Raw genomic sequence first — 114,080 nt, 5'->3', positions numbered from 1 at the left:
TCCCGCAGATTCCGTACGAAGCGAAGGCCCGGGCGGCCGCTCAGCCGGATCTCACCGATGGGTACGAATCCCGTACGGCTCAGCACGGCTCGCGACCCGGCGTTGTCGAGGGTCGTGGCGGCCCGCAGCGCGGTGAGACCGTACTCCGCGGCGGCACGGCCGCAGATCTCACGCACGGCGGCCGTGGCCAGACCCTGCCCGGCGCTCTTCTCGGCGATCCGGTATCCGAGTGCGGCCGAACCGTCGGCCACATCGACCAGGTTGACCCGCCCGTGTACCGCGCCGCTGCCGTCCACCAGCACATGGAAGAAGTGCTGCCCCGCGGCCTGTTCCGCGAGCAGATCGTGGTGCCGCACATCGAAGTGGGCGAAGTAGTCGTCGCCACGATCGGGGATCGACGCGGCGAAGTAGGCCCGGTTCTCCTGCTCGAACGCGAGAAGGGCCTGGGCGTGGTCGAGGCGGAGGAGCTGCAATTCAGGCATGCGGAGATGCTAAGGGCTGTCCCGTGGTCCCTGGCGGGCTCGCAGGGAGGGGTCAGCCGGGGCGGAACTGTCAGCGATCACGCCCGGGCCTGTTCACCAGCCCGCGAAGACGTCGCCGCCATCGGCGAGGACGCCGCCGCAGAGTGCCTCGCCCGCCCTCGCCCCGCGGACCGGCCCCGCCACGGACCGGCCGCCACGGATCACCGGGCGACGCCACCGGCATCTTGCGTTCCGCTTGTGCCTGGATCTCGTGGTGCGAGTCGTGGGCGGTCACACGGAATGCCTCTTCGTAGGAGGCCATGGCGGCGCGGACAGCTCCGCCGGCGAGGCCGCGGCGGCGGACGAGGGATGCCAGCCAGGTGAAGAAGCCCATGACCGCGGCGAGCGCGCCGGTCACCACGAGGAACGGCAGGAACTCACCCATGGAGCAGAGATTACCTGCGGCAGGTCCGCAGAAACCGGCTTGCCCTACGCCTGCTCGCCCGCCGCCTCGAACGCCCCCCGCGCCAGCCGGTGCAGCAGCGCCGCCGTCGCCGTGCGGCCCGGAAGGGCGCCGGGGCGGCCCAGGTGGGGGGTCGAGTTGAGCAGGCCGAAGACCGCGTGGACGGTGGCACGGGCCTCGTTCTCGGGCAGGAGGGGGTAGCGGGCGCGGACCACCTCGACCCACAGTTCCACGTACTCCCGCTGGAGCCTGCGCACCCGCTTGCGGTCGGTGTCCCGGAGGCGGTCCAGCTCGCGGTCGTGCAGGGTGATCAGGGGACGGTCGTCGAGGGCGAAGTCGATATGGCCCTCGATGAGCGCGTCCAGCAGCGTCTCCGGGGAACCGTCGCCGGAGCTCGCGTCCTCGGTCACCCGCAGCTGTCCGCCCGCCAGGAGACGCTCGCTGATACCGACCAGGAGTTCGGCGAGCATCGCGTCCTTGCCGGGGAAGTGGCGGTAGAGGCCGGGTCCGCTGATCCCCACGGCAGCGCCTATTTCGTCGACACCCACGCCGTGGAAGCCGCGCTCGGCGAAGAGGCGGGCAGCCTCCTTGAGGATCTGCTCACGGCGTGTCGGGGCGTCCGTCCTGGTGGTCATGGATTCGATTCTAGACAGTCGGGTTAGCGAGCGTTAACCTGAAGGGAACGTGTTAACGCTCATTAACCGAGTCGGCCGGACCGGCCGACCGGGCAAGGGGGCTCGACGGATGCAGCAGGCACCGGTGCTGGCGAGTGCGGCGGATCCCGCGTCTCAGGGCTGGCTGGCCAACGAGGAGGCGCATCGCGCGCTCGGCGACGAGCTGCGGGCGCGGCTGGCCGTGGCCAGGCTGGGCGGGGGTGAGAAGGCCCGCGCCCGGCATGTCGCACGCGGCAAGCTGCTGCCTCGGGACCGGGTGGACGCCTTGCTGGACCCCGGATCGCCCTTCCTGGAGCTGGCGCCGCTGGCGGCCGAGGGGCTGTACGGCGGCGCGGCCCCGGCGGCCGGAGTGATCGCCGGGATCGGACGGGTCAGCGGCCGGGAGTGCGTGATCGTCGCCAATGACGCCACGGTCAAGGGCGGCACGTATTACCCCATGACGGTGAAGAAGCACCTGCGGGCCCAGGAAGTGGCGCTGGAGAACCGGCTGCCCTGTCTCTACCTGGTGGACTCGGGCGGGGCGTTTCTGCCGATGCAGGACGAGGTGTTCCCCGACCGGGAGCACTTCGGGCGGATCTTCTACAACCAGGCGCGGATGTCGGGGGCCGGGATTCCGCAGGTCGCGGCCGTGCTGGGGTCCTGTACGGCCGGTGGGGCGTACGTCCCCGCGATGAGCGACGAGGCCGTGATCGTCCGGAACCAGGGGACGATCTTCCTCGGCGGGCCGCCGCTGGTGAAGGCCGCGACCGGCGAGGTGGTCACGGCGGAGGAGCTGGGCGGCGGCGAGGTCCACTCCCGCACGTCGGGCGTCACCGACCATCTCGCCGAGGACGACGCGCACGCGCTGCGGATCGTCCGGAACATCGTCTCGACGCTGCCCGCGCGTGCCGCTCTGCCCTGGTCCGTGGAGCCCGCGGAGGAGCCGAAGGTCGATCCCGCAGGGCTGTACGGGGTCGTGCCGGTCGACTCACGGACGCCGTACGACGTACGGGAAGTGATCGCCCGGGTCGTCGACGGATCGCGGTTCGCCGAGTTCAAGGCGGAGTACGGGACGACGCTGATCACGGGCTTCGCCCGGATCCACGGACATCCGGTCGGCATCGTCGCCAACAACGGCATCCTGTTCTCCGAGTCCGCCCAGAAGGGTGCGCACTTCATCGAGCTGTGCGACCAGCGCGGCATCCCGCTCGTCTTCCTGCAGAACATCTCCGGGTTCATGGTGGGGCGCGACTACGAGGCCGGTGGCATCGCCAAGCACGGCGCCAAGATGGTCACGGCGGTCGCCTGCACCCGCGTGCCGAAGCTGACCGTCGTGGTCGGAGGGTCGTACGGGGCCGGGAACTACTCCATGTGCGGGCGGGCCTATTCACCGCGCTTCCTGTGGATGTGGCCCAACGCCAAGATCTCCGTCATGGGCGGTGAGCAGGCCGCGTCCGTCCTTGCGACGGTCAAGCGCGACCAGCTGGGCGACGACTGGAGCGCCGAGGACGAGGAAGCCTTCAAGGCGCCGATCCGCGAGCAGTACGAGACGCAGGGCAACGCGTACTACGCCACCGCCCGGCTCTGGGACGACGGTGTGATCGACCCCCTGGAGACCCGGCAGGTGCTGGGGCTCGCTCTGACCGCGTGTGCCAACGCCCCGCTGGGTGAGCCCGGCTTCGGCGTCTTCCGGATGTGAGGGAACAGATGACGATGTTCGACACCGTTCTTGTCGCCAACCGCGGCGAGATCGCGGTCCGGGTCATCCGGACCCTGCGTGACATGGGTGTGCGGTCCGTTGCCGTCTTCAGCGACGCGGACGCCGACGCCCGGCATGTACGGGAGGCCGACACAGCGGTACGGATCGGTCCCGCACCCGCCTCCGCCAGCTATCTGAACGTGCCCGCGCTGCTGGAGGCGGCCCGCCGCACCGGCGCGCAGGCCGTGCACCCCGGGTACGGGTTCCTCGCCGAGAACGCCGGATTCGCACAGGCCTGCGCGAACGCGGGGCTCGTCTTCATCGGTCCGCCCGCGTCGGCGATCTCGCTGATGGGGGACAAGATCCGGGCCAAGGAGACGGTGGCCGCGGCCGGCGTCCCGGTCGTGCCCGGGTCGTCCGGCAGCGGACTCAGCGACGCGCAGCTGGCGGACGCGGCGCGCGGGATCGGGATGCCGGTGCTGCTGAAGCCGTCGGCGGGCGGCGGCGGCAAGGGCATGCGGCTGGTGCGTGACGAGGCGCTGCTCGCCGACGAGATCGCGGCTGCCCGCCGCGAGGCCCGTGGCTCGTTCGGGGACGACACCCTGCTCGTGGAGCGGTGGATCGACCGGCCGCGTCATATCGAGATCCAGGTCCTGGCCGACGAGCACGGGAACGTGGTGCACCTCGGCGAGCGCGAGTGTTCGCTGCAGCGCCGCCACCAGAAGATCATCGAGGAGGCACCGTCCGTCCTGCTCGACGAGGAGACCCGGACGGCGATGGGCGAGGCGGCCGTCCAGGCGGCCCGCTCCTGCGGGTATGTGGGCGCGGGCACGGTGGAGTTCATCGTCCCGGGCAACGACCCGGCCTCGTACTACTTCATGGAGATGAACACCCGCCTCCAGGTCGAGCACCCGGTGACCGAGCTGATCACGGGGCTGGACCTGGTGGAGTGGCAGCTGCGGGTCGCCTCCGGCGAGCAACTCCCCTACAGCCAGGCGGACATCACGCTCACCGGTCATGCCGTCGAGGCCCGGATCTGCGCCGAGGACCCGGCCCGCGGCTTTCTGCCCTCCGGCGGTACGGTGCTCTCCCTCCACGAGCCGGACGGCCACGGCGTGCGGACCGACTCGGGGCTCAGCGAGGGGGTCGAGGTCGGCAGTCTTTACGACCCGATGCTGTCGAAGGTCATCGTCCACGGTCCGGACCGGGAGACGGCGCTGCGACGGCTGCGCGCGGCCTTGTCGGAGCTGGTGATCCTGGGCGTTCCGACGAACGCCGGATTCCTGCGCAGGCTGCTCGCCCACCCGCAGGTGGTGGCGGGCGAGCTGGACACCGGGCTGGTGGAGCGCGAGGTCGACGGGCTGGTGACCGACGGGGTTCCGGAGGAGGTGTACGCGGCAGCGGCGCTGCTGCGGCAGTCCTCCCCGGTGAGCGCCTCCCCCGTGGACCCCTCCGGCTGGGTGGACCCGTTCTCGGTGGCGAGCGGCTGGCGGCTGGGCGGCACCCCGGCCCGGACCGTGCGCGACTTCCGGCTGCCGGGTCATGACCCCGTGCAGGTCTCACTGCGCGACTGCCCGGCGGGCACCGAGCTGACGTTCGGCCATGTCGGGGAGGGCGCGCAGCCACCGGAGCCCCCGACCGGCACCTGCGGCCCGCTGGCTCCGCTGCCCGGCGGCCGGGAAACGGCCAGACTGATCGAGCGGTCGCCGCACCGCATCGTCCTCGAACTCGCCGGTGTCACCCACACGTTCGCCCACGCCGCCTCCCCGCAGGGCGCCTGGCTGGGCCGCGACGGCGACACCTGGCACGTCCAGGACCACGATCCCGTCGAGGCTTCACTCACCGGAGCCGCCCGCTCCGGCGCCGACACGCTCGCCGCACCCATGCCCGGCACGGTCACCGTGGTGAAGGTGGCCGTCGGGGACGAGGTCGTCGCCGGGCAGAGCCTCCTCGTCGTGGAGGCGATGAAGATGGAGCACGTCATCTCAGCCCCGCACGCCGGGACCGTCACCGAACTCGATGTCACGGCCGGCTCCACCGTCGCCATGGACCAGGTACTGGCCGTGGTGGCGCCTGCGGCCGAACCCGGGGAGGACGCATGACCACCGCCCGCACGCTGCCCATGACGGTGCCCGCACCGGATCTGCCCGCCCGGGTACGCATCCATGAGGTCGGCGCCCGCGACGGACTGCAGAACGAGAAGGGTGTCGTACCCACCGAGGTGAAGGCGGAGTTCATCCATCGCCTCGCCGCGGCCGGTCTGACCACCATCGAGGCGACCAGCTTCGTCCACCCCAAGTGGGTGCCCCAACTCGCCGACGCGGAGGACCTGTTCCCTCGTCTCGGTGACCTCGGGGGGGTCGCGCTCCCGGTACTCGTACCGAACGAGCGCGGGCTCGACCGGGCCCTCGCACTCGGTGCCCGCCGGATCGCCGTCTTCGGGTCGGCGACCGAGGCGTTCGCCGCCCGCAATCTCAACCGCACGGTCGACGAGTCACTCGCCATGTTCGAGCCGGTCGTCGCCCGCGCCAAGGCGGACAAGGTACATGTCCGCGGCTATCTGTCGATGTGCTTCGGAGACCCGTGGGAGGGGCCCGTCCCCGTCCACCAGGTCGTCCGGGTCGCCAAGGCGCTGATGGACCTCGGCTGCGACGAGCTCTCCCTCGGCGACACCATCGGCGTCGCCACCCCCGGCCATGTGCAGGACCTGCTCTCCGAGCTGAACGAGGAGGGCGTGCACACCGACACCATCGGAGTGCACTTCCACGACACGTACGGCCAGGCCCTCGCCAACACCCTCGCCGCGCTCCAGCACGGAGTGACCACCGTGGACGCCTCCGCGGGCGGCCTCGGCGGCTGCCCGTACGCGAAGAGCGCCACCGGAAATCTCGCCACCGAAGACCTCGTGTGGATGCTCCACGGCCTCGGCATCGAAACCGGGGTCGACCTCGACGCGCTCACCGCCACCAGCGTGTGGCTCGCCGAACAACTGGGCCGACCGAGCCCCTCCCGTACCGTCCGAGCCCTCTCCCACAAGGAGTGACCCCCGCCATGTCCCTGGACCACCGGCTGACCGCCGAGCACGAGGAACTGCGCCGCACCGTCGAGGAGTTCGCGCACGACGTGGTCGCCCCGAAGATCGGCGACTTCTACGAACGCCATGAGTTCCCGTACGAGATCGTGCGTGAGATGGGGCGGATGGGCCTGTTCGGGCTGCCGTTCCCGGAGGAGTACGGCGGTATGGGCGGCGACTATCTCGCCCTCGGGATCGCCCTGGAGGAGCTGGCCCGGGTCGACTCGTCCGTGGCGATCACCCTGGAGGCCGGGGTCTCGCTCGGAGCGATGCCGGTCCACCTCTTCGGTACGGAGGAGCAGAAGCGGCAGTGGCTGCCCCGGCTCTGCTCCGGCGAGGCACTCGGCGCGTTCGGGCTGACCGAGCCGGACGGCGGGTCCGACGCGGGCGGCACCCGGACGACGGCCGTGCGCGACGGGGACGAGTGGGTGATCAACGGCTCCAAGTGCTTCATCACCAACTCCGGTACGGACATCACCGCACTGGTCACGGTCACGGCGGTGACCGGCCGCAAGGAGAACGGCGCCCCGCTCATCTCGTCGATCATCGTGCCGTCCGGCACCCCCGGCTTCACGGTCGCCGCCCCGTACTCCAAGGTCGGCTGGAACGCCTCGGACACGCGCGAGCTGTCCTTCGCCGACGTCCGGGTCCCGGCGGCGAACCTGCTGGGTGAGGAGGGCCGCGGGTACGCGCAGTTCCTGCGGATCCTGGACGAGGGGCGGATCGCGATCTCCGCGCTGGCCACGGGGCTGGCGCAGGGCTGTGTGGACGAGTCGGTGAAGTACGCCAAGGAGCGGCACGCGTTCGGCCGGCCGATCGGCGCCAACCAGGCCATCCAGTTCAAGATCGCGGACATGGAGATGCGGGCGCACATGGCCCGGATCGGCTGGCGGGACGCGGCGTCGAGGCTCGTGCACGGCGAACCGTTCAAGAAGGAGGCGGCGCTCGCCAAGCTGTACTCGTCGACGGTGGCGGTGGACAACGCGCGCGACGCGACGCAGATCCACGGCGGCTACGGCTTCATGAACGAGTACCCGGTGGCGCGGATGTGGCGCGACTCCAAGATCCTGGAGATCGGCGAGGGAACGAGCGAGGTGCAGCGGATGCTGATCGCGCGGGAGCTGGGGCTGCCGGCCTGAGGGGGCCGGGCGGGCCCCCGGGAGTGCGGCTGCCGGATTCCTGTCGGCGGGCAATTCGTTCGACAGGGCCGGGCCCGCCCCGGCAGAGTCTGCTCATGGACCCCCGGCACTGGCCCCTCCACGGGCTCCGCATCCGCACGCCCCGCCTGGAACTCCGGCTTCCCGACCTGGAGTTGCTCGACGACCTCGCGACGGTCGCCGTCGACGGGGTACATGCTCCGGACAGCATGCCGTTCACCGTCCCCTGGACCGACGGCCCGCCGGCCGAGCGCGGCCGGGCCGTGTACCAGCACGTGCTGGGCACCGTCGCCAACTGGTCGGTGCGGAACTGGGTGCTGAGCCTCGCCGTGCTGCACGAGGGCAAGGTCGTCGGCCGGCAGGACCTGGGGGCGGCCGACTTCGCGGTGACCGGGGAGGTCACCACCGGCTCGTGGCTGGGGCTGGCGCACCAGGGGCAGGGCATCGGCACCGAGATGCGGGCCGCCGTGCTGCATCTGGCGTTCGCCGGTCTCGGCGCCCGGACCGCGACCTCGTCGGCGATGACCGGCAACCCGCGTTCGCTGGGCGTCTCGCGCCGGCTCGGCTATCTGCCGGACGGGCTCGAGGTGGCCGCCCTGCGGGGCGCTCCCGTGACCCTGCAGAGGCTGCGGATCGACCGCGACCGCTGGGAGGAGCACCGCACCGTGGACGTGCGGATCGAGGGACTCGACGCATGCCGGAAGGACTTCGGCGGATGACGCTCCTGGTGCACACCTTCGTGCGGGGCCGGAGCGGGAAGCCGCACCTCCTCGACGATCCCCCGGACGGCAGCGACATGGCCGGGGCCGAGAGCTGCCGGACCGGTCTGTGGGGGTCGGAGCGGGCCCGGGCGCTCGGGGCCAGGTTCCTGCCCGAGCTCGCGTCCCACGACCTGTACGTCGAGCCGGAGGACATCGAGGAGTTCCTCGCCGAGTGCGAGCTGCTGCGCCCGCACGCGGCGGCGCTCGACGCCCAATGCGGCTACCGCGAAGGCTATGTGGCCGAACGGCTGGCCAACATCACCGCGGCGGCCCGGCGGGCCCAGGACGTGGGTGGCGGAGTTCTCGTCTGGTAGCCGGGCCGGCCGCTCTTGGGCAGGGCGCCCTCTGGACAGTTGCTGAGGTTAGGCTAACCTACCTTCGAACTCGTCAGCGGGCGCCCACCGGCGCGTACGAAAGCAGACACACCCATGCCCAAGGTCCGGACCACCTCCCTCTCCCGTCGCGGCCTCCTGGCCGCCGGCGGCGCCGTCGGTCTCGGCGCCGTGCTCGCAGCCTGCGGCGACAGCGACTCGAAAGGCTCCGGCTCCGGCTCGGGTTCGAGCTCCGAGAAGTCCGGCCCCTGGACGTTCAAGGACGACCGCGGTCTGACCGCGAAGGCCAAGTCGACCCCGAAGAACATCGTCGCCTTCACCGGTGTCGCCGCCGCACTCCACGACTACGGCATCGCGGTCAAGGGCGTCTTCGGCCCGACGAAGACCAAGGACGGCAAGGCCGATGTGCAGGCCGGCGACCTCGACATCAGCAAGGTCGAGATCCTCGGCAACGTCTGGGGCGAATTCAACGTAGAGAAGTACGCGGCGCTCGGCCCGGAGCTGCTCGTCACCGCCATGTGGGAGAAGGACGCCCTCTGGTACGTGCCGGACGAGTCCAAGGACAAGATCCTCAAGCTGGCCCCGAGCGTCGCCCTGTGGGCGGCCCAGACCACCATCCCCAAGGCGATCCAGCGCCACGAGGACCTCGCCGCGTCCCTGGGCGCCGACGTCAAGGCCGCCGCGGTGACCGCCGCCAAGGCCCGCTTCGAGAAGGCCGCGGCCCGGCTGCGCGCCGCCGCCAAGTCCAAGCCGAACATCAAGGTCATGATCGGCTCGGCCAGCCAGGACCTCTTCTACGTCTCACTCGCCAAGATGTCCGCGGACACCCTGTACTTCCAGGAACTGGGCGTGAAGTTCGTCGAGCCGAAGGTCAACGCGGCAGGCTTCTTCGAGGAGCTGAGCTGGGAGAACGTCGACAAGTACGACGCCGACATCATCATGATGGACAACCGCTCCTCGGCCCTGCAGCCCGACGCCCTGACGTCCAAGCCGACCTGGGCGCAGCTGCCCGCCGTGAAGGCCGGCCAGGTCATCCCGCGCACCACCGAGCCGATCTACTCGTACGACAAGTGCGCGCCGATCCTCGAGGACCTCGCGAAGGCCATCGAGGACGCCAAGAAGGCCGGCTGACGCACCGTAAGCGCCGCCGGAGCACTCCGGAAGCGCTCCGGAGCCATTCCGGAACCGCTCATCACAGCAACCCAGCACCGGCCCGGCCCGGCCGGGATCTTCCCGGCCGGGCCGGGCCGTGTCACCCCCGCTTCCCGGTTCCTGGAAGGAGCCCTCGTATGACGACCGCCGCCGCTCCCCCCGTCGCCCCCTTCCGGTTTTTCGGCCTGACGGTCGTCCGGACCAGGCGGCTGGGACCGTCCATGCTCCGGATCACCTTCGGCGGGCCGGGACTCGACGGCTTCGCCGCCGGGGGCCGGGATCAGAGCCTGTCACTGTTCCTGCCGCACCCCGGCCAGCTGGAACCAGTCGTTCCGGTCGACGAGAACGGCGACTGGTTCGCCGCCTGGCGGGCGCTGCCCGATGATGTCCGGGCCGTCATGCGCTCGTACACGGTCCGCGCGCAGCGTCGCGGCCCCGACGGTTCGACCGAAATCGACATCGACTTCGCGTTGCACGAGGACGGCGGCCCGGCCTGCCGCTGGGCCGCCGGCGCCGCCCCCGGCGATCTCCTCAAAGCGCTCGGACCGGCTGTCGAGGACAACACGGCCGTCCGTTTCCGGCCCCCTCAGGACACCGACTGGGTGCTGATCTGGGCCGACGAGACGGCATTGCCCGCCGCGTCCGCGGCCCTGGAGTGGCTGCCGGCCGGCATGCGGGCCCGCGTCTGGCTGGAGGTCCAGCACACCGAGGACCGCCAGGCGCTCCACACCGAGGCCCGTGCCCGGATCAGCTGGCTCGTGCGGGACGAGGGGGCACCGTCGGCCGTGGACGCCGTGCGCGCCGCAGAACTGCCCGAAGGCACGGGGTACGTCTGGATCGCGGGCGAGTCGTCGAACGTACGGGCACTGCGCCGCCATCTCGTGCAGGAGCGTCAGTTCGACCGCAGGCGCATCACGTTCGTCGGCTACTGGCGCCGTGGACTGAGCGAGGAGCAACTGCGCGCGGAAGCGGCCACCGAGGACGCGTAAGGGCCTGTGATTCGGACAACTTCTGCGTCCCACGGGGGGCGAGGGAACAACGCGACGTGAAGTTAGGTTAGGCTTACCTTACTTCGGCATCGCGCCCTCGCCCCCTCTTCTGTCCTGAGGGCCCGATGAAGTTCCCCGCATCCGGGAGGACCCCTTCATGCGTTCGCACCTGCTCAATGACACGACTGCGGAGCACTACCGTCGCTCCGTCACCGCAGGAGTCGAACGGGTCGCGGCCAAACTCGCCGCCACCGACCGGCCGTTCACCGGAATCTCCGTCGACGAGCTCTCCCCGGTCGTCGACGCGATCGATCTGGACCGGCCGCTGGGCGATGCGTCCGCCGCCCTCGACGAGCTCGACCGCGTCTACCTCCGTGACGCCGTCTACTTCCACCACCCCCGCTACCTGGGTCATCTCAACTGCCCCGTGGTGATCCCCGCACTCCTCGGCGAAGCCGTGCTCTCGGCCGTCAACTCCTCGCTGGACACCTGGGACCAGAGCGCGGGCGGCACCCTCATCGAGCGCCGGCTGATCGACTGGACCGCGGCCCGGATCGGCCTCGGACCGGCGGCCGACGGCATCTTCACCAGCGGCGGCACGCAGTCCAACCTGCAGGCCCTGCTGCTCGCCCGCGAAGAGGCCAAATCCCTCCCGGAGCACTTCAACCGATTGCGCATCTTCACCTCGGAGTGCAGCCACTTCAGCGTCCAGAAGTCGGCGAAACTCCTCGGTCTCGGACCGGACTCCGTCGTCTCCGTCCCGGTAGACCAGAACAAGCGCATGCAGACCATGGCCCTCGCCCGCGCGCTGGAGCAGTGCGTCGCCGAGGGAGCCGTGCCGATGGCGGTCGTCGCCACCGCGGGCACCACTGACTTCGGCTCCATCGACCCACTGCCCGAGATCGCCGCGCTCTGCGAGCAGTTCTCCACCTGGATGCATATCGACGCCGCGTACGGCTGCGGACTGCTGGCCTCCCGCGAGCGCCGCCACCTCCTCGACGGCATCGAGCACGCCGACTCGGTCACCGTCGACTACCACAAGTCCTTCTTCCAGCCGGTGAGTTCCTCGGCCGTGCTGGTCCGGGACCGGGCGACGCTGCGGCACGCCACGTACCACGCGGAGTACCTCAACCCGCAGCGGATGGCCGAGGAGCGCATCCCCAACCAGGTCGACAAGTCCCTGCAGACCACTCGCAGATTCGACGCCCTCAAGCTGTGGATGACCCTGCGCGTCATGGGCGCGGACGGCATCGGCGAGCTCTTCGACGAGGTCTGCGACCTGGCCACCGAGGGCTGGCGGCTGCTCACCGCCGACCCGCGCTTCGACGTCGTCGTCGAGCCGCAGCTGTCCACGCTGGTGTTCCGCTGCATCCCGGCCGCCGTCACCGCACCCGCCGAGATCGACCGGGCCAACCTCTACGCCCGCAAGGCGCTCTTCGCCTCCGGCGAGGCCGTCGTCGCCGGGACGAAGGTGGGCGGCCGCCAGTACCTGAAATTCACCCTGCTCAACCCCGAAACGACCGCGCGGGACATCGCCGCGGTTCTCGACCTGATCGCCGGCCACGCCGAGCAGTACCTGGGAGACTCCCTTGACCGCGCTTCCTGACCCCCACGACTTCATCGGGATCGGCCTCGGCCCGTTCAATCTCGGCCTCGCCTGCCTGACCGAGCCCATCGACGAACTCAGCGGTGTGTTCCTGGAGTCCAAGCCGGACTTCGAGTGGCACGCAGGGATGTTCCTCGAAGGCGCCCACCTGCAGACACCGTTCATGTCGGACCTGGTGACGATGGCCGACCCGACCTCGCCGTATTCCTTCCTCAACTACCTGAAGGAACGCGGCCGGCTGTACTCCTTCTACATCCGGGAGAACTTCTACCCGCTGCGGACCGAGTACAACGACTACTGCCGGTGGGCCGCCGCCAAACTGAGCAGCATCCGCTTCGACGAGACCGCCGAGTCCGTCACGTACGACGAGAGCACCGCCCTTTACACCGTGGCCACCGCCGACGGCGGTGTCTTCCGCGCCCGGCACCTGGTGCTCGGCACGGGGACCCCCGCGTACATTCCGGAGGCCTGCCAGGACCTGGGCGGCGACTTCCTGCACAACTCCCGCTACCTGGAAGGAAAGGCCGCCCTCCAGGCGAAGGAGTCCATCACTCTCGTCGGCAGCGGACAGAGCGCGGCGGAGATCTACTACGACCTGCTCTCCGAGATCGATGTGCACGGCTACCGGCTGAACTGGGTGACGCGCTCACCGCGGTTCTTCCCGCTGGAGTACACCAAGCTGACGCTGGAGATGACCTCCCCGGAGTACATCGACTACTTCCATGCGCTGCCCGAGCAGACCCGCTACGGGCTGGAGTCCGGCCAGAAGGGCCTCTTCAAGGGCATCGACTCGGAGCTGATCGACGCGATCTTCGATCTGCTCTACCAGAAGAACCTGACCGGCCCCGTCCCCACCCGGCTCCTGACCAACTCCGCCCTGAAAAATGCGAGTTACGAGGAGTCCAGCAGTACGTACACCCTAGGTCTGCGCCAGGAGGAGCAGGGCAAGGACTACACCCTCACCAGCGAGGGCCTGATCCTCGCCACCGGCTACCGGTACACCGCGCCGGCCTTCCTGGAGCCGATCACCGACCGGCTGCGCCACGACAGCCGGGGCCGCTTCGACGTGGCCCGGAACTACTCCATCGACACCACCGGACGCGGCGTCTTCCTGCAGAACGCGGGCACGCACACCCACTCGATCACCTCGCCCGACCTGGGCATGGGTGCCTACCGCAACGCGTACATCATCGGCGAACTGCTCGGCCGTGAGTACTACCCGGTCGAGAAGTCCATCGCCTTCCAGGAGTTCGCCGTATGACCACCGACCTCGGCACCTTCACGGTCCGCGCCCTCGACCCTCTCGCCGACGCCGAGATGGTGCACGGTTGGGTCACCCACCCCAAGGCCTCCTTCTGGCTGATGGGCGACGCCAGGCTCCAGGACGTCGAGCGAGAGTACATGGCGATCGCCGCCCACCCGCACCACGACGCGTTCATAGGACTGCACGACGGGCAGCCCGCCTTCCTGATGGAGCGCTACGACCCCGCCGAGGTGGAGCTCAAGGGCCTGTACGAGGCCGAGCCCGGCGACATGGGTATGCACTTCCTGGTCGCCCCGTCCGACACCCCGCTGCACGGCTTCACGCGCGCTGTGATCACCGCCGTGATGGAGACACTCTTCGCCGACCCGTCGGTACGCCGTGTCGTCGTCGAGCCGGACGTACGCAACGGCGCGGTGCACGCACTCAACAAGGCCGTCGGCTTCGAGGTCCTCCGGGAGATCGCCAAGCCGGAGAAGACCGCACTGCTCAGCGCCTGCACCCGGGAGCAGTTCGAGGCCGCACGACGCGAAGGAGCCGCCCGATGACCACGACCACTGACGCCGTCGCGCACCTCACCCCCGCACACTGGGCCATCGCCAACCGGCAGCTCGTCCGCAAAGCCGTCGCCGAGTTCGCCCATGAGCGGCTGCTGACCCCCGAGCCGCTCGGGGGCGACCGTTACGCCGTACGCAGCGACGACACGGCGACCGAGTACCGCTTCGGCGCCCGCCGCTTCGCGCTCGACCACTGGCAGGTCGACGCGGCCTCCGTGACCCGGCACCGGCACGGCCAGGAACTCCCCCTGGACGCACTGGAGTTCTTCATCGAACTGCGCGAGACGCTCGGGCTCTCGGCAGAGATCCTGCCGGTCTACCTGGAGGAGATCTCCTCCACGCTGGCCGGAACCGCGTACAAACTGACCAAGGAGCCGGTGACCTCCGCCGAGCTCGTCGCCGCCGGTTTCCAGGCGATCGAGACGGGCATGACCGAGGGCCACCCCTGCTTCGTCGCCAACAACGGACGGCTCGGCTTCGGCGTCGACGAGTACCGTGCGTACGCCCCGGAGGCGGCGAGCGCGATCCGGTTGGTCTGGCTCGCCGCCCGCCGCGACCGCGCCACCTTCACGGCGGGCGCCGGGCTCGACTACCCCACGCTGATCGACGGAGAACTGAGCGAGGAGACCCGGGCCCGGTTCGCCGCCACGATGGCCGGCCTCGGTCTCGACCTCGACGACTACCTGCTGATCCCCGTCCATCCCTGGCAGTGGTGGAACAAGCTGGCCGTCACCTTCGCCGGAGAACTCGCCCAGCACCATCTGGTCTGCCTCGGAGAGGGCGACGACAGCTACCTCGCCCAGCAGTCGATCCGCACGTTCTTCAACACCAGCAACCCGGACAAGCACTACGTCAAAACAGCGCTGTCCGTCCTCAACATGGGCTTCATGCGCGGACTCTCCGCCGCCTACATGGAAGCGACGCCCGCGATCAACGACTGGCTCGCCGGACTGATCGAGCGCGACGAGGTGCTGCGCGCGGCCCGGTTCTCGATCATCCGGGAGCGGGCCGCCATCGGCTACCACCACCGGGCGTACGAGGCGGCCACCGCCAAGGGCTCCCCGTACCTGAAAATGCTCGCCGCCCTCTGGCGGGAGAGCCCGGTGCCGGGGCTGGCACCCGGCGAACGGGTCGCGACCATGGCCTCGCTCGTCCACACCGACCACGAGGGCAACTCCGTCGCGGGCGCGCTGATCGCCGAGTCGGGACTGGCACCCGCCACGTGGCTGCGACGTTACCTGGACGCCTATCTGGTGCCGGTGCTGCACAGCTTCTACGCGTACGACCTGGTGTACATGCCGCACGGCGAGAACGTCATCCTGGTCGTCGAGGACGGGGTCGTCACCCGCACGGTGTTCAAGGACATCGCCGAGGAGATCGCGGTCATGGACCCGGACGCGGTGCTGCCGCCGCAGGTCGAGCGGATCCGTGCCGAAGTCCCCGACGACATGAAACTGCTGTCGGTCCTCACCGATGTCTTCGACTGCTTCTTCCGCTTCCTGGCCGCCGGACTCGCCACCGAGTCGGTCCTCGACGAAGACACCTTCTGGCGCACGGTCGCCGAGTGCGTGTCCGGCTACCAGGAGTCGATGCCGCAGCTCGCCGACAAGTTCAAGCAGTACGACATGTTCACCGACGAGTTCGCACTGTCCTGCCTGAACCGGCTGCAGCTGCGCAACAACAAGCAGATGGTCGACCTCACGGACCCGTCGGGAGCCCTGCAACTGATCGGCACCCTGAGGAACCCGATCGCGGGGTTCTAGATCGTCGTCCCGATCGCCGGACGGGCCCGAAGAATCGAGCCCGTCCGGCGATCGAGGACGGAGGCGTCGGCCGGACCGCCCGGTCACCTCACTTCGCGGGCCACGGCACCTGCGCCGACCGGTAGTAGTCGATCCCCAGCGCCGAGAACCTCGGCCCCTGAGCGGCCAACCGCACCTTGTACGTGTCCCAGTCATGCGTGGACGCCGGTGACCAGCCCAGCTCCGCGATGCCCGGCAGCCGCGGGAACGCCATCTGCTCGATCTCGTCGCTGTTGGTCAGCGTCTCCGACCAGATCGGCGCCTCGACACCGAGGATGGAGCTCTGCGGGGCGCCCTCGAGATACGTGCCGGGGTTCCAGTCGTACGAACGCTGCACCTCGACGTAGCCGGCCCAGGCCAGCCCCAGCGCGGTGTCCTTGTTGTACTTCATGTCGAGATAGGCCCGGTCCGCCGGCGACAGCACCAGCTTCGTGCCGTTCTTCGCGGCGTCCGCCACCTGCTTGCGCTCGGCGGCGCCCGTCTCGTCGTAACCCCAGTACTGCGCGACCGCGCCCGCGACCGGCGTGGCCCCGGTCAGCTGGTGCCAGCCGACCACGGTCTTGCCGTACTTGCCGACGATGGCCTGCGCCTTGTTCATGAACACCACATAGTCGTCGTGGCTGGTGGAGTGCGCCTCGTCGCCACCGATGTGGATGTACTTGCCCGGGGTGAGCGCGGCCAGCTCGCGGATCACGTCGTTCACGAAGTCGTATGTGACGGCCTTCGGCGCGCACAGCGAGCTGAACCCGACGTTCGTGCCGGTGTAGAGCGGCGGGGCGACCCCGTTGCAGTTCAGCTCGGCGTACGAGGCGAGTGCCGCGTTCGTGTGGCCCGGCAGATCGATCTCCGGCACGACCTCCAGATAGCGCGAGGCCGCGTACCGGATGATCTCCCTGTAGTCGCTCTTCGTGTAGTAGCCGCCGGCGCCGCCGCCGACCTCCGTCTGCCCGCCGTACGTGGCAAGCCGCGGCCAGGAATCTATGGCGATGCGCCAGCCCTGGTCGTCGGAGAGATGCAGGTGGAATTTGTTCATCTTGTAGAGGGCCAGCTGGTCGATGTAGCGCTTGACCTCGGTGACCGAGAAGAAATGCCGGGAGACATCGAGCATCGCGCCCCGGTACGCATAGCGCGGCGCGTCCGTGACCGTGCCGCCCGCAACCCTCCAGGGGCCCGCCTGACGGCTTTTCTTCTCCACACCGGCCGGGAGCAGCTGACGCAGCGTCTGGACGCCGTGGAAGAGCCCTGCCGGGCCACGCGCGGTGATGGTGACGGATCCGCGGCCGGACTTCAGCGTGTAGCCCTCCGCGCCCAACTTGCTGTCGCGGGAGCCGAGCTGCAGCCGGATGCCGTCGCTGCCGCCGCTGCCGGTGACCGGCAGGGCATACCCGGTGGAGGGGCGCAGTACGCCCGCCAGATAGTCGCCGATCTTCCGGGCCTCGTGGGAGTCGCGGTCGACGCGGATCTTCGTTCCCGCGCTGATGACATAGGGGGATCCGCCTGCCTTCACTTCGGCTGGGGCAGGCACGATCTGCCCGAGCGGTCGGGGCGCGGCGGCGGCCGGGCCGATGCTCGCCGCCGCCGCTCCCGGAGCCGCGCCGGCGCTGGAGATGCCGGCCGCCGTGACGAGCAGCAGTGAGCCGAGAAGACGGGGAAGGGCGGTGCGCTGTGTCCTGTGCAGTCTCACAAGCCGGGTCCCTTTCGACGGGTTCACACCTGTGGATCTCCTGAGAAACGAACCATCACCATGCGTATCGTGCGACCCACGCGCGGTCAAGGTGTAGACCACTTCCCCCTTTTACGGCCGACGGAATCTGACGCGCAGCGGAAATCATCCGGTCGGGACGGGGCCCGGATCCTGAAGCGACGCTGAGCGACGCCACGACCACATGGAGCGATTCCACGACCTCTCGGCGCCACTCCGCACCCGCTGGAGAGTGCAATCGCACTCACCTTTGCCCGATATCGGGCAGAATTGTTGCGTACGGCCTCCATTAACCGCAATATCAACGAGTGCTCGAACGCCGCCCGTCACATGACGACCTCATCGATCACCTGGTTCGCTCCACCACGCTTCAGCGCGGAGAAGCAGCCCGGGTGATCCTCGACGTGCTGGCGTACTTCGACGAGACGACCGACGACTTCGTGCGCCGCCGCCACCGGGAACTGCAGTCCGGCGGCCTGGTGAACGCGGAGATCTTCGAACGGATCGCGGCCGAACTGCCGCACCGGGCGGTCGCACCGCCGGAGCTGTCGCTCCGTCAGCTGCGCCGCATCGTCTACGGCTGAACAACGGGCACTCACCAGAACGTCGATGGAGGGGCAGAGATCATATGTGCGGAATCGTCGGATACATCGGGAAGCGTGACGTGGCTCCGCTGCTGCTGGAAGGACTGCAGCGGCTGGAGTACCGGGGTTACGACTCCGCGGGCATCGTCATCACGGGCAAGGCCTCGGCCGGGAAGCCCGCCGCGCTGAAGATGGTCAAGGCGAAGGGCCGGGTCCGGGAGCTGGAGGCCCGTATCCCCAAGCGCTTCACCGGCACCACCGGTATCGCCCACACCCGCTGGGCCACCCACGGCGCCCCGAGCGACGAGAACGCACACCCGCACCTGGACGCCGACCACAAGGTCGCCGTCGTCCACAACGGCATCATCGACAACGCCTCCGAGCTCCGTGCGAAGCTCGTCGCCGACGGCGTCGTCTTCCTCTCCGAGACCGACACCGAGGTACTGGTCCACCTGATCGCCCGCGCGCAGGCGGACACCCTGGAGGAGAAGGTCCGCGAGGCCCTGCGCTCGATCGAGGGCACGTACGGCATCGCCGTCATGCACGCCGACTTCAACGACCGCATCGTCGTCGCCCGCAACGGCTCGCCGGTCGTCCTCGGCATCGGTGAGAAGGAGATGTTCGTCGCCTCCGACGTCGCCGCGCTGGTCACCCACACCCGCCAGGTCGTCACCCTCGACGACGGCGAGATGGCCACCCTCAAGGCCGACGACTTCCGCACGTACACCACCGAGGGTTCCAGCACGACGGCCACGCCGACCACCGTGGAGTGGGAGGCCGAGTCGTACGACATGGGCGGCCACGACACGTACATGCACAAGGAGATCTCCGAGCAGGCCGACGCCGTCGACCGGGTGCTGCGCGGCCGGATCGACGACCGGTTCTCCACCGTCCACCTGGGCGGTCTCAACCTGGACGCCCGCGAGGCGCGTGGGGTCCGCCGGATCAAGATCCTCGGCTGCGGCACCTCGTACCACGCGGGCCAGATCGGCGCCCAGCTGATCGAGGAGCTGGCCCGTATCCCCGCGGACGCCGAACCCGCCTCCGAGTTCCGCTACCGCAACCCGGTCGTCGACCCCGACACCCTGTACGTCGCGGTCTCCCAGTCCGGCGAGACCTACGACGTACTGGCCGCCGTCCAGGAGCTCAAGCGCAAGGGCGCCCGCGTCCTCGGCGTGGTGAACGTGGTCGGCTCGGCGATCGCCCGGGAGGCCGACGGCGGTACGTACGTCCACGCGGGCCCCGAGGTCTGCGTCGTCTCCACCAAGTGCTTCACCAATACGGTGGTCGCGTTCGCGCTGCTCGCCCTGCACCTCGGCCGGATCCGCGACCTGTCGGTCGCCGACGGCAAGCGGATCATCGAGGGCCTGCGCAAGCTGCCCGCCCAGATCACCGAGATCCTCGAGAACGAGGACGAGATCAAGAAGCTGGCCGCGGAGTACGCGGACGCCAAGTCGATGATGTTCATCGGCCGGGTGCGCGGCTACCCCGTCGCCCGTGAGGCCTCGCTGAAGCTGAAGGAGGTCTCGTACATCCACGCCGAGGCCTACCCGGCGTCCGAGCTGAAGCACGGCCCGCTGGCCCTGATCGAGCCCGCGATGCCGACCGTCGCGATCGTGCCGGACGACGAACTGCTGGAGAAGAACCGCGCCGCGATGGAGGAGATCAAGGCCCGCAGCGGCCGGATCCTCGCCGTCGCACACCAGGTGCAGGAGAAGGCCGACCACACCATCGTCGTACCGAAGAACGAGAACGAGCTGGACCCGATCCTGATGGGCATCCCGCTCCAGCTCTTCGCGTACCACACGGCGCTGGCCATGGGCCGCGACATCGACAAGCCGCGGAACCTCGCGAAGTCCGTCACGGTCGAGTAGCACGCGCGGCAGTACGCCGGACAGGGAGCGGCCCCGCACCACGCCACCACGGGTGCGGGGCCGCTCTCTCGCGTCGGCCGGGCCGTGCCGGCCGAGGGCTGCCTCAGCCGGTGGCCGTCACACCTCGGCCGGCAGCGCGCTTCGGGAGCACCGTCGGCCATTTGGCCAGCGCCGCCGTCGCCCCGTACCAGGCGGCGAGACCGGCCACGGCGGCGAGCCAGCCGCCGACCTTACCGAGCCCGTCGCTGCCCGCGAACTGCCCGACGCCCAGGAGCAGAAGCCCCAGGAAGAGCAGTCCGTACATCCCCTGGGCGAGCAGACCGCCGCCGGCCGAGCCGAAGGCCAGGCTGAGTGCGAACAGCGCCCAGAGCAGCAGGAACATGCCCGCCGCGTGACTGGAGACTTGGGCATCGGCACCGGTGCCCCAGGTGAACCAGAAGGCGCCGAGTCCGACGAAGGCCGTGCCCGTGAAACCGCTGCCGGCGCGGAACTCCAGCAGTCCGGCGACGAACAGGGCTATACCGCCGACATACAGCGCGAGCGAGACGGCGTCGGCCGCCGTCACACCGTCGATGACCCCGGTGTGACCGATACCGAACGCCAACAGGGTGAGTCCCAGGGCGAGATGGCCGAGGATGGAGGTGCTGCTGTTTCCCGCAGAGACGTCATTGTCCACGGCGGGCTCCCTTCAAAGGCAGTGGTGCTGTTTCCCGTGACCCTTATGTACCCTTCACAAGCGCACAATTCACCTCTACGGGCGAGTAGATTGCCGGTTTCCGACAGCGAGTTGACGCCACGTCGGAGAACGAGGGGGCGGCGAGCGATCGCCGGGGGTCCGTCAGGTATTACGGGACAGCTCTCAGGGAATGACCACGACCGGGCGCTGCGCGCGCCGCGCCAGCCGCCCCGCCACCGAGCCGAAGATCCGGCCGACGATGCCGTGCGTGGAGCCGACGACGATCGCGTCGGCCGAGTACTCCCGGCCCACGTCCTCCAGCTCGTGGCAGATGTCGCCGCCCCGCTCGACGAGTACCCACGGCACCTCGGAGAGGTAGTCCGCACAGGCGAGCTCGAGCCCGAGGACCTCGGTGCGGTGGTCGGGCACGTCGACGAAGACGGGCGGCTCACAGCCTGCCCAGACCGTGGTCGGCAGCCGGTTGGCGACATGGACGATGATCAGGCCGGAACCTGATCTCCGGGCCATCCCGATGGCATAGGCGAGGGCTCGCTCACTGGACGTGGAGCCGTCGAAGCCGACCACGACCCCATGCCGGAAGGCGGGATCGCAGGAATGGCGTGCTTCTTCGACCGCCTGCTGGTCCGACAGAGGGTCGGCTACCTGCTTGCGGTCCGCGGGTTCGGGGATTTCGTGACCGGCCATCGGTGTCTCGGCGAAGAGAGTCCTCGTGAGGAGTGAGCAACTTGGGGAAGGTGTATCAGCGGGCGGTGATGCGGTGTCCGGGAATCATCTTCCCAACCCCTTACCCCCAAGGGTACGGCGCCACTCCTCCACTGCCCAGACCCCCGCAAAGCGCGTGCGACGTTCCAGGGAGCATGCCCGAGGCGGCCCCGTATGGCAATGCCGGTTGCGTAGTACATCGAGCTCGCGTGAGCAGGGGACCGCACTCGGTGACCGGCGGGCGGGCGAGCGCCACCGGCCACCCGCCGGCGCCGCGGAGTTACGGCATCGCACCGAGGCGCACCGACCGGGGCACCGTGGCGGAGCGCTGCCGGGAAGCGCACCCCGGCGGTGTTCAGCTGTTCACCGGAGCCGCTCGCCCGCGTGGCGTTCGGCACACCCACCGACCCGCCCGTCGCTGCACCCACCGACCGGATACCGCCATCCGTCCCGGTTCCGCCGCGCCCCTCGCGGCCTGCCGGATCCCGCCCCGCCCACCTGGCCCCGGGGGCGTACGGGCACAGTCGTGTCGTCAGGGTTGTGCGCCGGTCAAACGACGGATTCAGACTTGCGCAACCATATATTTTCAGCCAACTTCTCACCCCTGCCCATTCCTTGGGTAATTGGCCGATCAACCCCCTTGCCACCAGGCAAGAAGAGACCAGGCGGTACGCTTCCACCCGACGGGGACGGGCCACGAATGCGAGGCGCACTTCCCTGCACGGCTTCTGAGTGAAACGCTTCGTGATCGAATGCTTCCCGCCAAGTTGCCTTGTCGACATAGCGCTGGTTGGTCAACTTGTCACGCCGGCACCGCGGGACGCAGTAGATTCGATCTTGGGTGCCGAAGACTGGGGACTCGTGCAAGACCGAGGGGAAATGTGCAGGAGCGACAGGCCCGTAAGGACCAGGGAGACGCGAACACCGAGGGGGGCTTAGCGTCATGAGCCAGGACTCCGCCGCCGCAACGGAGGCTGTACGGAAGCTCAGCGGGCGACGACGTCGGGAAGTCGTCGCCGTGCTGCTGTTCAGTGGCGGCCCCATCTTCGAGAGCTCCATCCCGCTCTCCGTGTTCGGGATCGACCGCCAGGACGCGGGAGTTCCGCGCTACCGACTGCTCGTCTGCGGCGGGGAAGAGGGTCCGCTGCGGACCACAGGGGGACTCGAACTCACCACGCCCTACGGGCTGGAGGCGATCAGCAGGGCAGGCACCGTCGTGGTGCCCGCCTGGCGTTCGATCACCTCTCCGCCGCCCGCCGAGGCCTTGGACGCGCTGCGCCGTGCCCACGAGGAAGGGGCCCGCATCGTCGGGCTGTGCACCGGGGCGTTCGTGCTCGCCGCCGCGGGCCTGCTGGACGGCCGGCCGGCCACCACGCACTGGATGTACGCACCGACGCTGGCCAAGCGCTATCCGTCGGTCCATGTCGATCCGCGTGAGCTGTTCGTCGACGACGGCGATGTGCTCACCTCCGCCGGGACGGCTGCCGGCATCGACCTCTGTCTGCACATAGTCCGCACGGACCACGGCACGGAGGCCGCCGGTGCGCTGGCCCGCCGGCTCGTGGTCCCGCCGCGGCGCAGTGGCGGTCAGGAGCGCTACCTCGACAGGTCTTTACCTGAGGAGATCGGCTCCGACCCGCTCGCCGAGGTCGTGGCCTGGGCGCTGGAGCATCTGCACGAGCAGTTCGACGTGGAGACGCTGGCCGGGCGCGCCTACATGAGCAGGCGGACCTTCGACAGGAGGTTCCGTTCGCTCACCGGCAGCGCACCGCTCCAGTGGCTGATCACCCAGCGGGTGCTGCAGGCGCAGCGGCTGCTGGAGACGTCCGACTACTCGGTCGACGAGGTCGCGGGCCGCTGCGGCTTCCGCTCGCCGGTCGCGCTGCGCGGACACTTCCGGCGCCAGCTGGGCTCCTCCCCCGCCGCGTACCGGGCCGCCTATCGGGCCCGCCGTCCGCAGGCCGGGGCGCCGGACCCGGTGGCGACCGCGATCGAGACGGTCGTGCCCGCGCAGGGCACCTCCGCGAACCGGAGGCCCGGTGCGACGGGGGCCCCGTCGAGCGCCGGGGCCGCGGCCCCCACGGCGGTCGGTGCGGGTCAGCCGGAGCACGGGAAGCCCGGGTCCGATGCCTACGCCACGGGACGCCCGACCCTGCCGGGGCAGCGCAGCGCCCCGTAGGGTGGGGCGTATGAACGATCGCATGGTGTGGATCGACTGCGAGATGACCGGGCTCTCGTTGACGGAAGACGCACTCATCGAGGTGGCCGCACTGGTCACCGACTCGGAGTTGAACGTGCTCGGCGAAGGGGTGGACGTCGTGATCCGCCCGCCGGACAGGACCCTGGAGACGATGCCCGAGGTGGTGCGGCAGATGCACACCTCCTCGGGCCTCCTCGACGAGCTGGCCGGCGGCACCACCCTGGCCGACGCCGAGGCCCAGGTGCTGGCCTACGTGCGCGAGCACGTGAAGGAGCCGGGCAAGGCCCCGCTCTGCGGCAACTCGGTCGGTACCGACCGCGGCTTCCTGGCCCGCGACATGGCGGCCCTGGAGGGCTATCTCCACTACCGGATCGTCGATGTGTCCTCGATCAAGGAGCTGGCCCGCCGCTGGTACCCGAAGGCGTACTTCAACAGCCCGGAGAAGAACGGCAACCACCGGGCGCTCGCGGACATCCGTGACTCCATCACGGAACTGCGGTACTACCGGGAAGCTGTCTTCGTACCGCAGCCCGGACCCGACTCCGAGCAGGCGAAGGCCATTGCGACACGCCTGACCCAGCAGTCGGCTTAGGACCTTGGGAAGCCGCTGGTCACGAGTGTTTCAACGCCTGGGATCAGCGGCCGAACAACAAGGGCGCGAGCACCCTCTCGGACCCTGTACACTTTTTCTCGGCCGGTCAGAAAAAGACCGGACATGGTGGGTATAGCTCAGATGGTAGAGCACCTGGTTGTGGTCCAGGATGTCGCGGGTTCGAGTCCCGTTACTCACCCTTGAGGGAAGGGCCCCGGTCTTCGGACCGGGGCCCTTCTCGTGTGCCCGCGCGACTGAGACTCCCTCACCAGGCCCCTGTGTGACGGTCGTCACCCCGGCCTCCGGACCGGGGCGTCCGTCAGGACGAATCGCGGACGACGAGCTCCGTCGGGAGGACTATCTGCGGGCGCTCCTCGTTCTCGCCCGCGATCTCCTGGAGCAGCACCCGCGTCATCACCCGGCCCATCTCCTCGATCGGCTGGCGCACGCTGGTGAGCGCCGGGTCCATGTGACGGGCCACGGCCGAGTCGTCGAAGCCGATCAGCGCCACATCGTCCGGGATGCGCCGGCCCGCCTCACGGAGTACCTGACGGGCGCCCGCGGCCATCACGTCGGAGGCGGCGAAGACCGCGTCCACATCGGGGCGGCGGGCCAGCAGCTCCCGCATGGCACGGGCGCCGCCCTCCTCGGTGAAGTCGGCGCGGGCGATCAGCTGCTCGTCCGGACCGAGACCGGCCGCCGCGACCGCCTTGCGGTAGCCGTCGAGGCGGCGCTGCGCGCCGTACACATCGAGGCGCCCGGTGATCGTGGCGATGGAGCGGCGGCCGCGGGAGATCAGATGGTCGACGGCGCCACGGGCGCCCTCGAAGTTGTCGGAGTCGACCGCGGCGAGTCTCTCGGAGGCGGATCTGCGGCCGCTCATCACAGCCGGCATGCCGAGCTGCTCCAGGAGGTCCGGCAGCGGATCGTCGGCGTGCACGGAGACCAGCAGCACACCGTCGACACGGTGCGCCGTCAGATACTGGGCCAGCCGCTTCCGCTCGCGGTCGTTGCCGACCAGGGTGAGCAGCAGCTGCATCTCGGTGTCGGCGAGGGCCGCGCCGACACCGCGGACGATGTCCGAGAAGTACGGCTCGGCGAAGAACCGGGTCTCGGGCTCGGGCACGACGAGGGCGATGGCGTCCGTGCGGTTTCCGGCGAGTGCGCGGGCCGCGCGGTTGGGTACGTACCCCAGCTCGGCGACGGCAGCTTCGACCGCCTCACGGGTGTGCTCGCTCACCCGCGGCGAGCCGTTGATGACCCGCGAGGCCGTGCCACGCCCGACTCCGGCCCGTGCCGCGACCTCTTCGAGCGTGGGCCGCCCGCCGCTCCGTACTCGCGCTGCCGCCATGGCTGCCTCCCGTTCGCGGTCAACTTCTCACAGTCGGATAACCAAACCAAGTCCACCTGTTGGACCCCGTGACACCTGCCCGACCTCGGAAGGTCTGCCGGGTCCCAATTATGGGAGCGCTCCCACCATACGGGATGGCGCTACCGGGTGCAGGCGGCCATGAGGTACCGGATCTGCGGATACGCATCCGGGAGCCGTCCGGACAACGGGAGCTGCGGAAACGACGGAGACCCGGCACGGGGCCGGGTCTCCGTCGTCCGTCACGTGCGTCTGTCCACCGGACGGCGCTCAGAGAAGTCAGAGGAGTTCGGAGGCCGGGGGAAGTGCGTGACGGCGGATCACATCGGCGTACCAGTGGGCGCTCGCCTTGGGGATGCGGCGCTGGGATGCGTAGTCGACGTAGACCGCACCGAAGCGCTTGGAGTATCCGTACCCCCACTCGAAGTTGTCCATCAGCGACCACAGGAAGTAGCCGCGGACATCCGCGCCGTCGGCGACGGCCCGCTGGACGGCGTCGAGGTGGCCGTGCAGGTACTCGATCCGCTCCGGGTCGTCGACCCGGCCGTCGGACGAGACCTGGTCGTCGAAGGCCGCACCGTTCTCGGTGACCATCAGGGGCAGGCCCGGGTGGTCGCGGGTGACGTCCATGAGCAGCTCGTACAGCCCCTCGGGGTCGATCGCCCAGTTCATCGCGGTGCGCTTCTTGCCCTCGGAGAGGTGGAAGGCGACCTGTTCGGAGCCGGTCCACGGGGAGTGGTCGCTGTTGCCGTGGCCGTCGTCGCGGGAGTCGCCCCTGCCCTCTTCCGGCGTGGAGACGATCGTGGGCGTGTAGTAGTTCACCCCCAGCACATCGATGGGGCGGGAGATGGCGGCCAGGTCGCCGTCGTGGACCAGCTTCGACCAGTCCACCACGTGCGAGGTGTCGGCGATCAGGTCCTCGGGGTACGCGCCTCGCAGCATCGGACCCGTGAAGATCCGGTTGCCGACGGCGTCGATCCGGCGGGCGGCGTCGACGTCGGCGGCGCTGTCGGTCAGCGGGCGGACCTGGTGCAGATTGAGGGTGACCGAGGTCTGCGCTCCAGCGGGGAGTCGTCCGCGCAGTACCTCGATCGCCCGTCCATGGGCGAGGTTGAGATGGTGTGCCGCACGCAGGGTGGCCGCCGGTTCGGTGCGGCCGGGGGCGTGCACGCCGGAGCCGTAACCGAGGAAGGCCGAGCACCACGGCTCGTTGAAGGTGGTCCACACGGGGACCCGGTCACCGAGGGCGCCGGCCATGATGGCGGTGTAATCGGCGAAGCGCTCGGCGGTGGCCCGCTCGGGCCAGCCGCCCGCGTCCTCCAGCTCCTGGGGAAGGTCCCAGTGGTAGAGGGTGGCGACAGGGGTGATGCCCGCCTCGAGGAGCTCGTCGACGAGCTTGCGGTAGAAGTCCAGGCCGCGTTCGACGGCGGGGCCGCGGCCGGTGGGCTGCACCCGGGACCAGGAGACGGAGAAGCGGTAGGCCTTCAGCCCCAGCTGCTTCATCAGGGCCACGTCGTCCCGGTAGCGGTGGTAGTGGTCGGCGGCGACGTCACCGGTGTCACCGGCCAGAACCTTGCCAGGGGTGTGACTGAAGGTGTCCCAGATGGAAGGGGTGCGGCCGCCCTCGGCAGCCGCGCCTTCGACCTGGTAGGCGGCCGTGGCCGCTCCCCAGACGAAGCCCGTCGGGAAGAGTGTCGTCGAGTTCGTTGCCTCGGATGCCGGCTTCGGGGTGATGTCAGGTCGTACGGCAGTCATGCGGGAGCGCTCCCATGTGTGGACGGAACAGAGGCAGGGCGAGGCAGAGGAGGTAGGGGTGGGGCTCCGGGCCCGTACGGCCTGTGGTCGGGGGCAGGCCGTACGGGACATCCGGGACGGGGCGACGGGTGACGGACCATCACCCGGTGGGCCGGGTGCCGTCGGGTCAGCCCTTGACGGCGCCGGACATGATCCCTCCGACGATCTTCTTGCCGAAGATCACGAACACCACGAGCAGCGGCAGCGTGCTGATCAGCGCACCGGCCATGACGATGCTCTGGTCGGGGGTGTAGGACGCGCTCAGCTGGCCGAGGGCCACCTGGAGCGTCGGGTTCTCCTGGTTCAGGGCGAGATAGGGCCAGAAGAAGTCGTTCCACGCCTGCACGAAAGTGAGCATCCCGAGCACCATCATCGCGGGGCGGGCCACCGGGAGCACCACGCTCCGCACGATACGGAAGTTGTTCGCACCGTCGATCTTGGCGGCCTCGATGAGCTCGTACGGCAGCGCCTCCGACAGGTACTGGCGCATGAAGAACACCCCGAACGCGCTCACCAGGGTCGGGAAGATCACCGACTCCAGATTTCCGCCCCAGCCGAGGTCGGACATCATCATGAACAGCGGGACGACACTGAGCTGCGGCGGGATCGTCAGCGTGGCGATGACCCCGGCCATCAGCCCGTTGCGTCCGGTGAACCGCATCTTAGCGAAGGCGTAACCGGCCAGCGTGCAGAAGAAGAGCGTCGCCGCCGTGATGCAGCTGGAGACGATGACGCTGTTGACGATCGCCTTGCCCAGATGTGCCTGGCTCCAGGCCGCGTCGAGGTTGTGGAACAACCGTCCGCCCGGCAGGAAGGGCGGTGTGGAGGCCAGCACCTCGTCCTGCGTGTGGGAGGCGGCCACCAGGGTCCAGTAGAGCGGCAGCAGCGAGCCGATACCGACGACGGCCAGGGCGATGTAGGCGAACGGACCGCCCTGCAATTGCTTGCCGGCGCCGGGCTTGAAGCGGCTCGGGCCCTTCTGGAGGCGATCTGCGGAACGTGCCGGGAGGCCGAGCTCCGGGACTTTGGTGGGGCTGGTCATGGTCATGGATATCGCTCCCGGTCAGACCGCGGACTTGCGTACGAAGCGGCCGATGAGCCAGTTGACCGCGGCGATGATCAGCAGGAGGGCGAGCATCGCCCAGGCCACTGCGGCGGCCGGACCGAGATGCCCCAGGTTCCAGCCGTAGTTGTAGAGGTAGACGCTGAGGGTCTCGTACTGATTCTCGTTGCCTCCGGTCGCACCGAGGGTGCCGCCCTCCAGCAGCAGGGGCTCGCCGAACAGCTGCATGGAACCGATGGTCGAGATGACGATCGTGAACAGGATCGTGGGCCGCAGCGAGGGGATGGTCACCTTGCGGAACTGCTGCCAGCGGGAGGCTCCGTCGAGCGACGCCGCCTCGTACAGATCGGTCGGCACGGCCTGCATGGCGGCGAGGTAGATCAGCGTGTTGTAGCCGGTCCAGCGCCAGATCACGATGACGGAGATCGCGATCTTGGACGTCCAGTGCCCGTTGGCCCAGTTGGTGTGGCCGAGGCCGACGAACTCCAGCGCCCAGTTCAGCAGACCCCCGTCGGCCCGGAAGACCAGGGCGAAGACCAGGGCCGCCGAGGCCACGGAGGTGGCGTACGGGGTGAGGATGACCGTCCGCCAGAAGGTGCTGGCGCGGAGCTTGTAGTTCAGCAGATGGGCCAGGCCCAGTGCGACGAGCAGCTGCGGGACCGTCGACATGACGCCGATCAGGAAGGTGTTGCTGACGGCCGTCCAGAACTCCGCGTCGTGCAGGATCTTGTCGAAGTTGTCCCAGCCGACCCATTCCATCTGGTTGAGTCCGGTCATCTCCACCCGATGCAGGGCGATCCAGCCGGTGTAGATCAGCGGATAGAGCCCGAAAGCACCGAAGACGAGGAAGAACGGGGCTATGTAGGCGTACGGCGACGCCTTGTCGTCGAACCGCCAGAGCCGGCTCCGCCACGTCTGTCGGCGGGCGTTCAGTGGTGTGTGCTGGGAACCGCGGGGTGGCGGGGCGTATGCATCCCGGGTGGGAGTCGAGGTGGCCACGGGCGGGAGTCCTTCCCTGGATTGCTGGTTACCCGGGTACGGGGCTGGATGGGCCGAAGGCGCGTGCGGTGGGCTCGCACGGGGCGGCCGGGGAGATACCCGGCCGCCCCGTGCACGCCCATCGGGAGACGGGCTGTGCGCGGCCCCGGTGCCCCGCGGGGTGGGGACACGCAGGTGCGGGCGGCCCGGGGGCCGCCCGCTGCTGCGAGGGTCAGCCGATCGCCTTGTCGATCGCGGTGGTCGCGGCCTTCCAGGCGTCGTCCGGCTTGGTGCCGCGCTGCTCCATGTTGTTGATCTGGGTGGAGATGCTGTCCTTGATCACGCCGTCCTTCGGGCCGAGAACGGTCTCGGGGATCGACTTGGCCTCACCGGCGTAGATCTCACCGATCGGGGCGTCGTTGAAGTACGGGAGCTTCGCGGTCTTCACGTCCGGCAGGTCGTACGCGAGCTTGTTGGACGGGAAGCTGCCGATCGCCTTGAAGACGGCGGCCTGCTGCTCGGGGGCGGTCAGCCACTTGACGAGCTTGGTGGCCTCGTCGACGTGCTTGCCCGACTTGGGCACGGCGAGGAACGAGCCGCCCCAGTTGGCGGCGGTCGCCCCGGGGGCGGTGGTGATGTTCCACTTGCCCTTGTTGCCCTCACCGGCGTTGACCGAGATCTGACCGGCCATCCACGCGGGGCAGGCCACGGTGGCCATGGTGCTCTTGCGCAGTGCGGCATTCCACGGGGGGCTGAACTGGGCAAGGCCCTGCGTCAGCTTCTTGTCCGCAGCCTCGGCCGCCAGGTCCCAGCCCTGCTTGACGCTGGGGCTGTCCTTGTAGATCGGCTTGCCGCTCTCGTCGTAGTACTGCTTCGCGTTGGAGCTCACCACGGCGTTGTACATCGCGCTCGCGGAGTCCATGAAGAAGGTGCCCTTGGGGGCGGACTTCTTGTACTCCTCACCGAGCTTGAGGTAGTCCTCCCAGCCGCCGGCAACCTTGGCGGCGACCTCCTTGGGGTCGGTCGGCAGACCGGCCTTCTTGAAGAGGTCGGTGTTGTAGCAGAGCGACATCGGTCCGATGTCGGTACCGGCGCCGATCACCTTTCCGTCGGGCGTGGTGGCCTGCTTCTCCTTCCAGGACACCCAGTCGTCGACGTTGATCACCTTGCTGAGGTCGGCGAACTGGTCCGCCTTGGTGTCGACGATCTCCTTGATCCGGCCGACCTCGAGGCCCTGGACGTCCGCCAGGCCACTGCCCGAGTTCAGCTGCTGGAGCAGCTTGGGGTAGTAGACCTTCTCGTCGGCGGTGGCGTCCTCCTTGACCGTGATGTTCGGGTTGAGCTCGTGGTACTTGGCGAAGAGACCCGCTTCCTTGTAACCGAACTGCCCGAAGTCGGCGACGGTCAACGTGATCTTCCCGTTTGCGTCGGAGCTCCCGCTGGAGTCCGATGAGCCCGAGTCGCTGCATCCGGTCAGCAACAGGGCGGTGGCCGTCAGGCCCGTGGTGGCCACCAGCGCGGCTTTGCGACGCCGGCCGGCGTCGGTGCGGGTGATACGCATTCCACTACTCCTTGTTCCAGGGCGGGACTGGCGTTCTGACTGCGCGCCGTACGCGCAGGTGGGTGCAAGTGCCAGATGGTGCAGGGGGGAAGACACGGGCAGTGCTGTCCGCGCGAGAATTTCCCGTGCGATGTGGGAGCGCTCCCATGCGCCGATGCCGGAAGGTTGCTGCCTCAAGGGGGTGGGTGTCAAGAGTTGAAGACGGTTCCGTTGCCCGAGTGTGTCCTGCAAGTCACGCGACCGTGTCCGGTCGAAGCCTTGCCTAAGCGTTCCGGCACCGTCCGCGGACAGCGCGTGCTCGTGAATACTCCCAGGCCGGCGAGGGACTGGGGCCGGGAAGAGTGCAGGGTCCCGGCGGAAGCAGACCGGTCGCGCTGTTTTCGTGTGCACCATCGGGCCGGTTCGGCCACGGCTGGACTTTGCTCGTCCGCCCACCGGAAGGTGAACAGGGTGCGGAGCCAGAGGGTGCGTTGGGCCGCATCCGCGTTCTCCCTCCGAACCGTACCGCCGAGGTGAAAGGGCGGACCTGTGGCCCAGCTGTCGCCGAGGTGGGTGGGATCAGGCCGTGCGCAGCCGGGTCGGCGTGGTCTCCGGTCCGGTCCGGGCCGCCCGGCCGGCCGCCTCCGCGTCGCCCGCCACGATGCGGCGGGGGGCGGGGCTGGACACGTCCGTGCTGACGGCAGCGATTCCGGCGGTGCTCCCTGCGGTTGACCGGAAGGTGTGACCGGGCGGTCGCGCGGACCGCGGTCGCCGGACGGGCCGGGAGATCAGGCCCGTCCGGCGACCGGGGACGGAACGGTTCGCCAAGGAAAAGGGGGCGCACCCCGGCCGGATGTGGGGGGTGTGGGGCCGGCCGGGATGCGCTCGGGGGGGTGGCGGTCTGTGGGGTGGAGAGAAGCTACTTGTACGCGCCGAACGCCTTCGTGAAGGCGAGCGGCTCCTGCACGATCGAGCTGCACGACGCATCCGCCGACGGCTTCGCCCCGCCGGCGCACGCCTTGTCCCGCGTGCCCGACCACATCGCCAGCCGGCCAAGCCCCTTCTCCTGGGCGAACTCCACCAACTGCGTGGCGTCCTCGACCTTGAAGATCTCGGTGCTGACGTCGTTCACACCGATCATCGGGGTGACGGCCACGGCCTTCCACGCCGCCGCGTCCGACAGTCCGAGCACGCCCTTGATCTGGGCCTGCGTCGCGGTCGCCGCCTGGATCGCGTACGAGCCCATGTCACCGCTGTACGAGGCGCCGTAGTCCATCGCCATGATGTTGACGGCGCCGACCTTCACGCCGCTCTTCTTCGCGTCGGCGATCAGGTCCACGCCCGGCTGGGTGAGGCCCTCGGGCATCACCGGCAGGGTGAAGGACACATCGAGGTCCGGGTGGGACTTCTGGAGCTGTGCGATCGCCTGGGCGCGGCGGGAGTTGGCCGCCGCGTCGGGCAGCGCGCCGCCTTCGATGTCGAAGTCGACCTTGGTGAGCTTGTACGTGTCTATGACCTTGCCGTACGCGCCGGCGAGGTCGGCGGCGGAGGTGCAGTTGAGGGCCAGTTCGGAGCCTGCCGCGCCGCCGAAGGAGACCCGGACGTCGCCGCCCTTGGCGCGCAGCGCGCCGATCTGGGAGGCGACGTGGTCGTCGCCGAGAGCGGTGACGCCGCCCCAGAGCGGGGCGCAGCTGCTGCCGGAGGTGATGAAGGCGAGGTTGAACTCCTTCACCCCGGTCCGGGTCGCGGTGTCGACCAGGTCGTACGCCGGGTAGAGGGAGGTGTCGACGTACGGGGCGAAGCCGGCGCCGCCCGCCGTACCGCCGCCTCCCTCGGGCGCGGTGGGTGTCGGGGTGGGTGTGGGGGTCGCCGTGGCGGTCTGCGTGGGCTTGGCCGTGGGGGTGGCCGTGGGAGTCGGGGTCGCGGTCTCGGTCGGGCGTCCGCTGGGCTCCGGCGTCGCTCCGGTGTCGACCGAGCACTTGGCATCGTTGATCAGGCAGCCGGTCGGGTCCGCCGCCGTGCCGTCCGAGGTGGTGACGAAGCCGACGGTGGCCGACTTGCCGGGTGCCAGCTCCTTGTTCCACCCGGCGGGCTTCACGGTGACGTGGTTGCCGCTGACGGTGTGTTCGCCGTTCCAGAGGGAGCTGATCCTCGTGCCCGCGGGCAGGTCGAATTCGAGTGTCCAGTCCGTCTGGACCTTGTCGGTGTCGTTGGTGACGACGTACTGCCCGGTGTAGCCGCCCGTCCAGCCGCTGGTCCTGGTGTACGCGGCGCCAACCGAAGCGGCCTGTGCGGTGCCCGTGAGGGCGAAGACCGCGGAGCCGATCACCGCCGCGGCGACAACGGCGCCGATCGCCTTGGTCCGGGTGCTCGCCGTGCGCCGGTGCGTACTGGTGCCCATTGCGTGCCTGCCTCTGTCGTACGGGGGGTGTGGGTGCGGGAGCACGTTAGCGGCCCCGAAACCGGCAAATGGGGTGCACCGGGCACGAGTTGATGTTCTTAGGGTTCGCTTAAGGGACGCATCGGTGCTGGTTAAGACCGGCCCGCCGACAGGAGGCGGCGGCGCTGCCGGCCGACCCGGTGGCGGCGGCCGCCCTGCCCGGGCCCACGCCCGTCGAGCCAGATCCAGATGCGGACCTCCGTGCCGCCGAGCACCGACCGCCCGATCCGCACATCGCCACCGGTGGACTCCGCGACGCGGCGGACGATGTCGAGCCCGAGCCCGGTCGAGCCCACCGAGGCCCGTACCCCACCGCTACCGCCGCGCGCCAGTGCCGCCTTGGGGTCCGCTATGCCGCCGCCCGCGTCCGAGACCAGCACGATCACGGCATCGCCGCTGTGGTGCACGTCGACGGCGAAGGCGGTGCCCTCCGGGGTGTGCCGGAAGACATTGCCGAGCAACGCATCCAGCGCGGCGACGAGTTCGGGCCGGGCGACGGGGATGCGTACCGTACGGTCCACTCCCGCGAGGCGCACCTCGCGCCCCTCGTCCTCGGCGAGCGCCGACCAGAAGTCCATCCGCTCGCGGATCACCTCTGATGCATCGCAGCCGGCCCCGGGCCCACTGTTCAGTCCCTGGGTCTGCGGGCGCTGTTCGCGGGCGGTGCGGATGATCGTGTCGACCTCGTGCTCCAGCTGCTCGACGGCGGCCCGGGTCTGCTCGGCGGCCGGGCCCTCGCCGAGCGATGCGGCGTTGAGACGCAGGACGGTGAGCGGGGTGCGCAGCCGGTGCGAGAGGTCGGCGGCCAGTTCCCGTTCGTTGGCGAGGAGCTGGACGACCTGGTCGGCCATGGAGTTGAACGCGACGGCGGCGGAACGCAGCTCGGTCGGCCCCTCCTCGCGGACCCTGGTCCCCAGCCTGCCCTCCCCCAGGTCGTGGGCGGCTCCCGCCAGCCGCTGGGCGGGCTTCACCATGCGTACGCCGAGCCGGTCGGCGACCGCGACCGAGCCGACGATCAGCGCGATGCCCACGCCCGCCAGCATCAGCCAGGCGGTGGCGACCCCGTTGGACTCCTCGCCCTCGGGTACGAACACCTCGACGACGGCGATGCCCCCGGACCCCAGGGCGGTCGGCTGAAGCAGTGCGGAACCGCCGGTGACCTCGCTGATCGAGGCGCGCCCCGAAGTACGTACGGTCTCCACGTCCTTGCGGGTGGCGCGCCGGGTGCCGATCTCCACCGGCCGGCTGTCCGACTCCTCGGAGGCGGGGACGTGGACGGCCATCCGGCCTTCGCCGCCCGGCTCGGTGGTGAGGACGGCCGTCTCCAGTTCGGCCCGGTCGGTGGTGATGGACAGGGTCGGACCGATCGTGGCGGCCTGCCGCTCGGCGTCGGAGAAGGCCCGGTCGCGGGCCATCTCCTTGATGACGAGGCCGAGCGGTACGGCGAAGGCGATGACGACCATCGCGGTGACGGCCAGGCAGACCTTGACCAGGGCCCATCTCATACGGGCTGCTCCGGGTCGGGCCGTTGCACCGCGGGCGGCTGGAGTTTCACTCCGACGCCGCGCAGGGTGTGCAGATAGCGCGGCCTGGCCGCCGTCTCCCCCAGCTTCCGTCGCAGCCAGGAGAGATGGACGTCGATGGTCTGGTCGTCGCCGTACGACTGCTGCCACACCTCGGCCAGGAGTTCCTTGCGCGGGACGACGACCCCGGGACGCCCGGCGAGGAACGTCAGCAGATCGAACTCGCGGCGGGTGAGGTCGAGCGCGGTGCCGTCCAGTTCGGCCTGGCGGCGCAGCGGATCGATGGAGAGTCCGCCGACCTGGATGACACTCGGCGGCGGCGCCTCCCCCCCGGCGGCGCGCGAACGGCGCAGCACGGCGGTCATCCGCGCCGACAGGTGTTCCACCGAGAACGGCTTGATCAGGTAGTCGTCGGCGCCGTCGTTCAGCAGCCGGACTATCTCGCTCTCGTCGTCCCGCGCGGTCGCGATGATCACGGGTACGTCGGTGATGCCGCGGAGCATCTTCAGCGCCTCGGATCCGTCGAGGTCGGGCAGACCGAGATCGAGGATGACCACATCGAATCGGAAGTGGGCGACTTCGCGCAGCGCTTCCAGCGCGGTACCGACGCTCCGTACCGTATGGGAGGCCTCGGTCAGGTGCCGGATGAGGGCGGAACGTACGAACTGGTCGTCCTCGACCACGAGCACACTTGGCATGGGCGGCACCGTACGCCATCGACCGGCCCGCGGTCCTGTCCGTGGGCGTACGGGGACACCACGGGGCCCTGTGGTGCAGGATGTGCCGGATGCAACGAGGACTCGTACACGCGCTCGCGTGGTCGCTCGCCACCGGCGCTGCGGTCACGCTGTCGTGGTGGGGCGTGCACACGGTGATGGCGGGGACTGCTTACGACCCGCCGCGCGCGGTGCCCATATCCGCGAGCGCCCGTGACAGCCACAGCGGGGCGGACGCGCTGTCGTCCTCGACGAGGCGCCCGCAGTCGTCGCCGGCGCCGACGCCGAGCAGCACCCCTCGTACCGCCCCGAAGCCGTCCGCGACCCCGCCCCGGCAACCGTCCCGCACCCCGTCGAGCAGCCCCGCGCCCTCGCGCCCGCCCAAACCCTCCGGCACGGTCAAGAGCTACCCGACGGACGGCGGACGGGTCGTCTTCGAGATCGGCGCCGACTGGGCGAAGCTCGTCTCGGCCACACCGGATCCGGGCTGGTCGATGCGGGTCTGGACGAACACGACCTGGATCCGGGTGAATTTCACCACCGATGACGGGACGACGGTGTCGGTCTTCTGCACCTGGAACGACCATCCGCCGATGGTCGAGATCGTCTGATCACCGGCCGCTCACTCGAAGGCGGACGGCGGAGGCGCGGGTGACGGACGCGCGTCCGCATCGCTCACCGCCGCCGCGCCACCGGTGAAGTCGGCGAGCTCCTTGCCGTGTTCGACACGTCCGGGGTGCGGGTCGGTGGCGACCCGGCGGGTCAGCTCGGCGACCTTGAGCGGGAGCGCCGAGGCGAGCAGCACGGCGTTGCCGAAGCGGCGGCCGCGCAGCACGGCCGGATCGGCGGCGAGTGCCAGCTCGGGGAAGACGGTGGCGGCGGTGGCGATCTGGCCGCGCAGATGGGCCAGCGGCGGACCGTCGGCGAGGTTGGCCACATACTGCCCGGCGGGCTTCAGTACCCGGCGCACGTCGGTGAGGAACTCGGCGCTGGTGAGGTGGGCGGGCGTACGGGCTCCGCCGAAGACATCGGCGATGACGAGATCCGCCCAGTCGTCCGGGATCTTCCCGAGTCCGGCACGGGCGTCGGTGGAGCGGACCCTGATTCGGGCCTGCGGGTCCAACGGCAGCTCCCGGCGCACCAGTTGGACGAGCGCCGCGTCCAACTCGACGACCTGCTGGGTGGAGCGCGGCCGGGTCGCTGCGACGTACCGGGCGAGGGTGAAGGCGCCGCCGCCCAGGTGCACGACGTGCAGGGGCCGGCCTTCGGGGGCGGCCAGATCGGCGATGTGGCCGATCCGGCGCTGGTAGGCGAAGGAGAGATGCGAGGGGTCGTCGAGGTCGACGTGGGACTGCGGGGCGCCGTCGAGGGTCAGTGTCCAGGCGTGCGGCCGCTCCCGGTCGGGTATCAGCTCGGCGAGACCGCCGTCGACGGTCTCGGAGAGGCTCTCCGGCTTGCGGTCGGACTTGCGGTCCGCTCGTTTGCGGGCGCCCGCGCCACCGCTCGACGCACCTCGACGTGCCACTGACGCTCGTCCCTACCCACTGCTCGTCGCCCGGGCCGGTGCAGGACCGGCAGCGGCGGGGGAAACCCGCCCACCTGGCCATTATGGGCTCAGCAGCAGTTGTCGGCCGCCTCGATCAGCCGGGCCGCCTGGTCGAGTGCGGCACGCAGCGCGGCCGGGTCGGTGACCTGCGCGTCGGCGGCGGGCGGCAGCAGCCAGCCGCTGCCGGAGACCGGCGGCTCGGCGGGGATGCGCAGCCCGCGGCCGTTCGTCTTCGTACAGGCGCTGCCCGGCACGTCCCAGGCGTCGGCGGTGCCCGGCGGCACCAGGAAGCCGAGGGTGTCGCAGGCGCCGTCGTGCAGGACCGGGCCGACGGCCTCCTGAGCGGCGCCGCGGCGCAGGATGTCCACGGCCTCCAGGCCCTGGCGGGCCGGAACGGTCACCAGATCACAGGGGCCGCCGACGGCGGTGCCGGTGGGATCGCACTCCGTCGTTCCGGCATCGGCTTTCGCCGTACGGGTGGTGGCAGTACTGGTCGTCGCCGTTCGGGACGCCGAAGTCGTCCGCGAGCCGGCCTCCGTGCCGAGATGCAACAAGGGACCTCTCCTCTCATCGCCGGGCGGAGCCAGACTCCGTCTCCGCATGGACCAACGCGTCGACTACGTCAAGGGCTACGGTGCGGCACCGCCGCAAAGGGTGGCAGTTCATGGCGGATCGTGGGTGAGATATCCGTTTTGTAGGCAAACGCTGCGTGTGTGACCCGTCACAGCAGGTACGTTCTTGCCCCGCCGGACACCGGAATCAGGCGCCCGGCTTGCACCAGAGAGGGCCCAGCCATGGTGTCGACAGGGACAGTTCCCAACCTCGCTTTCCGGCGGCTGCGCGGACCGCGCTCCGCCGGGGAGTTCGCTGCCGCGGTACGCAGGTCCGCCCGCGAGATCGGCGAGCAGGTCGCGTGCGACGCCCGGTACATCGGGCGCGTGGAGTCCGGCGAGATCCGCTGTCCCAACTACGCCTACGAACGGGTCTTCCTGCACATGTTCCCCGGGGCGACCCTGGCGGATCTGGGCTTCTCGGCGCGTGAGTCCGTACGCGGCCGGGCGGCGAGAACCACCGGCAACGCCCCCGACCGCCCTGACGGTCCTGATACCCCCCCACCCCCACCCCCCACGCTCCAGAGCGACACCGACGAGGAGAGCGACGTGCTGCGTCGCGTATTCATGACGAGCGGCACCACCGCGATGGCGGCCGCATCCCTGGGCCTGGGCCTCGGCACCACGAACATCGCCGCCGCTGCCCTGCCCGTCCAACGGCGAGTAGGCGAGGCCGAGGTGACGGCCGTCGAGAAGGCGGTACGGCAGATCCGGCTGCTGGACGACCGGCACGGCGGCGGCGGCCTCTACCGGCGGGCCGCGCAGCCGCTGCGGGCCGCTTACGCGCTGCTGGACGAAGGGACCATCACCCGCCGGTCCACCTCCGACCGGCTGCACGCCGGGGCCGGCGAACTGGCCATCTCGGTGGGGTGGCTGGCGCATGACTCGGGACGCTTCGACGACGCCCGCTCGCACTACGCGGAGGCGCTGGCCACGGCTCGGGTGGCCGGGGACCCGGCGCTGGAGGCGCATGCGTTCTGCAATGCGTCGTTCCTGGCGAGGGACACGGGACGGCCCCGTGAGGCGGTACGCGCGGCGGAGGCCGGGCAGCGGGCGGCGGAACCACTGGGTTCACCGCGGCTGCTGGCACTGCTCGCGCTGCGGGAGGCAGGGGGCCGGGCAGGGCTGGGCGACCGGAGCGGTTGCGAACGGGCGCTGGGGCGGGCGCACACGGCGTTCGGCCGTGGGGCGTCCGATGCCGACCCGGAGTGGATGACGTTCTTCCGGGAGGCGGAGCTGGAGATGCTGGAGGCGCAGTGCTGGTCGGCGCTGGGCGACTGGCCGCGGGCGGCCCGCCATGCACGGCGGGCCACGCAGCTCCAGGATCCCCACTTCACCCGGAACCTGGCGTTGTACCGCGCCGAGCTGACGACGGACCTGGCCCGGGCCGGGGCCTCGGCGGAGGCGGCCACGGCGGGGCAGCAGGTGCTGGACCTGCTGACCCAGGTCCAGTCCTCCCGCATCCGGGCGATGCTGGCGGCGGCGGTGCAGGTGCTGCGGGCGCAGCGGGGTTCACCGGAGGTGACGGAGTTCCTGGAGCGGTACGGAGATGTGGGGGCGGAGGTGTAGGGCGGGGTGCCGTCCGGTTGCCCCTTACGCCACGCGCATCCGGAACCGGTGCACCGGTTCCGTTCTCGATCGCCGGCGGGCCGAATCCGGCCGCGCGGGACGGGACGGGCGACGGTCACCTCACCCGCGGGCCACGGTTCGGGACCGGTGGTCGAGGGCACCACGCGGCCGGGTGCGGGCAGGACCTCACCGGTCCAGGTGGCCCGTGTCGTTCCAGCGTTCGAGGGCCGGTGCACCGTATGCCCATCCGAGCACCGAGAGCGACGTCGGGTCCAGACGGATGCGGGACGCGAAGGACACGTCCTCGCCCAGCCAGCGCGCCCCCAGCGCCCGCAGGATGTGACCGTGCGCGAAGACCAGCACGTCACGTTCGGCCGAGCGCGCCCACTCGACGATCTCGTCCGCACGGGCGGACAGCTCGGACAGGGTCTCGCCGTCCGGTACCCCGTCGCGCCAGATGAACCAGCCCGGCCGGATCGCCTGGATCTCAGCCGGTGTCATGCCCTCGTACGCCCCGTAGTCCCACTCCATGAGCGCGTCCCACGGCTGTGCCCGGTCCGCGAAGCCCGCTATGTCGCAGGTCTCCCGGGCACGGACGAGCGGGCTGGTGCGGACCTCCAGGCCCGGCAGGTCCGCCCACGGCCCGCGGTGCAGCCGCTCGCCCAGCAGCTTGGCGCCCGCGCGGCCCGCGTCGAGCAGAGGAATGTCGGTCCTGCCGGTGTGATTGCCCTTGACGGACCATTCCGTCTGGCCGTGCCGGGCGAGCAGGATACGCGGTGCCATGACGGCTCTCCCTGAATCTTGGTACGGAGAAAACGACAACAGGGACGGGTGATCCGCCTTTTCCATCATCGCTCACGCGTCCGGCAGGCAACCTCCGGGGCCGAACAGGCGTCCCCTTCCCCGCGGAGAAATCTCCGTACGAACCGGGGCATCCGCAGGGGTACCCCGGGGGAAAACGCGGCCGATCCGCGCCGTACGGTTGAACGGCCGCCCTCGGTCGCATGAACACATGATGGAGAGCTTCCGAATGCCGCTTGCCACCGCGCCCGCGCCGAGCCAACGGCCCCGTTGGTGGGCCGAGCTGCCGCTGATCGCGGTCGTGTACGCGCTCTACTCGGTGGGCCGGCTGCTGGTCCGCAGCGATGTGTCGACCGCTGTGGACCACGGCCTGCGAATACTTCATCTGGAGAAGACACTCTTCCTCAACGCCGAGCACCCGCTCAACCGGCTGATGACCTCGCACCCGTCCATCGGCATACCCGCCGACTTCGCTTACGCCTCACTGCACTACCTGGTCACCCCGGCCGTCCTGATCTGGATCTACCGGCGCCGCGCCGCCGTGTACCGCAGCGCCCGCACCTGGTTGATGACCTCCACGCTGCTCGGCCTGATCGGCTTCGCGCTGCTGCCGACCTGCCCGCCCCGGCTGCTGCACGCCACGCACGGCTTCGTCGACACGATGGCCCAGTACAGCTCGTACGGCTGGTGGGGCACCGAGGCGAGCGCGCCGCGCGGGATGGGCTGGATGACCAACCAGTACGCCGCGATGCCGAGTCTGCACGTCGGCTGGGCGCTTTGGTGCGGGGTCCTGCTCTGGCGTCACGCGCGGCACCCGCTGGTCCGCGCGGCGGGCGTCATGTACCCGCTGGTCACCACGATCGTCGTGATGGGCACGGCCAACCACTACTTCCTCGACGCGGTCGCGGGCGCTGCCGTGATGACCGTCGGAGCGCTGCTGGCCGGGCCGGTCATGCGGCTCGCCGACCGGGCGCAGGCCGCGGTACAGGCCCGGTTCGCACCGGCCGATCCGGCCACGAAGTCCCCGATTGTCAGTGCCGGATGCAAGACTTCCGCGGGTGAGCGAATCCCCGGCCAGCGGACCTCCTCCGCAGACTCCACCGATGACGCAGCATCGGGCGACGCCGCAGACGACGGCGCTCCGGCAGCGGCTCGCTGAGCTGCGCGGTCCGGCCGTCGCCCCGCATCCGCTCGATGCCCGCGCGCTGGCCGCTCTCGCCACGAACCCCGGCTGCAAGCGGCGCGCCCTGCTGGACGGCGCCGGGGTGGACAAGGCCGCGCTGGCTACGGCGCTCGGCTCCCCCGCCGCGTTCGGCCAGTCGCAGTTCGCGTTCATGCGGGGCAACGCCTTCGAGGCGAAGGTCAAGGCCGACGGCGGTACGGAGCTGATGCGGCTGCTGCACGAGCGTCTCGGCGGCGGCGAGCCGCCGCGCCAGGTCCTGGTACCGGATCTGACGGCGGCCGGCCCCGAGGGGCGCGCGGCCCGTACGGCGCTGGCGCTGCGGGAGGCGACGGGCGCGGGCGGCTGGGCGCTGCTCGACCATCCGATGCTGGCCCTGGAGGTGGCGGGCTCGCCGGCCTATCTGGAGCCGGACGCGGTGGTCGTGCACCCCGACGGCCGGTGGACCGTTGTGGAGATCAAGTCGTTCCCCATGATCGACAGTTCCGCGGACGCGGCGAAGGTCGGCGCGGCGGCCCGGCAGTCCGCGGTGTACGTCCTGGCGCTGGAGCGGATCGCGGCGGTCACGCAGGGTGCGGAGGTCGGCCACCGGGTGCTGCTGGTCTGCCCGAAGGACTTCTCCAACCTGCCGACGGCGTCGGTGGTGGACGTGCGCAAGCAGCGCGCCGTCACCCGCCGACAGCTGACCCGGCTGACCCGGATCGAGGAGATCGCGGCGGCCCTGCCCGACGGCACCACCTTCGATCCGGCGTGTTCGCCGCAGGAGCTGACGGCCGCGGTCGAATCGGTCACGGCGGCGTACGCACCGGAGTGCCTGGCCGCCTGTGAACTGGCCTTCCACTGCCGGGCCAAGGCACGCTCGGCCGGGGCGGTCCAGGCGCTGGGCCGGAGCGTCCGGGGCGAGCTCGGAGGTCTGACGACGGTCACCGATGTGCTGGCCGCGGCCGCGGGCAAGGAGGGCGACCCGGCGGATCCGGCGGTCGCGGCCCTGCGCCGCGCGGCGGCCCTGCGCGCGGAGGCGCTGGAAAGAGCGACCATCACGGCGGCTCCGGAGGACGGAACGGTATGTCGCTGATCAGCACCCTGGCCCGGCTCGAGGCCGTGGAGAGCGGGCGGGCCCAGCCGGTGGCCACCGTTCTGCACCGCCATCTCACCGGCCGGCCGCTCGTCCTCGTACCACTGACCACCGCCGGTGAGGCGGGCGCACCGCTCGGTGCGCTCGTGGGAACCGACCGGGACGCGCCGCGGCTGCTGACCGTTGCCCAGCCGCGCGACCGTGACCTGCGGTTCGCGTTCCTCGCCGACCTGGCCGAGGCGGTCCTGCCCCACATCGAGTCGTACGCGGACGTGGTCGAGCCCGCCGAGCGCAACGAGACCGATCCCGAGACCGGCAAGAAGGTCAAGGTCGAGGTCGAGCTGTGCACGGACGCGCCGCAGTTGATCGTGCCGAGCCGGGCGGGTATCGACTTCGTACGGCTGCTGGGCCGTTCCATGCGGTTCCGGCGCACCGCCGAGGACGATCCGGACACCCCGTACCCTGCCCCGGCCCGTGTCCCGCTGCTCGGCCGCTGGCTGACGCACTACGGGGAGCGGGCCCGGGTGCCGGGCTCCTCGCTGCTCCTCGCCGCGACCGATCTGCTGAACCGGCACTGGGCGACCGGACAGTCCACGCTGGAGGACCAGCATCTGGGGGCACTGCTCGCCTGGATCGACCCTCCGGCGGGCGAGTCCGGGGCCGAGGCCGCGCTCCGGGCCGAGCTGGAGCGTGACGGCGGCGGCCAGCTGGTGTGCCCGCCGGCCGGTCCGGCCACGGACCCGGCGTTCGACAACCGGCTGCTCGCACCCGCGATCGAGAAGTACGACCGGGCGCGCACGGCACTCGCGGCGGCCGAGGACGGGCTCGCGGCCGACGCCCGGCTCGCCGAACTGACAGCGGCCGAGCGGGAGATCGGATCACTGCTCGCCGGCGTGCTGCGGCCGACCTGGGATGCCGTGTGGCGGGGGCTGGACCTGATGGCGCAGCTGCCGCCCGGGTCCAGGTCCGAGGACCGCTGGACCCGGGACCGCTGGTCGTTCACCGGCCACCGGGACCGGGTGCGGTCCGGCGAACCGCCCCAGCCGCGCCGGGACGACGCGGTGACGGCAGCCCAGAAGCTGGCGTCCCGGGAGACGGCGCAGGCGCAACTGGAGGCCCAGGAGGCGCTGGACGATCCGCTGGTGCTGGCGGGGCGGCGGCTGGCCGGCGAGGCGTTCGTCGGGGAGGTGACGGAGGTGGTGATGGCGTACAGCGAGTCGAAGCGGCCGTCGCCGCGCCCGCTGGTCACGGTCCGGACCGACGAACGCCCGCACCTCGGTGAGCGGACGAAGGTGTACCGCTCGCTGGACGGCAGGCCGCAGACGGCCGAGTTCGTGGCGTACGCCTCCGAGGACTCCGCCGGACCGGACGAGGCTCTGCTCGTGCTGCGGATCACCGACCGGATGGGCCGGAGCAAGGAGCCGGCTTCGGGTTCGCTGCCGGAGCCCGGCGACCGGATCGCGTGGACGCTGTTCGAGCACGACCAGCGCGGCGGCCCGAAGCTGCCGGACCCGGAGGACACTCCCTGGACGCACGGCGGTCCGCCGGGCGGCGCCGCCGAGACCCCCGACCCCGTGACCGCGGAGGACCTTCTGTGACAGCCGTATTCGACCCGGGCGCGGCGGCGGGACGGGCAACCACCGCGATCCTGGACGACACGCTGCACGGCACGGCACGCGGCATCGTGGTGGACTCTCCGCCGGGCGCGGGCAAGTCGACGCTCGTGGTACGCGCCGCCCTCGAACTGGCGGCCGCCGGGCGCCCGTTGATGGTGGTCGCACAGACCAACGCCCAGGTCGACGACCTGGTGGTGCGGCTGGCCGAGAAGGACCCGGGGCTGCCGGTCGGAAGGCTGCACAGCAATGACTCGGACCCGTACGACAAGGTGCTGGACGGTCTGGCCAACGTACGGAAGTCGGCAAAGGCGGCGGACCTGGCCGGACTTGACGTCGTCATCTCGACGGCCGCCAAGTGGGCGCATGTGAAGAACGTCGAGCCGTGGGGGCACGCGATCGTCGACGAGGCGTACCAGATGCGCTCGGACGCGCTGCTGGCCGTCGCCGGGCTCTTCGAACGGGCGCTGTTCGTCGGCGATCCCGGCCAGCTGGACCCGTTCTCGATCGTCGGCGCGGACCAGTGGGCGGGGTTGTCGTACGACCCGTCGGCGAGCGCGGTCTCCACCCTGCTGGCGCACAACCCGGAGTTGCCGCAGCACCGGCTGCCGGTGTCGTGGCGGCTGCCCGCGTCGGCGGCGCCGCTGGTCTCGGACGCGTTCTACCCGTACACCCCGTTCCGCAGCGGCACGGACCACGGCGACCGGCGACTGTCGTTCGGTGTCGCGTCGGACGGCTCCGCCCCGGACCGGGTGCTGGACGAGGCCGCCGAGTCCGGCTGGGGCCTGCTCGGACTTCCGGCCCGGCACACCCCGCGCACGGATCCGGAGGCGGTGCGGGCGGTGGCCCTGGTGGTGCGCCGTCTGCTGGACCGGGGCGGTGCGGCGACGAGCGAACGCTCCCCCGAGCCCGCCGCGGTGACGGCGGACCGGGTCGCGGTCGGCACGGCCCACCGCGACCAGGCCGCGGCGGTACGGGCGGCGCTCGCGGAGCTCGGTGTGACGGGTGTGGCGGTGGACACGGCGAACCGGCTCCAGGGCCGCGAATTCGATGTGACGGTGGTCCTGCACCCGCTGTCCGGCCGCCCGGACGCCACGGCGTTCCACCTGGAGACGGGCCGGCTGTGCGTCCTGGCCTCGCGGCACCGCCATGCCTGCATCGTGGTCTGTCGCGAAGGCGTCGCCGACCTGCTGGACGAACATCCGTCGACGGAACCGGTCCAACTGGGTGTCACGGTGAAATTCCCCGACGGCTGGGAGGCTAACCACGCGGTCCTGGCACATCTCGCGGAACACCGGGTGCGGTGGGCGCCGTGACGCCGGTGCGGTGCGGTGCGCGCAGTGACGCCGGTGCGGTGCGCGCCGTGACGCGGCCGGTGCGGTGCGCGCAGTGACGCCGGTGCGGTGCGCGCCGTGACGCGGCCGGTGCGGTGCGGGCAGTGACGCCGGTGCGGTGCGCGCCGTGACGCGGCGCGTGCGGTGACATCCGCCACATCACCGGCGTGGCATCCGTCACGTCGCCGGTGCGATGGCGTCCGTAACGTCGCCGGGCCGTGGGCGATGGGCCACCGTGGGGCGCGCGTCGCGCCCGGAGGTGTGTTGGTGCGCACCCCCGCGCACTGATCCCGTGCACCGCCCCGAAGCGCACTTGCGGCGGGTTGGACAATAGAGGGTGGCCGTCGGGCCCACCGAAGGAGGAACACCACATGGCACAACCCGAGCGGAACGAGCGGCAGCGGCTGCGCCCCGCGCCCCTGCTCTTCGAGCCGTCGGCGGCGGTCGCCGATCCCGAGCACTTCTTCGACCTGGAGTCGATGGACGACCCGAAGGAGATGCTGGACCGCGCCACCGAGCTGACCCTGGCGTTCCGCGCCGCGACCGACCGCGCGGTCGAGTTCCAGGCGATCGCCGCTGCGCAGCTGGCCGACCCGCGCCGGTTCGACCGGCTGACCACCGCGGACATCGCGGAGCGCGCGGAGTGGACCGAGGACTACGCGAAGAAGATGGTCGAATTCGGCCGGAGCCTGCTGGGCGGCGCCAGACCGTGACGCCGGAGCGTCCGGCCCTTGCCCGGAGCTGACTCCGGGTACAGCCGCTGGCATATGCCCGCGGGCAAGATACTCCTCCCCCCACCACCCTGTCCCGATTTCCGGCAACTCTTGGAATCCGGACCGTCACTCCCGGTAGACCAGTGCACATGAGTGCATGGCTGCCAGACCAATCGACCCTGTACCCCGGCACCGGGTCCCACCACAGCGTCGACATCTTCGCCGCCCTGCGGGACCAGACCGGGGACCGGACCGGACCCCATGCCGGGTCCCGGACCGGGAATCCAGCCGGGCATCAGACCGCGCAGGTCACCGCGGCGGGCGCCGCCTGGCTCGCCGGCGCCACGGCCTATCCGCGCTCCACGCTCACCCAGTGGCAGGCCCACCCCGGCTCCCCCGGCGTGCTGCCGTGCGGCACTGCGTTCGACGTGGTCAATGTGCCCGTGCTCTTCGGGCGGCGGATGCTGGAGCACCTGTGGGCCGACGGGCCCGGCTCGGGCCCGGTCGCCTCACACCGCGGTCGGATGCTGCTGTTCGCCGCTCCCGGGACCGCCCAGCGGCTGCCGTCGCTGCTCGACTGGGAGGAGTGGGGCGGCCGCCCCGAGCCGGTGACGGAACACGGCCCGCAGGCGCCCGGAGGGCCGGACGACCAGGCGAACAGGTTCCCGCCGCTGCTCTGTCACGGCACCGGTGACGCGGTGACCGTCCCGCCCCTGGCCTGCGGTTCCACCTCTCCCGGGCCCCGGTGGGTGGTCGCCCCCGACACCCGTCACCCGTGGCTTCCTGGCCCCGACGTACTCCTCTGGGCCTGTGTACGCGTGACCCGCTCCGCGCCCGCGCCGACGGCCCGGAATTCGATTTTTCCTCCCGCCGATCAGGATGCTAAGGTCTACGACGTCAGCAGGCGCCGCTAGCTCAGTTGGTTAGAGCAGCTGACTCTTAATCAGCGGGTCCGGGGTTCGAGTCCCTGGCGGCGCACAGACGGAAGAAGCCCCTCGCGCAAGCGGGGGGCTTCTTCGTTTCACCGCCGGACCGGTTGCTCACGTGCCGGTGGTGATCCTTACCGTCCACGCACCCGACGGTGTCCTGTCCGCGACCTCGACCCTGGTGTGCTCACCGGGAATGGTGTACGTCTCCCCGACCCGCAGCGGGGCGTCCGCGAGCGGCGGGTAGACCGACAGGTCCCAGCAGGCGTCGGTGTGCGGGTGGGTGTCGATGACCTGGATGGGCCCGCCGCCGGACGCCGTCCCGTTGCGGACCCGGTAGATCAGCACCCCTTCGCTGCAGGTCGACCGGTCGTTGCCGGTGGCGCTGCGGGCCTCCATCGCGACCACGCCGCCTTCCCCGGTCCTGATCACCGCGAGCCGCGTCCCGAGGGACGCGCCACGTGCCGGGGCGGCGGCCATCGACTCCAGGGTGATGTCCTGCTTGCGCTGGATGCACACCACCTGCCTGCGGTCCAGCCAGCCCAGCTTCCACTTCTGCCAGCCGAACAGATCCGGTGCGAGGCCGAACTGGCTGCCCATCACGTCCCAGTCGCCGACGTACGTGTCCCAGTCGCCCTTGCCGTCCGTCGGCCGGTGGTAGAGGTCCGGCAGGTCGAAGACATGCCCGGTCTCGTGGGCCAGCACGTTCCGGTCCGGCGGGTGCTGTTCGAAAACGGTGACGACACGTCTGATGTCCGCGCCGTCGGCGTGCAGCGGCTGGTCGAAGTTGACGACCTTGGTGGCATCGGAGTCGACGCCGGGGGCGTCCGGGTCGGCGACCAGATAGACGATGTCGTACTTCGAGAAGTCGACCTGGTCGTCGGCTGCGGCAATGGCGTCACGCAGATACTCGCTGCGCCGGCCGTCGTCCCAGTCACGCTTTATCCCGTACGCGGTGGAGCTCCGGGGCATCTGGATCCAGTGCTTCAGCGGGTGCGGGCGCAGGGTGAACTTCCCGTACGAGGCGTGCTGGAAGAACTGGGTGGTGGCGGGGAAGTAGTCGGCGGTCAGCTCGGCGGGGGTGGTGACGGGGCGGGCGTCGGTGAAGGAGAGGAAGATCATGACCGCATCGAGCGCGTGGTCGGGGCGCGGGTAGGCGTCGTTCCAGTCACCCACTCCCAGCGAGTGGTGCACTTCAGTCCGGGGCAGGGCGCACGGGCCGGCCGCACCGGTGGCGGCCACGGCCGGACCTGCGACAAGAGAGATGGCGGCGAGCGCCAGTAGCGCGATCAGCCCTGCCAGCACTCCACGCGGACTCGGCCTCTCCACTCCCGCGAGTCTGCGCTTATGCGGCACATCGACCTCCGGGTGCGGGATGCGGGACTCGCAACCCAGCCTGTGCCGGTTTGGTGTGGTATGCCCTGTTGTGCTGCCCCACTCGGGTAAGCGGACCGCCACCCGGTGCCTTTTCACGGACAGTCATAATCGATCACCGCAACTGCGCAAGACGGACTCAAGATCGACTGGAGAGAACAGAGCCGCGCAGAAACAATCAGTCCTGGGCAAACCGGATCGGCGCGCGAGTGGTCCATGCGGGGCGATCCGCGGGCCCCGAACGGGAACGGAGCTGGAACGGGCCGGACGACAACCTCTATGCTTCACCACGCTTTCCTGCGTGATTTCCGCCCCGACAGCGGCACTCCACGCGGCGGGCCCAGTCCGACCACATCTGTTCAGGACAGAACTGCACGGCGGGAGCAAGCGGTGAGCGAAACCTCCGAAGGGCCGAGGCCCCCGGCAGGCGCAGCGCCCCCTACCGCGCGACCGCCGGTCACGGAGCGTCATACGGATCCCGCGACGGCACGAGCCGGAAACGGGGCCGCGGACGGGATCGCGGAGAGGGCCGGAGACGGCCTCGCAGACGGAACCGCCGACGGCATCGGCAAGTCCGAGCCGGTCGGCCGCGGCACCGACTACCGGGCCGCCTTCCGGGCCGCCATCCTCCCGATGGCCGTCGTCGACCACGAAGGCCTGATCCTCACCGCCAACGACGCCCTCGGCGCGCTGCTCGGCGCCGCCCCCACGGCGCTGACCGCGCAGTCCGCGTCCGATCTGCTCGACGTCTCGTCGGACGGCCGCACCTGGCATGCGTACCGCGAGGTGCTGCGCGGCCGGCGCTCCCGGTTCCGCTGCACACGCAGGCTCAAACACCCCGACGGGCGCTCGCTGTGGGCCGAGATCACCGTCGCACCGATGCCGCAGACACCACCCGGTTCCTCCACCGGTTCCTGTCCCGTACTGCTCTCCGTCGCCGACATCAGCGACCGGCGCGAGCTGCAGAAGCGGCTGCGCCACCTCCAGATGCACGATCCGGTGACCCGGCTGCCCAACCGGACGCTGTTCTTCGAACGCCTCTCCGCCGCCCTGGAGACCCCGCCGGACCAGGACGGTCCCCGGCGGCACGGCCGGATCGGGCTCTGCTACCTCGACCTGGACGGGTTCAAGGCCGTCAACGACACGATGGGCCACCGGGTCGGCGACCGGCTGCTCGCCGCCGTCGCCGCCAGACTCACCGACTGCGCCGAACAGGAGAACCAGCACCGCACCGGCGCCTCACTCGTGGCGCGCCTCGGCGGCGACGAGTTCGCGATCCTCGTCGAGGAGTCCGCCGGTACGCAGCAGCTCACCGATCTCGCCCGCGTGGTGCTCACCGCCCTGCAGAAGCCGTTCGACCTGGCCGGGCAGCGGCTGGCCGTATCGGCGTCGATCGGCGTGGTGGAGCGCGCCGTGGCCGGCACCTCGGCGACCGGTCTGATGCAGGCCGCCGACACCACGCTGTACTGGGCGAAGGCGGACGGGAAGGCCCGCTGGACACTCTTCGACCCCGAGCGCAACGCTCACCGGATGACGCGGCAGGCGCTCTCGTCCACGCTGCGGCCCGCTGTCGAGCGCGGCGAGTTCACCATCGAGTACCAGCCGCTGGTCGGGATGGCGGACGGGGTCGTACGCGGGGTGGAGGCCCTGGTCCGCTGGAACCACCCGCAGTTCGGCATGCTCTCGCCGAACCGGTTCGTCGCGATCGCCGAGGAGGACGGTTCGATCGTCCAGCTCGGCCGGTGGGTACTGCACTCGGCGTGCCGCCAGGCCCGACGGTGGCAGCTGGACCATCCGACCGAGCCGCCGCTGTTCATCAGCGTCAATGTCGCGGTACGGCAGGTCTGGGACTCGGACCTGGTGACCGATGTCGCGGAGATCCTCGCCGAGACCGGCCTGGCACCCGGACTGCTGCAGCTCGAACTGACCGAGTCCGCGGTGATGGGCTCGGCGGGCCGCCCGCTGGAAGCGCTCCAGGCGCTCAGCGACATGGGCGTCCGGATCGCCATCGACGACTTCGGGACCGGCTACTCGAACCTCGCCTATCTGAGCCGGCTGCCGGTGTCCGTGCTGAAGCTGGACGGCTCGTTCGTGCGTGGCTTCCGTTACGACGACGGCGCGCACCCCAGCCCCGCCGACGAGACGATCGTCGAGGCGATGGTGCAACTGGCGCACCGGCTGGGCCTGACGGTCACCGCGGAGTGCGTGGAGACCGCGGGCCAGGCGGAGCGACTGCGCCGGATCGGCTGCGACACCGGCCAGGGCTGGCTCTACTCACGAGCGGTGGCCCCGGAACGCATCGCGGAACTGATCGGCGCCAGATCCCTGCAACGCTGAGCACCCTGCGACACCCCGAGCCCACCCGGCGAACCAGGACCTCCGCCGGCCCACCCGCCCACATCAAGCCCGCCCGGCAAACCCATCCCTCGCCCGTCCGCCAAAACCAAGCCCGCCCGGCGCTTGAGGGCATCTGTCAGCCCGCCCGGCGCTTGAGGGCATCTGTCAGCCCGCCCGGCGCTTGAGGGCATCTGTCAGCCCGCCCGGCGCTTGAGGGCATCTGTCAGCCCGTCCGGCGCTTGAGGACGAAGCGGTCAGGCGGACGAACCCGCACAACCCTCAGCCGCGCAACCCATACGCATCCGCGATCAACTCGTAACTCCGCACCCGCGCCCCACCCCCATGCGCATTGGCAGTGATCATCAGCTCGTCCGCACCGGTCCGCTTGGCCAGGTCGTCCAGCCCGGAGCGGACCTCGTCCGCCGTTCCGTGGATGACGTTGCCGAGCCAGCCGTCGACGAACTCTCGCTCCATGGGGGTGAAGGCGTACGCCTCCGCCTCCTCAGGGGTCGGAATGAGACCGGGCCGGCCGGTGCGCAGGCGGACCATCGACAGCGCACCGGTCAGCACCTGGCGCCGGGCCTCGCGCTCCTCGTCGGCGGCCAGCGCCGAGACGCCGATCAGGGCGTACGGGGCGTCGAGCACCGCGGAAGGCTTGAACGACTCCCGGTACAGGTCGAGTGCCGGAATCGTGTTCTGCGCCGAGAAGTGGTGGGCGAAGGCGAACGGCAGGCCGAGGACACCGGCCAGCCTCGCGCTGAAGCCGGAGGAGCCGAGCAGCCAGATCGGCGGGCGGCCGGTGGGGCCCTGCACCGGGCCCGGGACCGCGTGGATGCGGGCGTACGGGTGGCCGTCGGGGAAGTCGTCGTCCAGGAACCGGGTCAGCTCGGCGAGCTGCTGCGGGAAGTCGTCGGCGCCCTCGTTCAGCCGGTCGGTGCGGCGCAGGGCGGCAGCGGTCGCGCCGTCCGTGCCGGGCGCGCGGCCGAGGCCCAGGTCGATGCGGCCGGGAGCCATGGCCTCAAGGGTGCCGAACTGTTCGGCGATGACGAGCGGGGCGTGGTTGGGCAGCATCACCCCGCCGGAGCCGAGCCGGAGCCGCTCGGTGTGGGCGGCGAGATGAGCGAGGATCACGGCCGGCGACGACGAGGCGACCCCGGGCATGGAGTGGTGTTCGGCGACCCAGAGGCGGTGGAACCCGCGGCGTTCGGCGAGCTGCGCGATGTCCACGCTGGTGCGGAGCGCCTGGGTCGCGGTGCGGCCCTGGCCCACGCTCACCAGGTCGAGCACCGAGAGCGGCACGGGGGCCGTCCCCTCGGCCCGGCCGCGAATGTCGTCGCCTCGGTTCTTGTCCACGTGAAGGCCTCTCCGGTGATGCGCTGGCGTCTGGACGCGTACGTCCGTGGGTGATTAACAGGAGGTTGTCTCCGTTTATTCCCCGGCCGGTCGCTACGCCACCGGGGCCGGCGGCGCTTCCCGGGTGGCGAAGAGCGTGCCCAGCTGCGGCGCCCAGGTACGGCGGCGGGCCAGCCGCAGCGCCTCGAACACCGCCACCTGGTTGGCGGTGAGAACCGGCTTCGCAAGCAGTTCTTCCAGTTCACAGATGTGCGCGGTGGTGTGCAGGGCGGCGTCCGGCAGCAGTACGGCGTCCGCGTCCGGGCGGTCCGCGGCGACGGCGAGCTCCTTCAGCCGGTCCGGACCCCACGCGGCGGCCTCGGCGGAGGAGGCGACGCCGCCGCTGTGCGTGGCGACCACGTCGATGCCCGCGGCGGCCAGGAACTCGCTGAAGAGCCGGGCGATCTCCTCGGGGTAGGTAGCGGCGACCGCGACGCGGGCGGCGCCCAGCGCCCGTACCGCCTGGACGAAGCCCAGCGACGCGCTGGAGGCGGGCAGCCCCGCCGCCCGGGCCAGGGAGGTGGTCTGCCCGTGGGCCCCCTCCCAGCCGTACACGAAGCTCCCGCCCGTGCTGGCCCAGACCACCGACTCGACGCCGGCGCGCCTCAGCTCCTCGATGCCTACGGCGAGGCGCTCGGGCTCCCCCAGCTCTCGCAAGGTGTCGGGGCGCCGGTCGTCCTCCCCGGGTTCGGTGCGGTTCACCACCAGTCTGATGGTGGTGTCGAGGATGACCTCCATCCGTGGGAACTCGTCCTCCGCGAAGTGGCCCGGGTAGAGGAATCCGACGGTCGTCATGTCCACCCTCCTGCACTGCTGGACCGGTGTACTGCCGCTGCTGCCTCTCCCTGCCCAGTATTCTCCTCGGCAGCCCTCGCCCACATTCCCGTTGACGGAGCCCTGCCGGGGTGCGAGCGTGGTCAATCCGCACATCTCAGACACAGCGGAGCCACCGTCTCTCATGCCAGAGCCCACCCTGCTCGTCCTGGACACCGACCCTTCGCCGCGTCTCGGCCGGCTGACCGGACGGGTCCGGATCCGGTACACGGACGAGGCCGGCCTCGCCGGACAACTGCCGCACGCCGATGCTCTGCTGGTGTGGGACTTCACGTCCGACGCGGTACGCGCCGCCTGGCCGGGCGACGGGCCGCGGCCCCGCTGGGTGCATACGGCGAGCGCGGGGGTGGACCGGCTGCTCTGCCCGGAGCTGGCCGCGTCCGACACCGTACTGACCAATGCGCGGGGTGTCTTCGAACGGCCGATCGCCGAGTACGTCCTGGGCCTGGTGCTGGCGTTCGCCAAGGACGTCCCCGGCACACTGGAGCTGCAGCGGGAGCGGCGGTGGCGTCACCGTGAATCACAGCAGGTCGCGGGCGGCCGCGCGGTGGTGGTCGGGGCCGGGCCGATCGGCCGGGAGATCACCCGACTGCTGATGGCGCTGGGGGTCCAGGTGGCACTCGTCGGGCGTACCGCGCGCCGCAGCATCCATGGCTCCGAGGATCTGGACCGGCTGGCGGCGCTCGCCGACTGGGTGGTCTGCGCGGCGCCGCTGACGGAGCGCACGCGCGGGATGTTCGACGCGCGGTTCTTCGGGCTGATGCAGCCGTCGGCCCGCTTCATCAATGTCGGGCGCGGGCCGATGGTCGTCGAGGAGGATCTGGCCGACTCGCTGCGCAGACGGTGGATCGCGGGCGCGGCGCTCGACGTGTTCGCGCACGAACCGCTGGATCCAGGAAGCGCGCTGTGGGACGTACCGGGGCTGATCGTGTCCCCGCACATGAGCGGCGACACCGTCGGCTGGCGGGACCGGTTGGGTGAGCAGTTCGTGGAGATGTACGAACTCTGGTCGGCCGGGAAGCCCTTGCCCAACGTGGTCGACAAGCGGCTCGGGTACGTCCCCGTCCGGGACGGGAGCGAGTGACCCCAACCGGGGTGGCCCGATGACCACTTCGGCCGCCCATGACGGACATCTCCACATGACGGCGAGTCATGGGGCTTTCCGCTCCGGGGTATACGCGCCGCACACCGGTCGTCGCGCTCTGCCCACATGGGGACACGGAAGGGTCACGCCCCAGTCACTGTTCAATTACATGCAGCCGCTTCCTGCATAGATGCACGGGATCGGGCAGGCGCTGCACCTGTCCGGACTGTTCGAACCCTCCAGGAGACTGCGAACCATGGCTGACTTCCCGCACCTGTCCCGTCGGGGCTTTCTCAACCGATCGGCGGCCGTAGGTGGTCTGCTCGTCGTGCCCGGTCTCCTCTCCGCGTGCAGCAAGACCGACGCCGGTTCCGCGGACGGCGCGGGGGCGCTCGAGACGCTCCGCAAGCAGGGGTTCGTCCGGGTCGCGTACGCCAATGAGGCCCCGTACGGCTACATGGAGGGCAAGCAGCTCAAGGGTGAGGCCCCCACCCTGCACCGGGAGATATTCAAGGCGCTCGGCGTCGACGAACTGAAGCCCACCCTCTCGGAGTGGGACGGCCTGATCCCCGGGCTGCAGGCGGGCAAGTACGACGTGGTCAGCGCCGGCATGGCGATCACGCCCGAGCGCTGCGCCAACGCCATCTTCTCCGAGCCCGAATTCATCTCGCCCACCGCGCTCATGGTGAAGAAGGGCAACCCGAAGAAGGTCACCGACCTGGCATCGGCGAAGGCCGCCGGGATCGTCGTCGGAGTGATGTCGGGTGCCGTCGAGGGTTCGTACGCCGAGGGGGCCGGCATCTCCAAGGACAGGATCAAGTCGCTCCAGAAGCCGCAGGACGGCGCCGACGCGGTCAAGGGCGGCCGGATCGACGCGTTCCTGCTCACCGGGATCTCGCTGCGCTGGCTGGCGAAGACCAATCCCGGCACCGAGGTCACCGACGCCTTTCTGCCGGAGCTCGACGGCAAGCGGCAGTACAGCCCCGGCGGCGCCGTCTTCCGGAAGGGCAACGAGGATCTGCGGGACGCCTTCAACCGTGAGCTGAAGAAGATCGTCTCGGACCGGTCACGCTACGTCAGCCTGCTCCAGGAGTACGGCTTCGGAGCCACCGAGCTGCCACCGACGACCCTGAAGACGGCCGATCTGTGCAAGGGCTGACAGGGACGGACCCCACCGCATGAGTGATTTCCTCTCCGCCTTCGTCGACGATCTGCCGCAGTTGCGCTCGGGGCTGTGGGTGACCCTCCAGGCGACCGTCCTGGGGGCCCTGCTCGCCCTGCTCCTGTCCTTCGTCCTCGGTCTGATGTCGGTCAGCCGGCTCATGGTGACGCGCGGCGTGTCACGCGTGGTCGTGGAGTTCTTCCGCGGTACCTCGCTCTACATCCAGCTGTTCTGGCTCTACTACGCGATGCCGCCGCTGACGGGGTACGAACTGACGCCTCTGCTCTGCGGCGTCGTCGCCTTCGGCCTCAACTACGGTGCGTACGGCTCCGAGGTGGTGCGCGGCGCGATCAGCTCCGTACCTCGTGCCCAGTACGAGGCGGCCGTCGCGCTGAACATGACGCCGCTGTACCGGATGCGGAAGGTGATCATTCCGCAGGCCTGGGTGCAGATGATCCCGTCCTTCACCAATCTGCTGATCCAGCTGCTGAAGTGCACCCCGCTGCTGTGGCTGATCTCCGCGGCCGACCTGATGACCGTGATCCAGCAGCTGCGCGACCGGACCGGTGAGACGCTCACCGCGTACATGACCCTGCTGGTCGCCTACTTCGTCCTGGCCTACGCGCTGACTCTGCTGATGAATCTGCTGGAGCGGAGCGCCAAGCGACGGCTGGGTCTGCCGACCGGTGCGGGCTCGCTGCTGCGCAGCCGCAGCGCCACGGACGCCGTCGCCTCCGCGACCGGAGGTGCCCGGTGAACGGCTTCGACTGGAACGCCGCCCGGGACGTACTTCCCCTGGTGCTCGAAGGTTTCCGGGTCACGCTGCTCGCGACCGCGCTCGGCACGCTCGTCGCCGCGGTCCTCGGGCTTGCCATCGCGGTCGCCGGACGGGCCCCGAGCAGGTTCGTGACCGTGCCGGTACGGGTCGTGATGGAATTCATCCGGTCCACCCCGCTGCTCGTCCAACTGGTCGGCGCGGCAGCCTTGTTCACCTCGGTGGAGCCGCTGACGATCGGCATCGTGGTGCTGGGCGTCCACTACGCCGCGTACACCTCCGAGGTGTATCGCGCCGGGATCGACGGTGTGCCGAAAGGCCAGTGGGAGGCCTGCCGGGCGCTCTCGCTCACCCCGCGGCGGACCTGGCAGGCCGTGATCCTGCCGCAGGCGGTGCGCAATGTGCTGCCCGCCCTCGGCAACTACGCGATCTCGATGTTCAAGGAGACTCCGTTCCTCGCCGTGATCACGGTGCAGGAAATGGTCTTCGAGGCCCGTAAGTACGGCGCCGATCACTTCGCCTACACCGAGGCGTTCACGCTCGCCGGACTGGTCTTCCTGGTCGCGAGCTACCCCACCTCGTTGCTGATGAGAAAGCTGGAGAAGCGCCTTGGCCACTGAACCTCTCCCCCTGCCGAAGGCGGCCGCCGCGGCCCCCGTGGACATCGCCCCGGCGCCCGCCACGTCGCCGACCGGCCATCCGCTGGTCCGCTTCGACAACGTCGTGAAGCGGTACGGCGACCATGTCGTCCTCGACGGGCTGGACTTCTCGGTGCAGCGCGGCGAACACGTCACACTCATCGGACCCAGCGGCTCGGGCAAGACCACCATCCTGCGGCTGCTGATGACGCTCGAGAAGGTCAGCGACGGAGTGATCTGGGTGGACGGCGACCCGCTGTCCCACCTCAAGGCTCCCGACGGCTCGTTGAGGCCGGCGACCGAGAAGCATCTGCGCGAGGCCCGGAAGAAGATCGGCATGGTCTTCCAGCAGTTCAACCTCTTTCCCCACATGAAGGTGCTGCAGAACATCACCGAGGCACCGGTCAGCGTGCTGGGCATGGACCGGGACGAGGCAGAGGCCCACGCCCGTGAGCTGCTCGATCTGGTGGGGCTCTCGGGAAAGGTCGACGCACACCCTTCGCAGCTCTCCGGCGGCCAGCAGCAACGGGTGGCGATCGCCCGCGCGCTGGCGATGCGGCCGGAGATCCTGCTCCTGGACGAGGTGACGTCCGCGCTCGACCCGGAGCTGGTGGCGGGCGTGCTGGACCTGCTGGGCGACATCGCGCGGAACACCGACATCACGATGCTCTGCGTGACCCACGAGATGAATTTCGCCCGGGATGTCTCGGAGAAGGTGCTGATGTTCGACGCAGGGCGGGTGGTGGAGGAAGGTTCGCCGGAAAAAATCTTCTCCGACCCCGAGCACGAACGTACGCGCGAGTTCCTCGACGCGGTGCTGTGACCTCGCCCTCCATAGGTCGCTAATGACGTTGGCATATGCCAGACGGGCGCGCCCCAGCTGACAGCGCCGGGGGCGGCTCGTCAAGTCGTCAACAGGCCCCCCTCAAACGCCATTTGGCGGCTATCGTGGTGCGGAAGCTTGCGGTTACAACCTGGTCTTGCGGTCACAACCTGGTAGGGGGAAACCGTGGCGTTGAAGCCCGAACCGACCGCGCCGTTCCACTCGGTGCAGTACGCCCTTCGCGTTCTCGAAACGGTCTCCAAACACGGCAACGGCGTTCTGGACGCCCAGATCTCCCGCGAGACGGGGCTGCCTGCCGGGCATCTCGCCCCGCTGCTGCTGATGCTGCGCCGCGAGGGCTATGTCGAGCAGGTCACCGACGGCGCCTATGTGATCGGCGCCTCGCTCCTGCTGCTCGGCTCCGGTGCCAGCCGCAGACAGGCCCTGGAGACGAAACTCCAGCAGACCCTGGACCAGCTGCGCGACTCGGTCGGCGCCGCGGTGTACATCAGCCGGTACGTCGACGGCGAGATCCGGGTCACCCAGTACGCCGACGGTCCACGTACCCCCGCGGTCAACGAGTGGGTCGACTTCCGGTCCGCCGCGCACGCCAGCGCGATCGGCAAGTGCCTGCTGACCCAACTCGACCAGAACGGCCGCCGCGACCACATCTCGCGTCACAAGATCGCCCGGCTCACCTCGCGGACCATCACCAGCGAGAAGGTGCTCTTCTCCAAGCTGGACAGCCAGTCGGCAACGGTCCCGGTGCTCGACCTCCAGGAGTACGCGGTGGGCACGGTCTGCGCGGCCGTCCCGCTGACGGCGGGCTCCTCGGCCGGCTGCCTGGCACTCTCGCTGCCGGTCGAGGATGCGCACCGGCTGCGCTCGGCGGCGGACACGCTGAACCGGCGGGCCGCGCCGGTCCTGCTGTCATTGGCGCTCTGAGCACGAGTTCTGAGCACGAGTTCCGACAGCTCGGGGCGGTGCGCCCGCTACGCCTTCAGCCTGGCGGCGACGGGCCGATGGTCGCTGCTGGTCGCGGGGAGGGTCCAGGCGTCGGTGGGGGTGACGCCCCGCGTGAGGATGTGGTCGATACGGGCGACCGGGAACGCTGCAGGCCAGCTGAAGCCGAAGCCGGCCCCCACCTCGTCCTGGACAGACGTCAGCCGGGAGTTCAGGGCGGCGAGGCCCCGGTCGTTGGTGGCGCCGTTGAGATCACCCATCAGGAGGACCTTCTTCTGCCGTTCCCGGTCGACCGCATGATAGAGCGCGGTCAGGACCTGGTCGCGCCGGGCGATGGTGAAGCCGTAGGCGCCGACCCGGACGGAGGGCAGGTGCACCACGTAGACGGCGAGCGGGCCGCCCGGCCCCTGGACCCGGGCACGTAGGGAGCGGCTCCAGCCGGGGTCGATGGTGACGCGCTCCGAGTCGGAGATCGGGTAGCGGCTCCACAGGGCAACGGTGCCGATGTGGACCGAGTACGTGAGCCGGCGGCCCAGCACCTTCCGGTAGGCGGGCATCGCGTCATCGGTGATCTCTTCCAGGGCCACCAGGTCGGGGTCGGCGGCGAGCAGCGTCCGGGCGGTCCCGGCAGGGTCCGGGTTGGCGGCACCGACGTTGTGGGTGACGACCGTCAGGTCCGGCTCGGCGTCCGGATGCCCGCCGAGGAACAACGGCCCGAACATCGCAGCCCACGCGGCAGCGACCAGGAGCGCGGCGACGCCGGCCGGCACCGACCTGCGGAGCAAGGCGGCCGCCAGCAGCACGGGCACGGCCAGACCTGTCCAGGGCAGCAGGGTCTCGAGCAGGCTGCCCGGATTGCCGACCGAGTTGGGAACCAGCGAGTGGCCGACCAGCACGATCCCCGTCATGACCGCCAGCGCGGTCGGAATCCGGCCCTTGCGCCATCCGTAGCCACGGCCGTGCCGATCGGGCGTGCGGTCCGGCCGGTCGTGGGCTTGTTCGTCCGGCACGGGTGCTGTCTCCGGAACGGCCTGCTGTTCGCGCTCGGGGTCGAGGTCGAGGGGCGGTATCTGGGCGGGGTCGAAGAATCCGCCACCGATGTACACATCCGGGTAGGGGTCCTCGTGCAGGTCGGGCACGTCATGTCCTTCAAAGGTGGGGTGGGACGGCGCGGACCGGATCAGCGGTGCCGGCTCAGGGAGAGGCGAGCGGTACCCGGCCGGGTACCGGTCAGCCGGCGGCATTGTTCAGGGGGGCGGGGCAGGTGCCGCCGGGGCCGGCCAGCAACTCGAAGTGCCACATCTCGTTGGCGTAGACCTGGCACAGGCCATAGGCGGAGCCGTGCCGGATGAGCCAGTCGTCGGCGTCGGTGGGACCTATGTCCACCGCTTTCCCGGACACGTGGGTGGACTTCTCCGGGGTGTTCACGAACTCCCGCGCCTTTTCCAGGCTCCCGTACTTCTCGATTCCCTCCTCCAGCAAGCGCTGCTGGTGTTCCTTGCTGCGCCAGCCCGACGTGACCACGAATTCGATCCCGTCCTCCCCGGCGTCCCGGGCCGCTTCCTGCACGGCCTTCAGCAGACGCTTGTCCAGACGGGTGACGGCCGCGTGGCGGGTGTCGAAAGGGGTGATTTCACTGTCGCCCGGTAGGTCACCGTCGTCGGCGGCCTCGGGAGGGACCTCCGCGGGCGCTCCGCCGCTGTCCGGCGAATGCTCTGCTGGTGCGATTGCCCGCGCGGCCGGTTCGCTGCCGGTCGTGACGACCCAGACCGCCGACAGCATCAGAACCAGGAATGCACCGATTCCCGCCGTCATCCGACCGGGGAATCGGCGCGCCGCCGTGACTGAGCGGTTCGCCAGGTGGTTGTCGTGCATCGCGGCCTCCAGGCGTCTCGGCCGGGGCGGCGGGTGCCGCTCCGGGATGCCTTGAGCCAAGGGCGGGCCGTGTTGTCGGGCCGTCTCGATTTCCGGATACGTTTTCGATAGGTGCGGACCGCTCCAATGGAGATGCCGGGCACAGGACCGGCGGCCGGTCCGGCTCGCGGCGGGAATCTCGGCAGGAGCGCTCCGCAGTGCGGAAATCGCTCTTCGCCACCGTTCCTTCCTCGGGCCGTAGGCTGGACCGGAAGCCGGATATCGTCCGGTTTGAGACAGAGCGGGAGAGGCCGCATGCGGGTGCTGATTGTCGAGGACGAGCTGTATCTCGCCGAGGCGGTGCAGGCGGGTCTGAGGCTCGAAGCCATCGCCTCCGACATCGCCGGGGACGGCGACACCGCCCTGGAGCGCCTCGACGTGAACGAGTACGACGTCGTCGTCCTCGACCGCGACATCCCCGGCACGCACGGCGACGACGTGTGCCGGCTCATCGTGCAGCGGCGCCTCGGCTGCCGCGTGCTCATGCTGACGGCGGCGGGCCTCCTCAACGAGAAGGTCAGCGGCTTCGAAAGCGGCGCCGACGACTACCTGACCAAGCCCTTCGACCTGAAAGAGCTGGTCGTACGGCTCCGCTCACTGGCCCGCCGGCCCAAGGAGAGCACACCCCCGGTCATCGAGTACGCCGGAATCCGGCTGGACCCGTTCCGGCGCGAAGTCTTCCGCGACGGGAAGTACGTCGCGCTCACCAGGAAACAGTTCGCCGTCCTGGAAGTCCTCATGACGGCGCGGGGCGGGGTCGTCAGCGCGGAGACACTGCTGGAGCGGGCCTGGGACGAGAACGCCGACCCGTTCACCAACGCGGTCCGCATCACGATGTCCACCCTCCGCAAACAGCTGGGCGAACCGTGGCCGATCCACACCGTGCCCGGCGTCGGATACCGGCTCGACGAACCGGCGGGGCACGGACAGTGAACCGGCGATCAGCACCCCAGCGGGCCACCGCCGCGGCACCGGCCGCGGACGACCCGGCGCGCCCCCTTCGGCCGCGGCGGCTGACCGCCCGTATGAAGCTCACGCTCACCTACGCCCTGTTCGTGGTCGTCGCGGGCGCGTTCACCCTGGCCGTCATCTACCTGGCCATGCGCTTCGTGCCCAACTACCCGTTGACCGCCGCGAACCCGCGGGACGAGAGCGGCGCCCCTTCCCGGCAGGAGATCCTTCAGACCCTGCTCAGAGCCTCCGGCCTCACGCTGCTCCTGCTGGCGCTCGTCGGGATCGGTGGCGGCTGGTTCATCGCGGGGCGCGTCCTGCGGCCCCTGCAGGACATCACCCGAGCTGCCAAGCGGGCGGCCGACGGCTCCCTGGACCACCGCATCGGACTCACCGGTCCGCGCGACGAGTTCACCGATCTCTCCGACACCTTCGACACCATGCTCGCCCGCCTGCAGCGGTCCTTCGACGCCCAGCAGCGCTTCGCCGCCAACGCCTCGCACGAACTGCGCACCCCGCTCGCCATCAACCGCACCATGCTCGACGTCGCCACCGCCGACCCCGACGGCCAGGACTACCCCCGGCTCGTGGCCCGACTGCGCGAGACCAACCAGCGCGGCATCGAGGTCACCGACGCCCTGCTGCAGCTCTCCGCCCTCGACCACACCCGGCCCGCCGCACAGCCCCTCGATCTCGCCGACACCGCCCAGGAAGCCCTTGAGCTCGTCCGCGACGAAGCCTGCACACGGGGCGTCACCCTCTCCGCCCGCATCCACCCGGCCCCGGCCACCGGCGACGGCGTACTGCTCCGCCAGCTCACCTTGAACCTGCTCCACAACGCCCTGCGGCACAACCTGCCCACCGGCGGATCGCTCACCCTGACCACCGAGCCCGACCCGGCACACCCTGGCCGCGCCGTCCTGACCGTCACCAACACCGGGCCCCTCCTGCCCGAGACGGTCGACCACCTCACCGAACCGTTCCTGCGCGGCAGCGGACGCCTGGCCGAGAAGGACCCCGCGCACCGTGGGCACGGCCTCGGCCTGGCCATCGTCGCCGGTGTCGTCCGCGCCCACCACGGCGACCTGACCCTGATGCCCAACCCCGGCGGCGGGCTCACAGCCCGCGTGTCACTCCCCGGTCGCTAAGGGCTGTCCCGTAATCCCTGGCGGATCGGCCCGCGGCGTCAGATGCGGTGCATCGCAAGGCGGAGGGGCGTCCTCATGCGGGCACGTGTCATCAGCACCCCTCGGGACCAGGTATTATTTTCGAGTCAGCAGGCGCCGCTAGCTCAGTTGGTTAGAGCAGCTGACTCTTAATCAGCGGGTCCGGGGTTCGAGTCCCTGGCGGCGCACAGACAGCGCAGTGGGCGGTCTACGTAGATGTACGTAGACCGCCCACTGCGTTTTTTGCTGCCCGCCGTTCCATACAAACGTGTTACACATACGTACTAGACACTTGTTTTAAACGTTCGTATATTTCCTGGCATGACGAACGCGACGAGCACCACCACTGATCGCAGTGACCTCGCCGGCCGCAAGGAATGGACCGCCTTCGTGGTCCTCCTGCTCCCCCTCCTCCTTGTCTCGATGGACGTCTCCGTCCTCTTCTTCGCGATCCCGTCCATCGACCGGGACCTCGCCCCGAGCGCCACCCAGCAGCTGTGGATCTTCGATGTGTACGGCTTCGCCCTGTCCGGTCTGCTCATCACGATGGGCTCGCTCGGCGACCGGATCGGCCGCCGCAAGCTGCTGCTCCTCGGGGCGGCCGCCTTCGGCACCGCGTCCGTCGGCGCGGCATACGCCACCAGCCCCGAGATGCTGATCGCGGCCCGCGCGCTGCTCGGGATCGGCGGAGCGACGCTGATGCCGTCGACGATGGGGCTCGTACGGAACATGTTCCGCAACGAGCAGCAGCGCAGCACCGCGGTCGGCATCTGGTCCGGCGCCATGGCGGGCGGGATCGCACTCGGCTCGGCGCTCAGCGGGGTCATGCTGCAGCACTTCTGGTGGGGCTCGGTCTTCCTGATCAATGTGCCGGCGATGGTGCTGCTGCTGGTTCTGGTGCCGGTGCTGGTACCGGAGTTCAAGGACCCGAACCCGGGACGGTTCGACCTGTGGAGCGTGCCGCTGTCGATGGGCGCCGTGCTCCCCGTCGTCTACGGCGTCAAGGAGAGCGCCGCCCATGGTCTCGACGCGCGCAACGCCGTGCTCATCGCCGTCGGCCTGCTCGTCGGCTGGGTCTTCGTCCGCCGCCAGCGCGTCCGTGACGACGCGATGATCAGCCGTGAGCTGTTCCGCGGTAAGGGCTTCGCCGCCGGAATCGGCCTGAACTCCCTCGCCGCCTTCGCGATGATGGGTTCCGCCTTCTTCACCACCCAGTACCTCCAGTCGGTCCTCGGCATGTCCACGATGGAGGCCGCCCTGTGGAGCCTGGCCCCGTCGCTGGCGGTGGGAGCCGCGGCGCCGACGGCCACGGCGATCGCCCAGCGGATCGACCGCACGTATGTCATCTCCGCCGGATTCCTCATCGCCGCCGCCGGGTTCGCTCTGCTCTCCCTGTCCGGTACGGACTCGCTGTGGCTGCTGCTCATCGGCTCGGCCGTGATGAGCTCGGGCATCGTCACCGTCATGGCGCTCGTCTCGGACCTGGCGCTGGCGACCGCTCCGCCGGAGAAGGCCGGTTCGGCCGCGTCACTGCTGGAGACCGGTCAGGAGTTCGGCGGCGCGATGGGCATGGCCCTGCTGGGCGCGGTCGCCACCGCGGTGTACGGAGCGGACCTGCCGGACTCCGCGCCGGAGGCCGCACGCAAGACGCTGCCGGGGGCTCTGGCCACGGGGGACGCGTCGCTGATCTCGGCGGGCCGGGAGGCGTTCGTGCACAGCATGCAGTACGCGTCGGTCGCGGGCTCGCTGATTCTGCTCGCGGGAGCGGTGCTTGCCGTGGCACTTCTGCGGCGCGGCAGTAGGGTCCGGAACCAGCTGGCCCCGACCCACTGAGGGCCGCCCACGTCAACCCTGTCCGTCCTCGTCCGCCGGACGGGCCTGCGTTCCCGGCCCGTCGACGGCCCCTCCCCGCCCTTCAGGCCACGGGGGAGATCGAGGACAGGAGGGCTGTCCGTCCGTGCGCCTCGTACTCGGCGAGCAGGCCGGCCAGTTCCTCGCCCCCCAACGGGCCGTAGGCACCACCGCCCACCCCGTTCCACCACACCGGGTCCGTGCTCCGGAAGCCCTCGCGGCGGAGCGCGACCCGGTGCACCTTGTTCGTCGCCGTGACCGGCATCGCCGGGACGATCCGCACGAAGCGGGGCGCCATCTTCGTCCCCAGATCCGGCTGGGCCGCCAGGAACGCGGCGAAGGCGGCCGGGTCGAACACCGCCCCCTCACGCAGCGCCAGCGCCGCCATCACCAGGTCGCCGGCCACCGGGTCCGGCACCGCGTACACCGCGACGGCCGCCGCGTCCTCCCAGCGGGCCACGATGTTCTCGATCATCGCGGCCGCCAGGTTCTCGCTGTCGACGCGCAGCCGGTCGTCCGTGCGGCCCGCGAAGTAGAGGAAGCCCTCGGGGTCGCGGAAGAAGAGGTCCCCGGTCCAGTACCAGCCGCCGCGCACCCGCGCCGCGTCCGCCTCCGCGTTGCGCCAGTAGCCCTCGAAGGGTGTACGGCCCCGGTTGACCAACTCGCCAATGGATTCGGCACCGTTGATCAGTCGCCCACCGTCGTCGAAGACCGCGGCGGCGCGCTCCTCGCCGGTCTCCGGGTCGACGACGGCGAGATCGTCCCGGGCGGAGGCCCGCCCGATGGCGCCCGCCGGGGTGTCCGGGGTCCGCTGGATCGCCGCGCCGCCCTCGGAGGATCCGTACCCCTCCACCAGCCGCACCCCGAACCGGTCCCGGAACCTGGCCGCGTCCACGGTGCCCGCCTCGGTGCCGAAGCCGAGTCGCAGCGGATGGTCACGGTCGTCGGGCCGTTCTGGGGTTGCCAGCAGGTACTGCACGGCGCGGCCGACATAGGTGAAGTACGTTGCGCCGTACGCCCGTACGTCGTCGAGGAAGCCGGAGGCCGAGAAGCGGCGGCGCAGGGCGACCTCGGCGCCGCCCGCGAGCGCGGGGGCCCAGTCGGCGATCACCGCGTTGCCGTGGCACATCGGCATGCAGACGTAGTGGACGTCGTCGCGCCGGATCCCGAAGTGGTCGACCAGTGACTGCCCGGCCGCAGCCAGCCGTCCCTGGGTGCAGATAGCGGCCTTGGGCGCACCGGTCGACCCGGAGGTGAAGTAGAGCAGCATGCGGGTTGCGGACCGGACCTCCCCGAGCACCGCGTCGCCCGGCTCGGCCCCCGCGTAGTCGGCGAGCAGCTCGGCGTACGCGCCGGTGTCGGTGACCAGCACCCGTACGCCCGGCAGATCGAGCCCGTCGAGCAATGGCAGATGTGCGCGTTCGGTGACCAGGACCCTGCAGTCGGTGTGCATGATGTCGCGGGCCAGCTCGGCACCGCGCCGGGTCGGGTTGATGCCCGCAACGGCGGCCCCGGCCAGGGCCGCCGCGCTCAACCACAGGGGAAACTCGGGGGTGTTGTCGAGCAGAACCCCCACGTGCGGTTCGCTGCCCGCCGGCAGCAGATCCACCAGGAGCGCCGCCCGTGCGGCAGCGCCGGCGGCGACCTGGTGGTGGCTGAGGACGGTGTCCTCATGTCGCAACCCGGGCCGGTGGTCGCCCCATTGGCGCTGTACGAGCTCCGCGACGGTGCCTGCGTTCCCCATGGCGCCGCACGGTAACTGACTAGGCGTCAGAACTGAACATCGGAGCACGCGTAGAACGCGTTCCCGGTGTCCGCAATGTTCCAGACACTCAGGATGATGTGCCGCCCGGTCTTCTGGGTGGGGATGGTGCCCTGCTGGGTCAGGGTGGCCGGGGGCTGCTGACCGCCGTACGGCACGGTCATGAACGGCTGGGACTCGAGCGCCGCCCTGGTGAGTGGCTTGGTGGGGTCCCAGCCGTTCTTGGTGATGTAGTACCGGAAGTCCGTCGTGGCGTGGCGGGCGGTGAACTGCCAGCGGAAGCCGAAGCCCTGACCTGCGGTGACCTTGGTGGCGGGCCAGTTGCCGCCGCGCGGGTCGTCCAGTGCCGCGAAGTTGTCGTGGGCGCCGGAGCAGATCTTGCCGTCGGCCGGACCCGCCGCCGGGAAGCCCTTGGGAGCCTCGACGCTCTGCGGCTCGTACTGGATGGCACCGCAGTCGGTGACGGTGCCGTTGGCACAGAGCTTCTGGCGGCTGATGGGGTTGTCGGTGTAGCCGTGGCTGTCGGCGCTGCTCGTCGCGAACATCGAGACGCCCGCGACGGCGAGACCTATGACGGCCGCGCTTGCCCGTTTACGCATTGCTGTCGCTCCTCAAGAACGTGGGGGAAGTTCCATGAGCACTGCTGCGCGCGCGATGGTGCGGTCTAGACCAAGCCTTAGATTATTGACAGGGCATGAACATGTCCAGACCAATGGGGGCGGGATTCCGGTTCCCCGCGGAGGCTATACGGCGGCGCGATCAGGAGCCCTCCGCACTGGTACGTCCGGTGTAGAAGGCCACCGTCAGGTCCTTGACCAGTGCCTTCCGTTCGTAGTCGTCGAGCGTCACGAGGCCTCGCGCGGTCAGCCGGCTGACCGTGTCGTCCACCGCGTCGACCACGCAAGTCAGCACGCTGTCGCGGTGTTGGGCGTCGATGGCGGCGATCCGCCGGCGCTGCATGGAAGCGGCGACCTCCGGCGCGTACTCGATACCGGTCGGCTGCGCGGAGTACACCTCGATGCCCACCGGCTCGCATTCCGCCTTCAGCGTCAGGGTCAGCGCGTCACCGACCGCCTCCGCGTTGCGCAGGGTGTGCGCGTCCTCGTGGAAGGCGTCGGCGGGGAGCTGCGAAAGGACCCGCGCGATCGCCGACTCGACCTGCTCGCGCAGATAGTCCTCGTGGTCCGTCACTCCGAACGTCGCCCGCACCGTGTCCTTGATCCGCCACACGACGAGGACGACGACGCGCAGCGCCGTACCGTTCGCGTCCACAGCGGGCAGTGTTTCGCTCCGCCAGTGCCGAAGCCGCACATCGACGCGGCGGCGCGCCAGCAGCGGGTTGGTCCAGACGAGCCCGGTCCGGCGCACGCTACCGCGGTACTCGCCGAAGAGCGTCAGCACCCACGCGCTCCCGACCCGCCCACGGCCCAGACCGCCGACCGCGACGAGCACCAGGATCACCAGCAGGAAGAGCTCCGCCAAGGCCCCGACGCCGATCCCCTCGTGCGGGCGGGCACTCATCCCGGCCCGCGCGAGCAGGCCGCGCGGCACTGCACCGACCCACCACAGCACGGCGCCACCGGCGACGACCCCGGCCAACGCGGTGAGCACCGCGATCCACCCGGGTAGTGCGGGCCCCGGCTTCTCGGTGAGGTACGGATCCGAGGTCGGAGCGGGCCGGATGGGTGCCTGCACCTGCCCCCTGCGGGCGACGGGCGCCCGCCGCACTCCCGTCGCCTTCTCCCCTCCGCCGCCCTGCCGCGCCGGAGCGGCCGGGCGCCCGCCGGAGTGGTCACGGGTGAGCATGTGCACGGGGGGGACGGCGTTGCGCTCCTTGGCGCTGACGGCCTGCTGCCGCCCGGTCTCCCACCGGGCATCGTGGTCGTCCTTCGCCCCGTCACCCGTGGCTCCGGCCTCCGATCCGACGGACGTCGGGGCGGCGGGTCCGGGGCCGGGCGTGGCATCGAGCAATGCGTCGGACACTGTCTCGGGCACGGTGTCGGGCACGGCATCGAGCACCGCGTCGGGCACGGCGTCGGGCACCGTGTACGGCGCGGTGTCGCGCAGGGCAGCGGGCACGGCGTCGGTCACCGGCTCGGCTCCGACAGCTCCGGGCGGCGACCATGCGGCCCCGGCCCCCACAGCCCGCACGGAATCCGAAGCCGCGGCGGACACCGCAGCCGGCACGGCTCCGCCCTCGGCCCCGACCGACACCAGGTCGACGGGTGCGACGTCGGGCGTGGCATCGGGCACGGGCTCGGTTCCGACGGATTCGGGCGGCCATACGGACCTGACCTCCACAGCCGGCACGGGGTCCGACACCGTGGCGGACACCGAGACCGGCACGGGGTCCGGAACCGGGGCCGGGTCCGAAACCGAGGTGGACACCGAAGCCGGCACGGGGCTGGGTGCGCCATCGAGCAAGGCATCGAGCACGGTGTCGGGCACGGGCTCGGTGCCGACGGGTCCAGGCGGCGGCCATGCGGCCCTGGCCCCGGCAGCCGGGGCGGGGCCCGAAACCGGCGCGGGGTCCGAAACCGGCGCGAGGTCCGAAGCAGGCTCGGCTCCCCCCTCGTCATCGACCGACACCAGGCCGGCGGCCACGGGGCCGAGTGCGGCGTCAGGTGCGGTGCCGGGCACCGGCCCGGCTCCGACGGATTCGGTCGGCCGTACGGCTCCGGTACCGACAGCCGGCACGGGGCCCGAACCCGGCGCGGACACCGAATCCGCTACGAGGTCCGCAGCCGGGACGGATACCGATGCCGAGGCCGCGCCGAGAGTGGAGTCCTTGGCTTCGCCGGGGATCAGGTCGAGCACCAGGTCGAGGACGGAGTCCGTCCCGTCGCCCGGCTCGGAACTCGTACGGGACCCCGCGTCGGCTCCCACGCCCGGGCCCCATCCGGCCCTCGCTTCCTCGCCGCCGTTCACCGGCTCACCTTTCATCCTGTTCTCCTTCTCCGGATCTCCGGAGCTGTCCGACACCGTGGATTCCATTCCCGCCTCCGTCATGTCCGTTCTGTCACGCGAAAAGTCGTTGCCAGGTCTCTGGGCCGGGGTAGCCGTCGGCCTCTGCGCCCCGCCAGCCCTGGGCCCGCTGGAAGGCCTCGACATTGCGTCGGTCCTCCTCGGCCCATCGGGGGCCGGGGCCCTTTGCGTAGTGCTTGCCGTATCCCTTCCTCACCAACTGTCTGCCGAGCTTGTCGACATGGCTGTTGGACCGACCCGGCCGGAATTGGTCCCGGCCCGGGAACGCGGGAGCCGCGGTCGAACCGCCCCTGTCCCCGCTGCCGCTCGCGGGGATGCCCCGGCCCGTCCCGCTCACCAGCAGGCGCCAGGTGTCCGGGCCGGGAATCCCGTCGGCTTCCTTGCCCGACCAGCCCTGGGCCTTCTGGAACGTCCGGGTCGCGCGCCGGTCCGCAGCACGCCAGTCCGGTCCCGGACCCACCTTGTAGAAGCGCTTGCCACCGCGGTCCACGAGCATGCGGCCGAGCCGGGTGACGTACGTGCTGCTGGCGCCGGGACCGAACTCCGCGGCACCCGGGAACGCCGGCATCGCCTTCGAACTGCTGCTACCGGTATCGATGGGCAGCCCCTTGTAGCGGTACGGGATGTAGCTGCCGGAGTGGGTCCAGTACGCCATGGGCGTCGTCCGCTTACGCGTGTGCGAGGGCGTCTGCTCGTACGCCGAGTAATGGCTGTGCGTGTAGTCGGTCCAGCCGCCGAAGATCGTGACGTGCGAGCCCATCGTCGGGTTGGCCTTGTTGTGGAAGAGCAGGATGTCGCCGGGCCGCAGTTGCTCACGCGCGATCTTGGTCCCGAATTTGGCGAGGCTGCCGGTCCACTCGTTGCCCTTCAGCTTCCAGGCCATCGACACATAGCCGGAGCAGTCCTGCCGGTAACCGTCGGACCAGTACTTCGCCATGCTGTACGGGACCTGCTCGCTGACCCACTTCTTCGCCCGGTTGATGATGTCCGTCCGTGTGGTCTTCGGCGTCTGCGGTGCCGAGCCCGTGGACGATGGCGGCCCCGGGGCCCCACGCCCCTGCAGTGGGCCGGGAGCACCCTGCGGACTGCCAGATTCCGAGTCGTCCGCATCCGAATCGGCCGAGTCAGCCGAATCGGCCGGGTCGGCCGGGTCGGCCGGATCGCCCAGGTCAGCCAGGTCGCCCGGCTCCGGATCGCCCGGGCCACTTGGATCACCCGGGTCACTTGGGTCGGCTGGGATCGGCGCAGGGTCCGCCCGGGCAGACCCGACGGACCCTGCGGTTCCGGCGCCTTCGGCGGCGTGCCCGGTCGCCGCGCCCGCCGCCTCTGCCCCACCGGTGCCGAGCACCGCGCCGGCCGCCGTGACCATGACCAGCGCGCGCCGCGCCCCATGCGCAGCAGGGTGTCCTCCGTACCGCCTCGGCAGGGCCTTGGCGGCAGCGCGGCGCTGCGCGGCACACCCGGCGCAGGTGCAGTCGACGGCGGGCGCGTACTCCTCGAAGGCCGGCACAGCCATGCGAATCCCCTCTGCACTCTCAAGATTTTTTGGGCGCACCTGCACAGGCGTCAGCGCTGCAACTCACCTGACATATTGCATTTTGACGGATAGAAGTGAAAAAACGACCATCCGACAGGCCGTGATCGACAGGAAATGGTCAGAAGCACCCCCGGAGGTCAGGTAGAGTTCTCCAGGTCAGCAGGCGCCGCTAGCTCAGTTGGTTAGAGCAGCTGACTCTTAATCAGCGGGTCCGGGGTTCGAGTCCCTGGCGGCGCACGCGGAATCAAGGCCCCCTCACCGAACGTGAGGGGGCCTTGTTCGTGCACGCACAGCCCTACACCTCCCCACACCCCTTCGCAAGAGTCATCCAAATCGCACATATAGCCGGTTAATAGCCCGTTTGACCCTTGCGACAATGACTAGGGCGACCGCTACGACGCACCGATGTTCGTCGGCATCAGCAACGCCGTGCGGATATCGGACCTCCAGCAGGCCGGCGGCCTGTACGACTCGATCGCCAAGGACATGACACTCGGCTTCGAGATGCACTGCGCCCGCAACCCGCGCGCCGGCCGGAACCGGCGCTCGGCGTACACCCCGGACGCGCCGACCGTCGGCGAGGACCGACCGCATGGACGGACCCTGTCACGCACTGGTCCCGGCCACGGCCTTCGCCCCCCTTCCGGCACAGGCGTCCGGCTTGCCCGTACGCGCGAGGGCTTCACGGACGACGGACAGTGACCGGTTCTGGACGCACCGTCAAAAACCGACTGGGCCATGGCCGTTCACCGGCCTAGAGTGTTCAGGAGTGGCCCACACGCCCCCTTGCCCTCCCGTGTCGGCGCCGGGCTTCTCCCGCAGCCCGCGCACCGCGGTCGAGGACCGGCCCGGCCGGCGCCCCGGGGGGAGAACGGGCGGCCGGCCGGGCCAGGTATCCCTCTTCTGCCCTGCCGGCCTACGCCGAGTCGTCCGATTTGATGGACTTGGCGGACCTGTCCACGGCCTCGGCCGCCTTGGCCGCGCTCTTCTTCTCGCCGGTCAGATAGGCGGAGACGACCACATTGGCGTTGTACTCGTGCGACGCCCGGTCGAACGTACCGCCGCAGGTGATCAGCCTCAGCTCCGCCCGGCCGTCCTTGCGGGGACCGTACGCCTTGCGGGCGTTGAAGCGGTCCCGGGTGAAGACCTGGACGTCGTCGATGGTGAATTCGGCGACCGTGCCGTCCGTGCGGACCACCCGGATCTTGGCGCCGGGGCGGGCCGCGCTGAGCCCGTAGAAGACGGCCGGTTTGGTCTCGGTGTCGACATGGCCGACGAAGAGCGCGGCGCCCGCCGCGCCGGGCCGGGTGCCGCTGCCGTACCAGCCGACCGTGTGCGGTGTCGCGAAGGACGGCGGGTCGATCGCTCCTGCCGCGTCGAGGCCGCGGGAAACGACGGGGGCCTTGATGCCGATCGAGGGGATCTCGACCCGTTCGGGCGCCGCACCCTTGATCGGGGCGTGCGCCGCGGGTAGGGGTACGCCGAGCGGGCGGCCGACCGCGGCGACATCGCCGGTGGTCGGGGCGGAACTGGCGCCGGAGCCGTCGGTGATGCCGCGGCCCCAGAGCCACAGGCCCAGCAACACGACAGCCCAGGCCACGCCGGTGAGCAGCCGGCCGGTGCCTGCGGGGCGGTCCGAGGCGGACATCTCGTTCAGTCCGTGGACGGGTGGCGCCGGCGGGAGCTGCGGAAGGCGACGGCGACGGACGCGACGGCGGCCAGGACCAACCCGGTCACGGTGTGTGCGATGCCGGGGCCGTCCTGCTGGGCCGCCTCGCCGGCAAGGAGCGTCGCAGTGCCGCCGCCCCCGGCGCGGACCGGGGCGATCGGGGCCGCGCCCTCACGGGCGACGACGGTGACGGTGCCGGACACCCGGGTGTCCTTGTCGTCGTCACACGTCACCCAGATGTCGTAGTCGCCGGCCGCGGCGTCCGAGCGGATCTTGGCGGTGGCGGAGAGGCCGCTCTCGTCGGCGGCCGAGAAGCCGGCGTCGGAGTCGAAGGCATCGGAGATCCCTTTGGCCTTCTTGCCGTTGCAGCCGTCGACCTGCAGATCCACCTCACCCCCGGGGGCGATGGAGGCCGGGTCGACCGAGAGGGTGGCGCGGGTCTGTGTTTCCTTTTCCTGGCCGGAGCCGGAGTCGGCCAGTGCGACGGAAGCGGGCATCAGTGTCACCGCAACCACTACGACTCCACAGAACGTGAGGGGTATGGAACGCATCGTGAACCTCCTAAAGGCAGGTTCACGCGTCCGGCGGGTTTTCGCATCCGCTGGGGCGACGCGGCTGCTCCGAGGGAGTGCGGGGAGCGGCTCGCAGGAACCTCTGCCCGCACGCGCCCGTGCCGGGCTCGGCCGGGCTCGACCCACGTCGATGAGGTCGACGAGGTCGGCGATGGAGTCGACTACCGTGGACGGCCGGAAGCGGTAGCGGTCGATGTCGGCGGGGGTCGTCGGTCTTCTTGATCGAGCCGGCCTCCTGGAAGAGGTTCCCCTGCGAGGCCGAACGGGTGACTCCGTATACCCGAACCCGCGCTGTAGGTGATCTTCGGACGGATAGCCGCTTACCGGCGCGTAAGGGATGCCAGGGACCAAAAGGCCGCGTTTCCCCCGGCGTCCGGTCCGGGCTGCGAGACGTTCAGGTTCTGAATGCGAGGAGTGAATAGCATGGTCATCCCGTGAGTCCTCGTACGGCAGGAGCCCCACCCATGACAGATCACAAGCCCATCGAATCGTGGCTCACCGACATGGACGGGGTCCTGATGCACGAAGGCGTGCCGATCCCCGGCGCGGACGCCTTCATCAAGAAGCTCCGTGATTCCGGCAAGCCGTTCCTCGTTCTGACGAACAACTCGATCTACACAGCCCGAGACCTGCACATGCGGCTCAACCGCATCGGCCTCGAAGTGCCGGTCGAGAACATCTGGACCTCGGCCCTGGCCACCGCCAAGTTCTTGGACAACCAGCACCCCGGCGGCACTGCCTACGTCATCGGTGAGGCGGGGCTGACCACCGCCCTGCATGAAGCCGGGTACGTGCTCACTGACACCGAACCCGATTTCGTGATCTTGGGTGAGACGCGGACTTATTCGTTCGAGGCGCTGACGAAGGCCATCCGGTTGATAAACAACGGCGCCCGCTTCATCGCCACCAACCCCGACAACACCGGGCCCTCACCCGAGGGGGCGTTGCCCGCCACCGGTTCCGTCGCTGCGTTGATCACGAAGGCCACCGGCAAGGAGCCGTACTTCGTCGGCAAGCCCAACCCGCTCATGATGCGCAGTGCGCTGAACACGTTGGGTGCCCACTCCGAGACCGCCGCGATGATCGGCGACCGGATGGACACGGACGTGTTGGCCGGGCTGGAGGCCGGGATGGAAACGTTCCTGGTTCTCACCGGGCTGACGAACCGGGACGAGATCGAGCGCTACCCGTACCGGCCGACCAAGGTTGTGGACTCGATCGCGGACCTCGTCGACCTCGTCTGAGTGGCTGTCCGGCACTCCGCCGCTGGGCGGAGTGCCGGACGGCGGAGCAAGGTGGGCCCGTGCCCCGCAGTCAGCTTCCGGTGGCCGTCTTCCAGGCGTCCACGTAACCGTCCAGGTTGGCGCCAATCTCCGACCAGTCCGGCTCGAAGATCTCCACCCCGTTCATCAGCTTGCTGAGCGCGATGGCGTTCGCGTCGGTGGCCTCGACGTCCTTGCGGGCGGAGAAGCCGCCGCCGACCTCGCTGACGTCCTTCTGGGCCTGCTCGGAGAGCATGAAGTCGAGCAGCTTCTTGCCGTTGGCGCTGTGCGGGGCCTTGCTGACCAGTCCGGCCGCGTAGGGCAGGGCGAAGGTGGTGGGCTTGGCGCCGGCCTTCGCCGGGAACCAGATGCCGAGGTTCGGCATGTCCTTCGACTGCGCGAAGTTCATCTGGACGTCGCCGTTGGCGACGAGCAGTTCGCCCTTGTCGACCTTGGGGGCGAGCTTGCCGGTGGAGGCGGACGGCCCGACGTTGTTGGCCTGGAGCTTCTTCAGGTACTCCATCGCCGGCTCCTTGCCGCCGAAGTCGTGCATGGCCTTGATGAGTACGGCCGTGCCGTCACCGGCGACTCCGGGGGTGGAGTACTGGATCTTCTCCTTGTACTTCCCGTCGGTGAGCTCGTCCCAGGTGGTGGGCGCGGTCTTCAGTTCCTTCTTGTTGTAGACGAAGCCGAAGTAGTTGTTGACGACCGAGGTCCACTTGGAGTCGGACGCCTTGTCGGCGCCGTCGACCTGGTCGGAGCCGGCCGGCTCGTAGGCCTCCAGGAGGCCCTTGGAGTCGGCCTGCTGGATGAACGGCGGGAGGGTGACCAGCACATCGGCCTGGGTGTTGGACTTCTCGCGGAGGGCGCGCTGCACCATCTCGCCGGAGCCGCCCTCCACGTACTCGACCTTGATGCCGGTCTTCTTCTCGAAGTCCTTGAAGACCTTGTCGTACCAGCCGTCGCCGTTCTCGCCCTTGAGCCCGTCCGCGCTGTAGACGGTGACGATCTTCTCGTCGGAGGCGGCGGAGGAACCGCCGCAGGCGGAGAGGGTGGCGGCGAGGGCGAGCGCGCCGGTGACGGCGGCCAGCGGCTTGAGGTGGCTCTTGCGCATGGGAGTCGTATCTCCTGGAAGTGTGTTCGGTACGGGGGGTCAGCGGTACGAGGCTTTGGTGCGGATGCGGGAGACCGCGAGCAGGACCAGCAGCGTCGTGCCCATGAGGACCACGGCCACGGCGGCGCCGGTGAAGAGCGAGCCACGGTCGGTGGCCGCGAAGATCTGCACCGGGAGCGGTGTCCAGTCGGGCGGGTAGAGCATCATCGTGGCGCTCAACTCGCCCATGGACAGGGCGAAGCAGAGCCCTGCGGCCGCCGTGAGGGAGGGCAGCAGGAGCGGCAGCTTGATCCGCCACAGGACGTAGGAGGGGCGGGCGCCGAGACTGGCCGCCGCCTGCTCGTACATCGGGTCGAGACGTAGTGTCGCGGCCGAGACCGACTGGTAGGCGAACGCCGTGACAAGAATGGTGTGCGCCAGGATCACGATCCAGCGCGTGCCGTTGAGCAGCATCGGCGGCTTGCTGAACGCGACGAGCACGGCGAGGCCGACGACGACCGACGGTACGGCGACCGGCAGCATGAACAGCCCGTCCAGGAACCTCTTGCCCCGCCGCCGCAGTGTGGCGGCGGCGAGCGCGGCCCAGGAGCCGACGGTGAGGGCGAGCAGGCTGGCGGCGACGGCGGTGATCAGGCTGGTGGTGAGGGCCTGGAGGGAGTCGCCGCTGGTGGCGGCCCGGTAGTGCTCAGTGGTCGGGCCCGAGGGGAAGGCGCCGGACCAGTTGGTGGTGAACGACGCGGCGACGATCACCAGCAGGGGGAGCGCGAACAGTGGGACGAAGAGCAGGAGGAAGACGGCCCAGGTGGCCCACTTCCCGGTACGGCTATGCACCAACACGGCGGCTCACCATCCGATACAGGCTGTAGAGACCCACGGAGATCGCGATGTTGACGACGGCGACGGCACAGGCGGCCGGGTAGTCGGACTCCAGGATCGCCTTGCTGTAGACGAGCATCGGCAGGGTCGTGACCCCTTTCGCCCCGGTGAACAGCACGATCCCGAACTCGTTGAGGCACATCACGAGGACGAGGGAGCCGCCTGCGGCGAGCGCCGGCAGCGCCTCGGGGAGAATCACCTGCCGCACGATCCGGGCGGGCTTCGCACCCAGGGAGGAGGCGACCTCCAGCTGCGCGGTGTCGAGCTGCGAGAACGCGGCGAGCAGTGGCCGCATCACGAACGGGGTGAAGTAGGTGATCTCCGCGAGGAGGACACCCCACGGCGTGGTGAGGAAGTGGAAGGGTCCGTCCGCCGCGCCGGTGACGTCCGTCCAGACGCCGTTGGCCATGCCCACGGTGCCGTAGATGAACAGCAGGGCGAGGGTGATCAGGAAGGACGGGAAGGAGAGGAAGACGTCGATGAATCTGGCGACCGCCTTGCCGCCGGGGAACGGCACGAAGGCGATCACCAGGGCGAGGACCAGGCCCAGCACCAGGCAGCCGGCGGTCGAGCCGACGGCGAGCCAGACGGTGGTGGTAAGCGCCGAGCGGAACGACGCGGAAGCGAGGACGTCGCTGTACGGGGCGAGCGAGGTGCCGCCCTCGTCCGGGCTGACGGACTGCTGGACGACGAGGACCAGCGGGTAGAGGAAGACAAGGGCAAGGACGGCAACAGGCGGCACCACCCACAGGAACCGGGCGGTGCGCACCTTGGTGGGCATCCGTTCCGCAGGGGCGACCGGGGTCTCCCCTGGTCGAGCGGGATCGAGAGGCCGGGGATCGGTGGGCGCCGAGACCGGCGCGGGATCAGCAGGCTTGGGGCGGACCTCGGTGCTATCCATCGTTCACCCCCGTTGCCCCCGCGGGCAGTAGCACCGCGTCCTCGGCCGCGAAGTGCAGGGTTACCTGGTCACCGAGCGCAGGGGTGTCGCGCAGTTCGCGAAGGTCGGCCTTGATCCGGTGGCCTTCGACGTCGACGTACAGGCGATGTGTGGAGCCGCGCCACTGGACCTCGGCGAGGGCGCCGGTCAGCGCGTTGGGCCCGTCTCCGAGTCCGACCAGGTGGGGCCGGACGCAGAGGGTGGCGGTGACGCCGCCGGCCGCCTCGCCGGTCGGTACGTCGAGGCTGCGCCCGGCGAACTCCACGGTGCCGGCGGTCCTGGCGACGGTGACCGGCAGCAGGTTGGCGTTGCCGACGAACGAAGCGGTGAACTCCGTACGCGGGCGGCGGTACAGCTCCTGCGGGGTGCCGCAGTCCTGCAGCCGCGCCTTGTCCATGACCGCGATCCGGTCGGCGAGGGTCAGCGCCTCGACCTGGTCATGGGTGACGTAGAGGATGGAGACGTCCGGCAACTCCCGGTGCAGGCGGGCCAGTTCGGCGAGCATCCCGGAGCGCAGCCGGGCGTCGAGCGCGGAGAGCGGTTCGTCGAGCAGCAGCACTCCGGGGCGGACGGCGAGTGCGCGGGCGATGGCGACGCGCTGCTGCTGACCGCCGGACAGCTCGCGCGGGTAGCGCTTGGCGTACGCGGCCATGCCGACGAGTTCGAGGGCGTCGGCGACCCGTGCGGGGATCTCGGCCTTCGCGACCTTGCGGGCCTTGAGGCCGAAGGCGACGTTGTCCTGGACCCGCATGTGCGGGAACAGCGCGTACTGCTGGACGACCATGCCGATGCCGCGCTTGTGCGGCGGCAGTGCGGTGACGTCGCGGTCGCCGAGCCAGACCCGCCCGGAGGCGGGCCGGACGAAGCCGGCGACGGCGCGCAGGGCGGTGGTCTTGCCGGATCCGGAGGGCCCGAGCAGTGCCATGACCTCGCCGGGTTCGACGGTCAGGTCGAGCCGGTCGAGGACGGTGTTCCTGCCGTACGCGACGCTGACCCCGTCGAACCGGATCCCGCCGCGCTGCGCGGTCCGGCCTGCTGCCGCGGGTGCGGATGCGCCGGTCATGCTTCCGCCCGGGCGATGAGGTCCGGCAGCTCGGCGACCGAACCCAGCACGTGCGTGGCCCCGTTGCGTTCCAGCTGGTCCTTGTCGTGTGCGCCGGTCAGCACCCCGGCGACGATCCCGGCCCCGGAGCGTACGCCGCTGAGCATGTCGTACGAGGTGTCCCCCGCGACCACGATCTGCTGGACGCCGTCCACCGCTCCGGTGCGCAGGAACGCGGCGAGGACCATGTCGGGGTAGGGGCGGCCGCGGCCGCCCGCGTCGGCGGGGCAGAGGGTGAGCGCGACCAGGTCCTGCCAGCCGAGCGCGGCGAGGATCGCGTCCTGGGTGGTGCGGGCGAAGCCGGTGGAGAGGACGACGGTCCGGCCCTCTGCCGTGAGCCGCTCGATGGCTTCGCGGGCGCCGGGCACCGGCGCGATACGGCCGTCGGCGACGAGTTCCCCGTACGCCTCCTCGAACGCGAGGTTGGCCTGCTGGGCCCGGTCCTCGTCGCCGAAGAGGTGGCGGAAGACCGAGATCTTGGACTCGCCCATGGTGGCGCGCACGTAGTCGAGCTTCTCCGCGTGGTCGGCGGAGCCGGGCTCCACGCCGAGGCGCTGTGCGGCGGCGCCGAAGGCCTGCTCGACGAGGCCGCCGTCGGCGACGGTGGTCCCGGCCATGTCGAGGACGATCAGATTCAGCCTGTTCCTCTGCTCGTTCATCCGGTCGTTTCTTTGGTCGTTCTGCTGCGCGTTGCTCAACTTCTTCACCAGCCCAGTTCGTCGGCGGTCGTTTCGGCGATGGCGGGCGAGCAGGTCATACCGCGGCCGCCCGGCCCGGTGACCAGCCAGATGCCGTCCCGCACCTGCTGGCGGTGGACGACGCGACTGGTGTCGGTGCACTGGGCGTAGACCCCGGCCCAGCGGTGCCTGATCCTCGGCAGCGGGCGGCCGAGGAAGGATTCGACGACCCGGGTGAGGTGCTCGTAGGGGTCCTCGACGACGTCGAAGGGGAACGGGTGCTCGTACTCGTGGGTGTCGCCGATGGTCAGTCCGCCGTCGCGGCGCTGGACCATCAGCAGCTGCATCTTGTGCTCGGCTGCGGTCGGCGCCTGCGCCTGCCCGGCGTTGAGGGCGTCGAGCGCCTCGCTCCGGTACGCCGGGTAGTAGCGGAAGCTGTCGGCGTCGGCGACGGAGGTGGTGAGCGTTTCGCCGAGCGGGTCGGTCTGCATCATCTGGAGGCGGACGCGGCGCACCGGCAGATCGGGGCCGGCCAGCTCGCGGACGAGGCCGCCGAGCCAGGCTCCGGTGCACAGGACGACGGCGTCGCCGGTGTGCACGTCACCGTGGTCGTCGCGCACGGAGGCCGCACCGACCACCTCGCGGACCTCACGGCCGCCGAGGAAGGTGTACCGGCCCGACGACAACAGCTGCTGCTTCAGTGCCAGTTGGGCGGTGCGCGGCTCGACGGCGGCGTCCCGCTCGCACCACAGCGCGGCGTCGAAGTCGCCGCGGAGCGCGGGGTTGACGGCGCGGGCCTCGTCGGCCGTGAGCAGCTTGTAGCCGCGGGCCGCAGCGTCGGGGCGGGCCACGGCGGCCTCGGCGACGGCGATCTCCAACTCGGTGCGGAGCGGGGTCAGTGAACCGCAGGGCCGGAAGCCCAGGCCGGGGACCTGCTCCCCGATGCCCTCCCACAACTCGCGGGCACGAAGGGCGGTCTCCAGCTCTTCGCCACCGGCCCGGCCACTGACCCAGATCTGTCCGAAATTGCGGAGCGATGCTCCGCGTGCCTCGCTCTCGCGCTCGATCTGTACGACCTCGTGGCCGCGGTTCACTGCGTGCCAGGCGTGCATGGTTCCCACCACGCCGGCTCCTACGACGATGACTCTCACGGCGGCAACGCTCCTCGGGGCGGGTGGCCCGATCGGGTCGGTGCGGCAACGGGAGGATGAACCGGGCCTCAAACTTGGCCTAGACCCGTTACATTGCCGTTATCAATACGCGTTGGTTGCCGATCCGCGGTGTCAGGCCCGCGCGCCCAGGTGAGCGGTGAAGGAGAACCGGTCGCCGCGGAAGAGGGTGCGTACGCGCTCCAGTGGCTGTCCGCTCGCGTCACGCGAGATCCGGTGGAGCAGCAGCATGGGCAGCGCGGGCGGCGTACCGATCAGCAGCGCCTCGCGCGGGGTGGCGAGCACCGTCTCGATCCGCTCGTCCGCATCGCCGAACGAGATGCCGAGCCGCTCGTGGAGGTAGGCGTAGAAGGAGGAGTCGGGGTCGAACTCGGTGTCCAGATCCGGTACTCGGGCGACGGAGACATAGGTGCTCTCCAGGCCGACCCGGTCGTCGTCGGCGAGCAGGACACGCTCCAGGTGCCATACCGGTTCGCCCTGCGCGACGCCGGTCTCGGCGGCGAGGGCGGCGGGGCAGGGGAACTTTTCCAGACCGATGAGGTGGCGGCCCGGGGTCCGCCCCTGGCGGCGCACACCCTCCGTATAGCTGGCGAGGGAGAGCGGCTGCTCCAGCTTGGGGCCCGCGACGACGGTGCCACGGCCCTGACGGGCGAGGCGGCCCTCCAGCAGGAGTTCACGCAGCGCCTGACGCACGGTCTCGCGTGAGACTTCGTAGCGGACGGCGAGGTCACGCTCGGTGGGCAGCATGCCGCCCTCGCCCAACTCCTCGATGAGAAGCGAGACATGGGCCTTCACGGCGTAGTACTTGGGGATACGGCCGTGCTCCGGAATGCCGGAGCGGATCGGTGCGCCAGGTGCCTGGTCGAGCAGGTAGTCCACGTCCCGATGGTGGCAGACGGACATGAACACCGGTGAACGGTGCGGCGTCGCAGGTCAACGACGGGCGTGGCGCAGCCGCCGGGACCATGCGAGGACGGCGGCCCCACTGAGCAGCAGGGACCCGGCGGTGAGGAGCGAGAGCCAGGGGACGGTCGACCTCTGGCCGGTCATGGCGAGCTCGGGACTGTCCTGCGGGGCCCGTCCGGAGTCCGGGACGCGCCCGGAGGCCGGCGTATCACCGACGCCTCCGCCGTCGACGCCACCGATGGCAGCGGTGTCACCGGTGTCGCCGACCGCTCCGGTGGTGTCGTCCCGGGGGCCGGTTCCGGTTCCGTCGCGAGCGGTGTCCCGGCCGGGGTCCCCGCTCCCCGTCACATCGCCGACGCCTCCCACATCACCGGGCCCGCCGAAATCGTCGGTGCCGCCGTACTCGTCGGTGCCGCCGTACTCGTCACTGCCGCCGTACTCGTCGGTGCCGCCGAAATCGTCACTGCCGCCGTACTCGTCCCTGCCGCCGTACTCGTCGGTGCCGTCGTCGCCACTGTCCTCGACGACGCTGAAGACATAGTCGTCGGACTCACCGACCCAGTCCCCGTCGTCCTTCGGCTGCGCCTTGTTGCTGTCGGCGCTCGCGCCGCGCTGCCGCTGGACGATCGCGGCGTTGACGGTGATCCGGCCGGGGCCGGTGTCGGAGGTGAACGCCATCCGGACCTCGACGGTGACGGTGCGGCCCGCAGGGACCGTGAAGCCGTCGAAGTCGTCGGCGCCGTCACCACCGAAGACACCGATGTGCTCGTCGCGGTCGGTCGTCTCCCAGGCAACCCGGTGCTCGACATCGGGTTGGGACTGATCGGAGAACTCCAGCTGGATCTGGTCGGAGGTCAGTTTCCGGTCCTCGTCGGTGAGGACCAGGACCGGGTGGATGGACCGGCAGGACTCGGAGGTCGTATTGGTCAGATCCAGGAACCAGGTGCCGTAACCGCCGCCGGAGGCATACCTCTCCGGGCCGCCGTGGATCCGGGTCGTGATCGGGAAGTCGCCCGCCGCCGGTGTGCCGCAGGTGGACTGCTGGTCGGCGGTGACGGAGAGCGCCGGGACCGGGGTGGCGGCGGCTGACGGGCCGCCGAGGACGACGGCGGGGACCACGCTCGCCGCGGCCAGTCCGAGGGCGAGACCATGGCGTGGCCGTGCGGCGGGAGGAAGCGGTGCGGACGGCAGGAGCGGGGACGGCTCCTGCGACGGTTCGGGGGTCGGTTCCGGGGGCGGTTGGGGGGACATGGGGGACACCCTTCGCTGCTTGCGAACGGCCGGATCGCCCCGTGTCCGGAGTTCACCGGCTGTAGCCGGTGACGCTGTCACGCGCGCGCGACCCGCCGGGCGTCGACATGCCGAAGGGACACCCGGTCGGCCGCCCTCGACCCCTCGACCGGCCCACACCCCTACCGCTCCGACGGCGCGCGGGTCTTTCGTTCGGATCAGACCCCGCGAGCCCGGCATGATCCGAACGAGAGGCCCTGAGGGCTGTCCCGTCATCCCTGGCAAGCGCACGACGACGGCTACGGCACCTCGCTGCGTTGTCGGAACGCCCGCATACGACCGGTATGAGGACGCCCCTCCGCCTTGCGATGCGCCGCATCCGACGCCGCGCGCCGATCCACCAGGGATTAAGGGACAGCCCTCAGGCGCCACCGCCGCTGCCGACACGGCCGAACAACGGGGCGAGGACCAGCTGCGCGGCCCCCTCGGCGACCGGCCGGCCCGCACCGGCGGTGGTGACGAGCGGCACCGCCGCACCGGTGCCGTCACGCCGTGCCCGCTCTTCGATCACGGCGCGGACCCCTCGTACGTACGCATCCGGATCCGCGCCGACGGTACGGCCTCCCAGCACCACCCGGTCGATGTCGAGCAGTCCGACGAGGTTGGCGGCACCGGTCCCGAGCACGCGCGCGGCCTCCGCGACATCGCCGTCGGCGACGGCCGCGAGACAGAGCGCCTCGATGCAGCCGCGCCCGCCGCAGCTGCACGGCGGCCCGTCCAGCGACACGGTCTGATGCCCGAACTCCCCGGCTCCGGTCCGGGCACCGCGGTGCAACGCTCCGCCGAGAAACAGCCCGGCGCCGAGCCCGGTCCCGAGATGCAGATATGCGAAGTCGCCCGGACCGTCTGCCCGTAGAGCGAGCCCGAGGGCGGCGGCGTTGGTGTCCTTGTCGACGACGACGGGCAACCCGGTACGGGCGGCAAGCGCCTCCTGGAGCGGATAGCCGTCCCACTGCGGAAATCCGGTGACACGGTGGAGCACGCCGCCGCGATGGTCCAACGGCCCGGGTACGGCCACCCCGATCCCCAGGACGGTCCGCGCACCCCCCACGCGAGTGGTCCCGCCCGCGCCCCCGTCGTCGAGGGTCGACGCCGCGGGGGCCGGGGTGCCTGCCCCCGGTTCCGGGAAGGGGTGCGGCTGGGGGGATTCCGCCTCGGCGGCCGCCCCCGCCTGTCCGCCCAGCACCGCCGCGACCTCGCCCGCGGCCACCGCGACGACCTCTCCCGCCGGTGCGCCGAAGTCCAGCGGTGTCCTGCGGTTCGCGACGACCGTCCCGGCCAGGTCGACCAGGACCACCGTCAGCTCGTCGCGGTCCAGGTGCAGTCCCACCGCGTGCCCCGCGTCCGGGACCAGCCGCAGCACCGTTCGCGGCTTGCCGCCCGTGGACGCGCGGTGGCCCGCCTCCGTAGCCAGGCCCTCCGCCCGCAGCCGGGCAGTGATCTTGCTGACGGCCTGCGGCGTGAGCCCCGTCCGCTCCGCCAGCTCCAGACGGCTGATCCCGCGCTCGCCCGCGACACGCAGCAGGTCCAGCACGAGCGCCGCGTTGTGGCTGCGCAGTGTCGGCAGGTTCGCCCCGGCATTACTCCTGTTCACGGCTCCATTGTCCCTCTCGCTTGCACTTTGGCAACAGCGTTGCTTAAGTGGATTGCATGACTGGCATCACGACTCCCGAGACGCAGCGGCAGACGCACGCGCACGAGACCCCCCTCCGCGTCGGACTCGTCGGCTACGGCCTGGCGGGCTCCGTCTTCCACGCCCCGCTGATCGCCGCGACCGAGGGCCTCGTCCTCGACACGGTCGTCACGTCGAACGAGGAGCGGCGGGCCCAGGCCCGCGCCGAGTTCCCCGACGTCTCGTTCGCCGCTTCGCCCGACGAGCTGTGGGCCCGCGCGGGCGGCCTGGACGCGCTCGACCTGATCGTGATCGCCTCCCCCAACAAGACCCACGTCCCGATCGCGACCGCCGCGCTCGACGCCGGTCTGCCGGTCGTCGTGGACAAGCCGATCGCCGGCACGGCCGCCGAGGCGCGCGCGCTCGCCGCGCTGGCCGAGGAGCGCGGCCTGCTGCTCTCGGTCTTCCAGAACCGCCGCTGGGACAACGACTTCCTGACGCTCGCCCGGCTGATCGAGGACGGCGAGCTCGGCGACGTACAGCGCTTCGAGTCCCGTTTCGAGCGGTGGCGCCCGCAGCTGAAGGGCGGCTGGCGCGAGTCGGGCGATCCGCAGGAGATCGGCGGACTGCTGTACGACCTGGGCAGCCATGTCGTCGACCAGGCGCTCGTGCTGTTCGGCCCGGCCGTCCAGGTGTACGCGGAGTCCGACGCGCGCCGCCCCGGCGCCGCCACCGACGACGACACGTTCCTGGCGATCACCCACGCCAACGGGGTCCGCTCGCATCTGTACGTCAGCGCCACGACCGCGCAGCTCGGCCCACGCTTCCGGGTGCTCGGCTCGAAGGCCGGTTACGTGAAGTACGGGCTGGACCCGCAGGAGGCCGACCTGCGCGAGGGCCACCGCCCGTCCGCCGCGGCTCCCGGCTGGGGCGAGGAGCCCGAGGCACTGTGGGGCCGGATCGGTGCGGGCGAGTCGCCGCTGACCGGTGCCGGCGTCCCGGTCCGTACCCTGCCGGGCGACTACCCGGCGTACTACGCGGCGGTCGCCGACGCGGTGCGCGGCAAGGGCGACAATCCGGTGACGGCCCTGCAGGCCGCCGCGGCCCTGGACGTCCTCGAGGCCGCCCGCCGCTCGGCCCGCGAAGGCGTCACCGTGACCCTGCCCACCGCTTCCGAGGAGCAGACCGCATGAACCCCACCGCTCCGACCATCTCCGAGCTCATCGCGCAGGAGCGCCGACTGACTCTGCCGCATTTCGGCTACGACGACGCGTACGCCCTCGGCGGCCTGCTCGTCTCCATGGCCCGGAGGCGGCACGCGCCGGTCGCGATCGACATCCGGCGCGGCGCCCAGCAGCTGTTCCACGCCGCGCTGCCCGGTTCGAGCGCGGACAACGACGCCTGGATCGACCGCAAGCGCAGAGTGGTCGAGCGGTACGGCGAGAGCTCGTACCTGGTCGGGACCCGATTCCGGGCGAAGGGGACGACGTTCGAGGACTCCTCGCGACTGGACCCGGACGTGTACGCCGCACATGGCGGTTCGTTCCCGATCGCGGTCGAGGGAGCGGGCGTGATCGGCTCGGTCACGGTCTCGGGTCTCCCCCAGGCGGACGACCACGCGCTGGTCGTCGAGGCGCTGGAACAGTTCGCCACCACGATCGCCGGATGACGCATCGGAGGGGTGGGCCGCTGCACCAGCAGCGCCCACCCCTCCGATCTTTGGCCGTCCGCGGGACGGCTCTTTGCCGGCTACGCGGCTACGCGTCCTTGAGCTCCTGCCGCTGCCGTCCCAGCCCCTCGACCTCCAGCTCGACGACATCGCCCGCCTTGAGGTACGGCTTGGGCTCCGGCTGCCCCATGGCCACCCCGGCCGGCGTACCGGTGTTGATGACATCGCCCGGGTACAGCGTCATGAACTGGCTGAGGTAGCGGACGACCTCGCCCACCGGGAAGATCTGGTCGGCGGTCGTGCCGTCCTGCTTCAGCTCGCCGTTGACCCACAGCTTCAGCGCGAGCGCCTGCGGGTCGGGTACCTCGTCCGCCGTGACCAGCCACGGCCCCAGCGGGTTGAACGTCTCGCAGTTCTTGCCCTTGTCCCAGGTGCCGCCCCGCTCGATCTGGAACTCGCGCTCGGAGACGTCGTGCGCGACCGCGTAACCGGCGACATGCCCGAGGGCTTCCTCGGCGGAGTCCAGGTACCGGGCGGTGCGGCCGATGACGACGGCGAGCTCGACCTCCCAGTCGGTCTTTCGGCTGCCGCGCGGCACCAGCACGGTGTCCTCGGGTCCGACGACGGTGTCCGGCGCCTTGAAGAACAGGATCGGCTCGGTCGGAATCGCCGCACCAGTCTCGGTGGCGTGGTCGTGGTAGTTCAGCCCGATGCACACGATCTTGCCGATCCGGGCGAGCGGCGGCCCCACCCGGAGCCCGTCGGCATCGAGCACGGGCAGCTCGCCGGGCGCTGCCGCGGCGGCCCGTACGCGGGCCAGCGCGGACTCGTCGGCGAGCAGGTCGCTGTCGATGTCGGTGACGATTCCCGACAGGTCACGCAGCGTTCCGTCCTGGTCCAGCAGAGCCGGTCGTTCCGCACCTGCCGTACCCACGCGAAGCAGCTTCAACGTCTGTCTCCCCTTGGTCGAGATCGGGCCCGTCGGATGGGTGGCGGCCATCGCAGGCTTGGCCGATCCTCCAAGACATCGGATCACTCCGCAAGACCCTGTTCACACACTGGACCGGTGTACCCGCCGTGGCGACTGCGCCGCAGCGGCCACGACCCTTACGCCGCGGCGGCCATGGCGGCACCTGCGGCCGGCATGTCGCGGTAGAGGACGGTCCGCTCGACCGCGGTCCAGGTGGTGCTGGTGACGATGTAGAGCGCGGCGGCGAGCGGCACGTACGCGACCGAGACGAGCGTGAAGAAGGACATCAGCGGCATCAGCTTCGTCATCGCGCCCATGCCGGGCATCGGCTGCCCGTCGGGCCCGGTGGCAGGGGTGGCCGGGGCTGCGGCGAGCTGACGCTTCGTACGCCGGTAGTTGAACGTGGCGACGGTGGCGACGATCGCGAAGAGGCCGAGATAGACGACGCTCTGGGCGCCGAGCAGCCCGCCGTTCGCGAGCGCGTTGTGCCAGCGCTCGCCGAGCGGGGCGCCGAAGAGCTCGTGGCCGAGCAGCGCGTTGGGGTCGCCGCCGATCTTCTGGCTGGAGAAGAGGTGGTAGAGCAGGAAGAAGGCCGGCATCTGGAGGAGGCTGGGCAGGCAGCCGGACAGCGGCGAGACCTTCTCCTCCTTGTGCAGTTCCATGAGCGCCTTCTGCATGCGCTCGGGATTCTTGCCGTGCTTCTTACGCAATTCGGCGATCTGCGGCTGGAGTTTGGTCCGCGCCTTCTGACCCCGTGCCGCGGCCCGCGACAGGGGGTGCACGGCGAGGCGCACCAGCGCCGTGAAGAGGACGATCGCAGCGGCGGTGGCGGCGCCCTGGAAGAGCGGCTGGAGAAGGTCGGCGAAAGAGCCGACCAGGCCGGCGAAAGCCGACATGAAGACGGACATGGGGTGAGCCCTCCGGGGGTCTCGTCGTGCCGGGAGAGAAGTTCTGGCTCGGCATGACGACCCGCGTGAGGGTGCGCCCGGGCGCACGTATGCGTACGTACACAGGCAAGAAGGTGGGCGAAGTCCCTACGCGGCCGTCAGGAGGGCACGGCCGGGGGCTCGGGGCCGCCTGCGCCCCTTGGCGTCGGGATCGCGCTGCGACAGGAACGCGGTGCGCTTCTCGCGGTCACGCATGGCGGTACGGACCTGGGTGCGGGGCACCGGGGCGGCGCAGCGGGCGCTGATGACCGAGCAGGCGACAAGCGCGGAACCGGCGGCGGCGGTGGCGGCGAGCGCGACCGCGGCTGAGAAGCTGCCGCCCTCGGCGAGAAGGACCTCGGTGAGCAGGAAGAGCAGGATTCCGACGGGGCGGGGCAGGCGGGCGACACCGGCGCGCAGACGGTTGCTGATGCTGCCGCTCATCGATCCCTCCTCCGCTCGGCCCGGTGGGCTCGTCCATTCGGCCCTCCAGCCGTTATACACGATGGCGCCGTGGCGGGTGGCCGGCGTCAGACGGGGGCGGCCTCCAGGGGCTGAAGCAGCCGACGCGGGGCGAACAGGGCGCGACTGACCGGATCGCGGTCGCGTCGTCGGGGTCGGGTGCGGACGGGGCGGTGCTGCTCGGTCGCGATGGCTCTGGTGGCGACGGTCGGCGTCATGCTCCTGCGGGAGCGTCGCTCGCCTCGCTGACGCCCACCCCCGAGAGCTCCGGCTCCCGGCTCTCCGCGGTCCCCTGTGTCTCCACCGGCTCGTCCCGCGCGAGGACGTCACCGTCCGGCCGGTCGTCGTGCTCGCGCGGGCCCGCGTAGGTCACCGCGAGCGCGACGGCGAGGTTGGCGCCGAGGGCGACGATGCCCGCGTTCACGCCCCACACCGGATCGTTCTCGGTGAACACGAACCCGCACACCACCCCTACGCCCACGACCAGCCCGGCCATCGCACCGAGCAGCGTCAGCCGCCGCCACATCAGCCCCAGCAGCACCATGGGGAGCAGCTGTGCCATCCCCTCGTACGAGATGAGGGAGAGCCGCACCAGCGTGTTCGGCGCGGTGTACGTCAGCACGAGCGCGATGACGCCCGCCGCCACGACCACGGTCTGCGCGGCACCCTTCTGCCGCTGCCGCCAGCGCGGCACGAGCGAGAGCACGCTGCGCCCCCACATCGTGCCGATGACGAGCATGAAGACGGCCATGGGCACGATCGACGACAGCGCGGCCGCCACCCCGATGACGCCGACGGCCCAGGCGGGCAGCGAGTCCACGACGAGCTCGAAGAGCGCGAGGTTGGACTCGGCGCCGACGAGCCCCGGCACGACGAAGAGGGCGGCCATGCCGAGCAGCATCGGGACGAACAGCAGCACGTTGTAGGCGGGCAGCCACATCGCGTTGCGACGCAGGACGTCGGCGTTCTTCGCGCCGAGGTAGCCGGCGACGGTGGTCGGGAAGATCACCACGGTGAGGGAGTTGAGGAACGAGGTGGTGACGAACCACGCCTGCCCGAGCCCGCTCCCGCCGTGCCCGGGGAAGGTCAGCCACTCGCTCCTCTCCGTGACGAGCCGGTCCAGGAAGGGTCCGTACCCGTCGAAGTAGTGCATGGGGACGTAGAAGGCGAGAAACCCGAGAGTGGCGATCACCAGCACGTCCTTGAGCACGGACACCCAGGCGCTGCCGCGCAGTCCGCTGACCACGACGAAACCCGTGGTGACGGCGAAGGCTATGAAGTACGCCCAGTTCAGGCTGATGGCGCCGTACGAGATGGTGGAGACGACGACGCCCATGCCGGTGATCTGCAGCTGGATGTACGGCAGCAGGAACACGGTCGCGAGGACGGCGACGAGGGCGCCGAGCCAGGGCCGCCCGAAGCGGTGCGCGACCATGTCGGTGATCCCGACGAGCCCGTGCTTGCGCGCGTACGCCCAGAGCATCGGTCCGACGACATACCCGACGGCGTAGCCGCAGGACATGTACGCCACGACATAGAGCACGGGGGCCCCGTAGTTGTAGCCCCATCCCGCGGCGCCGAGATAGCTGAAGCTGGTGTAGCCCTCACCGGCCATCAGCACCCAGATGAAGACGGTCCCGAGGCTGCGCCCGCCGACGGACCACTCGGCAAGCCCGTCACGGCCCCTGTTCCCGCGCCCTCGCACGGCGAGGAGCCCGAGCGCGACGGTGGCCACCATGAAAGCCCCGAAGACGGAGGTTGCGACTGCGGCGTTCACCGGCGGTCCCCCCGCCGGGTCAGCCAGACCGCCACGGGTGTCAGCAGGGTCGCCCCGAGCAGCCACACGAAGAGGAACGGCAGTCCGAGCACGACGGGACGGACCCGGTTCACGAACGGCAGCGCCCCCAGGTACAGCACGTAGGGAACCAGCAACCACAACAACTGCGGACGTCGTCTGAGCACGTCGGGAAAGCTTAGCGACGCCTCCTACCGCCCCCGCACGCCCGCCAGCTTCCCCCAGACGACAAGCCGGTAACGGGAGGTGAATTCAGGCGTGCACGTGGTCAGCGTCACGTAGGAACCGGGCTCGCTGTACCCGAATGCGGGCTTCAGATTGCTGCGCGGCACGGCGGCGACGACCCCGCTGTCCCGGGCGGCGGTCTGCGCCAGCGTCTTGTCGACGACGTACGTGTACACGCGCTCCCGGGTCTCGACGGTGATCCGGTCGCCGCGCCGCAGCCGATTGATGTAGCGGAACGGTTCACCATGCGTATTGCGGTGCCCGGCGAGCGCGAAGTTCCCGGCGCCACCGGGCTGCGCGGTGCGCGGGTAGTGCCCGACGTATCCCTTGTCGAGGACGCCGCTCCTGCTGATGCCCTGGGCGACGGGGGCGGTCAGCCCGAGGCGCGGGATGCGGATGACGGCGTAGGCCTGATCCCAGCGGGGCGCGGCAGCCGCTGCCGTACGCGCACCACCCGCCGGCGCACCCTCGCCCTCCCCCGCCGCACTCGTGTCCGTATCCGCGGCCGTATCCGCCCCCTCGTCCGGCGGGGTGGACGGAACACCGGCGTCTCCGCTCCCCGCCCGCCCCCACTCCTGCTCCAGGGACCGCACCTTGTGCCGGGCATCGGCCCTGGCCTGCCTGTTGGTCCACCACAGCTGATGGACGACGAGAAGCAGCAGCACCACACCGAGGGTCACGACCACCTCCGCGCTCGACCACAGCCCGCGCGCGGCGAGGCGCCGCCCGCGCGGGTTCCGCTGCACCATGACCGGTATCCGCTGCCTCACGGCCCGCACGATAAGGGCAGGACCTGTAACTCTCCAGGGGCGGAACAACCCTCCGTGCAGGAGCCGTACAGCAGTACGGTGTGATGCATGCGCCCCGACACGCCTGCTGACCACATTGCCGAAGCCGAGCGCCTGCTGCGCACGGCGGCGCAGTACCCCGACGACCGGGAACCGCTGCTCCTCCGGGCCGCCGCCCATCTGGAGCTCGCCGGCGAGCGCACTCGCGCCACTCCTCTCTACGACGAGCTCCTCGCCGCGGACGCCGCCGAGCCGTACCTGATCAAGGCCCTCAAGGCATCGAACCTCTGGGAGTACGGCCACGAGGCCGAGGCCCGCGCCATCATCGAGGGCATCCGCGCGGCGGGGCCCCTCGAACCCGCCCCCTGGCAGATCGCAGCCGAGACCCTGGAATCGCACGACGAGCTGGAGTCGGCCCACGACTTCCTCTCGACCGCGCTGACCCTGCTCCTGGCCCCGGGCGAGGAAGTCCCGTACGCCACCCAGTCGCTGCTGATCGGCCGCCACCGGGTACGCCGCCTGATGGGCGTCGACCACGACTCCTGGGACGAACTGACCGACACGCTCCACACCGCCACGGTCCCGCTGGACGAACTCCACGACCCGAAGCGGCTGTGGTCGCTCGGCTCGTCCGACCCGGGCGAACTCCAGGCCGAGATCACCCGTCTCCGCGCCGAACTGGGCACCTACCGCACCGCTCTGTCCCGCCCGTTCCCGGTGGCGGTCCTGCACTGGCCGGAGACCGAACTGAGCGAACTCCTCGCCGGCTACCCCACCCTGCGCGCGGAGTACCCCTCCCACGCCGAACACCTCGCCGACCTGGAAGCCGCCCTCCGCGACCTCCACTCCGCGGGCACCCCGAACCTGGGCATCGTCACCGGCACGGTCCCCTCGTACGAGGCCTTCGCCGCCTCCGAAGCCGCGTCCCCGTCCGACCCGGACCTCCTCCCCCAGTACGCGACGACACTCGCGGCCCGCGGCCGAGCGGTGCCATGGCCTCCGGCGCGGACCGCGGCCTGCTGGTGCGGCTCGGGGCGGGCTTACCGGGACTGCCACGGGGTGTGAGGCGTACCGAGACGATCTACGAAGAGCCCCGCCGACCACGGAGCGGGGCTCTTCCCGTCTGCCCTATGACCGGCGCGTAGCCACGCCCCCCCTCGCCGAAGCGGCCGACGAATCGCTTTGTCAGTCCCACTTGATACAACTGCCTGCGTAGGTGTCGAAAGAGGGGGACTCGGCCATGCCCAACGACTTTGTAGGCGACTCAGCTCCGGTTGCTGGGCTCTACGAGACGCTGATTACTCATCGTCTCGAAGAACGCATGAAACAACTCGACACCACGGGTTGGCGCTCCATCGATGAAATAGTCGGCTCTGAATCTGCACCTCGGGTGCTGTCACGCCATATCGGGAACGTAGTGCGACGAGTCCTCCAGGACCTCTCACCTGCCGAGCAGGTACTCGCCGCCAACCACATCCTGGAGTCCCTCAACACCATCGAGGGTGCGACGGAGTGGGTCGACCTCGTCATCGAGGGCCCCCGACAGTTGCTCGCGGTAGCGGAGCAAGAGGCTCCCGGCGTCTACGCAATCCGCCCTGCTACACCCCTCTCCGAGACGGCGCTGATCACCAACTCACCCGACGATCCGAGCCTGGGCTTTGAGCTGCGCGCCGAGTTGGCTACGGCGAACCGTGTTGATCTCCTCTGCGCCTTCGTGAAGTGGCACGGCCTCCGCGTCCTTGAACAGGCACTCTCCTCCGCACGCGATCGCGGTGTCCCCATCCGTGTGCTGACAACGACCTACATCGGCGCCACAGAACGTCGCGCGTTGGATCGCCTGGTCCGCGAGTTCGGCGCCGAGGTGAAGGTCAATTACGAACTCCGCTCGACCCGCCTCCATGCCAAGGCGTGGCTCTTCCGTCGCAACAGTGGTTTCGATACGGCATACGTTGGTAGCTCGAACCTGTCCAAGGCCGCGCTTCTCGATGGCCTCGAATGGAACGTTCGACTGTCGTCGGTCGCCACACCCTCCGTCCTCCGCAAATTCGAGGCGACATTCGACGCGTACTGGAGCGAGCGCTCCTTCGAGTCGTACGACCCTGACAGCGATGCGCAGCGACTCGACGAGGCGCTGTCTCACGCTGGCGGAACCAACCGCAACAGTGGCACGACCATCACGCTCTCCGGCCTTGAAGTCCGGCCCTACCCACACCAGCGCGACATGCTTGAGCGCCTCCAGGTGGAGCGGACCGTCCATGGCCGGAACCGCAATCTCCTCGTCGCCGCGACAGGCACAGGCAAGACTGTGATGGCCGCATTGGACTTCAAGCGCCTGCGGCAGACACTGGGCCGTGATCCGCGGCTGCTCTTTGTAGCCCACCGCAAGGAGATCCTGGAACAGTCGCTGCGGGTCTACCAGAACGTGCTGATTGATGCGAACTTCGGCGAGCTCTTCGTCGGCGGGGAGATTCCCGATACGTGGGCCCATGTGTTCGCGAGCGTGCAATCACTCAACTCACGCGCACTGGACCGCTTTGCTCCAGATCACTTTGACGTCATCGTGATCGACGAGTTCCATCACGGTACATCCCCCACCTACCGCAGGATCCTGGATCACTTCGACCCACAAGAACTTCTGGGACTCACCGCTACACCGGAACGTATGGACGGGCTGAACATCCAGGACGAGTTCTTTGATGGCCGGATTGCCGCAGAGATGCGCCTCTGGGAAGCCCTTGAGAACGATCTACTCAGCCCGTTCCACTACTTCGGCGTCACCGACAACACCGACATGAGCGCCGTCACGTGGAAACGCGGAGCGTACGACTCCACGGCCCTCAGTGATCTCCTCACCGGCAATGACGCACGAGCCAGGCTCGTCGTGCAAGCCGTGAAGGACAAGGTTGCCGACCCGGGCACGATGCGCGCGCTGGGCTTTTGCGTGTCAGTCGCGCACGCGAACTTCATGGCCGACTTCTTCCGTCGAGCCGGCCTCAATGCGGTCGCCCTGTCCGGCGAGACCCCACGCCCTGAGCGCAAGGACGCCCTCGATCAGCTCAAGGCTGGCACGCTCCAAGTCATCTTCTCTGTCGACCTGTTCAACGAGGGGCTCGACATCCCTGATGTCGACACGCTGCTCCTGCTGCGCCCCACGTCCAGCGCCACGGTATTCCTTCAGCAGCTGGGACGAGGCTTGCGCCGGACCGAGGACAAAGCCGTCCTCACCGTCCTGGACTTCATCGGTCAGCACCGCAAGGAGTTCCGCTTCGAGGAACAGTTCCGCGCGTTGACCAACCTCACCCGCAATCGCCTGCTCACCAACATCGAACACGACTTTCCGCAGTTGCCATCTGGCTGCCAGATCATCCTTGAGACCAAAGCCAAGGAGCTGATCATTGACAACATCCGCAGCCAGATCAGCGTCAACGTCACTCAGCTCGCCCGCGAGGTCGCCGCATACGCCGAACCTCGGCTCGCGGACTATCTCAAGGAGAGCGGTCGAGAGCTCAAGGAGCTCTACCGAGGCAACGGGAACTCGTGGACGGGGCTACTCCGTCGCGCCAAGCTCCTCGCCGAGACTGGGCCGGAGGGGGAGGCCGCGCTACTCAAGCGCGTATCGGCCTTCCTTCACGTCGACGATCCGCTTCGAGTCGCCGCGTACAGCAAGCTTCTCGCTGACGACGCCCCCACCTACGACGAGCTCAACGAACAGGAGCAGGCCTACGCCCGCATGTTCTTCTTCTCGCTGTGGCCGCTGGGTGGCGACTTCAACAGCTACCAGGAGGGCTTCGACACCCTTCGTCCCCAGCAAGCTTTCCGTGACGAACTCGGTCAGGTCCTCGCCCACATCCTGGATCTCGCCGATCACGTGCCCGTCCCGCTGCTCGGCGGTCACGCAGGTCTGCCGCTGACCGTCCACGCCTCATACAGTCGCGAGGAGATCCTCCCCGCCTTGGGGCAGTCGTACATGGGCGGCTTCATGCCGGGGCACTTCCGCGAGGGTGTGAAGTGGTGCGAGGACATCCAGACCGACGCTCTGCTCATCACTCTCGAAAAGGACGAGAAGGACTTCTCCCCAGAGACGCGCTACAAGGACTACGCCTTGAACGAGTCGTTGTTCCACTGGGAGTCCCAGAACCAGACCTCGGAGTCATCGCCCACCGGCGTTCGCTACCGGACCCACAAGGACAAGCACGCCCACGTCCTCCTCTTCGTCCGTCGCTACAAGAAGACAGACATCGGCGGGCCCCAGCCGTGGATGCTGCTTGGTCCCGCCGAATATGTCGAGCACAAGGGCAGCAAGCCCATGGGGATCGTCTGGAAGCTTCGCCACGAGATCCCGGCGGACGTGTGGACCTACTCAGCGATTGCGGCAGGCTGACCCTCCTTGCAAGGACTCCCACGCTGAGTCGGCCTGTCGACAGGCGTGCAAGAGGTACCGAAGACTCCAATCACAGCCCGCGCGAGTGCGGGGTGACGCCGTGACGGCATCAGGAAGGTGCTGGTCTCGGCGACTCAGCCCCCGGCCGTGCCCCGCCGGACAGGCCCTGTCCGCCGGGGCACGACTGATTCGTTTTGATCTTCGCGAACCGTTCGCGCCACGGCATGCGATCGGGCTCCGGTGCGGGAGCGCCGTAGAAGGTCGCGTATGCGGTGGCCTGGCGGCACGGAGCGCATTCCGTCTCGTCTCCCAGGGGGCGGAAGACGTGTTCCTCACCGGGCGAGGAGCAGACGACCAGGGCAGCGGCCGACGGGAGTTGAGGCAACGCGGGCGGGGCCGGTTCTGCGGGGAGCTTCTGGATGAGGCGGTAGCGCAGGAAGCCGAACGCCGAGCGGACGCCGCCTTCCGGGCGTTCGGCGAGCAGTGCCTGTCGTAGGTCGGACTCGCTCAGGCCGCGCTCCAGCCACTTGACCGCCTCCACGGCCAGTGCGCGGGCCTCGCGCGCTCCCAGGTGCAGTTCGCGACGGGTGTGGCGTAACGAGAGCAGGACCCGTTCCGCGCAGGCCAGTTGGTGGGAGCCGGCCGGTCTCGGCCTCGGTCCGCGTTCCGGGGCCGTCCTCGGCTCGGCTTCGGAGGGTGGGTGGGGAGTGGTCTTATCACTGTGGTCTTCTACGGGTTCATAGCCACCGACCGTCCGGCCGGCCGGTTCGCCGACCGTCGGAATGTGCGTACTCGGTGGCGAGGTGGTGGGCGGGGCCCCTCGCAGATGTTCTGCCTGCTCGATCGTCAGAGGGGTGTTCGCGACCAGTTGCTCGGTGATCCAGCGGCCACGGCCGCCCTGGGTGCGCCACTCGTGTACGTACCCGTGCGCGACGAGTTGTTCCTTCGCCTTCTGGTACGCGCGGCCCTTGATGCCCAGCTTCCGGGCGAGTTCGCTCAGGGGCCTGCACGAGGTGTCCTCGGGAAGGCCCTGGACGTACAGGAGCAGGATTTTCGCGTCACTGCTCAGACGCGGATGGCGCACGACATCGTGCGATGCCTTCGTGAAGCGCCGGGACGGGGAGATAGCATGACGCAGCATTTCCGGTGGCTACTTCCACTGGTGATGAAGGCCCTCGGATGGTGTTGGCGCACCGCCGGGGGCCGCTCTATGTGCGCGTGCACACACAGAGCGTGAGGATTTCGTCACCGTACCGCACCGCCGCCATCTCCCACCATGCGAACGGGACTTCACGTCACGCCCTCGGTGTGGGTCAGGCGAACCAGACCGAGCCGTGCCGGTGGTTCGCGGGCGTCACGTCCACCATGTCCGCGGCAGTGAGCGCGAGTTCGCCGCCGGACGTGTTCACCGGACGCCGGATCATTCCCACCTGCGTGCGGAGGCGCTTCTCCGCCGTCGACCGCGGCGCGCGCCGCGGTCGACGGGGTGGCGCTTCTTGTAGAACTCGGCGCCGAAATGAGATCGACGAGTTCGCCGCCTCCTGCCGAGGAATCACTGGCTCGGGGCACTGGGCCGCACGGTCAGGAGCAATGCACGAGGGCGTCCGCCCAGTCGACGGCGTCGTGATCGAAACCGTCCCCGGCGTTATCGGTCACCAGGCTGAGGGTGTCTGCGCCGCTGACGTCCACGTCCACCTCCTTCACGGTCTCCCGAGTGATGAGCCCGCTCTCGTAGACCTTCTTACCGTCGACGAAGACGAAGAAGTGCGACGTGCCGCCGTCCGTCGAAGAGTCCGCGGCATCGTCGATCCCGATCGTCGCCGTCAGCCGCGAGCATTTCTTCCCCAGATCGAATGAGACCTTCGAATTGCCCGCTGCACCGAGACCCTTCTGATATCGCACACCGTTCAGCGTCATGGGATCGCTGCTGCCGACGTACGTGTCCCGCGTCACGACGTCCCACTCGCTCGTCGCCTCGGACCAGTCGAGGTCGGACAGGTAGGGGTGGAGGCGGCTGTGAATGCGCAGTTCCACCGAGCCGGCCCGGATCTCGGGCTGCCCTGCGGAGTTGGCCGTGAGGTCCAGGCGCAAGGGGGGTGTGGGGCCGTCGGCGTTGTCGGACGCCGTGGCCGTGAGGTGGGCAGACGTCGTGCCGCCTGGGGGGACCCTGACCGTGCCGGTTGCCGCGCGGATCGTGTAGCCCGGATTGGCTGTGGGGGGCCGTACCTCATTCCAGGCGACCTCGACGGTCGCCGCCGCATGGTTGGTGACCTGCAACTGCGTGGCTGCGGAATCGCCCGCATCGAGACCGACGGCCTCGGGACCCAGCCGTGCGGTCAGCGCCTGACCGAGCGTCGAGCGGGTGAAGCCGACGCTCTCGTGGCGGGGCTCGCCCTTGCCCTGCTGCTCCTGGTAGCCGGCCCGCCCGACGAGGTGGTAGGTCCCGGTCGCCGCATTCAGCGGGACGGTGACCTGCCAGCGGGTCGAGACGGTCTGGCCCGGCTTCACGGCGGCGAATCGTGAGGCATCCAGTGCTCGCACCCGGCGGGTGGTCCGATCCTGGGTGGATTCGGCGCCGAGGCTGAGCCGGACGTCGTGAACCGGGCGGTCGCTGTTGTTGCGATAGCTCGTGACCACCCGGTTGTCACCGAGTTGACGCAGCTCGGCGGGTCCCTGAACGCTGACGCGCCGACTGCCGCCAGGGGGCGCGATGAACTCGATCTCGGCGACGCTGGTGTAACCGTCATCAGGACTGACGTAGCGCAGCCAGCGGAAACGGGCGGCGTTGTCCACGGCGAGTTCGTTCCAGCCGAACTCCGGCCGGTCCTTCACGGTGGCCAGCGTCCGACACCCGCTGGTCGGCCCGTCGGTGCAACCCTCGAACCGGCCGCCTGTCATCCGGTCGAGCTCCGTGTCATTGGCACCGGGGAAGAACCGGACCAGCGAGACCCTGGAGGCGTGGTCGGGGCCGAGGTCGATGCCGGTGTAGCCGCCGCTGGGTTCGGCGTAGAGGAAATTGGTGCCCGGCTCGCTGTCGAAGGCTTTGTCGAAGGTGCTGGAGGAGTGGTCCCAGGCCGGACTTGTCCCGTACGGGGTGCCGGTCAGCCTGCCGGGCAGCGCGTACTCGGGCACGCCGGGCGGGGTACCGATGGCATCGGCCCGGGCGAAGAAGTCTTCCACCGTGCCGTGCCGCGGGCCGCCCCAGAGCCGGTCGGCCAGGACCTCCCGCGGCCGCCGCAGGTAGGCGTCGAAATAACTGTCGGGGCGGGTGATCGCGTTGTCCGACCACACCGAGATCAGATACCCGGACAGACGGGGGTGTTGCTGCGGTGTCCACTTCTCGTAGAGGTACTTCGCATCGGGCAGCAGCGGGAATCCCGGAGTGACATAGAGCGTGTCACTCGCGGAGACCACCACCTCGTAGCCCTGGTCGAGGTACTTCTGCGCGCTGTGGTCCTCACTCGTCTCATCGCCCGTGGTCCAGGCCTCGACCTTGATGTTCTTGTCCGGGTGGATGGTGGGGGTCTGGTCGACGTCCCACCAGTTCCAGATCACCATGCGCTTGCCCTGAGCGCGCACGACCTTGTTCATCTCGTTGATGTAGTCCACGAAGACATCCGCGGTGGAACCGAACCCGTGCTCCTTCGCGTACTTCACGAGTTGCGGACACTTTTCCTGTTCGGCCTGGCGGGCATATTCGTCGGTGGCGATGTGGAATTCCGGCCCGGAGAAGAGCGGGGCGAACTCCTCGATCAGTCCCGCGGTGAATTTCCGCGCCTCCGGGTTGGTCACATCCAGAGTTCCGCCGGCCAGCGCCTGGCACGGGAAGGCCAGGTCGGGCCTGCCTTTGAGGATCGCCGAAGCGTGCGACGGCATCTCGATCTCGGGAATGAGCGTCACGTGGTACGTGCGGGCCGCGGCCTCGAAGCGTCGGATGTCCGCCCTCGTGTACGCCTGCGGGGCGGCGAGCCACGGGTAGCGTTCGCTGACCAGCCGGAACGCGTTGTGGTCACTCAGATGCAACTGCAGCGTGTTCAGCCGCAGGTACGACATCTCCCGAATCGTCTGCACGACGAAGTCCGGGGAGTAGTACTTCCGCCCTGCATCCAGCAGGTACCCGCGTTCGCGCTGCTTCGGCCAGTCACGCGCTTCGCCCCGCGGCAGGGCCCGGTGGCCCGGTGTCGTCTTCAGGACCTGCAGCAGGGTCTGCGTGCCGTAGAACACGCCGGTGTCGTCGTTGGCACGTATGACGGCCACATCGCCGACGTCCAGTGCGTACCCCTCGGGGCCGAGTTCCCGATCGGCACCCTGCACGGACAGAAATATGTCGCCGTCGCGCGGATGTGAGGCCGCCACCATGGGCACATCGAGCCCGGCGACCTCGGCCAGCTCACCGTGAAGGGTCCTTGCCTCATCGGTCAGCATCTTCTCGTTGTCGTTGTCCACCACGATCCGCGAGCCCTGTCCCAGGGCCAGCGCTCCTTGGCCTCCGGACCATTCACGCAGAGCCGGAACGACCTTCGGCGCCGGATTGCCCGACTCCCCGGCCGACGGCCGGCCTGCCCGCCCCCACACAGCGCTGTTCGCCGAGGCCGTGGGCGTCACACTCAGCAGAACGGCCAACGTGGTGAGCAGCGCGGCGCCGAACCGCACCGGCCGGGCAGATGTACGGGGCATGAGACTCCCTTTCGGGCAAGGTCAAACCTTCGAGAAGATCAGCCAGTCTGTGATCGCCGATGAACGTAAGGGGGTCTGATGGTGCGCGCAATAGCTTGAACTGAGAAAGTTTCAAACTGGTTCACGCAATGAGATCGGGGTGCGCAGGTGGCACTCAAGGTGAGGCCGGGCGCCGGCTTCGAGGGATGCCGGCCAGGTCGAGCAGTTCGTACGACCCGCGCTGTCACCCTGCCGGCGCGACAACTTCCCGACGGCGTCGAAACCGCCCGGTCCTCGCCGTGCCCACCCAGCTCCTCACCCGACCGGCCCTCACGAGCGCGACGAAGCGGGAGGTGACCCACATGGCCGTCGGCAGAACCGATTCCGCTGTTCACTTCCGGGTGACGGGGGCGCGCGCTCCGCAATAACCGCAGGTCACCGGGACAGGTTGAAGCGGAATGTATTCCTCCGAATCCCACCAGGAGTGCCCTCCATGCGCCTTCGTACCGCCGTCGCTGCCGCCCTCGGCGCACTCGCGCTCGTCGTCACACTGCCGACCTCGGCCAGTGCGACCGTCGGATTCTTCGCCTACAGCTACACCGGTCTCGACGGCACCCCGCACATCGCCGAGCTGATCAACCCGCCGAGCGGAGAGTGCGTCACGCTGCCGGAGGTGGCCGACCCCAACTCGTCGAACCCCGCCGCCTCTCCCTGGAACTACACCGTCTCGACCGCCACCGTCTTCACCGGCCCCGACTGTGACGGCGACCACTTCTCCCTCCGCCCCTTCGGCGGTCACGCCTCCGAGCGGTTGAAGCTCCGGTCGGTCGTCTTCAGCTGATCCCGGCCCCGATCCTGATCCGCTACGCCACCATCGCCCGCCCCGGTACGCGTCACATCCCGCTCGTACCGGGGCGGGGTCACGTACGGGGCCGGGCCGGCTCCCGGCGAGCGGGGCGGGGTGTCTCCTTGTGCCCCGCGACGGCGGTCACACCGGCGGAGTTGTCCGAGGCCGGTGGAATGCCGGCCCGGTCGGCCCTCATGGCGAAGCGAGATGCCGCCGAAGGACGTCTTCCAGTGTGTGGGCGGTGTCGACCAGGTGGTCCGTGATCTGCAGCAGACGGGGATCGAGCGCGGTCGGCCGGTTGTGCAACTCGTTCTGGACCTGGCGGAGCGGAGGAATCGGGCCGGGAGGCCGCAGAGTCCTGACCGCCTCGGCCAGAGTGATCATCGCGCTGTCGAACGCGGTTGCCAGGGCTTCCAGCCGACCGGCATCGGCGTCGGCCCCACCTTCTTCCCGTCCGATAGCGGTGGCCCGCGGCGGGACGAGGGCATGCAGCGACAGTTCGGTGCGGGCCAGCCGGGTCACCACGGCGACCAGAGTCCGCGCGACGCCGGGAGTCAACGGCGAGTGCGGCGGCTCGTCGGCCAGACGGTCCGAAGATGCCTCGGCGTCGGTGCGGGTGCGGCGGGCGGCGGCCTGAAGGCCACGTAGCCGGGCCGGATCGGCCTGCGCGGGACGGGCAAGGCTGCGTAGCAGGGCAGTGGTGTAGGTGTTGTGGACCTCGATCGTCCGGGCGAACTTCTCCTGGGCGGTGAGGCCCTCCCAGGTCGGCCACACGGAGTAGGCGATGAGCGCGATGACCGCTCCGACAGCGGTGTCGGTGAGGCGCGCCACGGCGGTGGTGTCCGCGGGCAGGCCGAGGATGTCGAGGAGGATCACGATGAAGACGGTGAGGAAGCTGCTGTAGATCAGGTAGTTCACGTCGAACAGGGCGTAGGCGGCAGCGACAGCGATCCCGGCCGCGATGATCAGCCCGACCGAGCTCGGGTGGGCAAGCCACGCCGCTGCCGCCCCGAGGCCCGCTCCGATGGCCGTGCCCCCTGCCCGTTGGATGCTGCGGTACACCGTGGAGGTGTAGTCGGGCTTGAGCACCAGGAAGATCGTCAGTACCACCCAACGGCCTTCGAACAGGCCGGTTGCCTGGACCATCGCCTCGGCGAGCCCCGCGACCACGGCCAGCCGCACGGCGTGACGCCCGGTCTCCCCGGAAAGGGCGAGATTGGCTCGCAGGGTGAGGGCGGAGCATCCGATCCCGTCCTGGCCGGCTGCCGGAACCACAGGGCTGATCGCCTTATGGCTCACCGGCGTTCGCCCGGGCCTCGCGTCAAGGGCGACCAGGCTCCGGGTCACGGCACGGAGCTGTCCGAAGAGCGCCTCCGCGGCCAACTGCCCACGGGTGCCGGGGGCGACAGCCAGGCTCGGCAGGAGCTCGTTCAACTCGCGGGCCTGTCCGGCACGTTCGGCTCGTCCGGTACTCAGTGTGTCCGCGATGAGATCCAGCGTCCTGGCGGCGTACGCGACAGGGCGACGGGCAGCCTCCGAAGGTTCGTCAGCGGCACGATCGGCCAGAGCCGCGAGCGAGACGCGGATGCGTTCCGCCTGCTCGAGCAGGTCCAGGAAGTGCAGACGCGTGGTCATGGGCAACAGCGGATTGGGGTCGGTGAGAGCGACAGCCGCGGGAAAGGCGGTCGCCGACGGCGGCCCGAAGTGCCCGGCTGCCAGGCCCGAGGCGTAGACCGCGAGGATCCGGTAGGACTCGGCGAGCGCCGCGCGCTCCGGGTCGCCTCGCTGGAAAGCCCAGGAAACGGCGACGAGCACGCCCTGGAACAGCCCGCCGGCGAGCACCAGGCCGGCCCGCAGCGCAGCTTCCGTCGGCCCCAGCGGCATACCGGTCGCGATCAGCAGCCCCACGGGCCATTGGAGAGCTGCCACGCTCAGCCTCGGCCCCAGGCAGACGAGGAGCCCGACGACGTAACCCCAGACGACGACGACCGGTACCAGCAGCCATGGAGCGGCCGCCGCCGTGGCTGCACCGACGAAGGTGGACACCGCCATGCCGGCGCCGGCCACTGCCACGGCCGCCACCCGGCTCCGGGTCACGCCCTGGAACGAGGCGAATCCGGCAGGCAGCGCCCCCAGAGCCGCGAAGGCACCGTAGTCGAGACGTCCGCAGGCCGAGCCGACCGCGAGCGGCACCATCACGCCGACGGCCACCCGGACTGCGCGCCAGGGGGCGATATCACCCCAACGGAACGGCCCGAGTTGCCACAGCTTCCGCCACCGGAACCCGGCCAGATAGCTGCTGCTGGACCGAAGCGTGCCGTGTGTCCGTCGACGCTGATCGTCGGTCATCCTCGACGGGGGCGATGCATTCCCGGCGGGGTACGGGACGGGCAGCCGGTCGGATGGTGCTGCTGCGGTTGCATCCCTGCTCCGTGTGGCGAGTGTCGAGCCCGAATGTGCGGCGGCCATCGGCTGATTCCTCGAGACGTCCGGCGTCGCGAAGCGAAAGACCAGCACGATGACCGCACCTGGCAGTCTGCCGTGGGCCGTCGCCCCGGAGGAGAACCCGGCACCGGCGAGTCCGGGCCCGCGGCGTCGAATCCGGGCCTGCGGCGGGCGATGCGAAGGCCTTCGCGAGGACCGGATCCCGGCGGAGGCCGACGGGGTGTGCGGAGCGGGGTCGATGCCTGCGGCGACGGGGCCGCCGGGGAACCCGGGAAACGTGCGGTCCGGAGCACTGCGGCTTTCTCCGGTGGCGCCGTTGGGGTGAGCGGATGGAACATGGCAATGCGCGGGCCGGAACCCGTGGAGGCATGCATGCCCGTGGAGGACCTTCCACGCACACGCACCCGCCTCCTGTCCTTCTGGATCCGCTGATCAAGGAGGTCACCCACATCCCGCGTACCCCAGAATCCGACCGCGCCGACGAGGGCCGACGACGGGAGACCGCTCATGGGCACCCAGTGGATCGCCGGGGAACACCGCTTCGAGACCACCGCGACGGGCCGGGCCGTACTCGCCGATCCACGGCTCAACCGCGGCACGGCCTTCACGCCGGAGGAACGCGTGACACTGGACCTGGTGGGCCTGGTGCCGCCGCAGTCCCTCACCCAGGACCAGCAGGCGGTGCGCGCCTACGCGCAGTACCGCTCGCAGCCCAACGACCTCGCCAAGAACGTCTATCTGACCGGTCTGCACGACCGCAACGAGGTGCTGTTCTACCGGCTCGTCGGCGACCACCTCGGCGAGATGCTGCCGATCGTCTACACCCCGACCGTCGGCACCGCGATCGAGCGCTACAGCTACGAGTTCCGCCGCCCGCACGGAATCTATCTCTCCGTGAACGTCCCCGAGGAGATCGAGCACGCGCTGCGCGGCTCCGGACTCGGGGCCGGCGACGTCGATCTGATCGTGGCGACCGACGGTGAGGCGATCCTGGGCATCGGCGACTGGGGCGTCGGCGGCATCGACATCTCCGAGGGCAAACTCGCCGTCTACACCGCGGCCGGCGGGGTCGACCCCAACCGCACGCTCGCGGTCATGCTGGACGTCGGCACCAACCGGCAGCAACTGCTGGAGGACCCGCTCTACCTGGGCAACCGCCATGCACGCGTGGACGAGAAGACGTACGACGCCTTCATCGACGCGTATGTCACCACCGCGAACAGGCTCTTCCCCGACGCACTTCTGCACTGGGAGGACTTCGGCACGGCCAACGCCCGCCGCATCCTGGACCACTACCGCGACCGGGTGTTCACCTTCAACGACGACGTCCAGGGCACCGGCGCCGTCAATCTCGCCGCCGTGCTGTCCGCGACGAAGGCCAGCGGCATGACGATGACCGACCACCGCATCGTCGTCTTCGGCGCCGGAAGCGCCGGCACGGGCATCGCCGACCAGTTCCGCGACGCCCTGGTGGCCGACGGGCTGCCGGAGAAGGAGGCCGACCGACGCTTCTGGGCCGTGGACCGGTACGGCCTGCTGACCGACGACCAGGACGGCCTGCGCGAGGCCCAGGTCCGCTACGCCCGCCCGGCGGCCGAGGTGGCCGACTGGGAACGGGACGCGCAGCACGGCGGTGTCGGCCTCTCCGAGGTGGTCCGTCGGGTCCGGCCGACGGTGCTGATCGGCACCTCCGGTCAGGGCGGTGCCTTCACCGAGCAGGTCGTACGGGAGATGGCCGCCCACACCCGGCGGCCGGTCATCCTGCCGATGTCCAATCCGACGCCGCTGGCCGAGGCCACCCCCGCCGACCTGCTGAAATGGACCGACGGGCAGGTGCTGGTGGCCACCGGCAGCCCCTTCGACCCGGTCGAGTACCGGGGCGTGACGTATCAGATCGGCCAGGCGAACAACGCGCTGATCTTCCCCGGGCTGGGCCTGGGTGCGATCCTCGCCCGCGCCACCCGTGTCACCGACGGCATGCTCGTCGCCGCCGCCCACGCGGTGGCCGGACAGGTCGACGGGAGTACGCCGGGCGCGCCCGTCCTCCCGCTGCCCGACGCGCTGCGCGCGACCTCCGCCGCGGTGGCGGGAGCGGTCGGCCGGGCCGCGGCCCACGACGGCGTCGCCCGCACGGAGGTCGACGACGGTTTCGGCAAGCTGGTGCTGGACGCCATGTGGCAGCCGGTCTACCCGGAGATCCGAGTCGTCCGCGAGGCCGGAGGATCCTGACCGAGGTCCGCGTGAATGCGTGCCCCACGCCATCGAGCTGCCGCGGTTCGGGCCCTGCTCGCCCCTGACCCGCGCCGGTGGCAGCCCCTGGTCCGGTGGCGTGTTCGCACCCGGCCCGGCCACGCCGGGCCGGCCCTTGGAGGACCTCGTCGCAGCCCGCCACGATTCCCGGCGGTGTCAGGCTCCTGGCTCAATGCGGGCCACTTTTCACCGCGACGGTCCCTGGTCGTCATGGCGGGGCACCGGTGGCGGCCCCGGCCCCGCCGAAGCGCCGTCACACGCGGCCCAGGGCGCTGCCCGAGCACTGCGTCGGGCGACGGGCGACACATGCGGGCCGGTGTGAGACTGGGCCGTGCAGCCCAGGCACTGGAGGCTTCACCATGTCGAGCAACGAGCCCGCGAACACAGGTCGGAAACCACGGTCCGAAGCATGGAAGACCGCACTGACCGTGCTGCAGACGGCCGAGCCGCCGCACATCCCGGAAGGGGCGGAGGCGATGACCATTCTCGTCGAATTCCCCCCTGGAGATCCGGGCACTCCTCCGCACCGGCATTCGGGGCCCGCCTTCGGCTACGTGCTGGAGGGGGAGATGCTCTTCGAGCTCGAAGGTGAGCCTGAGCGTGTGATCAAGGCCGGGGAAACCTTTTGGGAGCCGGGCGGAGATGTAATCCACTATCAGGACGGAAACAACCGAACGGACTGCCGGAGCCGTTTCCTCGTGACGATGATGTGCGCGCCCGGCCAGCCCATGCTTACCCTGGTCGATGACGAGGAGCTGGCCCAGCGTAAGGACCGGCGGGCTCCACGGCCTGCCTGACCGTGGCGGAACCTTCCGCACGCGGACCCCGGGCCGCTTTGCGGACGCCGGCGGGCCGACCGGTGCACGGCAATGACCACGGGCACCGAGAATTCGCGTCACGGCGAAGAAGAAATCGCCGGCCCGATGCCGGAGCATCGAAGCGAAGACGGGCACCGGCCCCGATTCGGATTCGCTGTCAGATCCCTTTCCCTCCCCAGTACGCCATCGGGGCTCCGAAGAGCCACCCAGTGATGCGCGACGAAAGGTGACCCATGAAGTTCGCAGTGATGGGCGGTACCGGCCGGATCGGGTCGCAGGTCGTGAAGAAGCTGAAAGCGGCGGGACACGAGGTCGTGCCGCACTCGCTGTCCACCGGAGTCGACATCATCACCGGCCAGGGCCTGGACGAGGCGGTGGCCGGCGTCGACGTCGTCGTCAACCTGACGAACTCCCCGACCTTCGACGACGCCTCCCCGGCGTTCTTCCAGACCTCGATGGACAACCTCCTGGCCGCCTGCCGGAAGGGCGGGGTGGGCCATGTCGTCATCCTGTCGATCGTCGGCATCGAACAGGTGCCGAACCTCGACTACTACCGGGCCAAGATCCTCCAGGAGAACATCCTGAAGACCGGGTCGATCCCCTACTCGATCGTTCGCGCCACTCAGTTCATGGAGTTCATGGATTCGGTCCTGGCCATGACCACCGATGGCGACACCGTCCACCTGCCTCCTACGCCGATCCAGCCGATCGCCGCCCAGGATGTCTCCGACGCCGTCGCCGAAGTCGCTGCCGGCACCCCTCTCAACGGCGTCCTGAACGTCGCCGGGCCGGACGTCTTCCCCCTCGACGAACTCGGCCGGATGACCCTGAACGCCCGCCCCGACGGCCGCACTGTCGTCACCGACGACACGGCCGGCATGTTCGCCGTCGTCCGGGGCGACGTCCTCATCGCCAAGGGCGACGCCCGTATCGCCCCCACCCACTACGCCGACTGGCTCTCCTGAACGACTCGGTCCGTCACCGGTAGTCCTCCGGGTGGCCCTGCATCCATGAGTTGACGCGGTCGCGCGTGCCGAACAGTTCGGAGCGGTGCTTCTCCAGGTTCTCCGTGGAGGTGTCGCCCTTCAGCGTCCGGTCCAGGGTGGTCATCCAGGCCACGGGCTCCTTGAAGTGCCCCGGGTCCTTCGGATACGCCTTCATCGAGGCCTCCAGGCCCGCCAGTTCGTCGTGGACCCGGCCCAGGACGTAAGCACAGTCGCCCGTCCCCGGAGTACAGGTGTCGTCCAGGGTCGCCTGGAGGGTGGCGAACGCGTCACGGACCTGCGCGGGTGTGCTCGCGGGCTTCTCGGAGGACATACGGGCGGCGTCCTCCGCATCGGCCGACGCCTGGGCGTCCGCTTCGGCTTGCGCCTCCGCCGCCCGGGACGCGGCCGCCGCATTCGCCGACGGCGCCACGTACGGGACGTCGCCCCCGGGACCGTCCGACGTCTCGACGCTGCTGCAGCCCATCAGGCACGCGCCCAGCAGCACGGTCAGTCCGGCGGCGGCACGCATGCGGGTGCGGGCACGGGTGGAACGGGCACGGGCGGTACGGACAGACATGAGGCCCCCTCGTCGATTGGCCCAGACCATACCGCCACGGTTGGCCCTCCGCGCCCGGTGGCCTCAGCCCGAGATCAGGGTCTGGAGCGCCGGCGCGTACAGATCGGCGAGGTGCTCGGGGGTGGCCAGTGAACCCGCGCCCTCGCGGTGCAGGCTCAGTGTGGCGCCGAGGCCGAGAAGGTGGCCGGCGATCAGCTCGGCGCGCAGGGTGCGTTCACGGCCGGGGAGGCGGGCGATCAGCGCCTCGGTGACCTGCTCGTGGAAGCGGTCACGCAACAAGGAGCGTTCGTCCTGGTTGCCCAGGGAGAACACGACGCGCAGGAGCGGGTCCGACTTCAGTTCGCGCCGGCGGCGTACGAGAGTCACCACCATGTGACGGCCCAGCGTGTCGAGCGGGGCGTCGAAGAGTTCCTCGGCGGCCGGGCCGAAGTCGGCGACGGTGTTGAAGAGTTCTTCCTTGCGGCCGAAGTGCTTCACGACCAGGGAGGGGCTGACTCCGGCGTCCGCGGCGATCCCCCGGATGGTCACCTCGGCGTACGGGCGCTGGGTGAACGCCCGCCGCGCCGCGCGCAGGATGGCGTCCCGGCCCGTTCCCTGGTCGGCGGGGACCGAGGACGGCGAAGGGGCCGGAACGGCGGCCTGGCTGCCGGTCATGCGCCCTCCTCGATCGGGATCGTCCGCGCACCGCCCTTGCGGTCGATGCCGGTCTCTTCGACCGTACCTGTCCCAGGTGTACGGCTGCCGGGCAGGAACAGCGTGACCGTCAGCGCCAGCAGTGCCGCGCCCGCCGCGATCAGGAAGACGACCTGGTAGGCGTGGAGCGTCGGGGCGGTCCGGCCGCCGGCCCGGAACGTGATGTTGGCGAGGACCGCCGCCACCGTCGCACTGCAGAAAGCCTGTCCGATCGACCTCATCAACGTGTTGAGGCCGTTCGCCGCCCCCGTCTCGCTGACCGGGACCCCGCGCATCACCAGGGCGGGCAGCGCCGAGTACGCGATGGCCGTACCCGAGGCGACGACCGTCGCACCGGCGATGATCAGCCACAGGCTGTGGCTGGTGAAGTACCGCACCGCATAGCCGACGGCGATGATCCCCGCCGCCAGCGCCAGGCTGACCTTCGGCCCGTACGTCGCCGAGATCCGCGCCGACACCGGCGAGAGCGCCACCATCGCCACACCGCCCGGCAGCAGGCAGAGCCCACTGACGACGAGCGAGGCGCCGAGCCCGTAGCCCGTCGCCTTCGGTTCCTGCACCATCTGCGCGGTGACCAGCGAGTTCGCGTAGAAGGCGAAGCCGATCAGCAGGGCGGCGACGTTGGTGAGCAGGACGGCCGGGCGGGCCGAGACCCGCAGGTCGACCATGGGCGTCGGCACGCGGAGCTCGTACGCGCCCCAGAGCAGCGCCGCCACGACGGCCGCGACCAGCAGGCCGACCGTACGCGTCGACGCCCAGCCCCAGTCGGCGCCCTGCGTCACCGCGAGCAGCAGGCAGACCAGGGCCGCGGACAGGCCCAGCGCGCCGACGGCGTCGAAGCGGCCCCGGGTGCGCAGCGGGGACTCCGGTACGCAGCAGAGCACCAGCACGATGTCGATGAGCCCGATCGCACCCGACACCCAGAACATGGTGTGCCAGTCGAAGTTCTCGACAACGAGCGCCGCGACCGGCAGGCCGACGGCCGCGCCGATGCCGAGCGTCGAACTCATCAGGGCGACCGCGGACAGGACCCGCTCGGGCGGGAGTTCGTCGCGCAGGATGCTGATGCCCAGCGGTACGACGGCGAGCGCGGCGCCCTGGAGAGCACGTCCGGTGATGAGTACGCCGATGTGGGAGCTGACGGCGCACAGCACCGAGCCCATGACGAGGACCACGAGCGACGCGACGAGCACCCGCCGCTTGCCGTACATGTCGCCGACCCGGCCCAGGACGGGCGTGAAGACGGCGCCGGTGAGGAGCGTGACGGTGACCAGCCAGCTCGCGGCGGTGGGGGTCGCGCCGGTGAGAGCCGGGATGTGCGGGAGGAGCGGGACGACGATCGTCTGCATGACCGCGACCACGACGCCGCAGAACGCGAGGACGCCTACGGCGAAGCGAGGGTGGTGCGGGGTCCGGGTCTGCCCGGCTGCCCCGTCGAGGGCGGATATGTCCGCGGACATGCATTCTCCGTACGGTGCTCGGCAGTGGTGCCGGTGGCGGAAGCCTGGGGGTGCACAGGTGTTCACCTTCAAGGTAAACGCATGTGCACCCCCTCCGCCAACCTGAGTCCGCCCGTCGCGTTAGCCTCGGAAGCCGACAACAGCCGGACGGCGAGAAGAACCGGCCGGCGAGAAGGCGAAGGTGGCGGCTATGGCGAAGGTTCCGACAGCGGCGGTGGCGGCGGGCGGACTGGTCGGCGGGTACGCGATCGCGCGTTGGACCAAGAAGCGGCCGCTGGGCGGCGTCGCGCTCGCCGCCGCGGGGTCCGTCGCCGCGTACGAGTGGAACCGCCAGGCCGGACCCCGCGCGGCCACCGCTCTGACCACGGCGTACGTCGCCGCGTTCGCCGGATCACACCCGCTGGCCAAGAAGCTCGGCGCCTGGCCGGCCGTCTTCACCGTGGCAGGCACGGTCGCCGCCGCGTCATGGGCGGTCACCCGCCGCGCCGCCTGAGAAATTTTTCCCGCAAGGCCCGCGGAACACTGAACGCGAGGGCGACGGGGCGCGTATTCAAGAGCACTCCCCCGCGTAAGCCGGGTGCGTACCCGTACGACAGGCCGGGTACGCACCCGGAACCCTCACCGGAGCCGGCGCGCCGAACGGCATCAGCGCGATCTGCGCCCGCTACCGCGACTGACGCTGCTCACACTCCATAACCAGCGCCGTTCCCGCCTCCCTACCGCCGTGATGACACGTCCGCAGTGATGACAGGGCTAAGGGCCGTCCCGATCGAGATCACGCGCATGATCGCAAATGCGGAGGCCGTATTGCATTTGACGCCGGAACTCGACGAAGATGCGCCGAGTGAGTCACCCCTGGGAGATGACTTCCCCATTGAGGATCGGTGATTTCCCCTGTTACGCGGCAGTTTTCCCCGCGAGAGCGAGGGATGCCTTCACCAGCGCACCCGATCTGTTGATGAACAGATCGGGAATTTCTTCCTCGTAGAAGCGAATTTGCCCGATCACGCCCTCGGTGCTGGAATTCCACGCGAGTCGCTCCGCGAGCAAGTCCAGCTCAGGCACGAGTTCGGCGTGCACCTCTTGGCGCGCCGTCAGAGACCATCCGCCGGCCGTCCGGGTGAGCTCGCCCACGAGGACCCCGCCGATTCGCCTCGCAGGTCCGCGCGCAGCAAGCAAGGGGAACACGTCGCCCAACTCGCCGACAGGGTCCTCCGCTCGGCTCTCTCCGGCGGCCTCGATGCCGAGATGCCACCGCAGATCGGCGAGCACGGAGCTCGGTACTGAGGATTGCAGGTCAAGGGCGAAGTCCACGGCGTACACGTCACTCATACCCGCAGCGTAATACTGCGGCGGTAGTCAGCTCGCCGCCATGACCGAACGGCCTTGCGTAAACGGAACTCCCGCCGCACCCGGTGACTACGCGCCGAACGCCCGCGACACCGTATAGATCAGCAGCCCCGCCAGCGCACCCACCACCGTGCCGTTGATTCGGATGAACTGCAGGTCACGGCCGATGTGCGCTTCGATCTTCTTCGACGTCTGGTCCGCGTCCCAGCTCGCGACCGTGTCACTGATCAGCGACGTGATCTCCGTGCGGTACGTCGTGACGACATACACCGCCGCGTCCTCCAGCCAGCCCTCCAGCTTCGCCTGGAGCCGGCCGTCCGTCGCCAGCCGCGCGCCCAGCGACATCAGCGAGGCGCGCGCCCGCAGCCGCAGCTCGCTCTGCTCGTCCTCCGCAGCCGTGATGATCATCGTGCGGACGGACGACCAGGCCGACGCGATGACGTCCTGGACCTCCCGGCGCCCCAGGATCTCCGACTTCAGCCGCTCCACCCGCGCCCGGGTGTCCGAGTCGGTCTGGAGGTCGGCGGCGAAATCCGTCAGGAACGTGTCGATCGCGTAGCGCGCCGGATGCTCCGGCATGTCCCGCATCTCGGTCGCGAAGCGCAGCAGCTCCTTGTAGACCCGCTCCCCCACCCGCTTGTCGACGAACCGTGGCGTCCAGCCCGGCGCCCCGCCCTGCACCGCGTCCATCACCGAGTCGCCGTGCAGGATCAGCCAGTCGTGGGCGCGTACGCAGACCAGGTCGACGACCCTGCGGTGGCCGCCGTCCGCGACGATCGTCTCCAGCATCTTGCCGAGACCGGGGGCGATCTCCACCGCGTTTGCCCGTCGGGTGATCGCTTCACCGACCACGGCCTGCACGTCGGAGTCGCGCAGGACGGTCAGCGCCCCGCGCAGCGCGGTCGCCAGTTCGGCGGTCACCCGGTCGGCGTGGTCCGGCTCCGCCAGCCAGGCGCCGAGCCGGCCGCCGATGCCGAGAGCGTTTATCCGGCCGCGTACGACATCACCCGAAAGAAAATTCTCCCCGACGAAGGAACCCAATGAGGCTCCGAGCTGGTCCTTCTTGGTAGGGATGATGGCGGTGTGCGGGATCGGCAGGCCGAGCGGACGTTTGAACAGCGCCGTGACGGCGAACCAGTCGGCAAGCGCACCCACCATCCCCGCCTCGGCGGCCGCGGCGACGAAGCCCGGCCAGCCGCCCACACCCTCGTTCTTCGCCCAGGTGGCGAGGACGTACACGAGCGCGACAAGCAGGAGGAGACCGGTGGCCGTGGTCTTCATACGGCGTACGCCACGCCGCTTCTCCTCGTCGGCGGCCGTGTACGCGAAGGAGGCGAGAGGGGCATGGTGCACGGGAGCGGAGGCTGCCGTGCCGGAACTCCCGTCCGCGCCACCCAGTGCCCGTGCGGGCTCGACCGGTCCCCCATCCGGCTCGCCCGACTCGGTCCGCTCGATCCGTTCCATCCGCTCCACCCGTCGTCCGCGTACACGTACGCATCGCCCCCGGTGCCCCGTACGCATTGTCCCTACCTGACCTACTCCTGGGCCGCATGTCGAGTTCCCCCGCGCCCTGCTTCATCATGAGATCAGCCCGCACCACCACGAGGAGACACTCCGCCCATGCCCAGGCGCCACGGACCCGCCCTGCTCACAGCCCTCGTGGCGGGCACCGCCGCGCTCGCCGCGATCATGGTGCTCGCCGGATCCCTCCTGTTCTCCGGCGGCGGAGCGAGGCAGGTCGGCACGGAGTCGGTGGCCCGTACACCCGCCGCTCCGGCCCACTCCACCGGTGTCTGGATCGGCACCTGGGCCGCGGCTCCGACGGCCGGTGTGGCCGACACGTACACCGATGACGACCTGACCCAGCGCACCATCCGTAATGTCGTGCACACCAGCATCGGCGGCGACGCCGCCCGCATCACCCTCTCCAACCTCTTCGGCACGCACCCGCTGCTCGTCGATCAGGGCACGGTGAACACCAGGCCCGTCTCCTTCCGCGGCGCCCCGTCCGTCACGATCCCGGCAGGCGGACAGATCGTCAGCGACCCGGTCGTCGTCCCCGTCGCCCCTGACGCCGATCTCGTCGTCACCCTGCGCACGCCCACCGCCGACGGCCCCGTCACCATTCACCCGAACAGCCACCAGACCTCGTACGTGGCGGACAGACACGGCACGTGGCCCAGCAACCTGTGGCGCTATCTCACCGCCGTGGACGTCCGCAACAAGGTTGCCGGCGGGGCGATCGTCGCCATCGGTGACTCGCTGACCGCGGGCACCGGCTCGACCCTCGATGCCAACAGCCGCTGGCCCGACGTCCTCTCCGACCGGCTTCGCGGCCGGTACGCGGTGGTCAACCAGGGCATCGCCGGCAACCGCATCCTGCGCGACGGGCAGGGCTACGGGCAGATGTACGGGCCGCGGGCGAGCGGCCGTTTCGACCGGGACGTGCTGGGCGTCGCCGATGTGAAGACCGTCATCATCGCGCTCGGCATCAACGACGTGCAGCAGTTCCCGAAGGAGCGGGACCCGCAGCGGATCGCGGACGCGCTCAGGTCCATGACGGAGCGTGCCCACGCCCGCGGGCTGCACGTCGTCGGGGCCACTCTGATGCCGTTCGAGGGTTCCCTCGCCTGGACGCCTGCCGAGGACGCCGTACGGAGGCAGGTCAACGCGCTGATCCGGGCGGGCGGCATCTTCGACGAGGTCGTCGACTTCGACCGGGTGGTACGCGACCCGTACCGGCCGAGCAGGCTCCTCCCGGAGTTCGACTGCGGCGACCATCTGCATCTCAACGACAACGGATATCTGCGGCTGGGACAGCAGGTGGATCTGCGGACCCTGCAGCGGACCAGGCCGGCGTCCGACCAGCTCTGACCGGCTCACCGGAGCGGATGGGTTCCGGTGAGCCCCGCAGGGCTCACCGCCGTGTCCCCCGTC

Annotated in this window: 97 protein-coding genes, 4 tRNA genes and 1 pseudogene (1 of these 102 cut by a window edge); 50 read left to right on the top strand and 52 right to left on the bottom strand. The window is 70.1% G+C overall.

Annotated elements, in window-relative coordinates; genetic code table 11:
- The 3 genes from ACFYP5_RS24760 to ACFYP5_RS24750 form a co-directional block, all read right to left on the bottom strand.
- On the bottom strand, window positions 1-482 hold the 5' portion of the coding sequence (locus ACFYP5_RS24760; protein ID WP_389039815.1) for a GNAT family N-acetyltransferase. It extends 28 nt beyond the left edge of the window; only the first 482 of its 510 coding nucleotides appear in the window; the start codon lies at window positions 480-482; its stop codon lies beyond the left edge, outside the window.
- A 70-nt stretch (window positions 483-552) separates the two neighbouring features.
- A complete protein-coding gene (locus ACFYP5_RS24755; protein ID WP_389039812.1) occupies window positions 553-906 on the bottom strand; it encodes a hypothetical protein in 354 nt (117 codons plus the stop codon).
- Between the two features lie 44 nt (window positions 907-950).
- Window positions 951-1,559 carry a TetR/AcrR family transcriptional regulator gene (locus ACFYP5_RS24750; RefSeq protein WP_389039810.1) on the bottom strand — a complete coding sequence of 203 codons (609 nt, stop codon included), beginning with the start codon at window positions 1,557-1,559 and terminating at the stop codon, window positions 951-953.
- Window positions 1,560-1,668: 109 nt separating this feature from the next.
- Here ACFYP5_RS24750 and ACFYP5_RS24745 point away from each other — a divergent pair, with 109 nt between their 5' ends.
- The 12 genes from ACFYP5_RS24745 to ACFYP5_RS24690 all read left to right on the top strand — a co-directional run bounded on the left by ACFYP5_RS24745 (window position 1,669) and on the right by ACFYP5_RS24690 (window position 15,927).
- The gene (locus ACFYP5_RS24745; protein WP_389039807.1) at window positions 1,669-3,276 is read left to right on the top strand and encodes a carboxyl transferase domain-containing protein; all 1,608 of its coding nucleotides are present in this window, start codon (window positions 1,669-1,671) and stop codon (window positions 3,274-3,276) included.
- A 14-nt stretch (window positions 3,277-3,290) separates the two neighbouring features.
- Entirely contained in the window at window positions 3,291-5,378 is a 2,088-nt protein-coding gene (locus tag ACFYP5_RS24740) for an acetyl-CoA carboxylase biotin carboxylase subunit (RefSeq protein ID WP_389039890.1), read from the top strand.
- On the top strand, window positions 5,375-6,319 hold the full coding sequence (locus tag ACFYP5_RS24735; RefSeq protein WP_389039805.1) for a hydroxymethylglutaryl-CoA lyase: 945 nt from the start codon (window positions 5,375-5,377) through the stop codon (window positions 6,317-6,319). Before ACFYP5_RS24740 ends, ACFYP5_RS24735 begins: the two co-directional genes overlap by 4 nt.
- Before the next feature lie 8 nt (window positions 6,320-6,327).
- Entirely contained in the window at window positions 6,328-7,488 is a 1,161-nt protein-coding gene (locus tag ACFYP5_RS24730) for an acyl-CoA dehydrogenase family protein (RefSeq protein ID WP_389039803.1), read from the top strand.
- A 95-nt stretch (window positions 7,489-7,583) separates the two neighbouring features.
- On the top strand, window positions 7,584-8,225 hold the full coding sequence (locus tag ACFYP5_RS24725; protein WP_389039801.1) for a GNAT family N-acetyltransferase: 642 nt from the start codon (window positions 7,584-7,586) through the stop codon (window positions 8,223-8,225).
- Window positions 8,222-8,581, top strand: a complete 360-nt coding sequence (locus tag ACFYP5_RS24720) for a hypothetical protein (RefSeq protein ID WP_389039799.1) — start codon at window positions 8,222-8,224, stop codon at window positions 8,579-8,581. Before ACFYP5_RS24725 ends, ACFYP5_RS24720 begins: the two co-directional genes overlap by 4 nt.
- A gap of 114 nt (window positions 8,582-8,695) precedes the next feature.
- Window positions 8,696-9,730, top strand: coding sequence for an ABC transporter substrate-binding protein (locus ACFYP5_RS24715; protein WP_389039796.1), 1,035 nt, complete (start codon window positions 8,696-8,698; stop codon window positions 9,728-9,730).
- A gap of 158 nt (window positions 9,731-9,888) precedes the next feature.
- Window positions 9,889-10,740: a siderophore-interacting protein gene (locus ACFYP5_RS24710; RefSeq protein WP_389039794.1), complete on the top strand. Its 852-nt coding sequence runs from the start codon at window positions 9,889-9,891 to the stop codon at window positions 10,738-10,740.
- A gap of 157 nt (window positions 10,741-10,897) precedes the next feature.
- Window positions 10,898-12,346, top strand: coding sequence for a pyridoxal phosphate-dependent decarboxylase family protein (locus tag ACFYP5_RS24705; RefSeq protein WP_389039792.1), 1,449 nt, complete (start codon window positions 10,898-10,900; stop codon window positions 12,344-12,346).
- Window positions 12,330-13,607, top strand: coding sequence for a lysine N(6)-hydroxylase/L-ornithine N(5)-oxygenase family protein (locus ACFYP5_RS24700; RefSeq protein ID WP_389039789.1), 1,278 nt, complete (start codon window positions 12,330-12,332; stop codon window positions 13,605-13,607). Before ACFYP5_RS24705 ends, ACFYP5_RS24700 begins: the two co-directional genes overlap by 17 nt.
- Window positions 13,604-14,155 (top strand): GNAT family N-acetyltransferase, encoded by a 552-nt coding sequence (locus tag ACFYP5_RS24695; RefSeq protein WP_389039786.1) that lies wholly within the window; start codon window positions 13,604-13,606, stop codon window positions 14,153-14,155. The genes ACFYP5_RS24700 and ACFYP5_RS24695 overlap by 4 nt, the downstream gene beginning before the upstream one ends.
- The gene (locus ACFYP5_RS24690) at window positions 14,152-15,927 is read left to right on the top strand and encodes an IucA/IucC family protein (RefSeq protein ID WP_389039784.1); all 1,776 of its coding nucleotides are present in this window, start codon (window positions 14,152-14,154) and stop codon (window positions 15,925-15,927) included. Before ACFYP5_RS24695 ends, ACFYP5_RS24690 begins: the two co-directional genes overlap by 4 nt.
- An 88-nt stretch (window positions 15,928-16,015) precedes the next feature.
- Here ACFYP5_RS24690 and ACFYP5_RS24685 read toward each other — a convergent pair whose 3' ends face one another.
- Window positions 16,016-17,650: a beta-N-acetylhexosaminidase gene (locus ACFYP5_RS24685; RefSeq protein WP_389039781.1), complete on the bottom strand. Its 1,635-nt coding sequence runs from the start codon at window positions 17,648-17,650 to the stop codon at window positions 16,016-16,018.
- 326 nt (window positions 17,651-17,976) lie between these two features.
- Here ACFYP5_RS24685 and ACFYP5_RS24680 point away from each other — a divergent pair, with 326 nt between their 5' ends.
- Together ACFYP5_RS24680 and glmS are read left to right on the top strand one after the other, a co-directional pair.
- A complete protein-coding gene (locus ACFYP5_RS24680; protein ID WP_277326331.1) occupies window positions 17,977-18,252 on the top strand; it encodes a hypothetical protein in 276 nt (91 codons plus the stop codon).
- A 44-nt stretch (window positions 18,253-18,296) separates the two neighbouring features.
- Window positions 18,297-20,126 carry a glutamine--fructose-6-phosphate transaminase (isomerizing) gene (gene glmS, locus ACFYP5_RS24675; RefSeq protein WP_030923412.1) on the top strand — a complete coding sequence of 610 codons (1,830 nt, stop codon included), beginning with the start codon at window positions 18,297-18,299 and terminating at the stop codon, window positions 20,124-20,126.
- A gap of 103 nt (window positions 20,127-20,229) precedes the next feature.
- Here glmS and ACFYP5_RS24670 read toward each other — a convergent pair whose 3' ends face one another.
- Both ACFYP5_RS24670 and ACFYP5_RS24665 read right to left on the bottom strand, forming a co-directional pair.
- Window positions 20,230-20,802 (bottom strand): acetate uptake transporter, encoded by a 573-nt coding sequence (locus ACFYP5_RS24670; protein WP_389039778.1) that lies wholly within the window; start codon window positions 20,800-20,802, stop codon window positions 20,230-20,232.
- 183 nt (window positions 20,803-20,985) lie between these two features.
- The gene (locus ACFYP5_RS24665; RefSeq protein ID WP_327423298.1) at window positions 20,986-21,507 is read right to left on the bottom strand and encodes a universal stress protein; all 522 of its coding nucleotides are present in this window, start codon (window positions 21,505-21,507) and stop codon (window positions 20,986-20,988) included.
- Between the two features lie 961 nt (window positions 21,508-22,468).
- Here ACFYP5_RS24665 and ACFYP5_RS24660 point away from each other — a divergent pair.
- From ACFYP5_RS24660 to ACFYP5_RS24650, 3 genes are all read left to right on the top strand, one after another.
- Window positions 22,469-23,704: a helix-turn-helix domain-containing protein gene (locus ACFYP5_RS24660; protein ID WP_389039774.1), complete on the top strand. Its 1,236-nt coding sequence runs from the start codon at window positions 22,469-22,471 to the stop codon at window positions 23,702-23,704.
- A gap of 10 nt (window positions 23,705-23,714) precedes the next feature.
- On the top strand, window positions 23,715-24,317 hold the full coding sequence (gene orn / locus ACFYP5_RS24655; RefSeq protein WP_389039771.1) for an oligoribonuclease: 603 nt from the start codon (window positions 23,715-23,717) through the stop codon (window positions 24,315-24,317).
- 126 nt (window positions 24,318-24,443) lie between these two features.
- Window positions 24,444-24,516: transfer RNA gene (locus ACFYP5_RS24650), tRNA-His, on the top strand.
- A gap of 120 nt (window positions 24,517-24,636) precedes the next feature.
- Here the strand turns inward: ACFYP5_RS24650 and ACFYP5_RS24645 are convergent.
- From ACFYP5_RS24645 to ACFYP5_RS24610, 8 genes are all read right to left on the bottom strand, one after another.
- A complete protein-coding gene (locus ACFYP5_RS24645; protein ID WP_389039768.1) occupies window positions 24,637-25,668 on the bottom strand; it encodes a LacI family DNA-binding transcriptional regulator in 1,032 nt (343 codons plus the stop codon).
- 297 nt (window positions 25,669-25,965) lie between these two features.
- A complete protein-coding gene (locus ACFYP5_RS24640) occupies window positions 25,966-27,441 on the bottom strand; it encodes a GH1 family beta-glucosidase (protein ID WP_389039766.1) in 1,476 nt (491 codons plus the stop codon).
- A 166-nt stretch (window positions 27,442-27,607) separates the two neighbouring features.
- Complete coding sequence (locus tag ACFYP5_RS24635) at window positions 27,608-28,528, bottom strand: carbohydrate ABC transporter permease (protein ID WP_389039763.1); 921 nt, start codon at window positions 28,526-28,528, stop codon at window positions 27,608-27,610.
- Between the two features lie 15 nt (window positions 28,529-28,543).
- A complete protein-coding gene (locus ACFYP5_RS24630) occupies window positions 28,544-29,542 on the bottom strand; it encodes a carbohydrate ABC transporter permease (protein ID WP_389039761.1) in 999 nt (332 codons plus the stop codon).
- Between the two features lie 211 nt (window positions 29,543-29,753).
- Window positions 29,754-31,082: an ABC transporter substrate-binding protein gene (locus ACFYP5_RS24625; protein WP_030923391.1), complete on the bottom strand. Its 1,329-nt coding sequence runs from the start codon at window positions 31,080-31,082 to the stop codon at window positions 29,754-29,756.
- 898 nt (window positions 31,083-31,980) lie between these two features.
- On the bottom strand, window positions 31,981-33,462 hold the full coding sequence (locus tag ACFYP5_RS24620; RefSeq protein ID WP_389039758.1) for a cellulose binding domain-containing protein: 1,482 nt from the start codon (window positions 33,460-33,462) through the stop codon (window positions 31,981-31,983).
- A gap of 131 nt (window positions 33,463-33,593) precedes the next feature.
- Window positions 33,594-35,006, bottom strand: a complete 1,413-nt coding sequence (locus ACFYP5_RS24615) for an ATP-binding protein (RefSeq protein ID WP_389039756.1) — start codon at window positions 35,004-35,006, stop codon at window positions 33,594-33,596.
- A complete protein-coding gene (locus ACFYP5_RS24610) occupies window positions 35,003-35,722 on the bottom strand; it encodes a response regulator transcription factor (RefSeq protein WP_389039753.1) in 720 nt (239 codons plus the stop codon). Before ACFYP5_RS24610 ends, ACFYP5_RS24615 begins: the two co-directional genes overlap by 4 nt.
- A gap of 89 nt (window positions 35,723-35,811) precedes the next feature.
- Between ACFYP5_RS24610 and ACFYP5_RS24605 the strand changes: the two genes are divergently transcribed.
- A complete protein-coding gene (locus tag ACFYP5_RS24605; protein WP_389039751.1) occupies window positions 35,812-36,351 on the top strand; it encodes a hypothetical protein in 540 nt (179 codons plus the stop codon).
- An 11-nt stretch (window positions 36,352-36,362) separates the two neighbouring features.
- Here the strand turns inward: ACFYP5_RS24605 and ACFYP5_RS24600 are convergent, their stop codons facing one another.
- Both ACFYP5_RS24600 and ACFYP5_RS24595 read right to left on the bottom strand, forming a co-directional pair.
- Complete coding sequence (locus ACFYP5_RS24600) at window positions 36,363-37,265, bottom strand: spermidine synthase (RefSeq protein WP_389039749.1); 903 nt, start codon at window positions 37,263-37,265, stop codon at window positions 36,363-36,365.
- Between the two features lie 89 nt (window positions 37,266-37,354).
- Complete coding sequence (locus ACFYP5_RS24595; protein WP_389039887.1) at window positions 37,355-37,837, bottom strand: hypothetical protein; 483 nt, start codon at window positions 37,835-37,837, stop codon at window positions 37,355-37,357.
- Window positions 37,838-38,080: 243 nt separating this feature from the next.
- Between ACFYP5_RS24595 and ACFYP5_RS24590 the strand changes: the two genes are divergently transcribed.
- Window positions 38,081-39,466 carry a tetratricopeptide repeat protein gene (locus tag ACFYP5_RS24590; protein WP_389039745.1) on the top strand — a complete coding sequence of 462 codons (1,386 nt, stop codon included), beginning with the start codon at window positions 38,081-38,083 and terminating at the stop codon, window positions 39,464-39,466.
- Between the two features lie 186 nt (window positions 39,467-39,652).
- Here ACFYP5_RS24590 and ACFYP5_RS24585 read toward each other — a convergent pair whose 3' ends face one another.
- Window positions 39,653-40,249, bottom strand: coding sequence for a histidine phosphatase family protein (locus ACFYP5_RS24585; protein ID WP_389039743.1), 597 nt, complete (start codon window positions 40,247-40,249; stop codon window positions 39,653-39,655).
- 247 nt (window positions 40,250-40,496) lie between these two features.
- Between ACFYP5_RS24585 and ACFYP5_RS24580 the strand changes: the two genes are divergently transcribed.
- The 7 genes from ACFYP5_RS24580 (at window position 40,497) to ACFYP5_RS24550 (ending at window position 47,160) form a co-directional block, all read left to right on the top strand.
- Window positions 40,497-41,426 carry a phosphatase PAP2 family protein gene (locus ACFYP5_RS24580; protein ID WP_389039742.1) on the top strand — a complete coding sequence of 310 codons (930 nt, stop codon included), beginning with the start codon at window positions 40,497-40,499 and terminating at the stop codon, window positions 41,424-41,426.
- Window positions 41,326-42,522 carry a hypothetical protein gene (locus ACFYP5_RS24575; protein ID WP_389039739.1) on the top strand — a complete coding sequence of 399 codons (1,197 nt, stop codon included), beginning with the start codon at window positions 41,326-41,328 and terminating at the stop codon, window positions 42,520-42,522. The genes ACFYP5_RS24580 and ACFYP5_RS24575 overlap by 101 nt, the downstream gene beginning before the upstream one ends.
- Window positions 42,513-44,120: a hypothetical protein gene (locus ACFYP5_RS24570; protein ID WP_389039736.1), complete on the top strand. Its 1,608-nt coding sequence runs from the start codon at window positions 42,513-42,515 to the stop codon at window positions 44,118-44,120. Before ACFYP5_RS24575 ends, ACFYP5_RS24570 begins: the two co-directional genes overlap by 10 nt.
- Window positions 44,117-45,451: an AAA domain-containing protein gene (locus ACFYP5_RS24565; protein WP_389039734.1), complete on the top strand. Its 1,335-nt coding sequence runs from the start codon at window positions 44,117-44,119 to the stop codon at window positions 45,449-45,451. Before ACFYP5_RS24570 ends, ACFYP5_RS24565 begins: the two co-directional genes overlap by 4 nt.
- A gap of 389 nt (window positions 45,452-45,840) precedes the next feature.
- A complete protein-coding gene (locus ACFYP5_RS24560; RefSeq protein ID WP_030970908.1) occupies window positions 45,841-46,182 on the top strand; it encodes a hypothetical protein in 342 nt (113 codons plus the stop codon).
- A 149-nt stretch (window positions 46,183-46,331) separates the two neighbouring features.
- Entirely contained in the window at window positions 46,332-47,096 is a 765-nt protein-coding gene (locus tag ACFYP5_RS24555) for a hypothetical protein (RefSeq protein WP_389039731.1), read from the top strand.
- A tRNA-Lys gene (locus ACFYP5_RS24550) sits at window positions 47,087-47,160 on the top strand. Before ACFYP5_RS24555 ends, ACFYP5_RS24550 begins: the two co-directional genes overlap by 10 nt.
- 62 nt (window positions 47,161-47,222) lie before the next feature.
- Here ACFYP5_RS24550 and ACFYP5_RS24545 read toward each other — a convergent pair.
- Window positions 47,223-48,437 (bottom strand): M6 family metalloprotease domain-containing protein, encoded by a 1,215-nt coding sequence (locus ACFYP5_RS24545; RefSeq protein ID WP_389039729.1) that lies wholly within the window; start codon window positions 48,435-48,437, stop codon window positions 47,223-47,225.
- Window positions 48,438-48,872: 435 nt separating this feature from the next.
- On the opposite strand from ACFYP5_RS24545, the gene ACFYP5_RS24540 reads away from it, so the two are divergent.
- Window positions 48,873-50,819 (top strand): putative bifunctional diguanylate cyclase/phosphodiesterase, encoded by a 1,947-nt coding sequence (locus tag ACFYP5_RS24540; RefSeq protein ID WP_389039728.1) that lies wholly within the window; start codon window positions 48,873-48,875, stop codon window positions 50,817-50,819.
- A gap of 279 nt (window positions 50,820-51,098) precedes the next feature.
- On the opposite strand, the gene ACFYP5_RS24535 is transcribed toward ACFYP5_RS24540, so the two are convergent.
- On the bottom strand, window positions 51,099-52,172 hold the full coding sequence (locus tag ACFYP5_RS24535; protein WP_389039725.1) for an LLM class flavin-dependent oxidoreductase: 1,074 nt from the start codon (window positions 52,170-52,172) through the stop codon (window positions 51,099-51,101).
- Between the two features lie 93 nt (window positions 52,173-52,265).
- Window positions 52,266-53,006 (bottom strand): decarboxylase, encoded by a 741-nt coding sequence (locus ACFYP5_RS24530; RefSeq protein WP_389039723.1) that lies wholly within the window; start codon window positions 53,004-53,006, stop codon window positions 52,266-52,268.
- A 163-nt stretch (window positions 53,007-53,169) separates the two neighbouring features.
- Here ACFYP5_RS24530 and ACFYP5_RS24525 point away from each other — a divergent pair, with 163 nt between their 5' ends.
- The 6 genes from ACFYP5_RS24525 to ACFYP5_RS24500 all read left to right on the top strand — a co-directional run bounded on the left by ACFYP5_RS24525 (window position 53,170) and on the right by ACFYP5_RS24500 (window position 58,472).
- Complete coding sequence (locus ACFYP5_RS24525) at window positions 53,170-54,129, top strand: D-2-hydroxyacid dehydrogenase (RefSeq protein WP_389039720.1); 960 nt, start codon at window positions 53,170-53,172, stop codon at window positions 54,127-54,129.
- Window positions 54,130-54,385: 256 nt separating this feature from the next.
- Window positions 54,386-55,288 carry an ectoine/hydroxyectoine ABC transporter substrate-binding protein EhuB gene (ehuB, locus tag ACFYP5_RS24520; protein ID WP_389039718.1) on the top strand — a complete coding sequence of 301 codons (903 nt, stop codon included), beginning with the start codon at window positions 54,386-54,388 and terminating at the stop codon, window positions 55,286-55,288.
- Between the two features lie 19 nt (window positions 55,289-55,307).
- Complete coding sequence (gene ehuC, locus ACFYP5_RS24515) at window positions 55,308-56,048, top strand: ectoine/hydroxyectoine ABC transporter permease subunit EhuC (RefSeq protein WP_389039716.1); 741 nt, start codon at window positions 55,308-55,310, stop codon at window positions 56,046-56,048.
- On the top strand, window positions 56,045-56,686 hold the full coding sequence (ehuD, locus tag ACFYP5_RS24510) for an ectoine/hydroxyectoine ABC transporter permease subunit EhuD (protein WP_389039712.1): 642 nt from the start codon (window positions 56,045-56,047) through the stop codon (window positions 56,684-56,686). The genes ehuC and ehuD overlap by 4 nt, the downstream gene beginning before the upstream one ends.
- Window positions 56,676-57,527: an ectoine/hydroxyectoine ABC transporter ATP-binding protein EhuA gene (ehuA, locus tag ACFYP5_RS24505; RefSeq protein WP_389039709.1), complete on the top strand. Its 852-nt coding sequence runs from the start codon at window positions 56,676-56,678 to the stop codon at window positions 57,525-57,527. Before ehuD ends, ehuA begins: the two co-directional genes overlap by 11 nt.
- 186 nt (window positions 57,528-57,713) lie before the next feature.
- Window positions 57,714-58,472: an IclR family transcriptional regulator gene (locus tag ACFYP5_RS24500; RefSeq protein WP_389039706.1), complete on the top strand. Its 759-nt coding sequence runs from the start codon at window positions 57,714-57,716 to the stop codon at window positions 58,470-58,472.
- A 47-nt stretch (window positions 58,473-58,519) separates the two neighbouring features.
- On the opposite strand, the gene ACFYP5_RS24495 is transcribed toward ACFYP5_RS24500, so the two are convergent.
- Together ACFYP5_RS24495 and ACFYP5_RS24490 are read right to left on the bottom strand one after the other, a co-directional pair.
- A complete protein-coding gene (locus tag ACFYP5_RS24495) occupies window positions 58,520-59,419 on the bottom strand; it encodes an endonuclease/exonuclease/phosphatase family protein (protein ID WP_389039884.1) in 900 nt (299 codons plus the stop codon).
- Between the two features lie 301 nt (window positions 59,420-59,720).
- On the bottom strand, window positions 59,721-60,272 hold the full coding sequence (locus ACFYP5_RS24490) for a M15 family metallopeptidase (RefSeq protein WP_389039704.1): 552 nt from the start codon (window positions 60,270-60,272) through the stop codon (window positions 59,721-59,723).
- Window positions 60,273-60,659: 387 nt separating this feature from the next.
- On the opposite strand from ACFYP5_RS24490, the gene ACFYP5_RS24485 reads away from it, so the two are divergent.
- The 4 genes from ACFYP5_RS24485 to ACFYP5_RS24470 all read left to right on the top strand — a co-directional run bounded on the left by ACFYP5_RS24485 (window position 60,660) and on the right by ACFYP5_RS24470 (window position 64,354).
- A complete protein-coding gene (locus ACFYP5_RS24485; RefSeq protein WP_389039701.1) occupies window positions 60,660-61,337 on the top strand; it encodes a response regulator transcription factor in 678 nt (225 codons plus the stop codon).
- A gap of 92 nt (window positions 61,338-61,429) precedes the next feature.
- Complete coding sequence (locus ACFYP5_RS24480; protein ID WP_389039698.1) at window positions 61,430-62,503, top strand: sensor histidine kinase; 1,074 nt, start codon at window positions 61,430-61,432, stop codon at window positions 62,501-62,503.
- Between the two features lie 132 nt (window positions 62,504-62,635).
- A tRNA-Lys gene (locus ACFYP5_RS24475) sits at window positions 62,636-62,709 on the top strand.
- 133 nt (window positions 62,710-62,842) lie between these two features.
- Entirely contained in the window at window positions 62,843-64,354 is a 1,512-nt protein-coding gene (locus tag ACFYP5_RS24470) for an MFS transporter (RefSeq protein ID WP_389039696.1), read from the top strand.
- 82 nt (window positions 64,355-64,436) lie between these two features.
- On the opposite strand, the gene ACFYP5_RS24465 is transcribed toward ACFYP5_RS24470, so the two are convergent.
- The 4 genes from ACFYP5_RS24465 to ACFYP5_RS24450 form a co-directional block, all read right to left on the bottom strand.
- The gene (locus tag ACFYP5_RS24465; protein ID WP_389039694.1) at window positions 64,437-66,116 is read right to left on the bottom strand and encodes an AMP-binding protein; all 1,680 of its coding nucleotides are present in this window, start codon (window positions 66,114-66,116) and stop codon (window positions 64,437-64,439) included.
- Between the two features lie 26 nt (window positions 66,117-66,142).
- Window positions 66,143-66,733 carry a lytic polysaccharide monooxygenase gene (locus tag ACFYP5_RS24460; protein ID WP_389039691.1) on the bottom strand — a complete coding sequence of 197 codons (591 nt, stop codon included), beginning with the start codon at window positions 66,731-66,733 and terminating at the stop codon, window positions 66,143-66,145.
- Between the two features lie 160 nt (window positions 66,734-66,893).
- The gene (locus ACFYP5_RS24455) at window positions 66,894-69,128 is read right to left on the bottom strand and encodes an SPFH domain-containing protein (protein WP_389039689.1); all 2,235 of its coding nucleotides are present in this window, start codon (window positions 69,126-69,128) and stop codon (window positions 66,894-66,896) included.
- A gap of 25 nt (window positions 69,129-69,153) precedes the next feature.
- Window positions 69,154-70,635 carry a peptidoglycan-binding protein gene (locus tag ACFYP5_RS24450; RefSeq protein WP_389039687.1) on the bottom strand — a complete coding sequence of 494 codons (1,482 nt, stop codon included), beginning with the start codon at window positions 70,633-70,635 and terminating at the stop codon, window positions 69,154-69,156.
- A gap of 184 nt (window positions 70,636-70,819) precedes the next feature.
- On the opposite strand from ACFYP5_RS24450, the gene ACFYP5_RS24445 reads away from it, so the two are divergent.
- Together ACFYP5_RS24445 and ACFYP5_RS24440 are read left to right on the top strand one after the other, a co-directional pair.
- Window positions 70,820-70,893, top strand: a tRNA-Lys gene (locus tag ACFYP5_RS24445).
- Window positions 70,894-71,040: 147 nt separating this feature from the next.
- Window positions 71,041-71,279 (top strand): annotated as a pseudogene (locus ACFYP5_RS24440) (glycosyl transferase); the annotation flags it as partial.
- Window positions 71,280-71,572: 293 nt separating this feature from the next.
- Here the strand turns inward: ACFYP5_RS24440 and ACFYP5_RS24435 are convergent.
- Together ACFYP5_RS24435 and ACFYP5_RS24430 are read right to left on the bottom strand one after the other, a co-directional pair.
- Window positions 71,573-72,304 (bottom strand): class F sortase, encoded by a 732-nt coding sequence (locus tag ACFYP5_RS24435; protein WP_389039684.1) that lies wholly within the window; start codon window positions 72,302-72,304, stop codon window positions 71,573-71,575.
- Window positions 72,305-72,309: 5 nt separating this feature from the next.
- Complete coding sequence (locus ACFYP5_RS24430; protein ID WP_389039681.1) at window positions 72,310-72,876, bottom strand: hypothetical protein; 567 nt, start codon at window positions 72,874-72,876, stop codon at window positions 72,310-72,312.
- Between the two features lie 485 nt (window positions 72,877-73,361).
- Here ACFYP5_RS24430 and ACFYP5_RS24425 point away from each other — a divergent pair, with 485 nt between their 5' ends.
- Complete coding sequence (locus tag ACFYP5_RS24425; RefSeq protein WP_356711526.1) at window positions 73,362-74,141, top strand: HAD-IIA family hydrolase; 780 nt, start codon at window positions 73,362-73,364, stop codon at window positions 74,139-74,141.
- A 70-nt stretch (window positions 74,142-74,211) separates the two neighbouring features.
- Here the strand turns inward: ACFYP5_RS24425 and ACFYP5_RS24420 are convergent, their stop codons facing one another.
- The 9 genes from ACFYP5_RS24420 to ACFYP5_RS24380 all read right to left on the bottom strand — a co-directional run bounded on the left by ACFYP5_RS24420 (window position 74,212) and on the right by ACFYP5_RS24380 (window position 83,827).
- Window positions 74,212-75,273 carry a 2-aminoethylphosphonate ABC transporter substrate-binding protein gene (locus ACFYP5_RS24420; protein ID WP_389039678.1) on the bottom strand — a complete coding sequence of 354 codons (1,062 nt, stop codon included), beginning with the start codon at window positions 75,271-75,273 and terminating at the stop codon, window positions 74,212-74,214.
- A gap of 39 nt (window positions 75,274-75,312) precedes the next feature.
- Window positions 75,313-76,110, bottom strand: a complete 798-nt coding sequence (locus ACFYP5_RS24415) for an ABC transporter permease (RefSeq protein ID WP_389039675.1) — start codon at window positions 76,108-76,110, stop codon at window positions 75,313-75,315.
- Window positions 76,097-76,930 (bottom strand): 2-aminoethylphosphonate ABC transporter permease subunit, encoded by an 834-nt coding sequence (locus ACFYP5_RS24410; protein WP_389039672.1) that lies wholly within the window; start codon window positions 76,928-76,930, stop codon window positions 76,097-76,099. The genes ACFYP5_RS24415 and ACFYP5_RS24410 overlap by 14 nt, the downstream gene beginning before the upstream one ends.
- Window positions 76,931-77,042: 112 nt before the next feature.
- A complete protein-coding gene (locus ACFYP5_RS24405) occupies window positions 77,043-78,152 on the bottom strand; it encodes an ABC transporter ATP-binding protein (RefSeq protein ID WP_389039669.1) in 1,110 nt (369 codons plus the stop codon).
- Window positions 78,149-78,850 carry a phosphonatase-like hydrolase gene (locus ACFYP5_RS24400; protein ID WP_389039666.1) on the bottom strand — a complete coding sequence of 234 codons (702 nt, stop codon included), beginning with the start codon at window positions 78,848-78,850 and terminating at the stop codon, window positions 78,149-78,151. Before ACFYP5_RS24400 ends, ACFYP5_RS24405 begins: the two co-directional genes overlap by 4 nt.
- 44 nt (window positions 78,851-78,894) lie before the next feature.
- Window positions 78,895-80,019: a TIGR03364 family FAD-dependent oxidoreductase gene (locus tag ACFYP5_RS24395; RefSeq protein ID WP_389039663.1), complete on the bottom strand. Its 1,125-nt coding sequence runs from the start codon at window positions 80,017-80,019 to the stop codon at window positions 78,895-78,897.
- A gap of 132 nt (window positions 80,020-80,151) precedes the next feature.
- A complete protein-coding gene (locus ACFYP5_RS24390; RefSeq protein WP_389039660.1) occupies window positions 80,152-80,916 on the bottom strand; it encodes a GntR family transcriptional regulator in 765 nt (254 codons plus the stop codon).
- A gap of 54 nt (window positions 80,917-80,970) precedes the next feature.
- Entirely contained in the window at window positions 80,971-82,194 is a 1,224-nt protein-coding gene (locus ACFYP5_RS24385) for a hypothetical protein (RefSeq protein WP_389039657.1), read from the bottom strand.
- A gap of 400 nt (window positions 82,195-82,594) precedes the next feature.
- Window positions 82,595-83,827, bottom strand: coding sequence for an ROK family protein (locus tag ACFYP5_RS24380; protein ID WP_389039654.1), 1,233 nt, complete (start codon window positions 83,825-83,827; stop codon window positions 82,595-82,597).
- Between the two features lie 56 nt (window positions 83,828-83,883).
- Here ACFYP5_RS24380 and ACFYP5_RS24375 point away from each other — a divergent pair, with 56 nt between their 5' ends.
- Together ACFYP5_RS24375 and ACFYP5_RS24370 are read left to right on the top strand one after the other, a co-directional pair.
- Window positions 83,884-85,038 carry a Gfo/Idh/MocA family oxidoreductase gene (locus ACFYP5_RS24375; RefSeq protein ID WP_389039651.1) on the top strand — a complete coding sequence of 385 codons (1,155 nt, stop codon included), beginning with the start codon at window positions 83,884-83,886 and terminating at the stop codon, window positions 85,036-85,038.
- Entirely contained in the window at window positions 85,035-85,514 is a 480-nt protein-coding gene (locus ACFYP5_RS24370) for a heme-degrading domain-containing protein (protein WP_389039649.1), read from the top strand. The genes ACFYP5_RS24375 and ACFYP5_RS24370 overlap by 4 nt, the downstream gene beginning before the upstream one ends.
- A gap of 88 nt (window positions 85,515-85,602) precedes the next feature.
- Here the strand turns inward: ACFYP5_RS24370 and ACFYP5_RS24365 are convergent, their stop codons facing one another.
- The 7 genes from ACFYP5_RS24365 to ACFYP5_RS24335 all read right to left on the bottom strand — a co-directional run bounded on the left by ACFYP5_RS24365 (window position 85,603) and on the right by ACFYP5_RS24335 (window position 90,641).
- Entirely contained in the window at window positions 85,603-86,463 is an 861-nt protein-coding gene (locus tag ACFYP5_RS24365) for a fumarylacetoacetate hydrolase family protein (protein WP_389039646.1), read from the bottom strand.
- A gap of 158 nt (window positions 86,464-86,621) precedes the next feature.
- Window positions 86,622-87,392 (bottom strand): YidC/Oxa1 family membrane protein insertase, encoded by a 771-nt coding sequence (locus ACFYP5_RS24360; RefSeq protein WP_389039643.1) that lies wholly within the window; start codon window positions 87,390-87,392, stop codon window positions 86,622-86,624.
- Window positions 87,393-87,518: 126 nt separating this feature from the next.
- Window positions 87,519-87,854: a DUF6412 domain-containing protein gene (locus ACFYP5_RS24355; RefSeq protein ID WP_389039639.1), complete on the bottom strand. Its 336-nt coding sequence runs from the start codon at window positions 87,852-87,854 to the stop codon at window positions 87,519-87,521.
- An 86-nt stretch (window positions 87,855-87,940) separates the two neighbouring features.
- The gene (locus ACFYP5_RS24350; RefSeq protein ID WP_389039637.1) at window positions 87,941-88,090 is read right to left on the bottom strand and encodes a hypothetical protein; all 150 of its coding nucleotides are present in this window, start codon (window positions 88,088-88,090) and stop codon (window positions 87,941-87,943) included.
- Window positions 88,087-89,649 carry a sodium:solute symporter gene (locus tag ACFYP5_RS24345; RefSeq protein ID WP_389039635.1) on the bottom strand — a complete coding sequence of 521 codons (1,563 nt, stop codon included), beginning with the start codon at window positions 89,647-89,649 and terminating at the stop codon, window positions 88,087-88,089. The genes ACFYP5_RS24350 and ACFYP5_RS24345 overlap by 4 nt, the downstream gene beginning before the upstream one ends.
- Complete coding sequence (locus ACFYP5_RS24340; protein ID WP_078852680.1) at window positions 89,646-89,804, bottom strand: DUF3311 domain-containing protein; 159 nt, start codon at window positions 89,802-89,804, stop codon at window positions 89,646-89,648. The genes ACFYP5_RS24345 and ACFYP5_RS24340 overlap by 4 nt, the downstream gene beginning before the upstream one ends.
- A 54-nt stretch (window positions 89,805-89,858) precedes the next feature.
- The gene (locus tag ACFYP5_RS24335; protein WP_389039882.1) at window positions 89,859-90,641 is read right to left on the bottom strand and encodes a class E sortase; all 783 of its coding nucleotides are present in this window, start codon (window positions 90,639-90,641) and stop codon (window positions 89,859-89,861) included.
- A 108-nt stretch (window positions 90,642-90,749) separates the two neighbouring features.
- Here ACFYP5_RS24335 and ACFYP5_RS24330 point away from each other — a divergent pair, with 108 nt between their 5' ends.
- A complete protein-coding gene (locus ACFYP5_RS24330; RefSeq protein WP_389039632.1) occupies window positions 90,750-91,745 on the top strand; it encodes an SEC-C domain-containing protein in 996 nt (331 codons plus the stop codon).
- 175 nt (window positions 91,746-91,920) lie between these two features.
- Window positions 91,921-95,061: a DUF3427 domain-containing protein gene (locus ACFYP5_RS24325; RefSeq protein WP_389039629.1), complete on the top strand. Its 3,141-nt coding sequence runs from the start codon at window positions 91,921-91,923 to the stop codon at window positions 95,059-95,061.
- Between the two features lie 109 nt (window positions 95,062-95,170).
- Here the strand turns inward: ACFYP5_RS24325 and ACFYP5_RS24320 are convergent, their stop codons facing one another.
- Window positions 95,171-96,202, bottom strand: a complete 1,032-nt coding sequence (locus tag ACFYP5_RS24320; RefSeq protein ID WP_389039626.1) for a hypothetical protein — start codon at window positions 96,200-96,202, stop codon at window positions 95,171-95,173.
- A 440-nt stretch (window positions 96,203-96,642) separates the two neighbouring features.
- On the bottom strand, window positions 96,643-99,738 hold the full coding sequence (locus ACFYP5_RS24315) for a family 20 glycosylhydrolase (protein ID WP_389039623.1): 3,096 nt from the start codon (window positions 99,736-99,738) through the stop codon (window positions 96,643-96,645).
- A gap of 472 nt (window positions 99,739-100,210) precedes the next feature.
- Between ACFYP5_RS24315 and ACFYP5_RS24310 the strand changes: the two genes are divergently transcribed.
- Window positions 100,211-100,558, top strand: a complete 348-nt coding sequence (locus ACFYP5_RS24310) for a hypothetical protein (protein ID WP_389039620.1) — start codon at window positions 100,211-100,213, stop codon at window positions 100,556-100,558.
- A 198-nt stretch (window positions 100,559-100,756) separates the two neighbouring features.
- Here ACFYP5_RS24310 and ACFYP5_RS24305 read toward each other — a convergent pair whose 3' ends face one another.
- Window positions 100,757-102,913, bottom strand: a complete 2,157-nt coding sequence (locus ACFYP5_RS24305; RefSeq protein WP_389039618.1) for an FUSC family protein — start codon at window positions 102,911-102,913, stop codon at window positions 100,757-100,759.
- Between the two features lie 603 nt (window positions 102,914-103,516).
- On the opposite strand from ACFYP5_RS24305, the gene ACFYP5_RS24300 reads away from it, so the two are divergent.
- The 3 genes from ACFYP5_RS24300 (at window position 103,517) to ACFYP5_RS24290 (ending at window position 107,042) form a co-directional block, all read left to right on the top strand.
- Complete coding sequence (locus ACFYP5_RS24300) at window positions 103,517-105,238, top strand: NAD-dependent malic enzyme (protein WP_389039616.1); 1,722 nt, start codon at window positions 103,517-103,519, stop codon at window positions 105,236-105,238.
- 380 nt (window positions 105,239-105,618) lie between these two features.
- Window positions 105,619-106,056 carry a cupin domain-containing protein gene (locus tag ACFYP5_RS24295; protein ID WP_389039612.1) on the top strand — a complete coding sequence of 146 codons (438 nt, stop codon included), beginning with the start codon at window positions 105,619-105,621 and terminating at the stop codon, window positions 106,054-106,056.
- Window positions 106,057-106,310: 254 nt separating this feature from the next.
- Window positions 106,311-107,042, top strand: coding sequence for an SDR family oxidoreductase (locus ACFYP5_RS24290; protein ID WP_389039609.1), 732 nt, complete (start codon window positions 106,311-106,313; stop codon window positions 107,040-107,042).
- 13 nt (window positions 107,043-107,055) lie between these two features.
- Here the strand turns inward: ACFYP5_RS24290 and ACFYP5_RS24285 are convergent, their stop codons facing one another.
- From ACFYP5_RS24285 to ACFYP5_RS24275, 3 genes are all read right to left on the bottom strand, one after another.
- The gene (locus ACFYP5_RS24285; RefSeq protein ID WP_389039606.1) at window positions 107,056-107,640 is read right to left on the bottom strand and encodes a hypothetical protein; all 585 of its coding nucleotides are present in this window, start codon (window positions 107,638-107,640) and stop codon (window positions 107,056-107,058) included.
- A gap of 63 nt (window positions 107,641-107,703) precedes the next feature.
- The gene (locus tag ACFYP5_RS24280) at window positions 107,704-108,294 is read right to left on the bottom strand and encodes a TetR family transcriptional regulator (protein ID WP_389039604.1); all 591 of its coding nucleotides are present in this window, start codon (window positions 108,292-108,294) and stop codon (window positions 107,704-107,706) included.
- Window positions 108,291-109,793, bottom strand: coding sequence for an MFS transporter (locus ACFYP5_RS24275; protein ID WP_389039601.1), 1,503 nt, complete (start codon window positions 109,791-109,793; stop codon window positions 108,291-108,293). The genes ACFYP5_RS24280 and ACFYP5_RS24275 overlap by 4 nt, the downstream gene beginning before the upstream one ends.
- Before the next feature lie 190 nt (window positions 109,794-109,983).
- Between ACFYP5_RS24275 and ACFYP5_RS24270 the strand changes: the two genes are divergently transcribed.
- A complete protein-coding gene (locus ACFYP5_RS24270; RefSeq protein ID WP_030971020.1) occupies window positions 109,984-110,286 on the top strand; it encodes a hypothetical protein in 303 nt (100 codons plus the stop codon).
- 404 nt (window positions 110,287-110,690) lie between these two features.
- Here ACFYP5_RS24270 and ACFYP5_RS24265 read toward each other — a convergent pair whose 3' ends face one another.
- Window positions 110,691-111,125: a hypothetical protein gene (locus tag ACFYP5_RS24265; RefSeq protein ID WP_389039598.1), complete on the bottom strand. Its 435-nt coding sequence runs from the start codon at window positions 111,123-111,125 to the stop codon at window positions 110,691-110,693.
- Window positions 111,126-111,212: 87 nt separating this feature from the next.
- A complete protein-coding gene (locus ACFYP5_RS24260; RefSeq protein ID WP_389039595.1) occupies window positions 111,213-112,607 on the bottom strand; it encodes a DUF445 domain-containing protein in 1,395 nt (464 codons plus the stop codon).
- 156 nt (window positions 112,608-112,763) lie between these two features.
- On the opposite strand from ACFYP5_RS24260, the gene ACFYP5_RS24255 reads away from it, so the two are divergent.
- A complete protein-coding gene (locus ACFYP5_RS24255) occupies window positions 112,764-114,017 on the top strand; it encodes an SGNH/GDSL hydrolase family protein (RefSeq protein WP_389039593.1) in 1,254 nt (417 codons plus the stop codon).
- Window positions 114,018-114,080 lie beyond the last annotated feature (63 nt).

It is taken from the genome of Streptomyces sp. NPDC005262, from assembly GCF_042872425.1.
In the GTDB taxonomy this organism is placed as follows: Bacteria; Actinomycetota; Actinomycetes; order Streptomycetales; family Streptomycetaceae; genus Streptomyces.
Note: the sequence above shows the minus strand (reverse complement) of the source record. Positions and strands in the feature narration are given on the sequence as shown.

Bases quoted from the DNA above. Each gene is read 5' to 3' on its own strand.
- ACFYP5_RS24330 (WP_389039632.1), top strand. From the start codon at position 90,750: ATGCGCCCCGACACGCCTGCTGACCACATTGCCGAAGCCGAGCGCCTG.
- ACFYP5_RS24660 (WP_389039774.1), top strand. From the start codon at position 22,469: ATGAGCCAGGACTCCGCCGCCGCAACGGAGGCTGTACGGAAGCTCAGC.
- ACFYP5_RS24610 (WP_389039753.1), bottom strand. From the start codon at position 35,722: ATGCCAAGTGTGCTCGTGGTCGAGGACGACCAGTTCGTACGTTCCGCC.
- ACFYP5_RS24435 (WP_389039684.1), bottom strand. From the start codon at position 72,304: ATGTCCGCCTCGGACCGCCCCGCAGGCACCGGCCGGCTGCTCACCGGC.
- ACFYP5_RS24615 (WP_389039756.1), bottom strand. From the start codon at position 35,006: ATGAGATGGGCCCTGGTCAAGGTCTGCCTGGCCGTCACCGCGATGGTC.
- ACFYP5_RS24735 (WP_389039805.1), top strand. From the start codon at position 5,375: ATGACCACCGCCCGCACGCTGCCCATGACGGTGCCCGCACCGGATCTG.
- ehuC (WP_389039716.1), top strand. From the start codon at position 55,308: ATGAGTGATTTCCTCTCCGCCTTCGTCGACGATCTGCCGCAGTTGCGC.
- ACFYP5_RS24725 (WP_389039801.1), top strand. From the start codon at position 7,584: ATGGACCCCCGGCACTGGCCCCTCCACGGGCTCCGCATCCGCACGCCC.
- ACFYP5_RS24430 (WP_389039681.1), bottom strand. From the start codon at position 72,876: ATGCGTTCCATACCCCTCACGTTCTGTGGAGTCGTAGTGGTTGCGGTG.
- ACFYP5_RS24585 (WP_389039743.1), bottom strand. From the start codon at position 40,249: ATGGCACCGCGTATCCTGCTCGCCCGGCACGGCCAGACGGAATGGTCC.
- ACFYP5_RS24530 (WP_389039723.1), bottom strand. From the start codon at position 53,006: ATGACGACCGTCGGATTCCTCTACCCGGGCCACTTCGCGGAGGACGAG.
- ACFYP5_RS24715 (WP_389039796.1), top strand. From the start codon at position 8,696: ATGCCCAAGGTCCGGACCACCTCCCTCTCCCGTCGCGGCCTCCTGGCC.
- ACFYP5_RS24265 (WP_389039598.1), bottom strand. From the start codon at position 111,125: ATGAGTGACGTGTACGCCGTGGACTTCGCCCTTGACCTGCAATCCTCA.
- ACFYP5_RS24625 (WP_030923391.1), bottom strand. From the start codon at position 31,082: ATGCGTATCACCCGCACCGACGCCGGCCGGCGTCGCAAAGCCGCGCTG.
- ACFYP5_RS24300 (WP_389039616.1), top strand. From the start codon at position 103,517: ATGGGCACCCAGTGGATCGCCGGGGAACACCGCTTCGAGACCACCGCG.
- ACFYP5_RS24480 (WP_389039698.1), top strand. From the start codon at position 61,430: ATGAAGCTCACGCTCACCTACGCCCTGTTCGTGGTCGTCGCGGGCGCG.
- ACFYP5_RS24260 (WP_389039595.1), bottom strand. From the start codon at position 112,607: ATGGAACGGATCGAGCGGACCGAGTCGGGCGAGCCGGATGGGGGACCG.
- ACFYP5_RS24335 (WP_389039882.1), bottom strand. From the start codon at position 90,641: ATGGTGCAGCGGAACCCGCGCGGGCGGCGCCTCGCCGCGCGCGGGCTG.
- ACFYP5_RS24665 (WP_327423298.1), bottom strand. From the start codon at position 21,507: ATGGCCGGTCACGAAATCCCCGAACCCGCGGACCGCAAGCAGGTAGCC.
- ACFYP5_RS24370 (WP_389039649.1), top strand. From the start codon at position 85,035: ATGAACCCCACCGCTCCGACCATCTCCGAGCTCATCGCGCAGGAGCGC.
- ACFYP5_RS24755 (WP_389039812.1), bottom strand. From the start codon at position 906: ATGGGTGAGTTCCTGCCGTTCCTCGTGGTGACCGGCGCGCTCGCCGCG.
- ACFYP5_RS24560 (WP_030970908.1), top strand. From the start codon at position 45,841: ATGGCACAACCCGAGCGGAACGAGCGGCAGCGGCTGCGCCCCGCGCCC.
- ACFYP5_RS24590 (WP_389039745.1), top strand. From the start codon at position 38,081: ATGGTGTCGACAGGGACAGTTCCCAACCTCGCTTTCCGGCGGCTGCGC.
- ACFYP5_RS24485 (WP_389039701.1), top strand. From the start codon at position 60,660: ATGCGGGTGCTGATTGTCGAGGACGAGCTGTATCTCGCCGAGGCGGTG.
- ACFYP5_RS24275 (WP_389039601.1), bottom strand. From the start codon at position 109,793: ATGTCCGCGGACATATCCGCCCTCGACGGGGCAGCCGGGCAGACCCGG.
- ACFYP5_RS24455 (WP_389039689.1), bottom strand. From the start codon at position 69,128: ATGGAATCCACGGTGTCGGACAGCTCCGGAGATCCGGAGAAGGAGAAC.
- ACFYP5_RS24375 (WP_389039651.1), top strand. From the start codon at position 83,884: ATGACTGGCATCACGACTCCCGAGACGCAGCGGCAGACGCACGCGCAC.
- ACFYP5_RS24620 (WP_389039758.1), bottom strand. From the start codon at position 33,462: ATGGGCACCAGTACGCACCGGCGCACGGCGAGCACCCGGACCAAGGCG.
- ACFYP5_RS24320 (WP_389039626.1), bottom strand. From the start codon at position 96,202: ATGCTGCGTCATGCTATCTCCCCGTCCCGGCGCTTCACGAAGGCATCG.
- ACFYP5_RS24640 (WP_389039766.1), bottom strand. From the start codon at position 27,441: ATGACTGCCGTACGACCTGACATCACCCCGAAGCCGGCATCCGAGGCA.
- ACFYP5_RS24355 (WP_389039639.1), bottom strand. From the start codon at position 87,854: ATGAGCGGCAGCATCAGCAACCGTCTGCGCGCCGGTGTCGCCCGCCTG.
- ACFYP5_RS24605 (WP_389039751.1), top strand. From the start codon at position 35,812: ATGCAACGAGGACTCGTACACGCGCTCGCGTGGTCGCTCGCCACCGGC.
- ACFYP5_RS24310 (WP_389039620.1), top strand. From the start codon at position 100,211: ATGCGCCTTCGTACCGCCGTCGCTGCCGCCCTCGGCGCACTCGCGCTC.
- ACFYP5_RS24525 (WP_389039720.1), top strand. From the start codon at position 53,170: ATGCCAGAGCCCACCCTGCTCGTCCTGGACACCGACCCTTCGCCGCGT.
- ACFYP5_RS24450 (WP_389039687.1), bottom strand. From the start codon at position 70,635: ATGGCTGTGCCGGCCTTCGAGGAGTACGCGCCCGCCGTCGACTGCACC.
- ACFYP5_RS24750 (WP_389039810.1), bottom strand. From the start codon at position 1,559: ATGACCACCAGGACGGACGCCCCGACACGCCGTGAGCAGATCCTCAAG.
- ACFYP5_RS24270 (WP_030971020.1), top strand. From the start codon at position 109,984: ATGGCGAAGGTTCCGACAGCGGCGGTGGCGGCGGGCGGACTGGTCGGC.
- ACFYP5_RS24410 (WP_389039672.1), bottom strand. From the start codon at position 76,930: ATGCCCACCAAGGTGCGCACCGCCCGGTTCCTGTGGGTGGTGCCGCCT.
- ACFYP5_RS24570 (WP_389039736.1), top strand. From the start codon at position 42,513: ATGTCGCTGATCAGCACCCTGGCCCGGCTCGAGGCCGTGGAGAGCGGG.
- ACFYP5_RS24465 (WP_389039694.1), bottom strand. From the start codon at position 66,116: ATGGGGAACGCAGGCACCGTCGCGGAGCTCGTACAGCGCCAATGGGGC.
- glmS (WP_030923412.1), top strand. From the start codon at position 18,297: ATGTGCGGAATCGTCGGATACATCGGGAAGCGTGACGTGGCTCCGCTG.
- ACFYP5_RS24690 (WP_389039784.1), top strand. From the start codon at position 14,152: ATGACCACGACCACTGACGCCGTCGCGCACCTCACCCCCGCACACTGG.
- ACFYP5_RS24360 (WP_389039643.1), bottom strand. From the start codon at position 87,392: ATGTCCGTCTTCATGTCGGCTTTCGCCGGCCTGGTCGGCTCTTTCGCC.
- ACFYP5_RS24315 (WP_389039623.1), bottom strand. From the start codon at position 99,738: ATGCCCCGTACATCTGCCCGGCCGGTGCGGTTCGGCGCCGCGCTGCTC.
- ACFYP5_RS24400 (WP_389039666.1), bottom strand. From the start codon at position 78,850: ATGAACGAGCAGAGGAACAGGCTGAATCTGATCGTCCTCGACATGGCC.
- ACFYP5_RS24305 (WP_389039618.1), bottom strand. From the start codon at position 102,913: ATGACCGACGATCAGCGTCGACGGACACACGGCACGCTTCGGTCCAGC.
- ACFYP5_RS24710 (WP_389039794.1), top strand. From the start codon at position 9,889: ATGACGACCGCCGCCGCTCCCCCCGTCGCCCCCTTCCGGTTTTTCGGC.
- ACFYP5_RS24460 (WP_389039691.1), bottom strand. From the start codon at position 66,733: ATGCGTAAACGGGCAAGCGCGGCCGTCATAGGTCTCGCCGTCGCGGGC.
- ACFYP5_RS24350 (WP_389039637.1), bottom strand. From the start codon at position 88,090: ATGACGCCGACCGTCGCCACCAGAGCCATCGCGACCGAGCAGCACCGC.
- ACFYP5_RS24720 (WP_389039799.1), top strand. From the start codon at position 8,222: ATGACGCTCCTGGTGCACACCTTCGTGCGGGGCCGGAGCGGGAAGCCG.
- ACFYP5_RS24580 (WP_389039742.1), top strand. From the start codon at position 40,497: ATGCCGCTTGCCACCGCGCCCGCGCCGAGCCAACGGCCCCGTTGGTGG.
- ACFYP5_RS24325 (WP_389039629.1), top strand. From the start codon at position 91,921: ATGCCCAACGACTTTGTAGGCGACTCAGCTCCGGTTGCTGGGCTCTAC.
- ACFYP5_RS24745 (WP_389039807.1), top strand. From the start codon at position 1,669: ATGCAGCAGGCACCGGTGCTGGCGAGTGCGGCGGATCCCGCGTCTCAG.
- ACFYP5_RS24255 (WP_389039593.1), top strand. From the start codon at position 112,764: ATGCCCAGGCGCCACGGACCCGCCCTGCTCACAGCCCTCGTGGCGGGC.
- ACFYP5_RS24705 (WP_389039792.1), top strand. From the start codon at position 10,898: ATGCGTTCGCACCTGCTCAATGACACGACTGCGGAGCACTACCGTCGC.
- ACFYP5_RS24280 (WP_389039604.1), bottom strand. From the start codon at position 108,294: ATGACCGGCAGCCAGGCCGCCGTTCCGGCCCCTTCGCCGTCCTCGGTC.
- ACFYP5_RS24295 (WP_389039612.1), top strand. From the start codon at position 105,619: ATGTCGAGCAACGAGCCCGCGAACACAGGTCGGAAACCACGGTCCGAA.
- ACFYP5_RS24730 (WP_389039803.1), top strand. From the start codon at position 6,328: ATGTCCCTGGACCACCGGCTGACCGCCGAGCACGAGGAACTGCGCCGC.
- ACFYP5_RS24420 (WP_389039678.1), bottom strand. From the start codon at position 75,273: ATGCGCAAGAGCCACCTCAAGCCGCTGGCCGCCGTCACCGGCGCGCTC.
- ACFYP5_RS24470 (WP_389039696.1), top strand. From the start codon at position 62,843: ATGACGAACGCGACGAGCACCACCACTGATCGCAGTGACCTCGCCGGC.
- ACFYP5_RS24740 (WP_389039890.1), top strand. From the start codon at position 3,291: ATGTTCGACACCGTTCTTGTCGCCAACCGCGGCGAGATCGCGGTCCGG.
- ACFYP5_RS24405 (WP_389039669.1), bottom strand. From the start codon at position 78,152: ATGACCGGCGCATCCGCACCCGCGGCAGCAGGCCGGACCGCGCAGCGC.
- ACFYP5_RS24645 (WP_389039768.1), bottom strand. From the start codon at position 25,668: ATGGCGGCAGCGCGAGTACGGAGCGGCGGGCGGCCCACGCTCGAAGAG.
- ACFYP5_RS24385 (WP_389039657.1), bottom strand. From the start codon at position 82,194: ATGTCCCCCCAACCGCCCCCGGAACCGACCCCCGAACCGTCGCAGGAG.
- ACFYP5_RS24490 (WP_389039704.1), bottom strand. From the start codon at position 60,272: ATGCTGTCGGCGGTCTGGGTCGTCACGACCGGCAGCGAACCGGCCGCG.
- ACFYP5_RS24555 (WP_389039731.1), top strand. From the start codon at position 46,332: ATGAGTGCATGGCTGCCAGACCAATCGACCCTGTACCCCGGCACCGGG.
- ACFYP5_RS24285 (WP_389039606.1), bottom strand. From the start codon at position 107,640: ATGTCTGTCCGTACCGCCCGTGCCCGTTCCACCCGTGCCCGCACCCGC.
- ehuB (WP_389039718.1), top strand. From the start codon at position 54,386: ATGGCTGACTTCCCGCACCTGTCCCGTCGGGGCTTTCTCAACCGATCG.
- orn (WP_389039771.1), top strand. From the start codon at position 23,715: ATGAACGATCGCATGGTGTGGATCGACTGCGAGATGACCGGGCTCTCG.
- ACFYP5_RS24695 (WP_389039786.1), top strand. From the start codon at position 13,604: ATGACCACCGACCTCGGCACCTTCACGGTCCGCGCCCTCGACCCTCTC.
- ACFYP5_RS24290 (WP_389039609.1), top strand. From the start codon at position 106,311: ATGAAGTTCGCAGTGATGGGCGGTACCGGCCGGATCGGGTCGCAGGTC.
- ACFYP5_RS24425 (WP_356711526.1), top strand. From the start codon at position 73,362: ATGACAGATCACAAGCCCATCGAATCGTGGCTCACCGACATGGACGGG.
- ACFYP5_RS24635 (WP_389039763.1), bottom strand. From the start codon at position 28,528: ATGACCATGACCAGCCCCACCAAAGTCCCGGAGCTCGGCCTCCCGGCA.